Source organism: Pseudomonas sp. TE12508 (assembly GCF_056279485.1).
The window spans coordinates 112659-224524 of record NZ_JBWCCN010000003.1 but is presented as its reverse complement, the minus strand read 5'-3'; the positions used below and the strand labels follow the sequence as shown (position 1 = coordinate 224524).

Genomic DNA, 111866 nt, shown 5'->3' with positions numbered 1-111866 from the left:
CACTCGACGGTCGTGACCCAGACAGCCTGCCGCTGTACGGCGTGCCGTTCGCGATCAAGGACAACATCGACCTGGCGGGCATTCCCACCACGGCAGCGTGCCCGGCGTTTGCCTATGTGCCGGAGCGCTCGGCAACCGTCGTCGAGCAACTGCTGGCGCTGGGTGCGATTCCGTTGGGCAAGACCAATCTCGACCAGTTCGCCACTGGCCTCAATGGCAGCCGCTCGCCGTATGGCGCTTGCCCGAACAGCGTGTTGCCTGAGTATCCGTCGGGCGGTTCCAGCGCCGGATCTTCATTGGCGGTGGCACTCGGCGTGGCGAGTTTTTCCCTGGGCACGGACACGGCAGGCTCCGGTCGGGTGCCGGCGGCATTGAATAATCTGGTCGGTTTGAAAGCCAGCAAAGGGCTGATCTCCACGGCTGGTGTGGTTCCAGCCTGTCGAACGCTCGATTGCGTCACGACCTTCACAGCCACCGCCCGGGAAGCCAGTCAGTTGCTGGCGCTCACCGCTCATCTCGATCCACGGGACGAATACAGCCGCAGTAATCCACTGTGGAATGACGGCTCGGCCTTCGGCACACCGCGTCCATTGCGTTTCGGCGTACCCCGTGCGCAGGATCTGGCGTTCTTCGGCTGCCCTGAAGGCCCATTGCTCTTCGGTGACGCCATCGACCAGCTCAAAGCCTTGGGCGGCGAAGCGGTCGAACTGGATTTGTCGCCGTTTCTCGAAGCGGCGCGGTTGCTCTACGAAGGGCCGTGGGTGGCGGAGCGTTACAGCGTGGCCGGCGAGTTGATGGAGCAACATCCTCAAGCCGTGCTGCCGGTGATTCGCGCCGTATTGGCCAAGGCTCCAGCGGTGACTGGCGTGCAAACCTTCCGCGCCCAATACCGTCTGCAGGCCTTGAAAGCGCTGTGCGACAAAGCCCTGGAAGGCCTCGACTGCGTGGTCACGCCAACCATCGGCCGCCCGGTGACACTGGCGGAGCTTACGGCCGAACCGGTGCTGCGTAACTCGGAACTGGGCTACTACACCAACTTCATGAACCTGCTCGATTACGCCGCCGTCGCCGTGCCCAGCGGATTCATGGGCAATGGTTTGCCATGGGGCGTGACGTTGTTCGGCCGGGCGTTTACCGATCAGTATCTGTTGAGCGTGGCGGATGCCTTGCAACGTCAGCAAGGCTTGGCCGCGCCTGCGCCGACGAACATTGCACGCAATGATCGCGCACGGCTGGTGGTCTGCGGAGCACATCTGGATGGGCTGGCGCTGAACTGGCAACTCCAGCTGCGTGGAGCCCGTTTGCTCGAAGCCACTCACAGTTCCCCCGACTATCGGCTGTATGCCCTGGCCGGCGGCCCACCCTATCGCCCGGGCATGGTCCGAGTGAAGGAAGGTGGCGCAGCGATTGCGGTGGAAGTGTGGGAGTTGCCGAGCAGTGAGTTGGGCTCGTTCCTGACCGCTATTCCGGCACCGCTGGGGTTGGGCAAGGTACAACTGGCGGATGGGCGGTGGGAGAGCGGGTTTATCTGTGAGCCCTATGGCTTGGAGGGGGCGGTGGATATCAGTCATTTGGGCGGGTGGCGTGCGTATCTGAACGATCGGCGTTGATTTCCAGGATCGCCGGCTTGCGCAGGAGTGCTTGCCGGCCGATCATGCGCGGTCTCGGGCCAGGCAAACCGGCCGTAATCGAATGCCCCTTCATGAATAAACCTGACCTCTGCCCAGCCTGCGGCGCCTCCAACGACTGCAGCCTGGCTGACCCGCGAACCGTCGATCGTGCCTGCTGGTGCTACGGCGTCAGCATCGATCCGGCGGTACTTCAGGCGCTGCCCACCGAATTGCGCGACAAGTCCTGCCTGTGCCCGTCCTGCGCCCAGGTCGAGATGCAGTTGCAAGCAGCCGCCGAGCCGATCACGTAAGATGCGCGGCGCTCTCCCACCGAATCCCCCCACCGAACCCTAGCCATGCGCGTTGACCGCTTCCTCAGCAACCTGCCCCGCTTCAACCGTAAGCAGGTACGCCTGTTGCTGGTGGAAAAGCGCGTCAGGGTCGACGGAGAAGTCGTCAGCGACCCCCACGCCGAGGTGCTCGAGTTCAGCCGCGTAGAGGTCGACGACGAGGTGCTGCAAGTTGGCAAGCCGGCCCGCTACTTCATGCTGCACAAACCACCCGGTTGCGTCAGTGCGACCCGCGACCCGCAACACCCGACCGTGCTCGACCTGATCGGCGAACCGGACAAGGAAGACCTGCACATCGCCGGTCGCCTGGACTTCAACACCACCGGCCTGATGCTGATCACCAACGATGGCAGCTGGTCGCGACGCCTGACCCAACCGCAGACCAAACTGCCCAAGGCCTACTACGTCGAGACCGAGCAGGACATCACTGCCGAATACGCGATCACCTTCGCCAAAGGCCTGTATTTCGCCTTCGAAGACCTCACCACACAACCGGCCGAACTGGTCGTACTCGGGCCAAAATCTGCGCGCCTGAGCATCGTCGAGGGCCGCTATCATCAGGTCAAACGGATGTTCGGCCACTTCGACAACAAGGTGTTGCGCCTGCACCGCGAATGCATGGGTCCGCTGGTGCTCGACGACACGTTGAAGCCCGGCGAATACCGGTCGTTGAGCAGCGATGAGATCCGAATGATCTAAGCAGGCGACCGCTCAGCAGAAGCCGCTGAAAATTTTACGAAAGATACTTGCGCGATGACGTGACCCCTGCTTGAATCAGGACGTCGGCGCGAAATGTGACCGGCGAGTCACCAAAACTACTCTAAGAAACTTTTTGCCGGCAGAGAACCCTCAGGTTCCGCCTTCCCCCGGCAAACTGCCCGCTTATAACAATACCCGTCGACCGGCTTTCAATGGATCGACATGGGCCTTCAAAATTCCAGGCGTATGCCTACCTGTCACAAAGCTCGTGCAATCTGATTTGCGCGCATACCCGCTTGCCAGGAGTCTTATGTCATGAGGCCAGAAATCGCTGTGCTGGATATACAGGGTCAGTATCGGGTTTACACGGAGTTCTATCGCGCAGACGCCGCAGAGAAGACCATTATTCTGGTCAACGGCTCGATGTCCACGACTGCGTCGTTTGCACAGACCGTGAAAAACCTTTACCCAGAGTTCAATGTGGTGTGCTACGACCAGCCCTACGCGGGCAAGTCAAAAGCCCACAACCTGCATGAGAAAATGCTGACCAAGGAAATCGAAGGGCAGATCCTCCTTGAGCTGATCGACCACTTCGCCGCCGAACACGTGCTGTCGTTTTCCTTTGGTGGCGCCGCCACGCTCGTCGCCTTGGCCCAACAGCCACGGCGCATCGAAAAGGCCGTGATCAGCTCGTTCTCGCCGGTGGTCAACGCGCACATGCTCGACTACCTTGAGCGCGGTGTCGATTATCTCGGCAGCCGGGACGGGAACCGGGTCGGTGACCTGGTGAACAGCACCATCGGCAAACACCTGCCCTCGCTGTTCAAGCGCTTCAACTACCGTCACGTCAGTTCGTTGGCCGAACATGAATACGGGCAGATGCATTTTCACATCAGCGACGTGCTCAACAGCGACCGCCAGTGCTACCTGAACGCGGCGAAGAAAATCAACGTGCCGGTGCTGTTCATGAACGGCGAATGGGACGAGTACACCGCCGCCGCCGATGCAAAGCTGTTCGCCGGTCACGTGCAGCACAGCACCTTCAGCACCCTGCAGGCCACCGGCCACTTTCTCGACATGGAGCACAAAGCCGCCTGCCGAGACAGTCGCAACGCACTGCTGGGCTTTCTGAAACCGACGCAACACGAAAGCCGACCGCGTTACCACTACGTCCAGGACCACCATGCATTGGCAATCTGAAACAGAGTCATCGCGAGCAAGCTCAGCCCTGCAGCGTTAAGCGCATTCCTGCAGGAGCGAGGCTTGCCCGCGAATGACCGCTACGCGGTCGATGCTTTCGTTTCACCCGTGCTAAAGCCATCGCGCGCAAAGAAAAACTTCATTTTCACGCGCACATCTGGTACAAAGTCAGCCGCTCTGAGCGGGTGTCGTATAATGGCATTACTCCAGCTTCCCAAGCTGATAACGAGGGTTCGATTCCCTTCACCCGCTCCAATCGAATTTTTGTCTCACGTCAGTTTTTGACGGGGGATGCAGGTAAAGAAAAACCGGCCTTGATGGCCGGTTTTTTTGTGTCTGGGGTTTGGTGACCCTCCGGACCTTGACGCCTCCCGCCCCGCAAACTAGCGAATGCTATACTTCCTACGAATTGCATCAAGTGTGCAGCGTTCCCCACGTGCACAGACATCGACTGCAAATCTCAGTTAACGGCTGCAGGACAAAGGAGGTCTACAGCCAACACGAGATGGGAGGTGTGGCATGAATCGGCACTATTACATCAGTGACAATCTCGACGATCTCGAGGCCGTTGAAAATGAACTGGAAGCCAACGGCATCAATACCGAACAAATTCATGTGCTCAGTGAACAAGTGGCTGATGTTGAAGAACATCACCTCCACGAGGTTAACTCGTTGATGAAACAGGATGTTGTTCACTCTGGCGAGATTGGTGCATTGGTCGGCGTGCCCCTCGCGGCGCTGGTCCTTGGCGGCGCCTATTGGATGGGCTGGACCGAATCCGCCGCAGGCTGGGTGCCTTTTATCTTCCTGGCCATCGTTATATTTGGCTTCTGCATCTGGGAAGGCGGTTTTTTTGGCATCCAGGTGCCGAATGCTCACTTCCGCAATTTCAAACAGATGGTAGAAGAAGGAAAACATATCTTCTTTGTGGATGTTGAACCGAATCAGGAACCGATATTGGACCGGGTAATCGAACATCATCCAACGCTGACGATCGCCGGCACGGGAACGGCAGCCCCCCACTGGACAGTGGCCTGGCAGCACAAATGGCATCAGTTCAAGCGAGTGATATCGGGTTAGCCCTGAAGACTCATGGCCATCCGGAAGCTGCTTACTGGCCGAAGGAAATGACCCGGCTGAGGAAAACATAGTCCGCCTCGGTGGCCATCAGTCCGACGAGCACCAATAAACATAACGGTGGCACCAATATGGCGTAGACCATGGCCAACCGTTCCCAGGCCATATGCATGAAGATGGAGACAATCAAACCTGCCTTCAACAACATGAAAGTGATAATCAGGGACCACCGAAGGTAGCCATGGAAGTGGAAGTAGTCGACAAGGTACGACAGCGTGCTGAGGACGAATAACAGCCCCCAGATTTTAAGGTACAAGCTGATTGGATGTTGCTGACCCTGAGCATGTGCCATCACCCGTGCTCCTCTACCATAAATAGAAGAAAGCAAAAATAAACACCCACACCAAATCCACGAAGTGCCAGTAAAGCCCGGCTATCTCGACGTTCTGATAGTTTCCGGAACGCTCATAATCTCCCCGCAGTACTTTCAACGCCACAATGCTGAGGTAGATGGCGCCGATTGACACATGCAGTCCGTGGAAACCGGTAATCATGAAAAAGCTGGCACCAAATTGCGCCGCCCCCATGGGGTTCCCCCAGGGACGCACCCCTTCTGCGATAAGTTTGCTCCATTCAAATGCCTGCATGCCGACGAAGGTCACACCCAAGGCAGCGGTCGCCAGCATCAGCGCAGTGGTTTTGGCGCGATCACGGCGATAGGCGAAATTAACGGCCATGGCCATGGTGCCGCTGCTACTGATCAGCACAAAGGTCATGATGGCGATCAGAATAAGCGGGATTTCTTTACCGCCGATCGTCAATGCGAACACTTCGCTGGGGTTCGGCCAGGCGGTGGTGATGGTCATGCGTACCGACATATAGCCGGTTAAAAAACAGGTGAATATAAACGTATCGCTGAGCAGGAATATCCACATCATCGCCTTGCCCCAAGGGACCTGCTTGAAGGCCTCTCTATCCGAGGACCAGTCGCTGGCGATGCCCTGCCATCCCGGTGCAGGCGGTGAGTCTGGTGGATTGGATGAACTGGATTCGACTGGGGCAAGTGGGGGCGATGCCATGGCTTTTCACCTCAGGCCGCAGAATCTGGCGATCGCTTCATAGGTTTGCGGCGTGCTGGCCAGCAAAGCGAACAGCACGAACCAAAGACCCAGTAAGTAGTGCCAATAGGTGGTACAGAGTTCTACGCTGACGCGCAGTTGCGGCAACGGCACGCGACGCAGGAATTTAGCGACGATTATGCTCCAGGCTATCAGCCCGCCCAGCAGGTGGAGCCCATGCAGGCCGGTCAACAGGTAGAAGAAACTGTTGGCCGGATTGCTGGCGACAAAGTAGCCCCAGGCGACAAACTGCTGCCAGACCCAGAGTTGCCCCACTAGAAAGGCAATGGCAAATACGCCCCCCAATGCAAAACCAATGATTGTTGCGTCCAGTCGAGCCTGCCGGGCGGCCATACGCGACCACTGCAGTGCGATGCAACTGAATACCAGAAAAGCCGAATTCAGCCATAGCTGCCAGAGATTGGCTAACGGCGCCAAGGGGTCTGTCAGGGGGAGCCAGTCGGCCATTTGTGAACGGGCAATAAAGGCGAAAAGGAAGAGAAAGAATAACGAACTCACCACGACCAGGAACAAGCGCAGGCCCACTCTTGCGATTTGGCCTCTATCGGCACCCTCCGGGGCCTGGATACCTCCTGGGTCGCGACTCCAACTGCCGCCGGGGTCAGCGCCGTCGGCGTTTCTCAATAGCAGCCTTTTCATGTTTTAACGTCCGCTATCTTGGTTCCGGCACTCAGTTGCCGCATCTGCTCCAGCTCCTCGGCGGAGACCGTTTGCGGAACGAAATCCTGCTCTATCCCCGGCACACTGTAGTCATAGGCCCAGCGATGCACGACCGGTAGCTTCGCTCCCCAGTTACCGTGTATCGGCGGGGTGTTCGGCGTTTGCCATTCCAGACTGGCCGCGCCCCAGGGATTACTGCCTGCAGGCTTGCCCTTGAATGCACTCCAGGCCAGGTTGAACAGAAACAGCAACTGGGAAACGCCGACGGTCAATGCGATCACCGTAATGAAGGCATTCAACTCTTGCGCTGACTGCGGGATGAACGCGTAGTTTTCATAGGCGTAGTAGCGGCGAGGCATGCCCTGAAAACCGAGGTAGTGCATGGGGAAGAAGATGGCGTAGGTACCCAGAAAGGTAATCCAGAAATGCAGCTTGCCCAGGGTGTCGTTCAACATGCGCCCGGTGACTTTCGGGAACCAATGATAAATACCGCCGAACACCACCAGTACCGGCGCGACCCCCATGACCATATGAAAATGGGCGACGACGAAATAGGTGTCCGAGAGCGGAATATCCACGATCACATTGCCGAGAAACAACCCGGTCAGACCGCCGACCAGGAAGGTGATGATAAAGGCCAGGGCAAACAGCATCGGCACGGTCAGATGAATATCGCCGCGCCACAGGGTCAGCACCCAGTTGTAGACTTTCAATGCGGTCGGCACCGCGATGATCAAGGTAGTGACGGCGAAGAAAAAGCCAAAGTACGGGTTCATTCCGCTGACATACATATGGTGCGCCCAGACCACAAAGCTGAGTACGCCAATCGCAATAATGGCCCACACCATCATTCGGTAGCCGAAGATATTTTTACGCGCATGCGTGCTGATCAAGTCGGAGACCAGACCAAACGCAGGGAGAGCAACGATGTAGACCTCCGGGTGGCCGAAGAACCAGAACAGGTGCTGAAATAATATCGGGCTGCCACCCTGGTGATCGAGCTGCTGCCCCAGCGAGATCATCGCCGGCATAAAGAAGCTGGTGCCCAATAGCTTGTCAAACAGCATCATGACCGCGCTGACGAACAACGCAGGGAAAGCCAGCAAGGCCATAATCGAGGCCATGAAGATTCCCCATACGGAGAGCGGCATGCGAAACAATGTCATGCCGTGCGTGCGCGCCTGCAACACCGTGGTGACGTAGTTCAACCCGCCCATGGTGGCCGCGACAATAAAAATCGCCAGTGAGACGAGCATCAGGACGATGCCCCACTCGACCCCCGGTGTCCCCTGAGAAATGGACTGCGGCGGATAGAGCGTCCAGCCCGAACCGGTGGGACCGCCAGGAACAAAGAAACTGGAGAGCAACACCACTACCGCTACCAGGTAGAACCAGTAACTCAGCATGTTGACATAGGGGAAGACCATGTCGCGGGCGCCCACCATCAGCGGGATCAGATAATTACCAAAACCACCCAGAAACAAGGCCGTCAGCAAGTAAATGACCATGATCATGCCGTGCATGGTCATGGCCTGGTAGTAAGCACTGGCGTCCATGAACTCCAAAGCGCCGGGGAAGCCAATCTGTATGCGCATCAAGCCGGACAACACCACGGCGATAACGCCCACGAATATAGCCGTCACGGAATATTGAATGGCTATGACCTTGTGGTCCTGACTCCAGATATATTTGGTCAGGAAGCTTTTGGGCTCGTGTAGTGCTTCTGTTTCGGCTTGCTCCGCATAGGCCATCACGTCATCCTCCTGTTCGAAGTTTCGGTGCATTCCTGGCAGCTTTACGGCTACTTCCCTGGCTCCGCCTTGCTCGCATCAGCGTCGGCATTCGCTTTGGATTTGATAAAAGCGATCAGTGCGTTCAACTCCTGATCACTCGGGGTAAAGGCCGGCATGACGGCTGCATAGCCTTTGACGATTTTGGCGCCGGGATTAAGAATCGAATCCTTTATATAGCCCTCATCGGCCTTGATACTCGTGCCGTCGGCAAGGGTTACGGTCTCGCCATACAGACCCTGCCAGCTAGGGCCGACGCCCTTGCTGCCATCGACACTGTGGCAGGCCAGACAGCCGAGCGACTCGGCCAGCCGCTGCCCCTGCGTCGCCAAGTCGTCACCTCTGTCCAGTTTTTCGCTGGCAGAAGGTTCTTGCTGCGCGGCACCCAGTGATTTGATCAGGGCGACGACAGCACCCAGTTCATCTTCAGTGAGAGTATAGGCCACCATGACTGGCGGGTAGCCCTGTACCAGGCGGGCCTTCGGATCGAGGATCGACTCTTTCAGGTAAGCCTCATCGACCAGCGCACGGGTGCCATCGGCAAACTGTTCAGTGCGGCCGTACAGCCCCTTCCATCCCGGGCCGAGACTGCTACTGCCATCCTGGCTATGGCAGGCACCGCAGCCGTATTTTTCGACCAACAAGCGACCTTTTTCCAGCACGCTGTCCTGACTGGGTTTGGCAGCTGTCGTTAATGTCTGCGCAAAAGTCGGTTGGCTGTTCAGCCATTGATCGAAGGCGCCCTGCTCTTCCACGATCATCTGGCCGCGCATGTTGTAATGACCGACGCCACAATACTCAGCGCAAAGAATTTCATACTTCCCGGTTTTAGTCGGCGTAAACCAAAAGTACGACACCATCCCCGGCACCATGTCCATCTTGCTGCGAATTTGCGGGATATAAAAATTGTGCAGCACATCTTTAGAGCGCAGTAAAACTTTCACAGGCTGATCGAGCGGAAGGCGAACTTCATTGCTCTTTATAAGCACATCGTCCTGTCCGACAGGATCCTTGGGATCAAGGCCGAGAGGATTGGTGAAATCAACAAACTTGATATCCGATTTACCCAGCTTCCCGTCCTGGCCGGCAAAACGAAAGGCCCACTGCCACTGCTGGGCGACCACTTCAAGTTCATAAGCATTTTTCGGCACATTGATGAAATCACTGTAAACAACCAGACCTGGCGCCAACATCGCGGCAATCCCTATCGAGGTCACGATAATTAACCATGTTTCCAGTTTTTTACTTTCTGGCTGGTAGTGCGCCCTGGAACCCTCCTTGTGACGATAACGCATCACGGCTACCGCCATAAATACCGTGATGGCAATGAAAAATATTCCGCTAATGATCAGGGTGATGAACAGGGTGGTGTCTATGGACCCCCAGTTGGAGGCTGCCGGTGTCGCATGCCAAGGCGCTAGTACATGGAACAACACTGATGCAATAACGATTAGTATCAAGATAATTGCTATTGCCATTTTCTGTTCATCCTATTCCTGTTGTTCACTGGTTATGCAAACGCATCGCCACTGACGTCCAAGCAGGGCAGACAAATACCATCCATTCCGACGGTAAAGTCAGCAGGAAGTATAGTGCATGGACGGATCAAGCGCGTTTTGTGAAAAAGCCCTGGCGCCCGGATATTCCAATTCGAACATTAAGTTAATCGCTTAAAGCTATTCGCTACATATAACTATGGATATCAGCATTACGTACTAAATGGCGTAGAGAACTGATGCGGGTACAGCAAGCGAGGTCCGGTTGCCAGCTATACTCAATCCTGATGACGGGATGGCAGAACTGGCCAGAAGCGGATGGCTTGAGAAGACACAAGAGCTACAGAGTCCAGCAGTCCACGACGGAGGTTTCGTCATGAGTAACCTGACGATCGAAGGCTGGTGCAAACCCAGCGGCGCCCCAAAGTCCACCCCGGTGGGTGAGATCAGCTTTGATGTCGATGGCCCCCTCCATCTGCGTCTGGAGGAAGCTGAAGAACGCCTACAGAAAACCCATGAGCCTGAAGCCATGGTTGATGTCGACATGAGCTCAATGGATTTGGTCTTGCCAGAGGGATACGACCCCTTGTCCGACTGCCAAATGCGCGTCTACTTGCAGCACGGTCGCGGTCAGTTCCATTTGGTCGGGCATCGAGCGAGCGATGGAAGCTTGATCTATACCAACGCGGTTTTGATTGATCAGCTGATTTAGAAGCTACTGCGTGATTCTCGGGGAACACAAAAACCGGTCCGACGTGGCCGGTTTTTTTATACCTGAAATTTGAGCGCCTCTTGCTCTTCAGCACCGTGGCAAAACCCTGCAATACAGAAAGCCGATCCTCCCCAAGCCATCGCCAATTGCCCTCCTAGACTCATTTCATGTCGCTAACACATCGGTGCTCAGGAAGCATTGGTGGTTATAGTGTTGACTAGTGGATTTCAGTAGGTATAGTAACCACAAGCACACCACAGGGAGGTGATGTGAATAGCCGGTTTTTGATAAGCCAAATCGTTGCAGATGGCTGGTATCTGGTACGAATCAAGGGGAGCCATCACCATTTCAAGCACCCGACCAAGCCGGGACTGGTAACGGTTCCTCATCCGAAAAAGGATCTGCTCAAAAAAACGGCTATCAGTATTTTGTAACAGGCGCTGCTATGACAGCGCCTTAGGAGAATGACGAACATGCTTTACCCAATTGCAATCTCCATGGGCGATGATGAACACGCCTGGGGTGTTGAAGTACCGGATATTCCGGGTTGTTTCTCCGCTGGGGAGGATCTGGATGACGCCATGGCCATGGCGCGCGAAGCCATCGAAGGCCATTTCGAAATACTGGCCGAAGACGGATCACCGATTCCACCCGCCAACAAAGTAACCCTGCATGCGGCCAATCCGCAGTACGCAGGGTGTACGTGGGCCGTGGTGGACATCGATGTCACCAAATACCTGGGCAAGGCCCAGAAACTCAACATCACCTTGCCCGGCTACTTGCTCAACCGTATCGACGAATACGTACTGCATCATCCGGAAGAGAAAAGTCGCTCCGGGTTTCTGGCCTCGGCGGCGCTCAAGGTGTTGCAGCAGGGCTGATGGTTCGAAGGTTGGTCAACCAAAGGGACAAACGACCAGGCATGTCCCTTTGTACGTCAGCGCGTCGCCACCATGAACAACCGTGGAAACGGCAACAGCACAGAACCATCGCTCAGCGCCGGATAGGCCTTCTCGATTGCCGTCAGATACTGCTCGAGATACTGCACCCGCTCCGCTTCATTCAGCGGCTCAAGAAAAGGCCGCAAACCGCTGCCCTTGAACCACTCGACCACACCCGATGCGCCGTCCGCGAGGGGATGATAGTAAGTGGTGCGCCATACATCGACGCGGGTGCAGTGGGCACGCAGCATCGAGTAGTAACCACCCGCATCCTCCATTTCCGTTCGCAGGCCTGCGGCCCTTGCCAGTTTGTCAGCCCAAGGGCCGTTCGCTGCGACCTCGCGCATCAACCTGTGCGACGGTTCGTTGAGGTTGTCGGGCATCTGAATCGCCAGGCTACCGCCGGGCGCAAGCCTGGCCACCAATGACGGCAGCAACCGGGTGTGATCGGGCAGCCACTGCAATACCGCGTTGGCGAAAATCACGTCGAACGGGCCGGCATCGTTCCAGACATCGATGTCTGCGGTGTCGAATTGCACCTGAGGCAAGCGCTGGCGGGCGGCCTCGATCATATCGGGCGAACTGTCCACCCCTCGCACCGCGGCATTGGGAAAGCGCCGCACCAGCAACTCGGTGGAATTACCCGGGCCGCAACCGATGTCGATTGCCGATTGGACGTCCATTGTGGGGATGGCTGCCAGCAAGTCACGCGCCGGGCGCGTTCGCTCATCTTCAAACGCTACGTATTGTTTGGCGGACCAACTCATATCGTTCTCCTGTCGGTGCAGGTTGTAGCCAGAGGCAGACAACCGGTTCGCTACGATACATCGACCGATGTGCTCTGCCCTATCCCGACTTTTGGAGGGCGTAGGATCTGAGTGAGCCTTTTCTTATCGCAAAATCATCGAAAGTCATAACCAAAAGGACCGTTCGTCGACCGAAGGGCGAAGCGATTTTGACAGTATAAAAATGACATCTATAGTCCTACTCGCGGCCTGTTGGAAGGAACCCAACCCGTCATTTCAAGGCAAGGAGCAAGGCCAGCTCGTACCCCGTGATCGAGTGGGTTCCCCAGTAGTGTGTTCGCAACGGCCGCAAGGCAAACAAGCGTTGTCGTGCCTGGCAGGTAGCCAGGTAATCACTATGTTCAAAGGAGCTTTACTATGTCTCGAGTCACGGATGTACTTGTTTCGATCGACACCGAAACCATTCTGAAAAACTACCCGAACATCAGCAAAAACCCTGCTGCACCGACGATGATCGACGTCAATCATGTATACATGGTGACCAATCAGAACAACGTGGTGAGTGGCCAGGCCGGTGGCGAACTCAACTTGAAAGCTCAGGTAGGCGATCTGATTCGCTGGCGTGAAACCAGCCTGTCGCTGGGCTTCGAGCAAGCAGTGATTTTCTACAAGTTCGTCGGTAACGCAGGCAACGAGTTGATCTCTACGCCCACACCACGCAAGGCTACCGCCTCCTTTGCAGTCCCTAACACCAGCAATCCGTCGGTGCCCAGCTGCCAGAAAGTCGATAACCATTACTGGTCTTCGGAAACCCTTGCTTGCGGCAGTGTGACCTATCACTTCCAGTTTCTGATCGTGAATCGCGACTGCCAGATCATCGGCTGCTGCACGTGGGATCCGTTCATCACCATCCATAACTGATGCTGGACCGGGCCCCTTGGCAACGAGGGGCCTACCAGGCTCGTTGCCGCCTCGGCTGGAACAGGATGTCTCGCTTGAACCGAAGCGGTTACCGTTTTGCGTCAACATCATGAAAGGATCCATGATGACTTCCGAACCGATTAGCTCCCCTTCGGCGGGCGCCGTGATAGCCAGTAGTGTGCTTCTGATTGTCGATGCCGAATCGTTGCTTTCACGCTATCCGCAACCCAGTCTTGAATCGCAGAACCCGACGGTGATTGAAGATGGTTTCATCTTCCCCGTGACTAGTAGCACGACGACACAAAGTGCTGAAAATGACAGCAAAATAACGCTGACCGCCAGCAACGGAAAGGTCTTCCATATTCGCGGCAGAACCGTCAGCCTGCTGACCGAACATACGGTGGTGTTTCACGACCTGACGGTGGACGACGCCGGGGTTCTTTCGCCGCCCAAACTGATCGTTCACAGCGACCAGACAGTCCCCGCGCCCGACCCCGCCAACCCGACCCAGCCTGGCAGCCACAGCGCCGATGATCATTATTGGGAGTGTTCGCAACTGAGCACGGGCGTGACAGCCTGCGAACTGAACTTCATGCTGATCAACCAGCGCTGTGAAGCGGTGGGGTACTTCAGCTGGAAGACTGAGGTGACGCTGTCGGCGTGAATAGATATGCACAAAAAAACCGGCATCAAGGGCCTAATGCCGGCCAGTTAAGTGAAGTCTCGTCAGACATAAGACCTGTGGCGAGGGGGCTTGCCCCCGTTGGACTGCGAAGCAGTCCTAAAACCTGCACTCTCGTTCTGCCAGGCACATCGCATGCATCGGGTTTGCGACTGCTTCGCAGCCGAACGGGGGCAAGCCCCCTCGCCACAGGTTCTCCACTGGCATGTCCTTTTCTTAACTGACTGGCATTAGCCTCAAGGGGCCGGTTCTTTGTATGCTGTTTAGGTCAGTCGTAGTATCCAACTGTCTTCTTCAAGTGATCCGAATAATCGTAAATCTCATCAACCGAGCCAATCGGATGCCGCGTTTCATTTTTTTCTTCGTCAAAAATCCCAATGTACTTTTGTGAACGATTGAAATGAAGGCGACAAATCGGCTTGCGATTGTTGTCATCGAGCAAGATCCCAAAATAGCTTTGCGTATCGCGCTGCACTATCCGTTTAGCGTCCACAACCGAACGAACCACCGCACGGACAATGTGATAACCCTCCAATTCTTCCAGGGTCGTCAGCACTTTATCCTCTGATTCGTCACGCTGATCTGTCGGATCACCGCCGCCGGCAGGAACCGATCTCGATGCCAGCGCAGGCTGAATGGCACCACTCATAGCTGATTTGAGTCGGTCATTGATCTGATCATTGAGAAACTGCACGACTGCTTTTCTCGTCAGCTCGTGGAACTGCTCACGGACTTTCTGAGTTATGACCCCGTCGTACACTCGGGAGGCGAAGACTTTTACAAAGTCGTCATCAGGTTTGATGACCTGCGAGGCGATGACCTTTTTGATCTGACTGACGTATTTCAGCTCACCTGCCGCATTGATGATCGAATCCACGTCGAATGCGGACTTGGTGAGCTTGATCAATTCGGGAACGGAGTACTCATCGATATCCAGAAGATCGAGTTCAAGAAACGGTTTCTCATCCATCTTGTTGGGCGCATCCAGATCGGTGAAGAACTTATAGACCTGGCCGTTGGTGAGGATAGAGATTCGAGCGCTGGTGACATGGAAATAGCGAAATAGCTGGGAGGCGTGATTGATGTGCAGCGATTCGCCTATTTTTTTGCACTCGATGAGGATCTGTACCTCTCCTTCCTTCATGATTGCGTAGTCAATTTTTTCTCCTTTTTTCGTTCCGATATCGCAAACGAATTCTGGAGTCACCTCACTCGGATCAAATACATCGTAGCCCAGCACCGTACTGATGAAGGGCATGACGAAAGCATTCTTGGTCGCCTCCTCCGTCTGAATTGCAGCGCTTTGCAAACGAACCTTGGCGGCTAGGCTTGCTAACTTCTCAAAGAATTCCATGAGTGACCTCTTACTTGGTTTCGATCCGTGTGTTTGCATGCTGGCAAATTGACTGCCATTTGATACTAGACACAAACCGGCACAAAGAAAGATTCCAACCAAAGATTCCAGATGCAGCAAGGCATTGGCCACATTCCAATGAAGAGCGCGAGCGATCAACTCGCAGGCCAGTCATTTACTGCTTATCCGCCCCCTTCTCCTGCATCTGCACCGATGACTTGGTGCCATCGCCTCTGACAGAGGGTTCACACATCCATGCGCAGGCACTATTCAGCAGAATTTTCGTTATGCCCGTGCTGTCTGAAAATCAGGCGCATCCCTATAAGGAGCACGGCAATGAAATTCGCAAAAATTGCACAGAAACTCTCCCTGTGGGCCGGCCTGCCCCGGACATTTCTGGGGGCGATCGTTCTGATTATCCTGTGGGGTTTGAGCGGGCCGATTTTTCATTTCAACGATACCTGGCAATTGATCATCAACACCTCGACCACCATCATCACTTTCCTGATGGTGTTCCTGATCCAGAACACCCAGAACCGCGACACGGACATTTTGCACTTGAAGATCGATGAGTTATTGCGAGTAACGAAAGAAGCGCAGAACGCGATGCTGGGGCTCGAATCACTGGATCTCAAACAGCTGGAAGAATTGAGAAAGAAATATCGCAACCTCGGCGAGGGCGAAACGATTCCTCTGGACGGCACTGTCGTCCCGAAAACAAAGAAACAGGATTGAATGAATGTTGATCCATGCCCCGCGGGTGACCGGCGACGTCACCCGCGCCCGTGGTGCTAGCGACTGGCTTGCAGGGCCCTGGCCATCTGCAGGTGGTTTTGCAGTTTGGGCAAGGTTTCTTCGGCGAACGCTTTGATTTGCGGTACGTCCGTGGTCTGCGCTTGTTGTTGAAGCTGCTCGATGGATTCTTGTGTGGTTTTCACCTGGTTAGCGGCGTATGCCTGATCGAAGGAGGCGTCGTCCTTCACCTCCGGGATCAACGTTTTGGCCTTGTCCATCACCTCTTCGCGTGGCGCGACCGGTAAATCAAGTTGCTTGGCAATTTTCGCCAGATGCTGGTTGGCGGTGGTGAGGTCGTTGATCACCACGATGGTGTAATCCTTGACCTCTTTGGATTCGGTTTTCTGGTGCGCCAGGCGACTGGCTTCGATGTCGGCCATGCCTTTGGCCGACGCTTCGTTGATGAATTCGGCGGCGGACTGGGCAAAGGCACTGTTGGCAAACAGCCCCAGTAACGTGACAAAACTGGCATTGCGTAAACGGGTGGCCATCCGGCTCATGGTCGCGCCCTCCTTCTTTGAAAATTCCAACGGGGGCTTTCGCCCCCGTCTTTTAATAAAACCACCTTCACTATTACCGGGATTTCTGACCACCTTTGCGGCCCATGCCGCCTTTCGCGGAATCTTTATCAACGGTCGTCGTGGTGGTTTTCCCACCTTTGCGACCGGCTTCAGACGCCTTCGTTCGATCATGGGCACTACCCGGACTCGGATTTTTTGAAGTAGGCATGGTTTTCATCCTCTTGATGATGAGAGCAGCGAGCAGCCGCCCGCATAGAATAAGAATTTCCATAGTCAAAAAGGTTTAGAAAAACTGGCAACGCTGCGACGAACGGTGACGGGCTTTCAGGCCCCGAGACGCAGGTGATGCTGGCGCTTGGCGCTGTACATCGCCTCGTCGGCATGCCTGAACAACTGATTTTCTTCGGTCCCGTGTTCGGGGTAGCGCGCAACGCCAATGCTCGGCTGGATGCTCAGGTTATGCCCGTCCAGGCGCAGGGGCTGAACCAGTACCTGGCGGATTTTTCCCGCCACACGCTCGGCATCCTCCGCGGCACGGATGCTGTGCAACAACACCACAAATTCATCACCGCCGATGCGCGCCACGGTATCGGTTTCACGCACGCAGCCCTTGAGCCGATTGGCGACCGCTTGCAGCAGCATGTCGCCAACCGTATGACCGTGGGTGTCGTTGACATGCTTGAAGCGGTCGAGGTCGACGTAGAGCAAAGCCATTCGACCGGAGTCTGTTCGGGCCAGCTCCAGCGAGGCTTTGAGGCGTTCGCGCAGCAACTCGCGATTGGGCAACTGAGTCAGTTGGTCGTATTGAGCCATGCGCTGGAGCCGGGCATGCAATTGCTTGCGCTCGATAGCGGTCGCGACCTGCGCGCAAACATACTGCAGCAGTTCCTTGTCTTGCTCGGTATAACGCTCGCCGCCCGGTACGCTTTTAACGATCAACGCGCCAATGGTGCCGTTCTTCGAACTCAATGGCACGCCCAGCCAGCAGGGCGAATCCTGGCCCGCGACCAGTGCCGCAAACCCCGCGGGCGGATTGTCCTGATCCGGAGTCAGCAGGATCGGCAAGCCGCTGCGAATCACTTCACTGCAAAGACGCCCGGTCACAGTCCCGGGCTCTTCGGGTTGCGGTTCACGGTCGTCGACGTGATAGGGGAAATTCAGCTGCGCACAGTGCTCGTCATGCAGCGCCACGGAGAAATTCAATGCCGGAAGCCATTCACCGATGATCGAATGAATGCGTTTGAACAACGCCAGCAGATCTTCCGCCGCGTGGGCCGCTTCGGAGATTGCATACAGCGCCGCTTGCCGGGACTCGGCCTGCTTGCGCTCGGTGATGTCGCGCGCCACGGCAATGCGCAACTGATCGACCTCCGACCAGCGCGCCGACCAGAGAATGTGCACCACCCGGCCGTCCTTGCGCAGGTAACGATTTTCAAAATTGAGCTTGGGCTCGCCGCCCATGATCTCCCGTGCGGCGTCGAGGGTACGCTGTCGGTCGGCGGGATGTACCAGGTCGATCATCGGCTGGCCGATCAGCTCGTCGGGGGTGTAACCGAAAATGCGCTCGCAGGCCGCGCTGACAAATACGAAGCGACCTTGTTTATCCACCGCACAGACGGCGTCCAGCAAGAGGTCAATGTAGCTCGCCAGTGGGGCGGAATTACTGGTTTCCATAATGCCGAGAGCGTGTCCGGACAATGCAACATTGAACAACCCTCCCTGACCGGTCATACGCCCGAGCGTTGACTGTACGCTGACGCTTCCCTGCGATCAGCCTCAAGCCTTGTTCGTCACCAGCCCAGGCAGCGCATGCACCAAGGCATTGATGGCAAAACCGATGAACATTACCCCGCACAACCGGGTGATCGCCAGTTCATGACGCTGATACAACGTGCGCACCTGACGCGCCCCGACGATGCCTATGAGAATAGCGTAGGCCAAAAGGCCACCAACGAAGCTCAGGATGATCAACCAGGGCAACATCGACCAATGCAGCAATTCTGCACGGCTGGACAACAGCGCAGTAAAGGTCGCCACTGCCACCGGATAAGCCTTGGGGTTGGTCAGACCGAACAGGATGCCGTGCCAGAATGGCTGCCGCGCCGGCCCCTGAGGCGCCTCGGCACTGCCGCGACGAGCCCGCACCGCGCGCAGGCCCAGCCAGAACAGGTAGAGCCCACTGAGTACGCCCAACACATCGAACGCAGTGCTGCCGATTTCCCGCGCACCGACAATCGCGATCAGCGCCGTGCTGCACCAGACCACGTCGCCCAGCAAATGCCCGCACAGAAACCCCGCTCCAGCCCGCCGCCCGCGCGCCGCGCCGATGCCGAACACCGCCAGCACACCCGGGCCCGGCGTGATGCCATAAATGAAGCCCGAGGCGAGAACGGCCATTAGCAGCGATGGAGTCATGGGAATTCCTGTTGAAACGCCGGATGAATGGACGCAAGTCTATCCCAGGACCCTGAGCATCGACTCACTGATCGTCGAAGAACTTCATCCCCGCATACGGCCGTTGCCGACAAGCCGTCAGCCGCGACGCCAGATCCCCGACATGCGCCTCAAGCTTGTGCCCGTCCGGGTCAAGAAAATAGAACGACGCGCCTTCGCTACGGTTGTCCCGCCACTCCTGCACGTTGGCGGATCGCAGGTGTTCGACGAACAACGGGAAGTGCGCAGAATCGATACTGAAGGCGTAATGGGTGTAGTCAGCAGCGGGCGCGGATTCGCGTAGCGGATCGAGAGAAAGGCACAGCCACAGACCGGGTAATGAAAGATAGGCGCCGGTGTCCCACGTGGCTTCAAGCTGAAGTTGCAGCAGATCGCGATAGAACGCCACGCTGCGGTTCAGGTCGGTGACGGCGAGGGTCAGGTGGTTGAGGCCGGTTAGCATGGGTTTCGTAACCTTGAGTGCTCTGGGTGGTTGCGAATGGAGCGTACAACTTAAACGGCCTTGAGCGTATAGCCGCTGGGGGTTTGTTGGCTGTGAGTCAGTCATCGCGAGCAGGCTCGCTCCCACAGGGGTTATCGTCGTTCACAGATTCCGAGTACGACACACATCTACTGTGGGAGCGAGCCTGCTCGCGATGGCGTCCGGTCCAACACCGCAATCTCAGAACTTATCTAGCGTGCGCAGCTTCTGCGGCAATCCCCATAGCAGCAACTTCACAAGGGAGTCCCGATTGTTTTTGTTGTCTGGCTGAGGTGTTCAGTGAACGCGCTTTTTTGTAGGGGTTCGTGGTGGGTTCAGGAAGGCGTGGGGTGCAGGTCGCAATTGCGCCCGGCCTTGGCGAGTTGTCCGGGTACCTCGTGGCCCAACAACGCGGGCAATCCTCGGGACAACCTCAGCAACAACGGCAGATCGATGCCGGTGTGAATACCGATTTCATCGCACAGGTTGACCAGATCTTCAGTGCAGATATTGCCCGAGGCACCCGGCGCAAACGGGCAACCGCCAAGGCCGCCGAGGCGGCGAATCAGGCTTTCTGCAACATGGGAGGGCTCGATGATTTCGGTTCGACTGAGTCGGCAGGATAGCCCGGTTTCGTTTCGTCTCCGCCATCCAATTGCCCCATGAACCAGACATGTCCCTCTGGAACTCGTCGCGTTGCAGGAAGAACTTCAGGTTAATATCCGCCTCTTTGTCAGTCTCAAACGAACCGAACAATACAGCCAGGGCATCGGCTGCTGAAAAACTCAGGGAAGATCCAATGAAGAGCAGCACCACCCTCCTCATCACCTGCTGCACGGTTTTTCTCGCTCAATTGGGCATGAGCATTTATCTGTCGGCGCTGCCGGAAATTGCCCGGGATCTAACCGCCGATGCCTCGCAGGTTTCATGGGGGCTAGCGGTGTATCTGATCGGCATGGCGCTACCGATGCTGTTCTGGGGCAGCCTCGGTCAACGTATTGGTCGTAAACCGGTATTGCTCGCGGCGCTCGGTATCTATGGGGTGGGTAACCTGGCCCTGCCCTTGGGCCAGACGCTGGAGTCGTTCCTGTTTTTTCGACTGATTCAGGGGGTAGGCGCCAGCGGAATTTCGGTCATGGCCCGGGTGCTGATCCGCGACAGTTTTCGCGGCGACCTGCTGGCCAAGGCATTGTCCTGGATATCGATTTCCTTTGTGGTGGCGCTGGGTATCGGCCAATACCTGGGGTCGATTATCCAAGTGGCGCTGGGTTGGCCGATGATCTTCTACTTGTTGGGCGGCGTAAGCCTGTTGATGGCGGTGGTGGTGGCCCGACTCACGTTCCCGGTGCTGGCAGCAGAGAACACACTGTCATCCGCCTGGACGAGCTACTGGCACATTCTGGGTCATCGGGCCTTCCTGTTGCCGGCCCTTGTCGGCGGCCTGGGTTACGGGGTGATCGTCGCATTCAACACCGCCGCGCCGTTGATTCTGCAAGGCCCCTTCAACTGGTCGGCAGTGGAATACGGATTGTTGGGTTGGCCGATCAGCGCGGCCTATTTTCTCGGGGCTGTGGCGGTCAATCGCTTTGTGCTGCGTACCGGTCAGCGCCAGCTGATGACGGCGGGCGTTGGGCTGGTACTGACCGGCAGCGCGGTCATGTTGCTCAGTAGCATCGCCGGTACGTCAATAGCGCTGCTGTTCTGGCTACCCTATTGTTTTGCGGTGTTTGGCCAGTCGTTGAATTACCCGATCAGCCTGTCCCTGGCCAACGAAGGTTCGCCGGTCGGCGGTGCTTATGCGATGGCATTGAGCGGTTTCATTCACCAACTGATGGCCGCCATTATCGGCGGTATCGCCAGCCTGATAGCGAGCCAGCAGGCATGGCCATTGTCGCTGCTATGCACCTTGCTGGCCGTGGGCGCGCTGCTTTGCGTAGTGCTCGCGCCCGGCCGTCGAACCACTTAAAACGCGCTGCGGAAAATCTCCTCGATCTGCCGCTGATCCGCCGCCCGTGGATTGGTCAGTCCACAGGCGTCTTTCAAGGCGTTGCTGGCCAGCACCGGGATGTCGTTGAGCTTGGCACCGAGCTCGCGTAAACCGGCGGGGATTTCCACGTCCCTGGCCAGGTTGCGAATGGCCGCGATCGCTGCCTGAGCGCCCTCTTCAGGGCTGAATCCGTGAATGTCGGCGCCCATCGCGCGGGCGACATCGGTCAGGCGGTCGGCGCAGACCAGCGCGTTGAAACTCTGCACGTGCGGTAGCAGCACCGCATTGCACACACCGTGGGGCAAGTCATAGAAACCGCCCAACTGGTGAGCCATCGCGTGAACGTAGCCGAGGGACGCATTGTTGAATGCCATACCGGCCAGGAACTGTGCGTAAGCCATGTTTTCCCGCGCGATCATGTCACTGCCGTCGCGTACGGCCAGGCGCAGGTTATTGCTAATCAAGGTGATGGCTTTGAGCGCACAGGCATCGGTAATCGGGTTGGCCGCCGTGGAGACGTACGCTTCGATGGCGTGGGTCAGCGCGTCCATGCCGGTGGCGGCAGTCAGCCCCTTGGGCATGGCGATCATCAGCGCCGGGTCGTTGACCGACAGCAGCGGCGTGACGTTGCGATCGACGATGGCCATTTTCACGTGACGGGATTCGTCGGTGATGATGCAAAAACGGGTCATCTCGCTGGCAGTGCCGGCGGTGGTGTTGATGGCGATCAGCGGCAACTGCGGTTTGGTTGACTGATCGACGCCTTCGTAGTCACGAATCGTCCCACCGTTTGTGGCGCACAAGGCGATGCCCTTGGCGCAGTCGTGAGGCGAACCGCCGCCCAGCGACACCACGAAATCACAACGACTTTCCTTGAGCAGGCCCAGACCAAGCTCGACGTTGGCGATGCTCGGATTCGGCTTGGCGCCGTCGAAGATCACCGAGTCGATATCCTGGATCGCCAGTTTCTCGGCAATCATCGTCGCCACGCCAGCCTTGGCCAACCCGGTATCGGTGACGATCAGTGCCTTGCGAAAACCATACTTGCGAATGGCGTCCATGGCTTCGTCGAGGCAACCGGTGCCCATGATGTTCACAGCGGGGATGAAAAACGTACTGCTCATGCGCGAGTCTCCTGGCTGAAGCCGAATCAACAGCACCGATCCGGCGGGTGTGCACAGGATCGACCCATTAGTCGTGCGGTAACTTGATCTGGCTCAAGTCCGGGTCGTGATAAAGTCGCCGTCCATCAGACCTTTTGCTTTGAGACAACGAACGCAATGACCGATTTCCAGGATGTCGATGCCCAACTTGAAGACTGGAACGCCTTGCGCACCACCGCCTCTTTCGGCGGCCTGCTGGTGGGTAACGGTGCCAGTCGTGCGGTATGGGACGACTTCGGCTACGACTCGCTGTTCGAAAACGCCCGCACCGTCGAAGAGAAGCCTCTGAGCCAATCCGAATTGAGCGTGTTCGAGGCGATGCAGACGCGCAGTTTCGAACAGGTGCTTGGGGCGCTGAAAACCACCAGCCGGGTCAACAAGGCCTTGGCCGTCAGCTCAGCGGCACCGCGCAATCGTTATTACGCGATCAAGGAAGCGCTGATCAATACCGTGCATGCGGTGCACATCCCTTGGCGGTTGGTGGTGCCCTCGACGCTGGCGACGATCAATCAGGAGTTGGGCAGCTATCGAACGGTGTTCACCACCAATTACGACTTGCTCAACTACTGGGCGATCCAGCACCGGCCTGAGGCTATTACCGATCTGTTCCAGGGCACCGAGCCGCGTTTTGACCTGAGCCTCACCACGACCGACAAAACCCGGCTGCTGTACCTGCACGGCGGCCTGCATCTGGTGCGCAATCAGGACGGCACGGCGCGTAAATTGATGTCGACCGAAGGTACGTTGCTGGGCAGTTTCGCCATCAACAATACGATCAAGACCCTCGACGACGTACCACTGTTCGTCAACGAAGGCCCGACCCAGGACAAGCTCAAAACCATTCGCAGCTCCGATTACCTGTCGTTTTGCTACGACCAGTTACTGGGCCATGGCGATGGGCTGTGCATCTTCGGGCATGCCCTTGGCGAGCAGGACAGTCACATCATTCATGCATTGCGTCAGGCGAAGCCGAAGACAGCGGCGATCTCGATTTACCCGCGCAGCAAGGCGTTCATCCAGCACCAGAAGCGGCATTACACGAAGGTGTTTGAAGGGACGGGGGTGGAGCTGCGGTTTTTTGATTCGAAGACGCATGCGCTTGGTAGTCCGAAGCTGACTGTACCGGTCGAAGTTTAGCGGCGCCGCGGCCAGCCTCTTCGCGGGCAAGCCCGCTCCCACAGGGATTTGTTAACGCTGCCAAACCTATGTGGGAGCGGGCTTGCTCGCGAAGGGGGCTGAACATTCAACGAAGATGCTGAATGTCAGACCGCTTTCGCGAGCAAACCCGCTCCCACACTGGATGTGTATTGGACTTATCAAGCGGTGTGTTTAGAGCACCGGCAAGGTCTTGTCCTTGATCACCGTAGTCGGGCCGTTGGCCTTGACGCTGGCGATGCCTTTATCCCGCGCGGCATCCGATGAGTAGGATTCGCTGCTGCCGATGATCTGATGGTTGGCAGCCTTGAGGTTGAAGTAAGGATGACCATCCTTGGTGGTTTTTTTCTCGTAGCGTTCGTCCAGCGGACTGTTGGCCTGAACCGAGGCGATACCGCTGTCGGCCGCGCCGCGCGAGGTGTACAGCTCACTGGTCAGAATGGTTTCGGCGTTGGCCGCTTTCAATACAAACTTGAACTGACCGTTGCTGGTTTTGCTCACTTCGTACCATCCAGACATGCTTTTTCTCCTTGGCGATTGAGAGGTTTGCGCTTCAGAGTAAAGACCAAGTCAGGATTTCTGTCGCCTGTACCGACCCCTTCGCGAGCAAGCCCGCTCCCACAGGAGAACGCATTTCAATGTGGGAGCGGGCTTGCTCGCGAAGGCCTCGGCACAGTCCCCTCAAAATCTTGCTACTTCACCACCGCACGCACTACCGATAACTCGGGTGCCTGCACCCGGCGCTGGCTCAGATACCGCATACAACTCACTCGCAAGAACGAGGCGAAATTCACCACTTCGCCGCGGTAGTCCATCACCTCTTCATAGAGCTTGGCGATCAACTGATTGGTGGTCATGCCGTCGACCTCGGCGATTTCGCTGAGGATGTCCCAGAACTGATTCTCCAGCCGCAGGGTGGTGACCACCCCGCAGATGCGCAGCGAGCGGGAGCGCGACTCGTAGAGAATCGGATCGGCCTTGACGTAGAGCTCGCACATGGACAGGTCCCTCGTTACAGCGTGATTTTGGTGCCCAGCAACCCAAGGAAACCGGCCAGCCAGCTCGGGTGCGCCGGCCAGGCTGGTGCAGTGGCCAGATTGCCTTGAACGTGACCTTCCGTCACCGGGATATCGATGAACGTGCCGCCAGCCAGGCGTACTTCCGGAGCGCACGCCGGGTAGGCGCTGCACTCGCGACCTTCGAGAATCCCTGCGGCGGCCAACAGTTGCGCACCGTGACACACGGCGGCGATCGGTTTGCCAGCTTTGTCGAACGCTCGCACCAGGTCCAGGACTTTTTCGTTCAGGCGCAGGTACTCCGGCGCACGACCGCCCGGCACCAGCAGCGCGTCGTAGTCCGCTGCATCTACCTTGGCGAAATCGAAGTTCAGGGCAAACAGGTGACCGGGTTTTTCGCTGTAGGTCTGGTCGCCTTCGAAGTCATGGATTGCCGTGCGCACGGTCTGGCCGGCGGTTTTGTCCGGGCAAACGGCATGCACCGTGTGGCCGACCATCAGCAGCGCCTGGAACGGCACCATCACTTCGTAGTCTTCGACGTAATCGCCGACCAGCATCAGAATTTTTTTAGCCGCCATGGGGAGGACTCCTCTGGAAAATGCGTGGGCATGCAGGAGTATTCAAGGTAGTCCTTATCCGGCGGGGTGGGTAATAACCAGCTACTACCTGATGGACCGCGTAATCGTTCATCGCGGGCAAGCCCGACTCCCACAGACACTGTGTTGTTCTTGAGGGCGATGCAAAACCTGTGGGAGCGTGGCTTGCCCGCGATGGCGGCCTCAAACTGTACGGATAACTCTGCACCTATCTGTAACAGAGCAACGCCTGCGGTTTATGGCTAGATAAAGAAACTTCCCGCCATCCTGAATTCTGGTCTCCCATCATGTCCTCGCGCGAAAACACCGGTATGGCCCTCGGCCTGCTCGGCGTTGTTATCTTCAGCCTGACCCTGCCCTTCACCCGGATCGTCGTGCAGGAACTCCATCCGCTGCTCAACGGCCTCGGCCGTGCGCTGTTTGCGGCAATTCCGGCAGCGCTGCTGTTGCTGTGGCAACGTGAAAAGTGGCCCACGTGGAAACAGGTCAAAGGCCTGACGCTGGTGATCGCGGGGGTCATCCTTGGTTTCCCGGTGCTGTCGGCCTGGGCCATGCAGACGTTGCCCGCCTCCCACGGCGCACTGGTCAACGGCTTGCAACCTCTGTGCGTGGCGCTGTATGCCGCGTGGCTGTCCCATGAACGTCCGTCGAAAGCCTTCTGGGCCTGCGCCGCGTTGGGCAGTGCGCTGGTGCTCGGTTATGCGCTGATCAGCGGTGCCGGCAGTATTCAGGCCGGTGATTTACTGATGCTCGGCGCGATTGCCGTAGGTGGGTTGGGTTATGCCGAAGGCGGCCGGTTGGCCAGGGAGATGGGTGGCTGGCAGGTGATCTGCTGGGCGCTGGTGCTGTCGACACCGCTGCTGATCGGTCCGGTGGTGTATCTGGCGCTGCAACACCAAGGCGATATTTCGGCCAAAACCTGGTGGGCCTTCGGTTACGTCTCGCTGTTTTCACAGTTCATCGGGTTCTTTGCCTGGTACGCGGGGCTGGCCATGGGCGGCATTGCCCGGGTCAGCCAGATCCAGTTGCTGCAGATCTTCTTCACGATCGCGTTTTCGGCACTGTTCTTCGGTGAGCACGTCGAGCCGATTACCTGGCTGTTTGCCGCCGGGGTGATCGTGACGGTGATGTTGGGGCGCAAGACGGCAGTCAAATCAGATGTGGGAGCGGGCTTGCTCGCGAAGGGGGTTTAATATTCAACGAAGATGTTGAATGTCAAACCGCTTTCGCGAGCAAGCCCGCTCCCACAGGATCAGAGGTAGCCATCAGCCCGCAGCAATGTTTCCAGGCAATGTTCGCTGATGTGGTAGAAATCCTTCAGTTCCTGGATCTTCACCAACAGTTGAGCCGGGTCCACCGGCTCGGCGCGTTTGACCGCCAGGATCATCTTGTTCTTGTTGGTGTGGTCCAGTGAGATGAACTCAAAAACCTTGGTCTCGTAACCACAAGCTTCCAGAAACAACGCACGCAAACTGTCGGTGACCATTTCCGCCTGCTGGCCCAGGTGCAGGCCGTATTGCAACATCGGCTTGAGCAGCGCCGGGCTCTGGATCTGCAGGCGGATCTGTTTGTGGCAGCACGGCGAGCACATGATGATCGAAGCGCCGGAACGAATGCCGGTGTGAATCGCATAGTCGGTGGCGATGTCGCAGGCATGCAACGCGATCATCACGTCCAGCTCGCTCGGCGCGACGCTGCGCACGTCACCGCATTTGAATACCAGCCCCGGATGCTCCAGCTTCGCGGCGGCGGTGTTGCACAGGCTGACCATGTCTTCGCGCAGCTCGACGCCGGTCACCTCGCCCTCGGCCTTCAGGGTGTTGCGCAAGTAGTCGTGGATCGCGAACGTCAGGTAGCCCTTGCCCGAGCCGAAATCCGCCACCCGCACGGGTTTGTCCAGCGCCAGTGGCGACGAAGTCAGCGCATGGCTGAAGACTTCGATGAACTTGTTGATCTGCTTCCACTTGCGCGACATCGCCGGGATCAGCTCATGTTGCGCGTTGGTCACGCCGAGGTCTTTGAGGAACGGCCGGCTCAGGTCGAGGAAACGGTTCTTCTCGCGGTTGTGCTCGGCGGACGGCACTTCGCGCAATTGCTGAGGTTTGCTCTTGAACAGCGAAGATTTACCCTTTTTGCTGTATTCGAGCTGGGCTTCGTCGGTCAATGACAGTAAATGCGCATTTTTGAACGATGCGGGCAACAGCGCGGCAATGGTCGCCAAGCCTTCCGTAATCGGCAGGTTCTTGGTGATGTCGCGGGTTTTGTAGCGGTAGACGAAGGACAGGCACGGCTGATCCTTGACCGTCAGTTGCTTGATGATCAGCCGCTGCAAGTCCGCTTCGCCACCGACGTACTTGGCCAGCACCAGTTTGATGAAGGCGTTCTGATCGAGGCTGGTTTGCAGCAAGTCGATGAACTGGGCGTGATGATCCGGCGCGAGGCTGGCGGGAGTGGCGGTGACAGACATGGGAAAAAACGGCCTCGGGCGGTGCGGATCGGGGAATGGTGGGTATTTTAGGGGGGATGGCCGTTCGGGACACGCAGTTATTTGCTGAACGGTGCGAATCCTGAGGCCAGTGAGCTCTTTGTGGCGAGGGGGCTTGCCCCCGTTGGGCTGCGAAGCGGCCCCCATGTGTCTTCAGTCGCACCGAGTTCTCTGGTTTGACGACTGCTTCGCAGCCGAACGGGGGCAAGCCCCCTCGCCACAAAAGCAGGTAGGAGCTGCCGAAGGTTCGGGCCGCGTTCGGACGATCTTTTGGTTTAGCTCAACACCACCAACCGATTCGGCAACTCATTGCGCACATGGGTCACCGGCACATGCACCTTGAGCAACTCGCCGCATGCCTCGATGCACGTCACAAACCCCTGCAAGGTTTGCCCCTGTTTCACCTGCTGCGTAAACGCCGCCACAATCGCGTCCCAGTTCTTGTTGTCCAGTCGCTTGGAAATGCCTTCATCCACCAGAATCTCCACATAGCGCTCGGCCTCGGAGACAAAAATCAGCATGCCGGTGCTACCCACGGTGTGGTGCAGGTTTTGCTCCAGGAACTGCCGGCGCGCCAGGTTCGACGCCCGCCAGTGACGGACCGAGCGCGGGATCAGGCGCGTGGTGACTTTCGGAATACGGAACACCAGGCACAACACGATGAAGCTGAGCCATTGCACCAGCAACAGGCTGTGCATGGTCAGCCAGCCCGTCAGGTAATGCACGATACCCGGCACCACCAGCGCCAGCAGGCTGGCCCAGAGCAGCGGGATATACGCGTAATCGTCGGCGCGGGCCGCAAGCACCGTCACCAGTTCGGCGTCGGTATCGCGCTCGACCCGGGCAATCGCCTCGGCGACTTTGCGTTGTTCGTGTTCAGTCAGTAATGCCATGTTTATGAATGCCTGCTCGCTATTGTTGTTTTTACCTGCAGTATCACCAGCCGCCCGACGAACCACCACCCCCGAAACTGCCCCCGCCGCCGCTGAAGCCCCCGCCGCCGCCACCGCCAAAACCTCCGCCGCCCAAGCCCCCTCCCGAGCCGCCACGGCCTCCTCCGCTTGGCAGAATACCGAACATCTGGCCGATGAAGATCGTCAGGATAAACAGCAACACCAGGAACACGAATAACCCCGGATGCCGCCCAACGAAATCACTCTCCTGATCACCGCGCGATTCATACACTGTCGACGGCTCGTCCAGCGGATTGCCGCCCAGCACCACCAGCATCGCCGCGACGCCATCGCTGATGCCTTTGCTGAAGTTGCCAGCCTTGAACGCGGGCGTGATCACCTGATGGATGATCACCGAACTCTGCGCATCGGTCAGGCGCCCTTCCAGGCCATAACCGACTTCGATCCGCAGCTTGCGCTCGTCTCGCGCAACGATCAGCAGCGCGCCGTTGTTCTTGTCCTTCTGGCCGATCCCCCAGTAGCGCCCCAATTGATAACCGAAATCCGCGATGTCGGTGCCCTGCAAGTCCGGCAACGTCACCACCACCAACTGCTCGCCGGTGGTTTTTTCGTGGGCGTTGAGCTGTTGCGTCAGTTGCTCGCGCACCGCAGGCTCGATCATCTGGGCGTTGTCCACCACCCGCCCGGTCAATTCCGGGAACTTCAACTCGGCCTGGGCCGTCAGGGCAAACACCCAGAACAGCAGCACCAGGCCCACTTTCAACACGCGCATTGGCAACCTCATCCTTGGTGACGCTTCTAGCCCGTTCCGGCGCTTACTGGAACTTCACTTCAGGCGCTTTCTCGGCACCGGGGCTGGTGGCCTCGAAGGTTTCGCGGATTGGCAGATCGCTATACATCACGGTGTGCCACAGGCGACCGGGAAAGGTGCGGATCTCGGTATTGTATTTCTGCACCGCCAGGATGAAGTCGCGACGCGCCACGGCGATGCGGTTCTCGGTGCCTTCAAGTTGCGATTGCAGCGCCAGGAAGTTCTGGTTGGCCTTGAGGTCCGGGTAGCGTTCGGACACCACCATCAACCGACTCAGGGCGCCAGTCAGCTGATTCTGCGCCTGCTCGTACTGTTTGAGTTTTTCCGGATTATCCAGCGTGCTGGCATCCACCTGAATCGAAGTCGCCTTGGCGCGGGCTTCGATCACCGCGGTCAGGGTTTCTTGCTCATGCTGGGCATAACCCTTGACGGTTTCCACCAGGTTGGGAATCAGGTCGGCGCGACGCTGGTACTGGTTCTGCACCTGGCCCCAAGCGCCCTTGGCCTGTTCGTCGAGGGTCGGGATATTGTTGATGCCGCAGCCGGTCAGCAGTGTTGTCAGCCACATCAAGGCTGCAACCTGCAGGCTCGACCGATAGTGAAGTCGTACATTCATCTGGTTGATGCTCCCTTGCACATTCCGTTGATGAAACAACCTGCGAACTTTGAACCCGGCTCTTGGGGCATAATCTGCGCCGCTACTGGATTGCAACGAGCCAATGGGCTAAAAGATGCCCCGGCGCTAACACATAAGTGTGCTGCATTCACCTGAACAACAATAGTCGCTCCCAAAATTTTGGCTGACCGGCGTGTATTCACTGCCGTTTAGGCTTTTGAGAAAACCATTCATGAAGAAGCTGTGTTTGCTGGGCCTGTTCGTCAGCCTGGCCAGTCATACCGTATTGGCCGCCACGACGCCCGCACCTATAGAGAACAAGGACGCTTTCATCAGCCACCTGATGAAGCAAATGACCCTCGATGAAAAGATCGGCCAGTTGCGCCTGATCAGCATCGGCCCGGAAATGCCGCGGGAGATGATCCGCAAAGAGATCGCTGCCGGCAATATCGGCGGCACGTTCAACTCGATCACCCGCGCAGAAAACCGCCCGATGCAGGACGCGGCCATGCGCAGCCGGTTGAAGATCCCGATGTTCTTCGCCTATGACGTGATCCACGGCCATCGCACCATTTTCCCGATTCCGCTGGCCCTGGCCTCGAGCTGGGACATGGACGCCATTGGTCGCTCCGGGCGCATCGCCGCCCAGGAAGCGGCGGCTGACAGCCTCGACATCACCTTCGCGCCGATGGTCGACATCTCCCGCGACCCACGCTGGGGCCGCACGTCCGAAGGCTTCGGCGAAGACACCTACCTGGTTTCGCGGATCGCCGGCGTAATGGTCAAAGCCTTCCAGGGCACCGGTGCGAACGCGGCCGACAGCATCATGGCCAGCGTCAAGCATTTTGCCTTGTACGGCGCGGTCGAGGGCGGTCGCGACTACAACGTCGTCGACATGAGCCCGGTCAAGATGTACCAGGACTACCTGCCACCGTACCGCGCGGCGATTGACGCCGGTGCCGGCGGGGTGATGGTTGCGCTGAACTCGATCAACGGCGTGCCGGCCACCGCCAACACCTGGTTGATGAACGACCTGCTGCGCAAGGAATGGGGCTTCAAGGGCCTGGCGGTCAGCGACCACGGGGCGATTTTCGAGCTGATCAAGCACGGCGTCGCCGCTGACGGTCGCGAAGCCGCGAAGCTGGCGATCAAGGCCGGCATCGACATGAGCATGAACGACACCCTCTATGGCAAGGAATTGCCAGGGCTGTTGAAGGCCGGTGAGATCGAACAGAAAGACATCGACAACGCCGTACGTGAAGTGCTCGCCGCCAAGTACGACATGGGCCTGTTCAAAGACCCGTACCTGCGCATCGGCAAGGCCGAGGATGACCCGGCCGACACCTACGCCGAAAGCCGCCTGCACCGTGCCGAGGCCCGTGATGTGGCGCGCCGCAGCCTGGTGCTGCTGAAGAACCAGGGCGACACCCTGCCGCTGAAGAAAACCGCAAAAATCGCGCTGGTCGGTCCACTGGCCAAGGCACCGATCGACATGATGGGCAGTTGGGCCGCTGCTGGCCGTCCCGAGCAATCGGTGACTTTGTTCGACGGCATGACCAATGCGCTTGGCGCGCAGTCGACGCTGATCTACGCCCGTGGCGCGAATATCACCAGCGACAAGAAGATCCTCGATTACCTGAACTTCCTCAACTTCGATGCGCCGGAAGTGGTGGACGATCCGCGCCCGGCCAACGTGTTGATCGATGAAGCGGTGAAAGCTGCCAAGGATGCCGATGTCGTGGTTGCCGCGGTTGGCGAGTCCCGAGGCATGTCCCACGAATCGTCGAGCCGTACCGACCTGAACATTCCGGCCAACCAGCGCGAGTTGATCAGGGCTTTGAAAGCCACCGGCAAACCGCTGGTATTGGTGTTGATGAACGGCCGGCCGCTGTCGATTCTCGAAGAGAACGAGCAAGCTGACGCGATTCTGGAAACCTGGTTCAGCGGCACCGAAGGCGGCAACGCCATTGCTGACGTGCTGTTCGGCGACTACAACCCGTCGGGCAAACTGCCGATCAGTGTTCCGCGCTCGGTGGGTCAGATTCCGACCTACTACAACCACCTGAGCATTGGCCGGCCGTTCACTCCGGGCAAACCGGGCAACTACACCTCGCAGTATTTCGAAGACACCACCGGGCCGCTGTTCCCGTTCGGCTTCGGCCTGAGCTACACCCAATTCAGCCTGACCGACATGGCCCTGTCTTCAACCACACTGAACAAGACCGGCAAGCTCGACGCCAGCGTCGTAGTGAAGAACACCGGCAAGCGTGACGGCGAAACCGTGGTGCAGCTGTACATCCAGGACGTGACCGGTTCGATGATCCGCCCGGTCAAGGAGCTGAAGAACTTCCAGAAAGTATTGGTCAAGTCCGGCGAACAGAAAGTCGTGCACTTCACCATCACCGAGGATGACCTGAAGTTCTACAACGCCCAGCTCAAGTACGCCGCGGAACCGGGCAAGTTCAACGTGCAGATCGGCCTGGACTCCCAGGACGTGACGCAGCAGAGCTTTGAGTTGCTGTAATTAGTCATACGCCACAAAACCTGTGGGAGCGGGCTTGCCCGCGATGAGGCCATAACATTCAGCATCTCTATTGATCGTTCCCACGCTCTGCGTGGGAATGCCTCTAGGGACGCTCCGCGTCCAGTGACGCGGAGCGTCACGGGCTGCATTCCCACGCAGAGCGTGGGAACGATCTGATGTAAGGCCGCCATCGCGGGCAAGCCCGCTCCCACATTAGGTTTAGGGTGTTGCGAAAATTGGGCTCAACCCCGCCGATCCAGCAGATTCACCACCAGCCGATCCACCCATCCCCATACCCTTTGCTTGACCCGCCGCCACAACGGTCGGCGCTTCCATGCTTCGAGGCTGACTTCCTGGCTCAGGGCAAAATCATTCTCGAAACTCGCCGCCACCGCCCGGGTCAGCCCGGGGTCCAGGGCTTCGAGGTTGGCTTCCAGATTGAAACGCAGATTCCAGTGATCGAAGTTGCAGGAGCCGATACTCACCCAGTCATCGATCAACACCATCTTCAGGTGCAGGAAACACGGCTGGTATTCGAAGATCTTCACCCCGGCCCTGAGCAATCGCGGGTAGTAGCGATGCCCGGCGTAGCGCACCGACGGGTGATCGGTGCGTGGTCCGGTCAGCAACAAACGCACATCGACGCCACGAGCCGCCGCCCGACGCAGTGAGCGGCGGACTTTCCAGGTCGGCAGGAAATACGGCGTGGCCAGCCAGATTCGGCGCTGGCCGCTGTTCAGCGCACGAACCAGCGATTGCAGAATGTCGCGGTGTTGACGGGCATCGGCATAGGCGACCCGGCCCATGCCCTCGCCCATGGCCGGCACTCGCGGCAGACGCGGCAAACCGAAGTGCGCAGTGGGTTTCCAGGCACGCCGATGACGGTTGGCGATCCATTGGCGGTCGAACAGCAACTGCCAGTCGATGACCAAGGGACCGGTGATTTCCACCATCACTTCGTGCCATTCGCTGGTGTCTTCGCCCGGGGTCCAGAACTCATCGGTGACCCCGGTGCCGCCGACCACCGCCAGGCATTGATCCACCAGCAGCAACTTGCGGTGGTCGCGATAGAAATTGCCTACCCAACGGCGCCAACTCAGGCGGTTGTAGAAACGCAACTCGACACCGGCGGCCATCAGGCGCTGACGCAAGGTCAGGGTGAATGCCAGGCTGCCATAGTCATCGAACAGGCAGCGCACCCGCACACCGCGTTCGGCAGCCTGAACCAGTGCCTGAACCATGGCCTCGGCGCAGGCTCCCGCCTCCACCAGGTACAGTTCCAGTTCGACTTGTTCTTCGGCGCGGGCAATCGCCACCAGCATTCGCGGAAAAAACTGCGGGCCGTCGATCAGCAGTTCAAAGCGATTGCCTTCGCGCCACGGGAAAATTGCGCCGCGCATCTCAGCGCGCCGTGAAAATCAGCACCGCACCCACCGGCACCGACAGACTGATGGCCGACAAACCGGCAACCTTGCGCAGGCTTTCCAGGCCCGGGGCCAGGTCGAAGTCTTCAGCGTTGATCACCAACGGTTCAAGGGTCACCACTTGAAAGCGCCGGTCATCGAGACGGGTCGCCAGCAGTTCGGCGTTGTATTGGTGTTGTTTGCCATGCAGGTTGACGGTCAGCGGCAAGCGCAACTCCAGTTGCGCACCGGGCGCCAGGTCGTTGATCGGCCGTAGATCGATTTGCGTGCTGATCAGCGCTTCAGGGAACGTCTGGATATCGAACAGTTCCTTGCGCATGCGTTCGTCACGCAACGGAATGCCGCTGTTGACCGACTCCAGCTCAACCTCTACCTCGGCCAACCCTTTGGGATCGACCTTGCCGTGCAGCACCAGAAAGCGTTGCACTTCGGAAATATTGGCGTTTTTAGTGCTGATGAACGACAGCCGCGAGGACTCGCCATCCAGGTACCAATTGGCCTGGGCCGACACGGTGACACCGGCCAGCAGCAGGGAGGCGAGGGTTTTAGAGAAGGACCGCTTGAACATAGAAACTCGGGGGCAGATAAACTTGCACGAACCTTAACTGGCCTGAGGCAGGTTGCAAACTCTAATGCCCCGGATCTTGAATCAAAGACATTCCCCTGTGGCGAGGGGGCTTGCCCCCGTTCGGTTGCGCAGCAGCCGCAAAACCTGTGTATGTGGACTGATTTTGGGAGTGCTTCGCCCTCCAACGGGGGCAAGCCCCCTCGCCACAAAAGCTCCCTCGCCACAAAAAAACTGACCGCTGTCAGGGCTGCAACCGACAGCCCTGCCGTTCACCAACCCAAACAGCGCTGTTGCTGCGCCCCATACCACCAACCGTCACGCGCTTGTTCGCGGCGTCATCGACGAACCCGCTGGTGGGCAAATACTGCTTCACATAGCCCTGGCAATACTCGGCCGGATTGTTCATCACATAACGGCACGAGCAGTATTCCTTGGCGGTGTAGGCGCTGATGATGTCCGGGAAGGCCCACAGCGCCACCCGCTCCTGCCAGCCCCAGCCAAGCAAGGCGATCAGCAGCACCAGCAACAGCGTGCAGAACGGCCGACGGCGAATAAAACTGCGGCGGCTCATGGCTGCACCTTCATGGCAAAGGCCTTGAGCGCGAGTTTGAGCAAATCGTTGTGCCGATAACTTCCATCGCGATCATCGCCGTAGCGCACGATCACCAGGTTTTCGCTGGGAATCACGTACATCGCCTGACCCCAATGGCCCAACGCGGCGAAGGTATCGGCGGGGGCGGCGGGCCAGGGTTGTGTCGCGCCATCCACTGCGCGATTGAGCCACCAATGCCCGCCGGGCACGGCTTCATCCTGGTTGGCCTGATAGCGGGCGAAAGGCTCACGACTGAAGTCGACCCAATCCTTGGGCAGCAATTGCCGCTCACGCCAACGACCGTCGCACGCCATCAACAGGCCGACCCGCGCCAGGTCCCTGGCAGTGAGATAGGCGTAGGACGATGCGACAAACGTGCCCGTGGCATCCGCTTCCCACACCGCACTGCGAATCCCCAAGGGTTCGAACAGCGCAGTCCATGGATAATCCGGATAACGGGCCGGGCCGACGATGGTTTTCAGCGCGGCGGACAGCAGGTTGCTGTCGCCACTGGAGTAGCGGAATGCCTGACCGGGTTTGGCGTATTCGTCGTGGTCGGCAGTGAACGCGGCCATGTCGCGGTGTCCACGGGTGTAGAGCATGGCCACCACCGAGGACTTCAACGGTGCGTATTCATAATCTTCCTGCCAGTCCAGTCCCGAGGCCCAGTGCAGCAGGTCGGCCATGGTCATGGCCGAGTGTTTTTCCAGCGGTGGATAGAACTTCTGCACCGGATCCTGGAGTTTGAAAAGCCCTTCGCCATAGGCCACCCCGAGCACCGCGGCCATGAGGCTTTTGCTGATCGACCAGGTCAGGTGCGGCGTTTGCGCAGTGGTCGGGCCGGCGTAGCGTTCGTAGATCAGTTGGCCGTCGCGGATTACCAGCAAGGCATCGGTGCGAATGCCTTGGTGAGTGGCATCGTCGCGGGGTGGGAATGCGTAGTTCTCTAAAGCTTGAAGTGTCGGGCCAGTGACCTTCGGGCCGGGCGACCATTGCTCGGCCGGCCAGTTTTCGGCCTGGGCCGTGAGGCTGAGCAGCAACATGAAAATCAGGGACAAGCCTTTGAACATGAGGGGCGCTCGGAGGGATTAACCTGCAGAGCCTAGTCGAGCTAGATGACAGTTTTGGAATTTGCGTCGTCCAAGAGATCGCCTTCGCGAGCAAGCCCGCTCCCACATGATCTGCGTCGTACACAATATTTTGCACATCAGAGATCCTTGTGGGAGCGGGCTTGCTCGCGAAGGGTCCCTTCAGCCTTACAACAATCCCGCCAACGCCTTGGCCAACCGCTTGCCCCGCGCCCCTGCCGCCAAATCCATCACGGTCTGATCGCGCTGCCACATCGCCGCCCATTGTGGCGGGCCATCGGCCAGGGCCTGATTCACTTCAGCCTTGAGCCCGTCGAACTGCGCAAACAACCCGCCCAGCAACACATGCCCGGCCGGATTGTTCGGCGCCTGGCGGCTGACTTCCGCGCACCCGGCCAGCAGCGCCAGCAAGCGCAGTTGCAAGGTTTGCGGCCAGTCGCTGTCTTGGCCAACGCCAAACAGCCACGCAATCATGGCGCTCAGCACATAGATGTCTTCCAGGGTGCGGAACGGTTTGACGTAAGCATCCCAGCCATCCCCCGCCAGCAATTCACATAGCGCGTTGTCGAGAAACAACCGGCCGTGGCCTATGTCCGGCATCAGTGGCATGGGCGCGAGCTTTTCCAGACGCACACCCGGTTCGCCGGGGTAAACCACCGCAAGGTTCAAGCGCGGCACTTCGCCGGGCTTTTCACTGCGAGCAGCGACCAATAGCCAGTCGGCGGCATCGCCGGCGGTGACGAAATCCTTGCGCCCGTTCAGGCGCAGATCGCGCAGCCGGGTCTGCATGTCCGCCACCCGCAAACTGCGCTGTTCGGTCGCGCACAACGCGCCGAGGCTCAGCGGCGCGCTCGGCCAGAGCATGCGCAACGCCGCCTGATAACCCACCAGAAACGCCAGCCCCGGCGTCGCCATCAGCCGTCCGCCGGCCACCGCCAATTCGAACGGCGACACCGCGCCCAAGTGTTGCAACAAGGTGGCAAAGCCTTCACCCAGGTCAGGGTCGGCGGGCAGGCGATCGCGGCGTTTCAACAGGGTTTGCCAGGGCATAAGAGGCTCCTTGTGGGCTGTCATATAAGCATCACCAAAGCTTCATGGCGATGACACCGGGGCTACATAGCCTGACTTTGCACAACACGGCTGCATAAAGAAAGTCGATCGGCTGCAACCCAAGACGGGTGGCCAGCCCGCACGGAGACTCACAATGACTCAGATCGCCCGCATCAGCGACACCGGCAATGAACGCCGCCTGCAAGCCGAACGCCTGGTGGGCGCCGAGGCGTTGCAGGAAGCCCAGGCCTTGCGTTTCAACGTGTTCAGCGGCGAATTCAACGCCAAGCTGAAAGGCGCGGAGCTGGGTCTGGACATGGATGACTATGATGTTCACTGCGCCCACATCGGGGTGCGTGACTTGAACACCGGGCGCCTGGTGGCGACCACCCGTTTGCTAGACCACACGGCCGCCAGCAGCCTGGGCAAGTTCTACAGCGAAGAAGAATTCAGCCTGCATGGCCTGGTCCATCTCAAAGGCCCGATCCTGGAAATCGGTCGTACCTGCGTCGACCCGGCCTACCGCAACGGCGGCACTATCGCTGTGCTCTGGGGTGAACTGGCCGAAGTGCTGAACCAGGGCGGCTACAGCTATTTGATGGGTTGCGCGAGCATTCCGATGCAGGACGGCGGCATTCAAGCCCACGCGATCATGCAGCGCCTGCGCGAACGCTACCTGTGCACCGAACACCTGCGGGCCGAGCCGAAGAAGCCATTGCCGACGCTCGATATTCCGTCCAACGTCATCGCCGAAATGCCGCCGCTGCTCAAGGCCTACATGCGCCTGGGCGCGAAAATCTGCGGCGAGCCGTGCTGGGACGAAGACTTCCAGGTGGCCGACGTGTTCATCCTGCTCAAGCGCGACGAGCTTTGCCCGCGCTACGCCAAGCACTTCAAGGCGGCTGTGTAATGAGCCGCTTGCGGGTGTACGCGCGAATTGCGCGAGTGCTTTTGGTGGTGACGCTGGGCTTGAGCATGGCCAGTGTGTTCGGGTTGTTCGAGCGACTGGGGATTGCCCATTCGATGGTCCGTCGCCAGCGCTGGTCGCGGTTTTTCATGGCGCGGCTGAGCAATGCCCTGCCCTTTCGCGTCACCGTCCATGGTGAATTACCAAAGGCGCCAATGCTCTGGGTCAGCAATCATGTGTCCTGGACTGACATTCCGCTGCTGGGCATGCTCACGCCGCTGTCGTTCCTGTCCAAGGCCGAAGTGCGCACCTGGCCAGTAGCGGGCTGGTTGGCGGCCAAGGCCGGCAGCCTGTTCATTCGCCGTGGTTCAGGCGACAGTCAGTTGATCCGCAAACAGATGACCCGTCATCTGGAGCAGGAACATCCACTGCTGATGTTCCCGGAAGGCACCACCACCGATGGCCGCTCGCTGCGTACGTTTCATGGCCGTTTGCTGTCCGCGGCGATCGATTCCGAAGTGGCGCTGCAACCGGTGGCGATTCGTTATCTGCGCGACGGCGAGCTCGATACCCTGGCACCGTTCATTGGCGATGATGATTTGCTCTCGCACCTGATGCGCTTGTTCGCCAATGATCGGGGTGAGGTGGAGATTCATCTGCTCAAACCGATCGAATGCCAGGACCGGGAACGTGCGGCGCTGGCGTTCGAAGCGCAGCAGGCGGTGCAGAGGGCGTTGTTCGGGGCGATTGCGCAGACACAACAGGAGCCGCTACGCCCTGCGATCGCGGCCTGACACAAATCCCCTGTGGGAGCGGGCTTGCTCGCGAAAGCGGTTTGACAGTCAGCACATGTGTTGAATGTGAAGCAGCCTTCGCGAGCAAGCCCGCTCCCACATTAGATTCGCGGTGTCGCAGCGAATGCCTGCAACTCGGGATAGAACAACCGGAAATCCTCGCTCAACGGTTCATACAACCGCCGCAATTCCTGCATCGCCCCCGCCAACTCCTCCGGCCGGGTCAACCTGCGCGAAATCCCCCGTAATACCTGCTCAAGCACTTCGAATTCCTGATATGAACCCAGCCAATCATTGGCCACCATATGCGGTGCAATCCGCGCCAGGCGCTCCGGCAGCTGCGGTTCGGCGGACAGCACCCGATAAACGTGCGCGGTGAACTGCTCAAGCGGTTGATCTGCGTAAAGCGTCCAGTCCCGCGCCAGGCAGTGGTCGAAAAACACATCAAGCACGATCCCGGCGTAACGCCGGCGCGTGAGGGAAAACCGCGACAAGGCGATGTCCACCAGCGGATGGCGGTCGGTAAACACGTCGATGCTGCGATGCAACTGGATGGCCGCTTCGATCTCCGGATCGAACTGCCCTTGCAGCCTTCCTTTGACGAAATCGCCATACAGACTGCCGAGCATTTGACCGGGACGCTGGCCACCGAGGTGCAGATGTGCGAGATAGTTCATGCGCGCAGCTTAACACTGCGCCATCCATATCGTTATAACCCGATATACCGATTCACGCGGTCATCAGACCAAAATCATATTGGTATATCGCGAAATACCGATTTAAAGTTCGCCTCATCGCGATATAGCGTTTTACTCATCACGAGCCCAAACCATGACCATCGACCTCGACGAAATAATAAAAGCGCTGGCACACCCAGTACGCCGAGACATCCTCATCTGGCTGAAAGACCCCAAGGTCCAGTTCCCGGAACAGCTCCACAACCACGAGTACGGCATTTGCGCCGGACAGATCGATCAACGCTGCGGCCTGTCGCAGTCGACCGTGTCCGCCCATTTGGCGACCTTGCAACGGGCAGGACTGATCAGCAGCCAGAAAGCCGGTCAATGGCACTTCTTCAAACGCAACGAGGACGTGATTCAGGCGTTCCTCGACGCCATCGACAAGGAGCTCCGCGCTCCGACAAGGAACTGACAATGCCCCTCTCGCTACTCATTCTGGCCCTTAGCGCCTTCGCCATCGGCACCACCGAGTTCGTCATCATGGGCCTGTTGCCCGAGGTGGCGGCCGATCTCGGTGTGTCGATTCCCGGCGCCGGCTGGCTGGTGACCGGTTACGCCCTGGGCGTGGCCATCGGCGCACCGTTCATGGCACTGGCCACCGCCAGGCTGCCGCGCAAGGCCGCTTTGGTAGCGTTGATGGGCATCTTCATCATTGGCAACCTGCTCTGCGCCCTCGCCAGTGACTACAACGTCTTGATGTTTGCCCGTGTGGTCACCGCGCTGTGTCACGGCGCCTTCTTCGGCATCGGTTCGGTGGTGGCGGCAGGTCTGGTGCCGGCCAACAAACGTGCATCGGCCGTGGCCCTGATGTTCACCGGCCTGACTCTGGCCAACGTTCTCGGCGTGCCGCTGGGCACCGCGCTCGGTCAGGAAGCCGGCTGGCGTTCGACCTTCTGGGCGGTGACCGTGATCGGTGTGATTGCACTGATCGGCCTGATCCGCTTCCTGCCGGCCAAGCGCGACGAAGAGAAACTCGACATGCGCGCCGAACTGCGCGCCCTCAAAGGCGCCGGCATCTGGTTGTCGTTGAGCATGACTGCATTGTTCGCCGCCTCGGTCTTCACCTTGTTCACCTATGTCGCCCCGCTGTTGGGCGAGGTCACCGGAGTCTCGCCACGCGGCGTGACCTGGACCTTGATGCTCATCGGCTTGGGCTTGACGGTCGGCAACATCATCGGCGGCAAGCTGGCGGACAAAAGCCTGGCTGCGACGCTGATCGGTGTGTTCATCACCATGGCGGTCGTCTCCACCGTGCTGACCTGGACCAGCATTGCCGTAATCCCGACCGAAATCACCCTGTTCCTGTGGGCCACCGCGTGCTTCGCCGCCGTACCCGCGCTGCAAGTGAATGTTGTGACCTACGGCAAGGCAGCACCGAATCTGGTGTCGACCCTGAACATCGGCGCTTTCAACGTCGGCAACGCACTCGGTGCCTGGGTCGGCGGCAGCGTCATCGCCCACGGCTTCGGTCTCACCCGCGTGCCGCTCGCGGCAGCCGCGCTGGCGGTACTCGCGCTGCTGGTGACCCTGATTACTTTCCGTCAGAGCGGCAATGCCGAACTGGCCCCTGTTACTAACTGATCTTTAACGAGGGTTGTATTAAATGACGACTATTTTCGATCCGATCAAACTGGGCGACCTCGAGTTGTCCAACCGCATCATCATGGCGCCGCTGACCCGCTGCCGCGCCGACGAAGGCCGTGTGCCGAATGCGCTGATGGCCGAGTACTACGTACAGCGCGCCTCTGCCGGTCTGATCCTCAGCGAAGCCACGTCGGTCACGCCGATAGGCGTGGGCTACCCAGACACCCCCGGTATCTGGTCCAACGACCAGGTGCGCGGCTGGAGCAACGTGACCAAAGCAATCCACGGCGCGGGCGGCAAAATCTTCCTGCAACTGTGGCACGTGGGCCGGATTTCCCACCCCTTGTACCTGAACGGCGAAGCACCGGTCGCGCCGAGTGCCATCCAGCCTAAGGGTCATGTCAGCCTGGTGCGTCCATTGGCCGACTTCCCGACCCCGCGCGCCCTGGAAACCGCGGAAATCGCCGACATCATCGACGCTTACCGCGTGGGTGCCGAGAACGCCAAGGCTGCCGGTTTCGACGGTGTGGAAATCCACGGCGCCAACGGTTACCTGCTCGACCAGTTCCTGCAAAGCAGCACCAACCAGCGCACCGACAACTATGGCGGCTCCCTGGAAAACCGTGCGCGTCTGTTGCTGGAAGTGACCGATGCCGCCATCGAAATCTGGGGCGCGGGCCGCGTGGGTGTGCACCTGTCACCGCGTGCCGACCTCCATGACATGGGCGACGACAACCTGTCCGAGACCTTCACCTATGTCGCTCGCGAACTGGGCAAGCGTGGCATCGCCTTCATTTGCTCGCGCGAGAAAGAAGCTGGCGACAGCCTCGGCCCACAACTGAAGGAAGCCTTCGGCGGCCCGTACATCGCCAACGAACGCTTCACCAAGGACAGCGCCAACGAATGGCTGGCCAATGGCAAGGCTGACGCAGTGGCATTCGGGGTACCGTTCATTGCCAACCCGGACCTGCCGGCACGCTTGAAGGCCGATGCGCCGTTGAACGAGGTGCGTCCTGAATTGTTCTACGCCAAAGGCCCGGTGGGTTATATCGATTACCCGACGCTGTAAACGTCCGCCGTTGAAATGCAAAAGCCCCGACTCGAAAGAGCCGGGGCTTTTGCATTTCATAGGATCAAAAGATCGCAGCCTTCGGCAGCTCCAGGGTGAACGCCATTCGAATGTAGGAGTTTGTCAGCGCTTGCGCTGTCCCCAGGCGACCGCAAGACCGCTGAGGCAAATCACCGTGATCCCGATCACGCCGAAGCTGTCCGGGGTATGGTCGAAGATCAAATACCCGTATATCCCGGCAAACAGAATCTGCCCGTAACTGAAGGGTGCCAGCATCGCCGGCGCTGCATGGCGGAAGGCCTGGGTCAACAACATGTGACCGAGCATGCCACAAGTGCCCAGCCCGATCATGAACAGGCCGTGCAGCAACGTTGGCGTACTCCAGAAAAACGGCAACAACACAGTCATGATCAGGCTGTTGAGAATACCGGTCAGAAAGTTACTGGTGGTCGGGCTGTCGATACCGCTGAGCAGGCGGGTGAGCAATTGATAGAAGCCAAAACACAGCGCCGAACACAGCGGCAGCAGAATCGCCGGGGTGAACAGCGCACCACCGGGCCGCACGACGATCAACACGCCGACAAATCCACCCAGCACCGCCAGCCACTGATTGCGGGTTACCCGCTCATGCAGCAACGGTACGGACAACGCAGTCACCAATAAAGGCGCAAGAAAAGTGACGGCTGTGGCTTCAGCCAAGGGGATGTAACGCAGACCGGTAGTGAAAAACAGGCTGGTGCCGATCAGGCACAGGGCGCGTAATAACTGCAAACCCGGACGCTTGGTGCGCACTACCACCGAGAAACCACTGCGTGGCACGAAAATCACCAGCATCAACAAGGTGTGCACCACGTAGCGTGCCCAAACCACCATCACGATCGGATAGAACCCGGACAGGTACTTGGACAAAGTGTCGTGACTGGCGAACAACAAAACCGCCAGGCAGATCAGCGCGATACCTTTTATCGGCTGCTCGGCGCCCTTGTAGCCCGGGTGGTTAACATTCATTCACACACTCGACACAAAATCCCTACAAAATACGTAGCTCGCTACCTATCAACCTGGCAAACGTACGTATATAAAAGCACCCCATTACAGAAAGGCGAGCGAAGCAGGGACATTCCCCCGCTTCAAGTCTTGACACAAACGGATCCAATTACGCATTTTGTTTCAATTGCGCAGGCTTGGACTCAAGCGCAGCATATCCAACCCTGTATCGACACAGCGCTCGGCTTCGGTGTGCAGTTGAAAGCTGTCGGGAGCCAACAGCCACTGATACAGAATGCCATCGACGTACGCATGCAGACTGATGGCCGCGCGAGCAGTGTCGAGGTTTTCCGGCAACTGCCCGCGATTCACCGCATTACTCAGAGCCAGAGCGATTCGCACATTGCAATCGAGACTGGCCGTTCGGCGCTGCTGGCGCAGATCGCACATTTCATCGGTGAATTCGCACTTATGAAACAGAATCTCATTGATGCGTCGGGTTTTCGGGTCCAGGGCAACTTGATGAAACAAATGAATCAGCAGCTTGCGCATGCAGCCCAGCGGATCGAGTTCATCTTCGCTTTCACTGGCCTTGGCCATTTCATCCAGCGGCTCATGCAAGGTATCGAGCATCGCCTGCACCAGATCCGCCTTATTACTGAAATGCCAGTAGATGGCCCCGCGAGTCACGCCGGCCAGGGTCGCGATATCGGCCAGCGTCGTGCGGGCCACGCCCCGCTCGTAAAAGGCTTTTTCTGCCGCTTCGAGTATCTGGCTTCGGGTTTCTTGAGCTTCCTCTTTGGTACGACGGACCATGGCAGTAAAACCTCAATCAGGGGTGCTTCAGCGATGTCTGAATATCAGCTGAAGAAAAGTGGGGCGAGCGCTCTCGGGCTTCGTCTGCGGCCTACAATTCAAACCTTTGGATGGCTTTTGTAACCGTGTGGATACATCGCCAAGGCCTTTACAAACAACCATGAACGTAAGTATATTCATTAGCAAGCTACTTATCCACCCGGCAAAAATTTTTTAACCTTCCACATTTCTTGTGCGCAATTGCGCGCCTGACCCGAGGATCTTCATGCAATTCAAGCCAGCTGTTACCGCTCTGGTTACTGCCGTCGCCCTGGCATCGCTGCTCAGCGGATGTAAAAAGGAAGAGGCGGCACCTGCCGCACCAGCCCCTCAGGTCGGCGTCGTAACCCTGCAACCTCAAGCCTTCACCCTGACGTCCGAACTTCCGGGGCGCACCAGTGCGTTCCGCATCGCCGAAGTTCGCCCACAGGTCAACGGCATCATTCTCAAGCGACTGTTCAAGGAAGGCGGCGACGTCAAGGCCGGTCAGCAGCTTTATCAGATCGACCCATCGGTCTATGACGCGACCCTGAAAAGCGCCGAAGCCAACCTGCGTTCGACCAAGTCGATCTCCGACCGCTACAAGCAACTGGTCGACGAACAGGCTGTCAGCCGTCAGGAATACGACACCGCGCAGGCCAACCGCCTGCAATCGGAAGCGTCCCTGCAAAGCGCCCAGATCAACGTGCGCTACACCAAGGTTTACGCACCGATCTCCGGTCGCATCGGCCGTTCGTCGGTGACTGAAGGCGCGCTGGTCAGCAATGGCCAAACCGACGCCATGGCCGTCATTCAGCAACTGGACCCGATCTACGTCGACGTCACCCAGTCTTCGGTGGAGCTGCTTGAGCTGCGTCGTGAACTGGAAAGCGGTCGTCTGCAAAAGGCTGGCGATAATGCCGCCGCGGTCAAACTGACGCTCGAAGACGGCAGCCAGTACAAGCTGGACGGCAAGCTCGAGTTCTCCGAAGTTTCGGTTGACCAGACCACCGGCTCCGTAACTCTGCGTGCCGTGTTCCCGAACCCTGATCACACCCTGCTGCCGGGCATGTTCGTTCACGCTCAGTTGCAGGCTGGTGTGGACAGCGCGGCGATTCTGGCCCCGCAACAAGGCGTGACCCGCGACCTCAAAGGCTCTCCGACCGCGCTGGTCGTCGGTCCGGACAACAAGGTCGAACTGCGTCAACTCAAGGCCAGCCGCACTGTCGGTAACCAATGGCTGATTGAAGACGGGCTGAAGGCAGGCGATCGCGTGATCACCGAAGGGCTGCAATTCGTCAGACCTGGCGTTGAAGTGAAAGCCACTGAAGCCACTAACGTTGCCGCAAAGAGCCCGGCCACCGCACAGGCAGCTAATACTGCTGCCGGCGGCAAAGGGGAGTAAACCATGTCGAAATTTTTTATCGACCGTCCGATTTTCGCCTGGGTAATTGCCCTGGTGATTATGCTGGTCGGGGCTCTATCGATTCTCAAACTGCCGATCAACCAATACCCGAGCATTGCGCCTCCAGCTATTGCGATCTCGGTGACCTACCCGGGCGCGTCTGCACAAACCGTGCAGGACACCGTGGTGCAAGTGATCGAGCAACAGCTCAACGGTATCGATAACCTGCGTTATGTCTCCTCGGAAAGTAACTCCGACGGCAACATGACCATTACCGCGACCTTCGAGCAGGGCACCAACTCCGATACCGCGCAGGTTCAAGTCCAGAACAAGCTGAACCTGGCCACCCCGCTGCTGCCACAAGAAGTGCAGCAACAGGGCATCCGCGTGACCAAGTCGGTGAAAAACTTCCTGATGGTCATCGGCGTGGTATCGCGCGACGGCAGCATGACCAAGGACGACCTGTCCAACTACATCGTGTCGAACATGCAGGACCCGATTTCGCGCACCGCCGGTGTCGGTGACTTCCAGGTCTTCGGTGCCCAGTACGCGATGCGGATCTGGCTGGACCCGGCCAAGTTGAACAACTACAACCTGACCCCGGTAGACGTGAAAACCGCCATCGCGGCGCAGAACGTCCAGGTCTCGTCCGGTCAACTCGGCGGCTTGCCTGCCCTGCCCGGCCAACAGCTGAACGCGACGATCATCGGCAAGACCCGTCTGCAGACCGCCGAGCAGTTCAAGGCGATCCTGCTGAAGGTCAACAAGGACGGCTCGCAAGTGCGTGTCGGCGACGTTGCGGAAGTCGGTCTGGGTGGCGAAAACTACTCGATCAGCGCCCAGTTCAACGGCGCCCCGGCCTCCGGCCTGGCGGTGAAACTGGCCAACGGCGCCAACGCCCTCGACACCGCAAAAGCCCTGCGCAATACCATCGACACCCTCAAGCCTTTCTTCCCGGAAGGGATGGAAGTGGTGTTCCCGTACGACACCACCCCGGTGGTGACCGAGTCGATCAAGGGCGTGGTTGAAACCCTGGTCGAAGCGATCGTGCTGGTGTTCCTGGTGATGTTCCTGTTCCTGCAAAACTTCCGCGCTACCGTCATCACCACGATGACCGTGCCAGTGGTATTGCTGGGTACGTTCGGGATCCTCGCGGCGTTCGGCTTCAGCATCAACACCCTGACCATGTTCGGTATGGTGTTGGCCATCGGCTTGCTGGTGGACGATGCCATCGTCGTGGTGGAAAACGTCGAACGGGTCATGAGCGAAGAAGGCCTGTCACCCAAGGAGGCCACGAAGAAATCCATGGGGCAGATCCAGGGTGCCCTGGTCGGTATCGCCCTGGTGCTGTCGGCGGTACTGCTGCCGATGGCGTTCTTCAGTGGCTCCACCGGTGTGATTTACAAGCAGTTCTCGATCACCATCGTTTCGGCCATGGCCTTGTCGGTATTGGTGGCATTGATCTTCACCCCGGCGCTCTGCGCGACCATGCTCAAGGCGATTCCGAAAGGTGAGCACGGTACGCCGAAACGCGGCTTCTTCGGCTGGTTCAACCGCAGCTTCGACCGTGGCGTCAAAAGCTACGAGCGCGGCGTGGGCAATATGCTCGCGCACAAGGCTCCGTACCTGCTGGCGTACCTGATCATCGTGGTCGGCATGATCTGGCTGTTCACCCGTATTCCAACGGCGTTCCTGCCGGAAGAAGACCAGGGCGTACTGTTTGCTCAAGTGCAGACACCGGCCGGTTCCAGCTCCCAGCGCACGCAGGTGGTCGTGGACGAAATGCGCGAATTCCTGCTGCGTCCGAGCAAGGAAGGCGGCGAAGGCGATGCAGTTGCCTCGGTGTTTACCGTGACCGGCTTCAACTTCGCCGGCCGTGGCCAGAGTTCGGGTATGGCGTTCATCATGCTCAAACCGTGGGAAGAACGTAACGCCGACAACAGCGTGTTCAAACTCGCGGCCCGTGCCCAACAGCACTTCTTTACCTTCCGCGACGCCATGGTGTTTGCCTTCGCACCACCGGCTGTACTGGAACTGGGTAACGCCACCGGTTTCGACGTGTTCCTCCAGGACCGCGCCGGTATCGGTCACGAGAAACTGATGGAAGCCCGTAACCAGTTCCTCGGCATGGCGGCGCAAAGCAAGGTCCTGTCGCAAGTCCGTCCTAACGGCCTGAACGACGAACCGCAATATCAGCTGGAAATCGACGATGAGAAGGCCAGCGCTCTGGGCGTGACCCTCACCGACATCAACAACACCCTGTCGATTGCACTGGGCAGTAGCTATGTGAACGACTTCATCGACCGCGGTCGAGTGAAGAAGGTTTACATACAAGGCCTGCCTGGCGCTCGCATGAGTCCCGAAGACCTGAAGAAGTGGTACGTGCGCAACAGCGCCGGCACCATGGTTCCGTTCTCGTCGTTCGCCAAGGGTGAGTGGATCTACGGTTCGCCGAAACTGGCCCGTTACAACGGCGTAGAAGCGATGGAAATCCTCGGTGCCCCGGCGCCAGGCCATTCCACTGGTGAAGCGATGGCCGAAGTCGAAGCCCTGGCCAAGAAACTGCCGGCCGGTGTCGGTATTTCCTGGACTGGCCTGTCGTACGAGGAACGTCTGTCCGGCTCGCAAGCGCCCGCGTTGTATGCCTTGTCGCTGCTGATGGTGTTCCTGTGTCTGGCGGCGCTGTATGAAAGCTGGTCGATCCCGATCGCGGTGATGCTGGTGGTACCGCTGGGGATTATCGGTGCGCTGATGGCAACCAGCATGCGTGGCCTGTCCAACGACGTGTACTTCCAGGTGGGGCTGTTAACCACGATCGGCCTGGCAGCGAAAAACGCCATTCTGATCGTCGAGTTCGCCAAGGAACTGCATGAGCAAGGACGTAGCTTGCGCGATGCCGCGATCGAAGCCTGCCGGATGCGTCTGCGACCGATTATCATGACCTCGCTCGCATTCGTGCTCGGTGTGGTTCCGCTGGCCATTTCCACGGGCGCAGGTTCGGGTAGCCAGCATGCGATCGGTACCGGGGTGATTGGCGGTATGATCACAGCCACTGTGCTGGCGATCTTCTGGGTCCCATTGTTCTTTGTCACCGTGTCGTCCATGGGCCAGCGCAAAGTCGCCGACCAGGATGACGCCATTGAACCATCTAAAGAGGCTGGCTAATGAGCAAGTCGCTACTCTCCATCGCAGTCGCCGCCTTCGTGCTGAGCGGCTGCTCGCTGATACCCGATTATCAGCAGCCTGAAGCTCCGGTGGCGGGCCAATACCCGCAAGGCCCGGCCTATTCGCCGGCCCAGGCGCCTAACCAGGCCGCTGCCGAACAAGGCTGGAAGCAGTTTTTCCACGACCCGGCGCTGCAACAGCTGATTCAGACCGCGTTGGAGAACAACCGTGACCTGCGCGTCGCGGCGCTGAACATCGACGCTTATGCGGCTCAATACCGCATTCAGCGTGCCGATCTGTTCCCGGCGGTTTCGGCCACCGGCAGCGGCAGCCGTCAACGAGTCCCGGCACGGGCCTCGCAAACCGGTGAAGCAGCCATCTCCAGTTCCTACTCGGCCACCGTCGGCATCAGCGCTTATGAACTCGACCTGTTCGGTCGGGTTCGCAGCCTGAGCGAAGAAGCCCTGCAGAAATACTTCGCCACTGAAGAAGCACGCCGCAGCACGCAGATCAGCCTGGTGGCCAGTGTGGCCAATGCCTATCTGACCTGGCAGGCTGACAAAGAGCTGCTGAAACTGACCCAGGAAACCCTCGGTGCCTTCGAGGAGAGCTACAAGCTCACCTCGCGCAGCAACGAAGTGGGTGTAGCCTCGGCGCTGGATCTGGCCCAGTCGCGTACCTCGGTGGAAAACGCCCGTGCACAACAGGCCAGATACACCCGTCAGGTTGCCCAGGATGAAAACAGCCTGGTGCTGCTGCTCGGCACCGGTATCCCGGCCAATCTGCAAGCGGCCAAGCCACTGTCGGACGACCTGCTGAGCGAAGTGCCGGCCGGCCTGCCGTCGGACTTGCTGCAACGTCGTCCGGACATCCTTCAGGCCGAGTACAACCTCAAGGCTGCCAACGCCAACATCGGCGCGGCACGGGCTGCGTTCTTCCCGAGCATCAGCCTGACCGCCAATGCCGGCTCCCTGAGCCCGGATCTGTCCGGTCTGTTCAAGGGCGGTTCGGGCACCTGGTTGTTCCAGCCGCAGATCAACTTGCCGATCTTCAACGCCGGCTCCCTGCGCGCCAGCCTGGATTACTCCAAGATCCAGAAAGACATCGGCGTGGCGAACTACGAGAAGTCCATTCAAACGGCCTTCCAGGAAGTCGCCGATGGCCTGGCCGCACGCCAGACCTACACCGAGCAGTTGCAGGCTCAGCGTGATTTCGTCAGCGCCAACCAGGACTACTACCGTCTGGCCGAGCGTCGCTACCGCATCGGTGTCGACAGCAACCTGACCTTCCTCGACGCCCAGCGCCAGTTGTTCAGCGCCCAACAAGCGCTGATCACCGACCGTCTGGCGCAGCTGACCAGCGCGGTCAATCTGTACAAGGCATTGGGTGGTGGCTGGAATGAACAGACGGCGAAGAACGAGCCGTTGAAAGAAGAAGCGCCGAAGATGAAGTTGTTCTGATAGCGCGGTAAAAACACGAAGCCCACCGATTGGTGGGCTTTTTGTTGGCGGCGGGAAAGCCAGATCAAAAGATCGCAGCCTTCGGCAGCTCCTATGCAGGTGCGCGATTTCATGTAGGAGCTGCCGAAGGCTGCGATCTTTTGATCTTTTGCCGTTCGATAATCGCCCAAAACCCGCCCTCGCCGATTGAACCGTTTAGTCCCTTTCCCTCACCATCTGTCGCACAAAACCAATAACAACAGGTTCGACACCATGTCCCCGCGCCCTGCCCTGTCCGGCTGACTTCGTCCTCGCTTTTCTGAATTCGACATCTTATGTCTGCAACCCAAACGTTGCGGCACCACCCTGTTTCACCTCCAAGAATTAGAGAGACCCAAGCCCATGACGCCTTCCACCACGCAGTATTTCTTTCCCAGCCTGATCGCCATCGCACTGGCCGGTGCGGCCCTGCCCGCCATGGCCGAGGAAGCCGGTTTTGTCGAAGGCGCCAAGGTCAACCTGAACCTGCGCAATTTCTACATCAACCGTAACTTCACCAACCCGACCAAAAGCCAGGGCAAGGCTGAAGAGTGGACGCAAAGCTTCATCCTCGACGCCAAGTCCGGGTTCACCCAGGGCACCGTCGGGTTTGGCATGGACGTGCTGGGTTTGTACTCGGTCAAGCTCGACGGTGGCAAAGGCACCGGCGGTACGCAGTTGTTGCCGCTGGATCACGATGGTCGTCCGGCAGACAATTTCGGTCGAACCAACGTGGCGTTCAAGGCCAAGCTGTCCCAGACCGAAGTGAAGGTCGGCGAGTGGATGCCGGTGCTGCCGATCCTGCGTTCGGACGACGGTCGCTCGCTGCCGCAAACCTTCCGTGGCGGCCAGATCACCTCGAAGGAAATCGACGGCCTGACGCTCTACGGCGGCCAGTTCCGCGCCAACAGCCCGCGCGATGACAGCAGCATGAATGACATGTCGATGACCGGCAAAACGGCGTTCACCTCAGACCGCTTCAACTTTCAGGGCGGTGAATATGCCTTCAACGGCAAGCGCACCCAGATCGGCCTGTGGAACGCTGAACTCAAGGACATCTACAGCCAGCAATACGTCAACCTGATCCACACCCAACCGCTGGGCGACTGGACGCTGGGCGCCAATCTGGGGTTCTTCTACGGCAAGGATGACGGCAGCGCCCGGGCCGGCGAGCTGGACAACAAAACCTGGTCGGGCCTGTTCTCGGCCAAATATGGCGGCAACACCTTCTATGTCGGCCTGCAAAAACTCACCGGTGACAGCGCCTGGATGCGGGTCAACGGCACCAGCGGCGGCACCTTGGCCAACGACAGCTACAACGCCAGCTATGACAATGCGAAGGAAAGATCCTGGCAATTGCGCCACGACTACAACTTCGCCGCCCTTGGCGTGCCAGGCCTGACCCTGATGAACCGCTACATCAGCGGCGACAACGTACACACTGCAACCACCAGCGACGGCAAGGAATGGGGCCGCGAAAGCGAACTGGGCTACACCGTGCAGAGCGGTACGCTCAAAGACCTCAACGTCAAATGGCGCAACTCGACCATCCGCCGCGACTTCAGCAACAACGAGTTCGACGAGAACCGGTTGATCGTCAGCTATCCGATCAGCCTGCTGTAAACACAAAAAATGTGGGAGCGGACTTCTGTGGCGAGGGGGCTTGCCCCCGTTCGGCTGCGAAGCAGTCGCAAAGCTTTTGGGGCCGCTTCGCGCCCCAACGGGGGCAAGCCCCCTCGCCACAGAAGCCTGCTCCCACAGGAGTTGTGGTGGACAGTTACTCCCGCGATTCAACCCCCAACTCATCCCACACCGATTCAGCCAGGTGGAAGGTCGCATTGGCCGCAGGGATGCCGCAGTAGATCGCGCTCTGCATGATCACTTCCTTGATCTCGCCGCGGGTCACGCCGTTGTTGGCGGCGGCGCGCAGGTGCAGTTTGAGTTCTTCGTTGCGGTTCATGCCGATCAGCATCGCGATGGTGATCAGGCTACGGGTGTGGCGCGGCAGGCCCGGGCGGGTCCAGATGTCGCCCCAGGCGTGGCGGGTGATCATCTCCTGGAACTCCGAGTTGAACTCGGTCAGCGCATTCAGGCTGCGGTCGACATGGGCGTCGCCAAGTACTGCGCGGCGAACGTTCAGGCCCTCGTCGTAGCGTTGTTTCTCGTCCACAACAATCCCCTCAATGAGCTGACAAAAACGCCAGTACTCGGTCGCTGAATGCAGCGCCGGCCTGGACGTTGGACAGGTGTGCGGCGTAGAACTCGGCGTACTCGGCACCTTGCACATGTTCCTGAATGAAATGCCCGCCGGACGGTGGTGTCACCGCATCTTCGCTGCCGGAAATCACCAGCAACGGCACCTTGATCGAGGACAACTGATCGCGGAAATCGGCATCACGCACCGCCGCGCAATTGGCCGCGTAACCTTCAGGCGAAGTCGCCGCGAGCATGTCGGTAATCCGCTTAACCGCTGCCGGATTGGCCTCGACAAAATCAGCAGTGAACCAGCGCGCAATTGACGCATCACGCAAGGCAACCATCGCCGCCGAGCGGTCACGCAGCACGGTTTCGATCCGTGGATTCCACACCGACGGATCACCGATTTTCGCCGCGGTGTTGCACACGATCAGTTTGTTCAATCGCTGACTGGCATTGATCCCCAGCCATTGGCCGATCAACCCGCCCATGGACAAACCACAGAAATGCGCGCGTTCGATGTGCAGCGCATCCAGCAGTGCCAGCACGTCGCGGCCCAGTTGCTCGATGCTGTACGGCCCCTGCGTCACCAACGATTGGCCGTGACCACGGGTATCGAAACGCAGCACGCGAAAATGCTCGGTGAACGCAGGGATTTGCGCGTCCCACATGTGCAGGTCGGTGCCCAGTGAGTTGGACAGCACCAGCACCGGCGCATCCGCCGGTCCATCGAGTTGCGGCCCTTGAATTTGGTAGTGCAGTTCGCCCTCGGCGAGTTGTACGAATGCCACGGCAGTCTCCTTCAAGCTATCAACGCAAAATGTTCAGCCACCGCTCGCTCGACCCAGGTATGGGCCTGACCGAGGTAATGGGCGGGGTCCAGCAGACGATCGAGTTCAGCGTCCGACAGCTCGGCAGTCACCTGCGGCTCGTCACCGAGCACCGCGCGCAAATGACGTTGCTCGGCCACTGCGCGCTTGCAGCACTGCTCCAACAGATGGTGCGCAGTGTCGCGACCGACCCGTTGTGCCAGCACGATGCTCACGGCTTCGGCCAGTACCAGGCCCTGGGTCAGGTCGAGGTTGCGTGTCATGCGGTCGGCCTCCACTTCCAGTCCGTCGGCCACCAACAGCGCTTGCTGCAGGCTGCCTGACACCAAACAGCAAATCTCTGGCAGGGTTTCCCATTCGGCATGCCACAAGCCCAGGCTGCGTTCGTGCTCCTGCGGCATCGCGCTGAACAAGGTCGAGAGCAAACCCGGCACCCGCGTCGCCGCACCGATCAGCACCGCCGCGCCCACCGGGTTGCGTTTGTGCGGCATGGTCGAAGAGCCGCCCTTGCCCGGCGCCGACGGTTCAAACACTTCGCCGGCCTCGGTCTGCATCAACAGGCTGATGTCACGACCGAGTTTGCCGAGGCTGCCGGCGATCAGTCCGAGCACCGCGCCAAACTCCACCAGACGATCGCGCTGGGTGTGCCAGGGTTGTTCCGGCAAGGTCAGTTGCAGTTCTGCGGCCAAGGCTTCGGCAATCGGCATCGCCTGCTCGCCAAGGGCCGCGAGGGTGCCGGAGGCACCACCGAATTGCAGCACCAACAGGCGCGGTTTGAGTTCCAGCAGACGCTGACGGCTACGCGTCACCGCCCCCAGCCAACCGGCGATTTTCATGCCGAGGGTGACCGGCGTCGCATGCTGCAGCCAAGTGCGTCCGGCCATTGGCGTGGCGACGTAACGCCTGGCCTGGGTCGCGAGGGTTTCCCCCAATTGCGCCAGATCAGCTTCGATCAATTCCAGTGCGCGGCGCAGTTGCAACACCAGGCCGGTGTCCATTACATCCTGGCTGGTCGCGCCCAAATGCACGTAACGCTCGGCTTCGGCATTGTTCTTTGCGATCTGTTTTCCCAACGCCTTGACCAGCGGAATCGCCGAATTGCCCGCCGTGGCAATCGCCTCACCCAGCGCGGCGAAGTCGTAATGCCCGGCCCGACATGCCGCGTCGATAGATGCGACAGCCGTCTGCGGAATCAGCCCAACCCGCGCCTCGGCCCGGGCCAGTGCCGCTTCGAAATCAAGCATGGCCTGAACCCGGCCCTGATCGCAGAACACCTCACGCATGTCGCGTGCCGTGAAGTAGGCATCGAACAATTGATTGCCCGGTCGCTGGTTCATAAACAGTCCTTGCAGGCGTGGGGCCGGTCAGGCCGACGCGTAAAGATCAAAGGTCTTGGTGCAAATGCTTCGCCTGTTCCCCACGGCGTTAAGGCCCAGCGCTATATATTCCGCCGAACCGCCGAAGATTGCATTGGCCACCTCATATGCCAGGCCGATGCCGAGGATGCGCAACGCAATCTCTTGTGGCGAGGGAGCTTGCTCCCGCTGGCTTGCGAAGCAAGCCCAAACCCAACCGTTTTTACGACTGCTTCGCAGCCGAGCGGGAGCAAGCTCCCTCGCCACAAGAGCAACAATCACTCAATAATCGAAGAACACCGTCTCGGCATCCGTCCCCTGCAGAACCACATTCCACTGATAAACACCCGCAGCATCCCGCTTCGCCAGCAAGGTGTTGCGGCGCTCTGCTGGCACGCACTCCAGCAACGGGTCCGCCACGTTGGCCGGTTCGCCATCAAAGTAAATCCGCGTCAGCAAGTGCTTTACCAACCCGCGAGCAAACACCAGTACCACCAAATGAGGCGCCTGGGTCGTGCCCTTCAGGCCTTCCACTGTGCCCGGTTTGATCGTGGTAAATCGAAAGCGCCCTTCTGCATCCACCGGCACCCGTCCAAACCCTTCGAAATTCGGGTCCAGGGGTTTGTCCTGATCGTCTTCGGGATGGTCGTACTTGCCGGCGGCGTTGGCCTGCCAGACTTCGAGCATCGCGTCGTTGACGAAGTCGCCATTACCATCGACGACTTGCCCGGTGATCGCCACGCGCTCGCCGAGGGTCTGTGCAACGGTCAGGTCTTCACGGTTCAGCCAGGTCAGGCCGATGTGGTAATACGGCCCGACGGTGTGGGACGTGGTCGCGTTCAGCGTCATCTTATTTCTCCATCGGCGTGGCTTCGCGGCCGCGCAAGACGATGTCCCAACGATAACCGAGGGCGTAGGAAGGGATGGTTTTTTCCAGGTCGAAACGGGCGATCAGGCGCTCTTTGGCGCTGGTATCGGGCACGCAGTTGTAGATCGGATCGTAGGCCAGCAACGGGTCGCCCGGGAAATACATCTGCGTCACCAGACGCGTGAGAATACTCGGCCCGAACAGTGAGAAATGGATGTGCGCCGGGCGCCAGGCGTTGTGATGGTTACCCCACGGATAGGCGCCAGGCTTGATGGTCTGGAACTGATACCAGCCATCGGCGTCGGTCACGGTGCGGCCGGTGCCGGTGAAGTTCGGGTCCAGCGGCGCGTCGTGCAGGTCACGCGCATGGTTGTAGCGACCGGCGGCGTTGGCCTGCCAGATCTCCACCAGAATACCTGGCACCGGCAGACCGTTTTCATCCAGCACGCGGCCGTAAATTATGATGCGCTCGCCGAGCGGTTCGCCCTCGTGCTGCGCGGTCAGGTCGTTGTCCTGCTCCTGGATGCGCTCGGCGCCGATGGCCGGCCCGGTGATTTCCGACAGCGAATGAGGCAAAAACACCAACGGCTTGGACGGCGAGCGAAGGTTGGTGGATTGATAAGGAGGGTGCAGGTATTCCGGCTGAGTGCCCGCCTGCGGGCAACGGTAACCAGGCTTGTCAGTCATTACGCTTTCCTCAGTTCTTATTAGTCGACGCTTTATTCACAGCCAAGCGTGTCAGACCCGTTCGATCGCCAAGGCCAGACCCTGGCCGACACCGACGCACATGGTCGCCAGACCTTTCTTGCCTCCGGTTTTTTCCAGCTGATGCAACGCGGTCAGTACCAGACGCGCGCCGCTCATGCCCAGCGGATGGCCCAAGGCAATGGCGCCACCGTTCGGGTTGACTTGGGCCGAGTCGTCAGCCAGCCCCAACTCACGCAGCACGGCCAAGCCTTGGCTGGCGAAGGCTTCGTTGAGTTCGATCACGTCGAAATCGCTGACGGCCAGGCCCAGGCGCTCGGTCAACTTACGCACCGCCGGCACCGGGCCGATGCCCATCACCCGCGGTGCAACACCGGCGCTGGACATGCCGAGCACTTTGGCGCGGGCGGTCAGACCGTGCTTTTTAACTGCTTCGGCCGAGGCCAGAATCAACGCCGCTGCACCGTCGTTCACACCGGAGGCATTGCCAGCGGTGACGGTTTTGTCCGGGCCATTGACCGGTTTGAGTTTGGCCAGGGTTTCCAGTGTCGTGTCAGCACGGGGATGCTCATCCTGCGTGACCACGCTTTCACCCTTCTTGTGGGCAATGCGCACTTCGACGATTTCTTCGGCGAAAAATCCGGCGGCTTGCGCGGCGGCCGTGCGCTGCTGACTGCGCAGGGCGAACGCATCCTGATCGGCGCGGGAAATACGGTAATCGTCGGCTACGTTATCGGCAGTCTGCGGCATCGCATCCACACCGTATTGAGCTTTCATCAACGGGTTGATGAAACGCCAGCCGATGGTGGTGTCTTCCAGTTTCATGTTGCGCGAGAACGCCGCATCGGCCTTGCCCATCACGAACGGTGCGCGGGACATCGACTCGACGCCGCCGGCAATCGCCAGCTCCATCTCGCCGCTGGCGATGGCCCGAAACGCCGTACCGATCGCATCCATGCCCGAAGCGCACAGGCGATTGAGGGTGACCCCGGGAATGGTTTCCGGCAGGCCCGCCAACAACAACGCCATGCGTGCCACGTTACGGTTGTCTTCGCCGGCCTGGTTGGCGCAACCGAGGAACACCTCGTCCACCGCGCTCCAGTCCACCGAGGGGTTGCGCGCCATCAATGCCTTGATCGGCACGGCGGCCAGATCATCGGCGCGAACCGTCGACAGGCCGCCGCCGAAGCGGCCGATGGGGGTGCGAATGGCGTCGCAGATATAAACGTCACGCATCAGGCTTCTCCGGGTGCTTGGCCGTGGGCGGCAGCTGTGCGGGCTTCCAGATCGCGCAGCGCCGTCAACTCGACATCGGTTGGCTCGGCGGTGTTTTCCACCTGATCGGCAAAACGAATCGCCCAGCCGGTGGCGGCAATCACTTGCTCGCGAGTCACGCCTGGGTGCAGCGCGGTCACCACGAATTCATGAGTATCCGCTTCGGGTTCCATGATGCACAGGTCGGTAATGATGCCGACAGGACCGGCACCCGGCAGGCCGAGACGCTTGCGTGAATCACCGCCCTCGCCATGGCCGACCGAGGTGATGAAGTCGAGCTTGTCGACAAAGGAGCGCGCCGACTGCTTGAGAATAATCAGTACGCTTTTGGCGGAACCGGCGATCTCCGGCGCGCCACCGGCACCTGGCAGGCGAACTTTCGGCTGATGGTAGTCACCCACCACCGTGGTGTTGATGTTGCCGAAACGGTCGACTTGCGCGGCGCCGAGGAAACCGACGTCGATGCGCCCGCCCTGCAACCAGTAGCGAAAAATCTCACCGGTCGGGACGACAGTGTCGGCGGTTTCCGCCAGTTCACCGTCACCGATCGACAATGGCAGTACGCTCGGCTTGGCACCGATCGGACCCGATTCATAGATCAGGACTACATCTGGCGAGGAAGTCAGACGTGCCAGGTTGGCGGCTTTCGACGGCAGGCCGATGCCGACGAAGCACACGGAACCGTTTTTCAGACGGCGGGCGGCGGCGACGGTCATCATTTCATTGGTGGTGTAAGTCATTACTTGGCCTCCGAAGCAGCGGCCAGCTTGGCCTGGAACTCACTGAAGTCAGCGCAACCGTGGATGTACTCGTTGATCCACGCGGTGAAGGTTTCACGGTCGCGGGCAATCGGGTCCCAGGCTTGATAGAAGCGGTTGTCGCGTTCGGTGTAACCGTGGGCGTAGGACGGATGCGCGCCCCCCGGTACATGGCAGACCGCGCTCAAGGCCCAGGTCGGCAGCACGCAAGCGTTCATCGGTGCGTTGAGGTCGTCGACGATTTCTTCAACAGTGACGATGCAGCGCTTGGCGGCCAGCGCCGCTTCTTTCTGCACGCCGAGAATGCCCCAGAGCAGCACGTTGCCTTTGCGATCGGCTTTCTGCGCGTGAATCACGGTGATGTCCGGACGCACCGACGGCACCGCCGCCAGCACTTCGCCGGTGAACGGGCACGTGACGGTTTTGATCAGCGGGTTGACCTTCGGCAGGTCGGAGCCGGCGTAGGCACGCAGCACCGCGAACGGTAAGCCCGAAGCGCCCGCGACGTAGGCATTGGCCAGGTCGGCATGGCTGTGCTCTTCGATTTCCAGCGCATGCGGCCACTGCCTTTCGACCGCGTCACGCAGACGGTGCAGCGAGCCCACACCTGGGTTACCGCCCCAGGAGAAAATCAGCTTGCGAGCACAACCGGCACCGATCAATTGGTCGTAGATCAAGTCGGGCGTCATCCGCACCAGGGTCAGATCTTTCTTGCCCTGGCGGATGATTTCGTGACCCGCCGCCGTAGGAATCAGGTGAGTAAAGCCTTCGAGCGCGACGGTATCGCCGTCGTTGACGAACTGCTTTACCGCGTCATGCAGCGAAAGGATTTCAGCCATGGGGCAGGCTCCCGTTTTGTTATGAACCGACAGTGGTAGAAAAAGGCGCGAGGTTCGGCGCCGGAATGACTGAAGGTTAAGCCCCTGAAAAACGCTAAACAATCCGATAATCGACTGAGTGTTCGTTTATCGAACATATTGTTGTCTCGCTACCGATCTCCTGCGCCGATCGTTCCCACGCTCCGCGTGGGAATGCAGCCCGGGACGCTCCGCGTCCCAGAAGCGGACGCAGAGCGTCCGTTGAAGCGTTCCCACGCTGAGCGTGGGAACGATCACATACCGTCAGGTCGCATCCGCATGGCTGACCATGCCCTTGATCACCACCGCCGTGGTCGCCAACGCGGCCGGAATCACCAGCGCCGTCAGCACCTGTTCGAAGTTCCAGCCCAGGCCCAGCAACGTTGCGCCCATCCACGCACCGAGGATCGCGCCGAAGCGGCCAATCCCGAGCATCCACGACACACCGGTCGCCCGCCCTTGAGTCGGATAAAACCGCGCCGCCAAAGACGGCATCGCCGATTGCGCGCCGTTGACACACATCCCGGCCACCAGCACCAGGGTCGCCAGCAATGTGATGCTGCCCAGGCTCTGCCCTACCGCGTAGGCAAATACCCCGGCGAATAAGTAGAAAATGCCGATGACCTTGTGCGGATTGAACCGGTCCATCGCCCAGCCCACACCCACTGCGCTCAACACCCCACCGAACTGGAACAGCGCACCAATGAACGCCGCCTGCTCCATGCTCGCGCCGCTGTCACGCATCAGAGTCGGCAACCAACTGGTCAGCAGGTAAACGATCACCAAGCCCATGAAGTACGTCAGCCACAGCAACAACGTGCCGGTGCTGTAGGTGCCGGAGAAGATCACCGCAAACACATTGCGCGCCTTCACGGTTTTCTGTTCCGGCACGCTGAAGCTCGAAGCCTGTGCCACCACCGTCGGGTCGATCGGCGCCAAGGCCTTGCGCACTTTGTCCGTGCCACGATTGCGCACCACCAGGTAACGCGCCGATTCCGGCAACCAGAACAGCAAGACGACAGCGAGGATCAGCGGCAGAACCCCGCCGATCATCAACAGACTGTGCCAGCCGAAGGCCGGAATCAGTTTGGCCGAGATGAACCCGCCACCGGCCATGCCGAGGTTGAAGCCGCAGAACATGCTGGTCACCAGCAGGGATTTTTTGCGCTCCGGGGTGTATTCGGACAGCAGCGTGGTGGCGTTCGGCATGCCGGCGCCCAGGCCCAGGCCGGTGAGGAATCGCAGTACCAGCAGTTGATCAACATTGGTGCTATAGGCCGACGCCAGGCTGAAAGCGCCGAACACCAACACCGCGCCCACCAGTACGACTTTTCGCCCGAAGCGGTCAGCCAATGGGCCGGAACCCAAAGCGCCGAAGACCATCCCGATCAACGCCGCACTCATCACCGGGCCGAGACTGGCGCGATCGATGCCCCAGTCCTGGGACAGTGCCGGCGCGATAAAACCCATGGCCGCTGTGTCGAGGCCATCGAGGAAAACAATCAGGAAACATAGAATCACCACCCGCCATTGGTAGCGCGAAATGGGTTGAGTGTTGATGAAGGACTGCACGTCGAGGCAGTTTCCTACAGCAGACTGAGGCTGGTTCATTATTTTTATTCCACGCAAAGAACGCAGTCGAACAGGTGCCAGCCGGGGCTGACGCTATTACAAGAAAGGAGGTCGGGATCAGGCAATCCGGTTTCGGCAGCTAAACCGATGGGAACAGCGACAGTCGGGAAACGTGCGCATGACGATGCCTCTTCTCATTATTATTGGGGCGTGATCCGGCGACTGACTGAAGACCCGTAGTGCCGGATGACGCTGCCGCGACATTAATGATCCGAGGGAAAGAGCGTCAATTCGATAAACGCGACTCTGTGCGTTTATCGAACAGCTTAGGCAAAGAGCTGCGCGCTCAGGTCACGACTGGCACTTAGCAGGCCGGGCAAGAAACGTTGTTCCAGCTCGTTGCGACTGACCCGGCCGGCGTGGGTGCTGACGTTTAAGGCCGCCACCACTTGGCCAGAAGCGTCGTACACCGGCACGGCAATTGAGCGCAGTCCCTGCTCCAATTCCTGATCAACGATGCACCAGCCTTGCTGCCGTACCTCTTGCAGGCATTCGAGCAACGCCTCGGGGGTATGCAACGTGCGACTGGTCTTGGCTTGCAGCTCTGCATGGTCGAGGTATTCGCGCAGTGACGTGTCGTCCAGCGCGGCGAGAAGAATCCTGCCCATGGACGTGCAATAGGCCGGCAATCGCCCGCCCACCGAAAGGTCGACGGAAATCAGCCGCTGGGTGGTCGCCGAGCGCGCGATGTACAAAATGTCATCGCCCTCCAGCGTGGCCATGTTGCAGGCCTCATGCAATTGCTCGCTCATGCGGTCCAGATACGGCTGGGCAGAAACCGCCAATGGCGTCGACGACAAATAGGCATGGCCCAGGGTCAGTACTTTGGGCAACAGCGAATAGGTGCGTCCGTCGGTGGTGGCGTAGCCGAGCTTGATCAGGGTATGTAGGCAACGTCGCACAGCGGCGCGGGGAATTTCCGTGCGATGGCTGATCTGCGCAATGGTCAAGTGCCGCTTGCGCTCCTGGAACGCTTGCACCACCGCCAATCCACGGGCCAGGGAGGTCATGAAATCCGGGTCACCGGTCAGCGCCTGGATTCGCTTGGCGGGCGAGGCAACGATCGGCGGTGCCACTGAAGCGAAGGAATTGCGCATTTGATCGTTCATATCGGTTGTTTCCCACACGGATCAGCGACTATTACAAGCGGCTCCCGGTCTGATATACAAGCCACCGGCCACCAAGATTGGGCGATTATCGAACCATGGGCCGATAATCGCAATCAGTGGTTGCTTATAGTGAGCCCTACTGCTTTCATCCTCCTGCAATATGTTTGTTATTTTCGGTCACGTTTTAAAGAAGCTCCGGTGTACTAATTCGTTCGGCTTAATGGCGCCAGAAAGTCACCGCTGTAACTGGCATCACGGCACCGTAGTTACCGGTAAAAGTTTGCGAGTAACAAAACAATCACACACCAGGAACTACTTTTAACTCTCAAGAGATAGTGTTCTTCGGATCGACCGCTATAATGCACATCAGTGGCGACCGGTTTTTTACGTGCCGATTTCGCCAACCGGCAGCGCAATATCCATTGCCGCTGTCCGCAGCAAGCGCCTGACGCTCATTTCATATGCTCCGCCAACGCGCTCGCTGAAACAGGAGACTGATGCTACGTCAGCTGTTTTTCTCTGGTGCCGTGGCCGCCTGCAACAAGGACGAATTGATTGCTCCGAGGGAACGATGCCGTGCCAGGCATTGTCCCTTCAATGAGCGTGGTCAATAAATCCATGCAGCGCGTTTCACCAGAATTAATCTCAACTCAATCAGGTAGCACTGTGACGAAAGACGAACTGCGCGCGGAACTTGAGCGCCAGGAACAACGTTACAAGGAAGTTTACGGCGGGGAAGTCACCACCTACGCCGCTCAGCCCGAACCCGAACGCAAACCCTGGCGCAAACGCGCCACCGTTCAGGACCAGGCCTTCTCCCAGGAATTGCAGAAGATGGAAAAGGAACTCAAAGCCGAAGAGCCATGACTGCCTCGGTTTGAATTCTTTCAAGAGCCTGCATCTACACCTGCTAAAAGCGGGTTGTATCGATGATGCTTTTCGCGCCCGCTACAAGCGGGCGGCGGTCCCCTCATCCATTGGATGAGGTAAATGGCTCCTGTCCGACCTTCTTCTCAGATATTTCATACACGCGTTCAAGCCTCTCGCGCTGCCGGGAGAAACCCTTGTGGCTACAGCCTTTGCAAGTAAATTCAATGACTTGTAAAACCCCGAAAAAACCTGAGGCCTGGGGGATTGCCACAAATTAATTCGTTGAAGAATGTAACCGATGAGCAGCTAGTGCATCGATTACCCATCTTTTCTGGCATAATCGCGCCCCCTTACGACCGGGTCAGAAAACCTTCATGATCGATTTATTCAGCGGACTGGATGCTTGGGTGCTTGTGAGCCTCTTGCTCGCCCTGGCCTTTGTCCTCGCCTTCGAGTTCATCAACGGCTTTCATGACACCGCAAACGCGGTGGCCACTGTTATCTACACCAAAGCCATGCCGCCTCATCTGGCGGTGTTCTTTTCCGGTGTGTTCAACTTCCTCGGCGTGCTGCTGGGCGGTGTGGGCGTGGCGTATGCCATCGTCCATTTGCTGCCGGTAGAACTGCTGATCAATGTGAACACCGGTCACGGACTGGCCATGGTGTTCTCGTTGCTCGCCGCCGCCATCACCTGGAACCTGGGCACCTGGTACTTCGGTATCCCCGCCTCCAGCTCTCATACGCTGATCGGTTCGATCCTCGGTGTCGGCCTGGCCAACGCCCTGATCAACGATATTCCGTTGGCTGATGGCGTGAACTGGCAGAAGGCGATCGATATCGGTGCGTCCCTGGTGTTCTCGCCGATGGCTGGTTTCCTGATCGCAGCCCTGGTGCTGATCGGCCTTAAATGGTGGCGTCCGCTGTCCAAGATGCACAAGACACCGGAACAGCGCCGCAAGATCGACGACAAGAAACACCCGCCGTTCTGGAACCGTCTGGTGCTGGTGATTTCGGCGATGGCAGTCAGCTTCGTGCACGGCTCGAACGATGGCCAGAAAGGTATCGGCCTGATCATGCTGGTGCTGATCGGTATCGTGCCGGCGCAGTTCGTTCTCGACCTGAACAGCACCACCTACCAGATCGAACGTACTCGCGATGCGACCCTGCACCTGAGCCAGTTCTACGAGCGCAACCGCGAATCCCTGGGTGAGTTCCTGGCACTGGGCAAAAGCGTGAAAGGCGATCTTCCGGAGAAATTCCGTTGCAACCCGCAACAGACCGAACCGACTATTTCAGCGCTGCTGGGCACCCTTAAAGGTGTAGCCGACTACCATTCGTTGCCGTCGGAAAGCCGCATCGAAGTACGTCGCTACCTGCTCTGCCTGGACGACACCGCGAAGAAAGTCGCCAAGCTGCCAAGCCTCGCTGCCCGTGAAAAGGCTGACCTGGACAAACTACGCAAGGACCTGACCACCACCACCGAGTATGCCCCGTTCTGGGTGATTCTGGCGGTCGCACTGGCCCTCGGCCTGGGTACCATGGTCGGTTGGAAACGCGTGGTCCTGACCATCGGCGAGAAAATCGGCAAGCAAGGCATGACCTATGCCCAAGGCATGTCGGCGCAGATCACCACAGCGTGCATGATCGGCGCGGCGAACATCTTCAGCCTGCCGGTTTCCACCACCCACGTCCTGTCTTCAGGCGTGGCCGGTACGATGGTCGCGAACAAAAGCGGCCTGCAAGGCGGCACCGTCAGAACCATCCTGCTGGCCTGGGTCCTGACCCTTCCCGCCACCGTGGCCCTGTCGGCCGGCCTGTTCTGGCTGGCATCGAAGGCACTGGGTAGCTGATACATAGCGGCACAAAAAAGGCGCGTTCCGTGAGGTTCGCGCCTTTTTTATTGCATTTCGGTATTAGATCGTTCCCACGCTCTGCGTGGGAATGCAGCCCGGGACGCTCCGCGTCCCTTTCGAGAGCTGGAGCGCGGAGCGTCCCTTGAGGCATTCCCACGCAGAGCGTGGGAACGATCGGACAAAAAAAAAGGGCGACCGAAGTCGCCCAAAATGCCTTGCGTGCTCATTGCTCCAGAAAGACCCTACGGTTTTTTCCGCTTATGCGAATCCTTCCAGATAAAAAATCCAAACCCTGCAAAAAACAGAACCATGAGGCCGACAGTCAGCACTCCGGCGATCACCACGTTGTCGAAAAACATGACTGGCCTCCTGCACTTGCCCTGTTGCGATGGGGCTAAGTTAACCAATCGGGCAGGAGAGAAAATTGACCGGGATCAATGCCGCCCGAGACAGGCGTAAAAGGAAGGGAAATAACTGACCTGCATCAACCGATGCAGGGTGTTTCAACGCTTTTTCGGTTTGTTCTTCGGCTTTTTCTTCGCTTTGCCCAACGGCATCGCCTGCTCGAACGCCTGGCGTACTTCGTTCAGGCGCTTTTCATTAAGGTCATGAACCCGCTTGGCGCGTTCGGCGTTGAGGTCGATCAGCTTGTCATCTTGGCTCATGGTGTTCAGTGCATCGCTTGGAAATGAATTCAACTGCCGGTAAAGGCGACAGGATTACGCCAATAATGCGGTCTGGCGCGGGCGCTGACCAGTGATCTGACACTTCAGATCTCGATATCGACCCACAACCCCTGACGTGGCTGATCCTCCATCAACGGCACCACCGGTACGGTGTTGTCGGCATTGAGCTCATTACCGGGAATCGCCAGGTGCTCTTCAGGATCCTCATCGGCCTCACGACGACGGCGCTCGCGCTCCTGTTGCCGACGCTGTTCCTCGCGCAGTTGCAGGCCCGCCTCTTCCGGATCGCGTTTTTGCAGGTCGATGGTGCTTTCGTTGGAGCTTTCCTGCACCGGCACCACGGGCGGAATATCCGGGCGCTGGCGAATCGGATCCTGCTGTGAAGTGATTGGTACGGCGCTCAAGGGGAGCATCGGTGGCAACATATTAATTAGTCTCCTGTCAGCAGGCTGTCGGCTGCGGGGGTGACGACTTGAGCCATCGGTCGCAAACTTGTGCCCCCCTGGCACCGTAGGATCTGGCGCAGCCTGCGATCTTTTGATCTTCATCTCCCGAAAAGTTCGCATCCTCCATCAGCGCGCGCATGTAATCCTTTGGTCCTGAAGGCTCATTCCGTTAAGATAGCCCGCTTTTTCAAGGTGGGAGTCAGGCAGCATGGCGCAGCAGTATCAACCGGGGCAACGCTGGATCAGTGACAGCGAAGCCGAGCTGGGTTTGGGCACCGTTCTGGCACAGGACGGCCGCTTGTTGACCGTGCTCTACCCGGCCACTGGCGACACTCGCCAGTACGCGCTACGGAATGCGCCCCTCACCCGCGTGCGGTTTTCGCCGGGCGACAGCATCACTCACTTCGAAGGCTGGAAACTGACCGTCCAGGAAGTCGACGACGTCGACGGCTTGCTGGTCTACCACGGCCTCAACGCGCAGAACGAAGTGGTCACCCTGCCGGAAACCCAGCTATCGAACTTCATTCAATTCCGTCTGGCCAGCGACCGTCTGTTCGCCGGCCAGATCGATCCGCTGGCCTGGTTCTCCCTGCGTTATCACACTCTGGAACACACCAGCCGCCAGTTGCAGTCCTCCCTTTGGGGCCTGGGCGGCGTGCGTGCGCAACCGATCGCGCACCAGCTGCACATTGCCCGTGAAGTCGCCGACCGCATCGCGCCGCGGGTTCTGCTGGCAGACGAAGTGGGCCTGGGCAAAACCATCGAAGCCGGTCTGGTAATCCATCGCCAACTGCTTTCGGGCCGCGCCAGTCGCGTATTGATCCTGGTGCCGGAAAACCTCCAGCACCAATGGCTGGTAGAGATGCGCCGCCGCTTCAACCTGCAAGTCGCGCTGTTCGACGAAGAACGCTTCATCGAAAGCGATGCCGCCAACCCGTTCGAAGACACCCAGCTCGCACTGGTTGCACTCGAATGGCTGGTAGATGACGAGAAGGCCCAGGACGCGTTGTTCGCGGCCGGCTGGGATTTGCTGGTGGTCGACGAAGCGCACCACCTGGTGTGGCACGAAGATCAGGTCAGCCCTCAGTATTCGCTGGTGGAGCAACTCGCCGAAGTCATTCCCGGCGTCTTGCTGCTGACCGCGACTCCGGAACAACTGGGTCAGGACAGTCACTTCGCGCGTCTGCGCCTGCTCGACCCGAACCGTTTCCATGACCTGCACGCCTTCCGCGCCGAGAGCGAAAACTATCGCCCGGTGGCCGAAGCCGTTCAGGAGCTGCTGGACAAAGGGCGTCTGTCGCCTGAAGCGCACAAGACTATCCACGGTTTCCTCGGCAACGAAGGCGAAGCCCTGCTGACTGCCGTCAATGATGGCGACACCGAAGCCAGCGCCCGTCTGGTCCGCGAACTGCTGGACCGACATGGCACCGGCCGCGTGCTGTTCCGTAATACCCGCGCCGCCGTGCAGGGTTTCCCGGAGCGCAAACTGCACCCGTACCCGCTGCCGTGCCCGGCCGAATACCTCGAACTGCCATTGGGCGATCACGCCGAGCTGTACCCGGAAGTCAGCTTCCAGGCCCAACCGGACGCCAACGAAGAAGAGCGCTGGTGGAAATTTGACCCGCGTGTCGAATGGCTGATCGACACCCTGAAGATGCTCAAGCGCACCAAAGTGTTGGTGATCTGCGCCCACGCCGAAACCGCCATGGACCTGGAAGACGCCTTGCGCGTACGTTCTGGCATTCCGGCCACGGTCTTCCACGAAGGCATGAACATCCTCGAGCGCGACCGCGCCGCCGCCTACTTCGCCGACGAAGAATTTGGTGCTCAGGTACTGATCTGCTCGGAAATCGGCAGTGAAGGTCGCAACTTCCAGTTCTCGCACCATTTGGTGCTGTTCGATCTGCCGTCGCACCCGGACCTGCTGGAGCAGCGTATCGGTCGTCTCGACCGGATCGGTCAGAAGCACATCATCGAGCTGCACGTGCCGTACCTGGAAACCAGCCCGCAAGAGCGGCTGTACCAGTGGTATCACGAAGCGCTGAACGCGTTCCTCAACACCTGCCCGACCGGCAACGCCTTGCAGCATCAGTTCGGCCCGCGCCTGCTGCCGCTGCTGGAAAACGCCGACGATGGCGAGTGGCAGGCGCTGATCGACGAAGCCCGCGCCGAACGTGAGCGTCTGGAAGCCGAACTGCACACCGGTCGCGACCGCTTGCTGGAACTCAACTCCGGCGGTGCTGGCGAAGGTGATGCGCTGGTCGAGGACATCCTCGAACAAGACGATCAGTTCGCCCTGCCGATCTACATGGAAACCCTGTTTGACGCCTTCGGCATCGATAGCGAAGACCATTCGGAAAACGCGCTGATCCTCAAGCCAAGCGAAAAAATGCTCGACGCGAGCTTCCCGTTGGGCGACGACGAAGGCGTGACCATCACCTACGACCGCAACCAGGCGCTGTCTCGCGAAGACATGCAATTCATCACCTGGGAACACCCGATGGTTCAAGGCGGCATGGATCTGGTCCTGTCCGGCTCGATGGGCAACACCGCCGTGGCGCTGATCAAGAACAAGGCGCTGAAACCGGGCACCGTGTTGCTGGAACTGCTCTACGTCAGCGAAGTAGTTGCTCCGCGCTCGCTGCAACTGGGCCGTTACCTGCCGCCGGCCGCCCTGCGCTGCCTGCTCGACGCTAACGGCAACGACCTGTCGACCCGGGTGTCGTTCGAAACCCTGAACGACCAACTGGAAAGCGTACCCCGGGCCAGCGCCAACAAGTTCATCCAGGCCCAGCGCGACCAGCTGACGCCACGGATCAACGCCGGTGAAGAGAAAATCACCCCGCGTCACGCCGAGCGCGTCGCCGAGGCACAACGTCGTCTGGCGGCGGATACCGACGAAGAACTGGCACGCCTGACCGCGTTGCAAGCGGTCAATCCGACCGTACGCGACAGCGAACTGGTTGCCCTGCGCAAGCAACGTGAGCAAGGCTTGGCCATGCTCGACAAAGCGGCGCTGCGACTGGAAGCGATTCGGGTGTTGGTGGCGGGTTAAGCCCCTGCTCCACCGCTGAAACAAGAAGGCCCGCAGCGATGCGGGCCTTTTTTGTCTGCTGATCGTTCCCACGCTCTGCGTGGGAATGCAGCCCGGGACGCTCTGCGTCCCTTTCGAGAGCTGGAACGCGGAGCGTCCCTTGAGGCATTCCCACGCGGGGCGTGGGAACGATCATTACGCCGTGACCGCAGCCCCCGCAGGCTCAACCACAGCCACCAACCCTTCCTTCATCCGCTTGGCATCGCGTACAAAACACCGCGAGGCCAAAAACAGAAACACCATGGTGAAAAACAACGCCACCGGAATCAGGTACATCGCGTCATGCAGGCCGACCGCCTTGAACGCTTCAGTCATCTGCTCGGCGCCGGCCGACAACATGGCCGTTTGCGCAAAGTGATCCGACAATCCGCCCACCACCACCGGCCCCAATCCCCCACCCAGCAAATACAGACCGGCAAAGAACAACGCCATCGCCGTGGCCCGCAAACGCGGTTCGACCACGTCCTGGATCGCCGTGTACACGCAGGTATAGAAGTTATAGGCAAACAACCAACCCAGGCTGAACACCGCGACAAATACCCCGATCTCGATCCGTCCGGCGTGCAACGCCCAAGCCGTGCACAAAGTCGAGATGATCAGGCTGAATGCCGCGAACAGCAGCCGCCCATTGGCCACGCGTTGGTGAATCTTGTCGGCGATCCAGCCGCCGAGCGTCAGGCCGAACAGCCCGGTCACCCCGACGATCACCCCGGTCGCCACTGCGGCCTCCTGCAATGGCATCAGGAAATATCGCTGCAGCATCGGCACCAGAAACGAGTTGCAGGCATAAGTCGCGAAGTTGAAACACAGGCCCGCCATCACCAGCCACAGGAAAGTCGGCACCGCCAGCACTCGACGGATCGGCCGGTCCACGCGTTCCTGAGACACTTGCACGCTTTCCGCCGCGCCGCGTTTTGGCTCTTTGATGAAGAACATGAACACCGCCAGGATCAGCCCCGGCACTGCCGCTATAAAGAACGGCGCGCGCCAGCTGTCGAACGTCTTGACCATCCAGCCGATGGTGAAGAACGCCAGCAGTAACCCCAGCGGAAGACCCAGCATGAAAATGCCCATGGCCCGAGCCCGACGATGAGCCGGGAACAAATCGCCGATCAGCGAGTTGGCGGCCGGCGCGTAACTGGCTTCACCGATGCCGATGCCCATGCGCACGATCAGGAAACTCCAGAAACTGCCCACCAGCCCGTTGACCGCAGTCAGCCCGCTCCATGCTGCCAGGCCCCAGCCCATCAGTTTGCTGCGCGAACCGGTATCGGCCAATCGCCCAAGGGGCAGGCCAGCAATGGCGTAAACGATGGTGAATGCGGTGCCGATGATCCCCAATTGAAAGTCGCTGAGGTGCCATTCCATGCGGATCGGCTCGATGATGATGGCCGGGATGGTGCGGTCGAAGAAGTTAAACAGGTTGGCCAGGAACAGCAGGAACAGAATGCGCCAGGCATTCGCCGCTTGGGTCGAGTTCTGCATGGGTCCGTCTCTTTTATTGTTATGAAGGCGTCGCTGCCCCCGGAAACTGCAATCTAGTCAGGCGCGCGCGGCGTGTCTGTCATCATTCGCCAGCCTGATATCAGCCCATGGCAACCGAACCCTCCCAAACGCCACAATACCTTGTGGGAGCGGGCTTGCTCGCGAAGGCGGTGTGCCTGCCTACGATGATGCCGACTGACACGCCGCCTTCGCGAGCAAGCCCGCTCCCACAGGGGAATTGCGGTGTTTTCCATGGCCCGACCGACCATTGAAAAATACCTCTGTGCCCCCCTTCCCAAGCCCAAGGCAAAGCCTAGAATAGCGGCCTTGTCTGCCCACCGTGTCCCCCATCCCTCTTTGACTATCGCCCATGTCCGAAGCCAGTCCGTGTCTGAATTGCGGTGCCTGCTGTTCTCATTTTCGCGTGTCTTTTTTCTGGGGTGAATGCATCTCGGCAGGGGGGACGGTGCCCGATGAACTGGTCGCGCCCATCAGTCCCAGCCGGGTGGCCATGCTCGGCACAGACTGCAAACCGACCCGCTGCGTCGGGCTGGTGGGTGAGGTGGGCAGCACCGTGCAGTGCTCGATATACGATCAGCGCTCCAGCACCTGCCGGGAGTTCGACGCCTCGTGGGCCAATGGTGAGGTGAACGTGGATTGCGACGCGGCCCGGGCCGCGTTCGGGTTGCCAGCCCTGCAACCGGAGTTCGAAATGCCTTATGAACGGAGCGCTTGAGACTTAGCGCCAATCGCTATCACGCTAATACCAAAATTATTGGCGTCACCGTGCCATCACCTCTTGCGCTCCGTGCAAGGCCTCTATACTGCAAGCATTCGCCAGCGCGCATGGCGCAGGCCAGGATGATTCAGAGATGGGGCATGCTATGGAGTGGCTTGGTTTGCATTTCATGACCGGGCTGCCAGAGAGCGGACAGGTCATACTCGATTGCACCCATAACCCTTTTCTGGTGTTGCTGGCCTATCTGGTGGCCTGTGCGGCCGGCTTCGCCACGCTGGACATGACCGAGCGGGTCGGCCATGTGGAAAAATCCGCCTCCCAACGACTCTGGCGCTGGGTCGGTGCCGGGTGTCTGGCGGGCGGTATCTGGGCCATGCATTTCATCAGCATGCTGGCGTTCCAGGCGCCGATCGAAATCCATTACCACTTGCCCACTACCCTGCTCTCGCTGTTGTTCGCCCTGACCGCCTCGTGGCTGGCCATGCACACCCTCAGTCATCCGCAGCTGAATTTCTGGCAATACCTGCGGGCCGCGGTGTGGATCGGCCTGGGCATCGCAACCATGCATTACGTGGGCATGGCCGCCCTGCGATCGAATGCGATGGCCTACTACCAACCCGTCCTGTTCGGGCTTTCCATCGTGATCGCCATCAGTGCCAGCCTGGCCGCCCTGTTGATTTCCAGTCACCTGCGCGATGGCACCGGCGTGTTTCATCAATTGCTCAAATACACCGCCAGCCTGGTGCTCGGAGCCGGCATCGTGAGCATGCATTTCACCGGCATGGCGGCGTTCAGCCTGGTGCTGCCCGTTGGCAGCCTTGAGCCCCTGCCCAGCGACAACAATCACCTGCAACTGGGGCTGACGGTAGCGGTAATGACGCTGCTGATCATCGGCAGCGTCATCAGCGCTGCATGGGCGGACAAGAAACTGCAACACAAAGAGCATGACCTGCAACGGGTCAACGCCCTGCTCAGCCAACTGGATCAGGCACGCATGTCGCTGCAACAGGTGGCGCATTACGACCCCTTGACCAACCTGATCAACCGACGAGGCTTCAACCAGATCTTTGCCGAGAAACTCATCGAGAAAACCAATGAAGGCGGCATGCTGGCGGTGATGTTCCTCGACATCGACCATTTCAAGCGGATCAATGACAGCCTCGGCCATGACGCCGGTGACGAATTGCTCAAAGTCCTGGCCAGCCACATCAAGGCCTCGGTGCGCAGTCATGAAGACGTGGTGGCGCGCTTCGGAGGCGACGAATTCTGCATCCTCATCACCCTGTATGACCGTGAAGAAGCGCGGCAAATGGCCCAGCGCATCATGCTGAAAATGAAGGAACCCATCGAGTTGTCCGGACGGCGCATGGTCATGACCACCAGCATCGGCATCAGCCTGTTTCCCGAAGACGGCAAGACCTGCGAAGAACTGCTGAAAAACGCCGACCTGGCGCTCTACCAGTCCAAGGATTGCGGTCGTAACTCCCTGCATTTTTTCAGTTCAAACTTGAAAACCCGCGCCACCCTGGAGTTGCAACTCGAAGAAGAACTGCGTCATGCCCTGCGCGAAGACACCGGGTTGATGCTGTATTACCAACCGATTTATGACCTGAGAATCGGCCAGGTCACCAAACTTGAAGCGCTGATTCGCTGGCAACATCCGGTTCACGGATTGCTCACGCCGGATCGGTTCATCGCCATTGCCGAAGCCAACGGCCTGATTGCCGATCTGGACCATTGGGTGCTGCGCAAGGCCTGCGAGGACTTGGGCGAGCTGTCCCGACACGATTGCGAAGAACTCAAAATCGCGGTGAATTGCTCACCCCTGAACCTGGCGCGAGAAGAACTGGCCAATGAAATCGAACACGCCCTGCACGCCTTCGGGGTGGCACCACACCGGCTGGAACTGGAAGTGACCGAGAATGCGTTGATGGGCAATATCAGCAACACCCTGGTGTTGCTGCGCCAGATTCGTGCCCTCGGGGTCTCGTTGTCGATTGATGACTTCGGCACCGGCTATTCATCCCTGGCCTACCTCAGGCGCCTGCCATTAAACACGTTGAAGATCGACCGCTCGTTCATTCAGGACATCCCCAAGGCCACCCAGGACATGGAAATCGTCCAGGCCATTATCGTCATGGCTCATACCCTGCATCTGCAGGTCGTCACCGAAGGCGTCGAAACCTTCGAGCAATACGATTTTCTCGAACGCCATGGCTGCGATTTCGTTCAGGGCTACCTGCTCAGCCGCCCGGTGCCGCTGGCCGAGTTGCGTCCAGTACTGGCGGATATCAATCAGCGCAAGCACATGCACACCGTCAATCCTTTGAGTCTGGCTCGCGGTATAACTGCACTAGCGTCGACGGATCCTTTTCCAGGAAGCCCTGCCCCCCATGGAGGCGCATCAGTTGTGCGGCCAATCCGCTGATCGGTGTGGCCGAACCCTGTTCGCGGGAAAATTTCACGGCGGTGTCCAAATCCTTGAGCAGCGTGCGTACGTGCCACTTCACCGGTTCGAAACGGCTGTCGGCCATTTGCGGCGCAAGAATCTGCAGCGGTTTTGAATCGGCGAAGCCACCGGCGAGCGCCTCGGCGATCAAGCGGGCGTCGACCCCGGAACGCTCGGCCAAGGCCACAACTTCGGCAATCACCAAGGCATTGCACGCCACGATCATCTGATTGCAGGCCTTGGTCACCTGCCCCGCACCGACGGCGCCCATGTGGGTCACGCGCTGGCCAAGGGTCAACAACACCGGTCGCACGCGCTCAAGGTCTGCCGCCTCGCCGCCGACCATGATCGCCAGGCTGCCGGCCTCGGCGCCGACCACCCCGCCGGAGACCGGCGCATCGAGCCAACTCATACCGGTTTTACTGGCCAATGAGTTCGCCATTTCCCGCGTCGCGGTGGGCTCCAGGCTGGAAAAATCCACCAGTAGCTGGCCGCTTTTCGCCCCCTCGGCAACGCCTGCCGCGCCAAACACCACCTCACGTACAACAACTGTGTCGGCCAAGCACAACATCACCAGGTCCGCGTGTCGGCACAGTTCGGCCGGTGTCGCCACTTGCCGCGCGCCGGCCTCGACCAGCGCTGCGCACTTGTCAGGGTTACGGTTCCACACCGTCAGCGGATAACCCGCCGCCAACAGGCGTCGGCACATTGGCAAGCCCATCAAACCGATTCCGGCAAACCCCAGCGCTGGCAACGTTGCCATCATTTAGCCTCCCTTTGATTAAAGATCATCGAATATTGGCCGATTCATCATGACTAAGGAAAGGATTCCCCCGAGCGATGCACAGGCCAAGACCCTGACGCTTGGGCCACATTCGCGCTGCAAAAAGACGCGAGATCTCATTCCGTGATGACTCGATGACACTTGTCGCCGAGCCGACCAGTCCAGGTATATGGCGCACAATGACTTCTAAAAATAATCCGGCCACCGCGGTATCCGACCTGACCCTGAGCCCCGCGGCGAACAGCCCCTCATCGTCGAAGCCATTGACCCCGTCGCGTCCGCTGGCGACTCAGCAATACCTGTACTTCACCGAAACCAATACCGACCGCATCCTCGACAACCTCGACGGCCTGCGCGACATGGTGTTCCCGCGCCCGCCCCATCTGGAAGGCGACAACGAACAACACAGCGATCAGGAATTCCCTTCGGTGTGCCTGATCGGCCTGGGCCGCTGTGGTTCGAACATCGCGCTAGACGTCGCGGAACTGGTGTACAACGCCCGCAAGTTCTACCTCAACGAATTCAACAACGAAGACCGTCTGTCGCCGGACAAACGCTACGCCGAAAAGGGCTACAGCCCGGCTCAGTGGATCCGCAACAACCTGCGCCTGGGGACGAACAAGGCCAGCAAACCGGTGTTTCTGGTCGAGCCGCTGGTAATGCTCGGCGACCTGGACAAGGACATCGCCGGTCGCATCCGCTTCTCGCGCAAGGGCGAAAAAAGCGGCTTTTTGCGCGACTACAGCAAAATGAAAATCATGGACTTGTCGGAAGTCCACGCCGGTGGCGCCGGTAACGCGCCGATCCTCGGCCAGTACTTGGCCAAGATTATCCTGAACAAGGACACCCAGCGCTTCTCCAGCCCTGACTGGAAGATGATTCACTCGTACCTGATCGACAGCTGCGGGATCAAGGCCAACCAGTCGCGCCTGTATTTCTCGATCTTCAGTGCCGGCGGCGGTACCGGTTCGGGCATGGCCTCGGAGTTCGGCCTGGCCCAGCAGCACTCGTACATGAACAAAACGTTCGACACCAAGCCGATGGACGAGCACGACGGCAAGAGCGGTCATTCCTTCGTCTTCGAGCCGATCTTCACCAGCGGTATTTGCGTACTGCCAAACATTTCCGATCACCGCAGCGAAATGTCCGAGGCGCTGCACATCAACGCCGGTCGCCTGCTGTGCAAATACCTGTCGGAAGAATGGGACTTCTCCTACAACTTCGCCAACGAAGACAGCAGCGAAGCCAGCGTCATGGGCCGTATCCGCCCATGGAACGCGATGATGCTGATCTCCAACGACATCATGCGTTACGCCGAAGAAAGCGATGACGGCAACATCCAGAACATTGATGTCAATGCCATGGAAAAGCACGCCAACCAATACATCTCACAGCAGATCTTCAACATTCTGACAGCGCAGGCGGTGACCACCGACTACGACCAGAACTATTTCCGTCGCGCCGGCATCGACATTGGCGAAACCATTCGCCTGGACGCCAACGACCTGTTCATGAGCCTGGCCGGCCCCGTGGCGATTGCCTACGCCGAGTCCGTCGTACCGGAAACCCCGCCGCCGAGCAGCGACAAGTTCAAGGTGTTCGAAAAAGAGCCGCAACGCCTGAACATCGACGACCTGTTCTTCCGCTCGATCGACCTGCCGCACTTCAACAAGGTCACGCAGGCAATCGAAGGCATCAGCCTGTTGCCGATCGAGTCCAAGCGCTATCGCGCCTCGCTTGAGCAGTACAAGAACTCGGGCTATGACGCGGCCGCGTTGCACGACCTGCACTTCTTCAAGAACTGCTCGTCGGTGGTATCGATTGTGTCCTTGCCCAAGGACTACAAGCTGTCCTACATGGACCTGAACCGGTTGAAGACCCACCTCAACAGCCTGTTCCCGAACACCACGCTCAAGCGTTATGCGCTGGTAATCGGCGCCTCGGCCAACTTGTCGCTGACCACCCTCATCGCCAAGAGCCCGTGCCTGTCGGACGACTTTTTGACCCTGATCGTGGCCTTCATCAAGCGCTGCTTCGCGAAAAACCCCTACCGCTTCGACGAGACGCTGGACAACTCGATCCTGGACTTCATCATCAATGAAGACTTCGACGAAAACCGGATCGATGAACTGCTCAACGAATTCGAAAACCCGGCGAAAATCCTCGATACCAACTGGTACGCGATCAAACCGATGTACGAGAAAAAGTACCGCGAGCTGATCAACGACAAGGACAAGTTTGTCTCGATCAATGACATTCGTTTGTCCCGGGATTGCGTGAAGAAGGCGATCAAGTATCTGCGCGAGATTTACCGTCACCGGATTGGCAAGACCAAGGTTATTTCGCTGAATAACCATACGGGCAAGACGGCTTAATTCACCTACTGTCGATCGTTCCCACGCTCTGCGTGGGAATGCCTCAATGGACGCTCTGCGTCCGCTTTGGGACGCAGAGCGTCCCGGGCTGCATTCCCACGCGGAGCGTGGGAACGATCACAATTAAGCAGCCAATCGGCTGCTCAATAAACTGTTCCCGTTACGTTTACGTCACCCTCGCCAAGACCCTTCTGTGGCCTTTCTCTACGGCAACATGCCATCACGCTACTCGGCTACACACTTTTAACCGGCAGCGCAGCGCACCAATTAAGTGCAAACGCTCAGCTCGTCGCCCTTTCCTGGATCAGAATCCACGGTGAAACCACCACGGCCCACAGCTCGGGATCGCGCTCGAAAAGATCCAGCGCCCGCGTTTCAGACAGCTTGGCGACCTTGTCGGCGGCCAGCCAGGCAGCGACTTTCTCGCCTTCATCGGTTGCCACCGCTTCTGCCGCAGCGATCAAATCCAGGCCTGGATCGACCCACAATAGGGCACCCCTGGCAAAGAACGGCTCCAACTCTTTCCAGGTAATAGATGCGGTCTCACCAAGCAGCTTGGCATAGAGGGTGCTAGGTTCTTGAGTCATGGGTTTCTGTCCGCAATGAAAAACGACGTGAATGATAACGTCGGTATTGCGCCAGAAAAACCCGGATGCAATTGCGTTACCGATCGAGAAATGCAGGAAAGCCAGGGAATGCTGCTGAATCCAAGTATTAGCCAGCTAACATCCCGCCGTGATTCTGTCTTTTTCTTTCAATAAAGCGACACCCTCAGGTTTTGCCCCCCGGCGCTGCCTTCCCAGGCTAACAATCGGCGCTCTACACTGTACCGGTACAGTTGCCGGGGGCATTTTCCGGAGGATATCAACGATATCTGACCCGGTTCTGCTGCTACGGCGCCAGGACTATAAAAACTACAACAGTAAGAGTGGAGCACTATGACTAAGGCTACTAAGCAGATTTCAAAACTGTTTGCCGCTATGGTTCTGGCCGGGGTTGCCAGCCATTCGTTCGCCGCTGACACCATCAAGATCGGCATCGCCGGCCCTAAAACCGGCCCTGTAGCCCAATACGGCGACATGCAGTTCAGTGGCTCGAAAATGGCCATCGAACAAATCAACGCCAAGGGCGGCGTCGACGGCAAGAAGCTCGTCGCCGTTGAATACGACGATGCCTGCGATCCAAAACAAGCGGTTGCTGTTGCGAACAAAGTCGTCAACGACGGCGTCAAGTTCGTGGTGGGTCACCTGTGCTCCAGCTCCACTCAACCGGCGTCCGACATCTACGAAGACGAAGGCGTGATCATGATCACCCCGGCTGCCACCAGCCCGGACATCACCACTCGCGGCTACAAAATGATCTTCCGTACCATCGGTCTGGACAGCGCCCAGGGCCCTGCCGCCGGTAACTACATTGCCGATCACGTCAAACCGAAAATCGTTGCTGTGCTGCACGACAAACAGCAATACGGTGAAGGCATCGCCAGCGCCGTTAAAACCACCCTCGAGAAGAAAGGCGTCAAGGTTGCCGTGTTCGAAGGCATCAACGCCGGCGACAAGGACTTCTCTTCGATGGTCTCCAAGCTCAAGCAAGCCAACGTCGACTTCGTCTACTACGGCGGTTACCACCCGGAGCTGGGTCTGCTCCTGCGTCAATCCCAGGAAAAAGGCCTGAAAGCCAAGTTCATGGGTCCGGAAGGCGTGGGTAACGACTCCATTTCGCAGATCGCCAAGGAAGCTTCCGAAGGCCTGCTGGTGACCCTGCCGAAATCCTTCGACCAGGATCCGGCCAACATCGCCCTGGCTGACGCGTTCAAAGCCAAGAAAGAAGACCCGAGCGGTCCGTTCGTGTTCCCGTCCTACTCGGCTGTGACAGTGATTGCCGAAGGCATCAAGGCTGCCAAGAGCGAAGACCCTGCCAAAGTGGCTGAAGCCATCCACGCAGGCACTTTCAAAACCCCGACCGGCGACCTGAGCTTCGACGCCAAGGGCGACCTGAAGGACTTCAAATTCGTGGTTTACCAGTGGCATTTCGGCAAACCTAAAACTGAAGTTTCGCCTCAGTAAGGCCTGGCCTGACTGACTGCCAATAAAGCCCACGGCGTGCCGTGGGCTTTGTTTTACGAACGTATTGGGCCGCGCTGGCGTGATCCGCCAGTCTCCCCACCTGAAAATCTCAAAACCGTCATCAGCGGTTCGCTGGCAAACCTCGAATTCGAAGTGGATGCAGATCCACGGGGCTCGAGCGGGAAAATGACTCCACCAGTGAAATGCGTATCAGGTTTTTAGGAGCGCTGTAATGCCTGACATCTATCACTTCTTCCAACAGCTGGTTAATGGTCTGACCATTGGCAGCACGTATGCCCTGATCGCCATCGGCTATACGATGGTTTACGGCATCATTGGAATGATCAACTTCGCCCACGGCGAGGTGTACATGATCGGCTCTTACGTGGCGTTCATCGCCATCGCCGGGCTGGCCATGCTGGGACTCGACAGTGTCCCTCTCTTGATGACCGCGGCTTTCCTCGCGACCATCGTCGTGACCAGTGCCTACGGTTACAGCATCGAACGGATCGCCTACCGCCCCCTGCGCGGCAGCAACCGTCTGATCCCGCTGATTTCCGCCATCGGCATGTCGATCTTCCTGCAGAACACGGTTCTGCTGGCGCAAGACTCCAAGGACAAATCCATCTCCAACCTGATCCCTGGCAACTTCGCCATCGGGCCAGGTGGCGCACATGAAGTGCTGATTTCCTACATGCAAATCGTGGTGTTCGTGGTGACCCTGGTCGCCATGCTCGGCCTGACGCTGTTCATCTCCCGTTCTCGCCTGGGCCGCGCCTGCCGCGCCTGTGCCGAAGACATCAAGATGGCCAACCTCCTGGGTATCAACACCAACAACATCATCGCCCTGACCTTCGTCATCGGTGCGGCACTGGCGGCCATCGCAGCCGTGCTGCTGAGCATGCAATACGGCGTGATCAACCCGAACGCCGGTTTCCTGGTCGGCCTCAAGGCCTTCACCGCAGCAGTATTGGGCGGTATCGGCAGCATCCCCGGCGCGATGCTCGGCGGGCTGGTGCTTGGGGTGGCGGAAGCCTTTGGTGCCGATATCTTCGGCGACCAGTACAAGGACGTCGTGGCGTTCGGTCTACTGGTTCTGGTGTTGTTGTTCCGGCCAACCGGCCTGTTGGGCCGTCCGGAGGTTGAGAAAGTATGACTAGGAATCTTAAACAGGCGTTGTTCAGCGCCTTGCTGGTGTGGGCGGTTGCCTACCCGGTACTGGGTCTGAAACTGACCATTGTCGGCATCAACCTCGAAGTCCATGGCACCAGCACTGCAACGCTGATCACCATCGCCGTGTGCTCGGTGCTGATGTTCCTGCGGGTGCTGTTCGACCAGCAGATCAGCTCGGCCTGGAAAGCCTCGCCCAACCTGCCGGTGATCCCGGCCAAGGCCAGTACCTTCCTGACCCTGCCGACGACTCAACGCTGGATCATCATCGCGTTGATCATCGGTTCTCTGGTCTGGCCGTTCTTCGGCTCCCGCGGGGCGGTGGACATCGCCACCCTGGTGCTGATCTACGTGATGCTCGGCCTGGGCTTGAACATCGTGGTCGGCCTGGCTGGCCTGCTCGATCTCGGTTATGTCGGCTTCTACGCCGTGGGCGCCTACAGCTACGCGCTGCTGTCGCACTACTACGGCCTGAGCTTCTGGATCTGCCTGCCGATCGCCGGGATGATGGCGGCCACGTTTGGCTTCCTGCTCGGTTTCCCGGTACTGCGTTTGCGCGGTGACTACCTGGCAATCGTGACCTTGGGTTTCGGTGAAATCATCCGTCTGTTCCTGCGTAACCTGACCGACCTCACCGGCGGCCCGAACGGCATCAGCAACATTCCCAAGCCCACGCTTTTCGGGCTGAGCTTTGATAGAACTGCCGCAGAAGGTCTGCAGACCTTCCACGAGTACTTCGGCCTGGAATACAACTCGATCAACAAGGTGATCTTCCTTTACCTGATCGCAGTGTTGTTGTCGTTGTTCGCGCTGTTCGTCATCAACCGCTTGCTGCGCATGCCCCTGGGCCGTGCCTGGGAAGCGCTGCGTGAAGACGAAATTGCCTGCCGTGCACTGGGTCTCAATCCAACGGTCATCAAGCTGTCGGCCTTCACCCTCGGTGCCTGCTTCGCCGGTTTCGCCGGTAGCTTCTTCGCCGCGCGCCAAGGCCTGGTGACACCGGAGTCCTTCACCTTCATCGAATCGGCCACCATCCTCGCCATCGTGGTGCTGGGCGGCATGGGCTCGCAACTGGGCGTCGTACTCGCCGCCACGGTGATGATCCTGTTGCCGGAAATGATGCGTGAGTTCAGTGAATACCGCATGTTGATGTTCGGCGCCTTGATGGTGCTGATGATGATCTGGCGTCCACAAGGTCTGCTGCCGATGCAACGCCCCCACATGGAGCTGCGCAAATGAGCCGTGAGATCCTGAAAGTCACCGACCTGAGCATGCGCTTCGGCGGCCTGTTGGCGGTCAACAGCGTGGCCCTGACCGTCAAAGAGAAACAAGTGGTATCGATGATCGGCCCCAACGGCGCCGGCAAGACCACCGTGTTCAACTGCCTGACCGGTTTCTACCAGCCAACCGCTGGCAGCATCGTGCTGGACGGCGAACAGATCCAAGGGTTGCCGGGCCACAAGATTGCCCTCAAAGGCGTGGTGCGCACCTTCCAGAACGTGCGGCTGTTCAAGGAAATGACAGCGGTCGAGAACCTCTTGATCGCGCAACACCGTCACCTGAACACCAACTTCCTGGCCGGTCTGTTCAAGACCCCCGCGTTCCGCAGAAGCGAACGCGAGGCCATGGAATACGCCGAGTACTGGCTGGAAAAGGTCAACCTCAAGGAGTTCGCCAACCGTCCGGCCGGCACCCTGGCCTACGGTCAGCAACGTCGCCTGGAAATCGCTCGCTGCATGATGACCCGCCCGCGGATCCTCATGCTCGACGAACCGGCTGCCGGTCTCAACCCGCGGGAAACCGAAGACCTCAAGGCACTGATCGGCATCCTGCGTGAAGAGCATGATGTGACCGTGCTGCTGATCGAACACGACATGAAACTGGTCATGAGCATTTCCGACCACATCTTCGTGATCAACCAGGGCACGCCTCTGGCCAACGGTACGCCGGAACAGATCCGCGACAATCCTGAAGTGATCAAAGCCTACCTGGGGGAAGCGTAAATGCTGCAGTTCGAAAACGTTTCCACCTTCTACGGCAAGATCCAGGCGCTGCACAGCGTCAACGTCGAGGTCCGCCAGGGCGAGATCGTGACCCTGATCGGCGCCAACGGTGCCGGCAAGTCGACCCTGCTGATGACCCTCTGCGGTTCGCCGCAAGCCCACAGCGGTAGCATCCGCTACATGGGCGAAGAACTCGTCGGCCAGGACTCGTCGCACATCATGCGTAAAAGCATCGCCGTGGTTCCGGAAGGTCGTCGGGTATTTGCCCGCCTGACCGTGGAAGAGAACCTCGCCATGGGCGGATTCTTCACCGACAAGGGCGATTATCAGGAACAGATGGACAAGGTCCTCGGACTTTTCCCACGCCTGAAAGAACGCTTCGCCCAACGCGGCGGCACCATGTCTGGCGGCGAACAGCAAATGCTCGCCATCGGCCGTGCGCTGATGAGCAAGCCCAAGCTGTTGCTGCTCGACGAGCCGTCGCTGGGCCTGGCACCGATCATCATCCAGCAGATCTTCGACATCATCGAACAACTGCGCAAGGACGGTGTGACGGTGTTTCTGGTGGAGCAAAACGCCAACCAGGCGCTGAAAATTGCTGACCGTGCGTACGTTCTGGAGAACGGCCGGGTGGTGATGCAAGGCACTGGTGAAGCGCTGCTGACCGACCCGAAAGTGCGCGAAGCGTACCTTGGCGGTTAAGCGATTGCGGTAAACAAAAAAACGGCCTTCGCAGGCCGTTTTTTTTGCCTGCCACAACCATAATGAAAATCCCCTGTGGGAGCGAGCCTGCTCGCGATGGCAATTTCACATTCAACCGAGATATTGACTGACTTACCGCAATCGCGAGCAGGCTCGCTCCCACAGGTTTTTTGGGGTGTTTGGGAGAACGTGTTTAATCAGTGTCAGCGTTACTTCCTGCAAGCTACACATCCTAACGCCTGACGTAACCGGTTCGCCCTCGTAGGAGCTGCGTATTCACAATACAAGCTTGCCCTACAGAGACATTTTTCATATATTTGTACCTACAGACCAAATCAAAGTGATCGCCATGACAGCAACCTCCCTGGCACAAGCATTCAGCAAAGACCAGTGCGTGACTGGTTTGCGAGCGGCTGTCGGCATACTCGAAAAGTGGCAAGCGTCGAGCGATCAGGCCTGTCGTATCTTGCGCATTTCCCGCAGTACGTATTCTCGGGCAAAGCAGCGCGATCCCGATTGGTCCGTAAGCCTGGATTCAGACCAGATGCAGCGCATCAGTTTTATTCTCAACATCCATGCCACCCTGCGCCTGGTCTTTGATAACCCTGAAAACGTCTATGGTTTTGCAGCGATGGCGAACGAGAACGAGTTCTTCAACGGGCGTAGCCCACTCGAAATCATGTCCCAAGGGGATATGATTTCCCTGTACGAGACGTTTCGGCGAATCGACATGCTGCGAGGCGCACAATGGTAACGGTGAGCCAGCTGGCTGTATTGGCCGGTGAGCAGTTGCAGGCCTACCGATTGATCAATTCAAAATTTCCGCCCATTGCGCTGTTCGACGACGTGGCAAACGCGGACGAATTTGATGTGCTGTATCAGATCCAGGTCCTCACCAATCCGAGGCTGCAAAACGAAGTCGGCCGGCTTGAGCTGATACCGCGTTCGCAGATTCCCTTTGGCATCCCTGGGTGCTCTTACGCAATCGCTCCTTTCACCCACATCAACCCAGCGGGTTCGCGTTTCAGCGATGGCAGTTTCGGCGTGTTGTACCTGGCTGCCTCGATGGAAACCGCGCTGGCTGAGGTGCAGCATCATCAGAATCAGTATTGGTCGAAAGTCCAGGGGCTCAATTACGAGAGGTTTGTTTTCCGGGGGTTATCCTGCACTTTCGTTGACGAAGCCATGAGGGATGGCGTATCCATTCCGATGGACGATCCTGTCTACGATCCCGTCGATTACACGCACTCCCATCGCTTGGGAAAGGCCATCAAGAATGCTGGGGTCCCTGGTCTGCGGTACAACTCCGTGCGCATGCATGGGAGCTACTGCTGGGCACTGATGACCCCCAGCCCCCTCTCATCAATCACTCAAACAGCCCACTACGAGATGATCTGGAACGGTCAGATCACCAGCGTCAGTAAAATCAGCATTGCCTGACGACCTTATCGGCAAAAAATTTTCGGGTGGCCTGTAACGCATCGCCCTGTCGTTTCTCTAGAGCAGTAAGCAAGCACAAACGCTTGCCAACCCAAGCTCAATTCCGGAGAAACATCATGACTGCTACCACCCGCACCCTGTCCGCCACCGCCCTGGTTCTGGCCCTCGGTTCTGCCCTGAGCATCGCCGCTGTCTCCACTACTCATGCCGCTGACGCCAACATGGAAAAATGCTTCGGCGTGGCCATGAAAGGCCACAACGATTGCGCCGCCGGCGCTGGCACGACTTGCGCCGGCACAGCAAAAACAGACTACCAGCCAAATGCTTTCAAACTGGTTCCTAAAGGCACCTGCGCCACCACGATGAGCAAAACCTCGCCAACCGGTTTCGGCCAGATGGAAGCCTACAAAGCCAAGTCGTAATCAGCACCCAGCCTGAGTGTCGACCATGAACAATTCATTCTCCGGGCTCCCGCCCCGCTCCGGGCTGGGGCTCAAGACCGAGCACTTTCGTGAAGTGCTCGGTGCACAACCGGACATCGGTTTCTTCGAAGTCCACGCCGAAAACTACATGGTGGCCGGCGGCCCGTTTCATCATTTTCTGGGGTTGATTCGCGAGCAGTATCCGCTATCGCTACACGGCGTTGGCTTGTCTATTGGTGCCGAAGGTCCACTGGATCTTCAGCACCTGCAAAGGCTTGCCGTGCTGATCGAGCGCTATCAACCCCAATCCTTTTCCGAACACCTGGCCTGGTCCAGTCATGGCCCGGTGTTTCTCAATGACCTGCTGCCCCTGGCCTACGATGCACCGACGCTGAACCGCGTCTGCGAGCACATCGATCAGGTGCAGAGCGCCCTCAAACGCCCGATGCTGCTGGAGAACCCGGCGACGTATCTGGCGTTCCAGCGCTCGACAATCGATGAAGCCGACTTCATCAGTGAGGTCATTCGCCGCACCGGCTGCGGGCTGCTACTGGACGTCAACAACGTCTACGTCTCCTGCATCAATCACCAAAGGGATCCGCTGGCCTACATCGACGCGCTGCCGCTGCAGGCGGTGGGAGAGATTCATCTGGCCGGGTTTGCCGAAGACACCGACAGCCTCGGCGACCGTCTGCTGATCGACGATCACGGTGCGCCCATCGATAACGCAGTGTGGGCGCTGTACTCGCGGGTGCTGGAGCGGGTCGGCCCGGTCGCCACGTTGATCGAGCGCGACAACCAATTACCGGCCTTCAGCGTGCTGCACGCCGAAGCCCGTCAGGCTGATGAGTTGCTGCATTGCGCGGGGAGCCGATCATGAGCACTCAAGCCGCGTTTGCCGCCGCCCTGCTCGATCCGCAACGGCCCTGCCCCGACGGTTTGTTCTGTGCCAATGGCGCCGATCCCGCCAGCCGTTTCGCGGTGTATCGCAACAATGTGCAGAGCTCGCTGATCAACGCCTTGGCCGACAGTTACCCAGTGGTTTCGCAATTGGTGGGCGATGAGTTCTTTCGGGCGATGGCGGGGCTGTATGTGCAGAGTTACCCGCCCCAAGGCTCACTCATCAACGATTACGGCAAGGACTTCGCCGAGTTCATCGACAGCTTTGAACCGGCAGCCAGCGTGCCTTATCTGGCCGACATAGCGCGGCTGGAGCGGTTGCGCGTTCAGGCCTATCACGCCGCCGACGCTCAGCCCTTGCGCCATGAACAGATTGCCGCCGCGCTGTCGGACCCGCAGGCGCTGAGCGAGCTGACGGTCGGGTTTCATCCCTCCCTGAATCTGCTGACTTCAGCTTTTGCCGTGGTTGCGATCTGGGCGGCGCATCAACAGAACGCGACGCTGGCCGGGATCGACCTCGGCCATGGGCAAAACGCGCTGGTGTTGCGCAATGGTCTGGAAGTTGAGGTTTTCGCCATCGACCACGGCGCCTGCACCTTCATTCAGAACCTGCGACTCGGCCAGCCTCTGGCCCAAGCGCTGGAAACAGCGCCCGACTTCGACCTCGGCCAAACCCTGGCGCTGCTGATCAGCCACAACGTCATCACCCATTTACACCAGAAGGTATCGCCATGAACCTCCATCACAACCCCATCGCCCGCGCCATCAAGTGGCTGGAAAAAATCCCCCACAGCCTGATCGCCTTTATCGCGCGTTTTTCGATTGCCGCGGTGTTCTGGAAGTCCGGGCAGACCAAGGTGGAAGGCCTGGCCATCGACTTGATCGACGGCACGTTTCAACTCGGCGTACCAAGGCTGGCGGACTCGACCATCCCGTTGTTCCAGAGCGAATATCACCTGCCATTGCTCTCCCCGGAACTGGCGGCGCACCTGGCGGCCTTTGCCGAGCATTTCTTTCCGATGCTGATTCTGATCGGCTTCGCCACCCGCTTTTCGGCTCTGGCGCTGTTGGGTATGACCCTGACCATTCAGCTGTTCGTGTACCCCGATGCTTATCCGACCCACGGCACCTGGGCTGCGGTGTTGCTGTACTTGATGGCGACCGGGCCGGGCAAATTGTCGATTGATCATTTGATTGCCAAGCGTTACACCCGCTGATCCCTACCTCAGACCTCCAGACGATAAAGAACTAATGTGGGAGCGGGCTTGCTCGCGAAAGCGGTATCACATTCAACAGATATGTTGGCTGACACACCGCTTTCGCGAGCAAGCCCGCTCCCACAGGGGGGGTGCGTGGTGAGACGTTACCGCTGAAGCCGATCCAACGCCTCGCCACTGCGCTTGAACCAACCGATCAGATAATCCGCCAGCACTTGGGTGCGCTTCGGTAAACCGCCTTGATACGGGTGCACCAGGTACATCGGCATGCTGCGAGTCTGATAATCGCGCAGGAGCCAGCGCAAACGCCCGTCAGCCAATTCCTCTTGCAGCAAATACGATGGCAAACGCGCAATGCCCGCATCCGCCAGCGCGGCCTTCTTCAAGAGGTTGTAGTGGTTGCTGGCGAACGGCCCCGACACTCGCACCCGCAGTAACTCGTGCTGTTGGTGATAGAGCCATTCTTCGCGACCGCTGTAATGGCTGTTGAGCAGGCAGCGGTGTTCGGCCAGTGCCTGAGGCGTCAGTGGTTCACCGAATCGCTCAAGGTACGCGGGGCTGGCGCAGGTCATCTCGTGCCAGGCCAGCAGCGGGCGGGCGACCAGGCGTTCGTCGTTGGCCACTTCCGAGCGGATTGCCAGATCGAAACCGTCCCGGGACAGGTCGCGGTAGTGATTGTTGAGCTCCAGTTCGATCTGCACCTCGGGGTATTGCCGGGAAAACTCCAGCAGCGCGCCGTCAAAGAAGGTCTCCCCCAATGAAACCGGAACCGTCATCCGCACCGGGCCAGCCATGTCGTCTTTCAACCGCGCCAAGGCCTGACGTGCTCGCTCGACTTGAATCACCAGTGCCTGGGCTTGCGGCAACAACGCCGCGCCCGCCGCCGTCAGGCTCAAGCGGCGTGTGGTGCGTTGCAGCAACACCACGGAGAACCGCGTTTCCAGCAGGCTAATGCGCTTGGAGAGTTGCCCCTTGCTGCAACCCAATTGCTGGGCGGCCAGGGTGAAACTGCCCGCCTCGATCAACACCGCGAACGCCGCCAGATCGTCCATTTCGCTCATGGATTGTTTCCATTTGAAAACCAAAGGTTGCCTATTAGCCCGCTTATCTATGGAAAAAACCACTCTAAACTTAAATTTAAATCCAACCCATTCAGGTACATCACGATGAAAATTCTTTTGATCGGCGCCTCTGGCACCGTCGGTTCGGCCATTGACCATGAACTGTCCCAGCGCCACGAAATCATCCGTATCGGCCGCAAGAGCGGTGAGTTTCAGGTCGACATCAGTGACAGCGCCTCGATCCGCAAATTGTTCCAACAGACCGGCAACTTCGATGCGCTGATCTGCGCCGCCGGCAGCGTCAACTTCGTGCCGCTGGCGACCATGACCGAACAAGACTTCGAGCTCGGTTTGCGGGACAAGCTGATGGGTCAGGTGAACCTGCTGCTGATCGGCCGGGAATTCGCCAATGACGGTGCGTCATTCACCTTCACCACCGGCATCCTCAGCCACGATCCGATTCGTACCGGCAGCTCGGCCTCCCTGGTCAACGGCGCCCTGGACAGCTTCGTCCGTGCCGCGGCGATCGAACTGCCGCGCGGCCTGCGCATCAACTCGGTCAGCCCGAACGTGCTGGTCGAAGCCATGGGCAGTTATGCTCCGTACTTCCGTGGCTTCAAACCGGTTCCCGCCGCCGAAGTGGCGCTGGCCTACGCCAAAAGCGTGGAAGGCTTGCAGACCGGCCAGACCTACCGCGTTGGCTGAACAAGCCCCAAGTGCGGCGCTGCCTCAGCGTCGCCTTAAGGTACAGAAGGCTCCAGCAGCGTAGGTACCAGATTGCGGGCTATCTCGCGCGGTACAGATATCGCCAGTTTTGGGCCTTCGATTACCGATTGAATCGTCGTGGTCGATACCAGCAACCCATTGATGAACAGCGTCAACGACTGATGCATTTCCTCACGCGTCATCTGCGCCAAGCGACGCTGCGCATCAGGACTCAGCGTAACCTGAAGCCCGATAGATTGCGGATTGATATCACCCGCCCTCCTGAGTTCAAGACTCATCTCGGTGAAATCCGACCCGGACGAAAAAGCGATTTCTGCCGCCAGGCACTGCAGCGCTCCAGCCATTCCCAACGCCAAAAAAAGCAGCTTCCCTATTCCCCTCATAAAACCTCCTTTCAACGAAAACGCCGACAAGGTTACGCCCTAATTCCTTTCGCCTCAGTGCCTGAAGTAAAGCCGAATGTTGCTTGCGCCGGCTTCGGATCTTCGACAAGTCCAACTCTTAGGTTGTGATGAACGGTCAGGCTAAGTAACGTGGCGACACTTGTCAGGAGACTCAAAGATGCGTGTTGCCCGTTCCTTGGTACTTGTTGCCGTGCTTCCGTTGTTCGCCGCCTGCCAGTTGCTTGATGGCCCACGGAAAAGCGCTTCCCATGTGGGCCAGACCCGCTTGCAGGGCCAATTGACGGCCGCTGACGGCAAGTTACTGTTCCAGCCATGCAATGAGCAACGCAGTTTGGTGGTCAACGACAGCGGTGGCACCAGCGTCCTGCAAGAGGCCGCAACCCTGGCCGATGATCAGGGCAAGCTGTTCGCCGACGTACGTGGCCGGATCTCCGACAACCAGCTCGATCTGCAGCAGTTGTACCGCGTCGAACGCTCGGGCACGGCGTGCGACGATCCCGATTTCAAGCAGCTGACGCTGCGCGCCGCCGGCCATGGCCCGGAATGGAACGTCAGAGTCAGCGGCAAAGGCATGGTCATCGACCGCGCCGGTCAGCCGCCCCTGGCCCTGCCGTACGTTGAAGAGCAACTGGGCGATGGCCGCTTCAATCTCAGCACCGAAGCCAATAACCAGCGCATCGAGCTCTGGGTCGCGCCGCAACGTTGCGTCGACAGCAGCACCGGCAGCGTGCAGCACATGAGCGCCGAGCTGCGCATCGATGGCCAGGTGCAACGTGGCTGTGGGTATTTTGGCGGATCGCGCGACGACTGATCGTTTTTGCCTCACGGGAATCATCCTTTGAGGCTTATAATCGCGGGCTTCAAACGCCTTGGCGCAGTTGTGCGCCCCGCGAACCGGATCCCGTCATGTTACGAATCACCGAACTCAAGCTGCCGATCGACCATCCCGAAGAAGACCTGCGCCCTGCCATCGTGCAGCGCCTGGGCATCGCCAGTGATGACCTGCTCGATTTCACCTTGTTCAAGCGCAGCTACGATGCGCGCAAAAAGTCCTCCGAACTGTGCTTCATCTACACCATTGACCTCAACGTTCGCGATGAGGCGGCGGTGCTGCACACATTCGCCGATGACCGTAACGTCAACGTGGCGCCGGATGTCAGCTACAAAGTGGTCGGCCAGGCGCCTGCCGACCTGAGCCAGCGCCCGATCGTGGTCGGGTTCGGCCCCTGCGGGATCTTCGCCGGGCTGCTGCTGGCGCAGATGGGCTTCAAGCCGATCATTCTCGAACGTGGCACCGAAGTGCGTCAGCGCACCAAGGACACTTGGGGCCTGTGGCGTAAAAGCGTGCTCAACCCCGAATCCAACGTGCAGTTCGGTGAAGGCGGCGCGGGTACGTTCTCCGACGGCAAGCTCTACAGTCAGATCAAGGACCCGAAATTCATCGGTCGCAAAGTCTTGCACGAGTTCGTCAAGGCCGGCGCGCCGGAAGAAATCCTCTACGTCAGCAAACCGCACATCGGTACGTTCCGTCTGACCGGTGTAGTGGAAAACATGCGGGAGCAGATTCGCGCCATGGGCGGCGAAGTGCGCTTCCAGCAGCGCGTCACCGATGTGTTGATCGAAGATGGCCAACTGATCGGCGTCGAGCTCAATGGCGGCGAGCAGATCCATTCCAAACACGTGATCCTGGCCCTCGGCCACAGCGCCCGGGACACCTTCCGCATGCTCCACGGTCGTGGCGTGTACATGGAAGCCAAGCCGTTTTCGGTAGGTTTCCGCATCGAGCACCCGCAATCGCTGATCGACCGCGCGCGCCTGGGCAAATACGCCGGGCACCCGAAACTCGGCGCTGCCGACTACAAACTGGTGCACCACGCCAGCAACGGTCGTTCGGTCTACAGCTTCTGCATGTGCCCGGGCGGCACCGTGGTGGCGGCGACCTCCGAGCCGAACCGCGTGGTCACCAATGGCATGAGCCAGTACTCGCGTAACGAGCGCAACGCCAACTCCGGGATCGTTGTCGGGATCACCCCGGAAGTCGATTACCCAGGTGGCCCACTGGCTGGCATCGAGTTGCAGGAACGTCTGGAATCCCACGCCTTTGTGTTGGGCGGCAGCAATTACGAAGCGCCGGCGCAATTGGTCGGTGACTTCATTGCAGGCAAGCCATCGACCGAGTTGGGCAGCGTCGAGCCGTCCTACAAGCCGGGCGTTGCCTTGGGTGATTTGGCACTGGCTTTGCCGGCATTCGCCATCGAAGCCATTCGCGAAGCCTTGCCGGCGTTCGAGAAGCAGATTCGTGGCTACTCGCTGCACGACGCCGTGTTGACCGGAATCGAGACGCGCACGTCATCGCCACTGCGGATTACCCGTAACGAGTCGATGCAAAGCCTGAACGTGAAGGGCTTGTTCCCGGCCGGTGAAGGCGCGGGTTATGCGGGCGGGATTCTGTCGGCGGGTGTCGACGGGATTCGCATCGCCGAAGCGGTGGCCCGAGACATCCTTGGCCTCGAGGCCTGACCGGCAACTCCTGAAACAACGCAAAACCCTGTGGGAGCGGGCTTGCTCGCGAAAGCGGCGGATCAGTCAGCATCGTTGTCGACTGACCCGCCGCTTTCGCGAGCAAGCCCGCTCCCACATTTGATCTTCGATGAGTCAGATGTTTGCGCGCAACACGCTGGCCGGCAACGGCTCGCCGCGCTCGACACTCGCCGCCACGGCATCCATCAAACCACTCAACTCATACCCTTGGGCCTTGAGCCAGGCCTGATCGTAATAGGTGGTGGCATAGCGCTCGCCGCCATCGCACAGAATCGCCACGATCGACCCCGACTCCCCCGCCGCCTTCATCTGTTGCGCCGCCATCAGCGCGCCAATCAGGTTGGTGCCGCTTGATCCGCCTACATGCCGACCCAAACGCTGCGCCAGATAGTGCATGGCCGCCAGCGACAAGGCGTCCGGCACCTTGACCATCGCATCGATCACCTTGGGCAGGAACGACGCTTCCACTCGTGGCCGACCAATGCCTTCAATCCGTGATCCGCAATCCAGGCGCAAGCTGGCATCGCCAGTCTGGTAGTAATCGAAGAACACCGAACGCTCGGCATCGGCGCACAGCACGCGGGTGGAGTGCTGGCGATAGCGCACGTAACGGCCGAGCGTCGCGGTAGTGCCTCCGGTGCCGGGGCTGGAAATCAGCCAGCTCGGTTCCGGATGTTGCTCGAAGCGCATCTGCTGGAAGATCGATTCGGCGATGTTGTTGTTCGCCCGCCAGTCGGTGGCGCGTTCGGCGTAGGTGAACTGGTCGATGAAGTGCCCGTCATGCTCGCGAGCCAGGCGTTCGGATTCGGCGTAGATCTGCGTCGGATCGTCCACCAGATGGCTCTTGCCACCGTAGAAAGCGATCTGCGCGATCTTTTCCTTGGACGTGGTCGCGGGCATCACCGCAATGAACGGCAACCCCAGCATCCGGGCGAAGTACGCCTCGGAAATCGCCGTCGAACCGCTGGAGGCTTCGATCACCGGCGCACCGGGTTTGAGCCAGCCGTTACACAGGGCGTAGAGAAACAACGAGCGCGCCAGCCGATGTTTCAGGCTACCGGTGGGATGGCTCGACTCATCCTTGAAATACAACTCGATACCTGGCAACCCCGGTAGCGGCAAGGGAATCAGGTGGGTATCGGCGCTACGCTGGAAGTCGGCTTCGATGATCCGGATGGCTTCGCGGGCCCACTGTCGGTTGTCGCTCATGATGGTTTTCTCGTTGAATCAGGCAAAGAGTTGGCCTTGTCGCAAGGCTCAGCCCACAAGCTTAGGAAAGAACCTACATCATGCACAGATACAGCTGAGGTCCAATACGTCCGGCAACTGCTAGGCTCGCCTTTGCTGACCGTCCGCGTTGTAACGGCATATAACAAAAAAGAATATAACTTTTGTTTTAACAACTAACGGTACGGGTTAGGGTGTGCCACCTTTTGAATTCATCGATGGAGAGCGACCTTGCCTCTGCGTAGCACGTTCACGCGTTTCTTTCAGTTGGAAGCTGCCAGCGGTCTGTTATTGATCGCCGCGGCCGCTCTCGCCCTGATCATCAACAATTCATCGCTGTCATGGCTCTATAGCGGGCTGCTGGACACCCCGGTGGTGGCTCAGATCGGCGCGCTGAAAATCGCCAAGCCGCTGCTGTTGTGGATCAACGACGGCTTGATGGCCCTGTTCTTCCTGCTGATTGGCCTGGAAGTGAAACGCGAAGTCCTCGACGGTCAACTGTCGAAACCCTCGCAGATCGTCCTGCCCGGCGCGGCGGCGATTGGCGGCATGGTGGTGCCGGCGCTGATCTACTGGTTCCTCAACCGCGACACCCCGTCCGCCCTGAGTGGCTGGGCCATTCCGACCGCCACCGACATCGCCTTCGCCCTCGGCGTACTGGCCCTGTTGGGCAAACGCGTGCCGGTGTCGCTGAAACTGTTCCTCATGACCCTGGCGATCATCGACGACCTGGGCGCGATCATCATCATTGCGATCTTCTATTCCGGCGCACTGTCGACCTTGTCCCTGGCATTGGCCGCAGCCTGCATCGCGGCGTTGATCGGGATGAACCGACTCGGCGTGGTCAAGCTCGGGCCGTACATGATCATCGGGCTGATCCTCTGGGTCTGCGTGCTCAAGAGCGGCGTGCATGCCACGCTGGCCGGTGTGACCCTGGCCTTCTGCATTCCACTGCGTACGAAAAACGCCGAGCCTTCGCCGCTGCTGACCCTGGAACATGCCCTGCATCCGTGGGTGGCCTACGGCATCCTGCCACTGTTTGCCTTCGCCAACGCCGGCCTGTCACTGAGCGGCGTGACCGCCGAAAGCTTCACTCACGACGTGCCGATGGGCATCGCCGTCGGCCTGCTACTGGGCAAGACCATCGGTGTCTACGGCCTGACCTGGCTGGCGGTAAAAATCGGCATCGCCGCCCTGCCCCAAGGCGCCAACTGGGGCCAGGTGCTGGGTGTGGCGATCCTCTGCGGCATCGGTTTCACCATGAGCCTGTTTGTCGGTTCCCTGGCCTTCGTGCCCGGCACCAGTGAATACGCCGGGATGGATCGAATGGGGATTCTGACCGGCTCGATACTGGCGGCATTGCTCGGTTATGCGGTGACGGCGGCGGCGAGTCGCAAGAGCACTGCGTTGCAGTCCTGAACGATAGAGAACACTCTTAGCGACATTCAGGATTCGTCCTACAGTCACGATTAGCCACGTTCGTTAACGTCGCGCAGCCCCTCTTTCAGGGGTTGCCGATGGACGAGCGAAAGGACAATCAGTGGCTGGCAACAAGGACATCCCCCGGGTTAAAAACCCACCGTCAGGCGATGGGCATCACGTCACCCACCGCTACATGACGGCCACCGAACTGGCCGAGCGGGACGCCAGGCAAAATGCCTACGACACCATGCTGGCGAGGCAGCAGGCCTTCGAAGACAGCCTTCAAGTCGCTACGAAAAAGGACGACGTTGTCCGCGCGGGCTGCGTGTTCGCCAAGTCCTGCAAGCTGCCCGACGCAATCATCGACTACACGAATCCCACTGGCGTTGTTCCGACTGACAGTCTGAAAGACTACGGCGAACTGATCCTGCTCGGTGCTCGCGAGGCCGATGAAAGCGGTGTTGTACCGCTCAAGAAAATCAGTGGCACTGCGATTCCGGCGGGTTTCGGCAGCTTCGCACTAGCCGGCTCAGCGTTCACCGCGCTGCCCGCCGTCGCCGCCAGCACCGCTGCGGCTACCTTGGCAGGCCTGGTGGCCCTGGTCATACCTTCGAGCCTTGGCGACAGCTCGCTCTATACCGAAGACCAACTGCGCGCCCTTAAACAGGCCCGCACTCGCGTACGCCTCAGAGTCGAGCAACAGGCTGACGGCAGTCTCAAGGGATACGGTTTCTACACCGGTAAAAACCGTGACTGGGAGATGGTCGATGTCGCGCAATTCGCCTTGCGCGGCAGTGAGCAGGTGGCGGACCTTGGAGACGGCGTTGAGCTGATCTGGACACCGGCCGAGGACGGTTCAAACATCCTCGGCATCCCCGCCCTGGAAGCCGCACCGCAAGCGCCGCACATCTGGGTTTACCCGCCGACGAAGGCGGCTGACAGCATCATCGTGAACCCGGTGTATCCGCCTGAGTACAAGGATTTCATTCTGGTGTTTCCGGCGGATTCGGGGGTGTTGCCGGCTTATATTGTGGTGAGTATTGCGGACCACAAATATCATCCGGCGCCAAAGGGGCTTACTGCTTTTCCTGATGCCACACCGGCAAAACAGAAAACACGGGTTAAAGGTAGAGGCACCCGAATGCGCTGGAGAACTGCTGAAGGGCGAATTCTAGAATGGGATTATCAGCATGGAGCAGTAGAAATGTACGACAAACGAGGTCGCCATCTTGGTGAGTTTGATGCTGAAACAGGTAATCAAAACAAGCCGGCAGATCCGAAAAGAAGGATAGAACCGTGAACCACGTAATTTATGCTTTTGATAAAGAAACAGAAGCGCTGGTATTCGAAGTGCCCGTCCCCGCAGACAACATTGAACAGCTGAGGGAGATAATGAGTTGGACTGAAGCTGAAGAAGAAATCTATGGCTATGACCTTGATTCCCAGCAGATAACAAAACTGGAAACGTTAGTTGGTCGATCATTCTACGATCCACAATACGATTTTCAGCTCGGTTGCTATGTAAGCAAGTAAACGCTCTGGTTCAACCCCACAGCCAAAAACAAAACCCCGACCAGCTCACCTGATCGGGGTTTTCTTTCACCCTACATTCCCGCTTAGTGCGTAACGCGGCTCGTACCATCAACCGTGGCAATCCGCACCCGCTCACCCACGCGGAACACTTCGTTTGGCTGAACTTCCTGCACGTAGGCGCGCATGCTGCCATCGTCTTCGCGCACGGTGATTTCAACACCTTGCGTACGGGTCAGGCCTTCTTCGGCAGCCGAGCCTATCAGGCCGCCGGCGACAGCGCCGATGACCGCTGCGACGATGCTGCCGCGACCGCCGCCGATGGCGCTACCACCGACACCACCCACGGCTGCGCCCGCGACGCTGCCGATCGGGGTTTTGGTGCCTTCGATTTTCACCGGACGCAGTGCTTCGATGGTACCCATGCGAATCGTCTGCACACGACGCGCTTCGTCACGGGAGTAGGAGTCACCGGTCAGGCTCGATTGGCAACCGGAGAGCAACATCGCCATCGTGGAAAAGGAAGCAACCAGCAGAACAGACTTACGCATAGCATCAAACTCCATAGGACAGGTATCCATTAAACTCCGCAGCTTGACGCCTGTCACGGCATTGCCCGGATAAAATTGGTTTCATTCAGGCCCGATACAGGCGCTTTTTCGAACTCACACACAGTAGCGGCAAATTACAAAATCTGCGCCGCAGACCCAAGGATTTTCATGGATTACTTCATCATTGTCGTCACGACCGTCGCCGGCTTGTACTTCCATTGGTGGCTGTACGTGCGGATCAAACGCTGGATGGACCGCGATCTGGCGTTGTCACTGGCGGGTAAAGACGAACAGAAAAGAGCCTTTATGCTCCAGCAACTGGCGAACGCTCAAACGCAGAAAATCAAGCGACGGGACCTGCCTCAATGGCTGGCAGCCGCTGCGGCAGGGTATCCCGATTGGTAGGCTATTTACGGTGCCAGGCGTTCGCGAACCCAGTCGGTGCCTTGCAAGCGGTAGTTGAGGCGATCGTGCAGACGACTCGGACGCCCCTGCCAGAATTCGATGCGCTCGGGTAGCAAACGATAACCGCCCCAGTGTTCGGGGCAGTGAGGCTGAGTATCGCTGAAACGTTGCTCGGTATTCTTGAGCAGCGCTTCCAGTTCGCCGCGATCGGCGATCACCCGGCTCTGGGGCGAGGCCCAGGCACCGAGACGGCTGCCCAGAGGACGAACCTGATAATAAGCGTCGGACTCTTCAGGCGTGACCTTCACCACCCGCCCTTCGATGCGCACCTGGCGCTCCAGGGCTGGCCAGAAGAACGTCATGGCCGCAAATGGATTGGCTGCCAGTTGCTGACCCTTGTCGCTTTCATAGTTGGTGAAGAAGGTGAAGCCCTGCTCGTCCAGGCCCTTGAGCAGCAGAATGCGGCAATGCGGCCGCCCCTGCTGATCGACGGTGGCCAGCGTCATGGCATTCGCCTCCACCGGCACCTGCTCGGTTTTCACCGCGTCGGCAAACCACTGATGAAACAGCGCGAACGGCTCGGCCGGGGCTTGCGCCTCGGTCAGGCCATCTCGGGTGTAGTCGCGACGCATATCTGCCAAGGGCCGGGTCATGGCGCATTCCTTTTGGTTAACGAATCACTTCTTTGTGTCATCGGCGACAGCGACTTTCTTGGTGTCGACAGCGGCTTTAGCCGGCGCAGTCTTTTTCACTACGGCTTTTTTGGCTGGAGCCTTGGCAGCCGCTTTCTTGGCCGGGGCCTTTTTCGTCGCCGGCACAGCCGCTTTCTTCGCAGCAGGCGCCGGGGTCACAGGCTTGGCCACTGGCTTGATGTCTTGCGCAGCGACCATGGTTTTCACCGGTGCAGGAGCCGGCATGTTGTACTTGCTCAGCAACGCGACCATGGTGTTTGCCGGCGTCACCAACAGCTCGACGCGACGGTTCAAGGCACGACCTTCAGAACTGTCGTTGGCGGCGCGCGGAGCCTCACCACCCATGCCACGCAGCATCAGGCGATCACGTTGCAGACCGCTGAGACGGAAGATCGCCGCCACCGCTTGGGCGCGCTCCTGGCTCAGTTTCACGTTGGCCGGAGCGGCGCCCGACGTATCACTGTGACCGAGTACCAGCACGGCAGTTTTTGGATCGACTTCGAGGATTTTCGCGACACGGGTGAACGGGCCGAGGGTCACCGGCAGCAGCATGGCTGGACGGTCAGGGTTGAACGAGCCGTCTACCGGTGCAGTGACGACCAGCACGTTTTCACGGCGCTCGAGTTTCAGATTGCTGTCCTTGATCGCCTCACGCAGGCGCGGTTCGTAGTCGTCGAGCCAGGCTTGGGTGACTTTCGGGTCGGGCATCGGCACGGCCTTGGCGGTGCTCTGCTCCTTACCGCCGAACGGCCACCACCAATTGCCACCCGCATCGGCTTCAGCCTTGGCTGCAACGGCCGGCTTGGCTTCAGGTTTAACGTCCGGTTTCACGTCCGGTTTGGCCACTTTGTCGGCAGCGTCATCGGAACCGAACGGCCAGTACCAAGGGGATGCACTTTCAGCCTTGGCGACGGGTGCTGTTGCAGCAGGTTTCAGCGGGGCCGGGGCCGGTTCTTTGGTCGCAACCTTGTCGGATGAGCCGAACGGCCACCAGCTGCCGCCGTCTGCGTCATTTTGTGGGGTTTGTGCGCAACCGGTGATAGCGAAGCACAGGGCCAGGGCGAGAGTTTTATTGGATGACATTGGATATCCACAAAATGAAGTAATGAAGAATCAGACCGGGTTGGCCCGGATAAACAGCGCTTTGAAACCACAAAGGCTTTCGGGTTCCGGCCCTGGCCCCCTTAAGCGTGATTTACAGACAAGTGGCCAGTACTCGCACAAGCTTTTGCGCTCGTGGATCCATCAAGACGTACGGCCCCAGGGTATTTGTCACAAAGCCGAAGGCCACATCGTGTTCTGGGTCAGCAAAACCGATGGAACCGCCGGCGCCGGGGTGACCGAACGCCCGTGGGCCGAGGCCGTAGGTGGCGTTGGGTACGTCCGGTTGATCGAGCATGCAACCCAGGCCGAAGCGGGTCCGGGTCAATAAAGTCTTGTCTTCGCCGACGCTGTGTTCGCGGGTCAGCTCGTCGAGCATTTCGCTTTCCAGCAGACTGCCGTCGAGCAAACCGGCGTAGAACCCGGCCAGGCTGCGGGCATTGCCATGGCCATTGGCGGCCGGCTGCTGCATGCGCCGCCATTCCGGTTTGTTGGTGCTAGTCATTATAGACGGCGGGTTGGTAAAGGCCCGCGTGCTCATGGCCGTCGGCTCGCGCATGGTCACTTGCAGCAAGCGCTGGGCCGCGGCATCGCCAAGGTTGCCCTTGCTGCGGGCAATGTGTGCCACGCGATGAAATTCTTTGTCGGCGAGGCCGACGTGGAAGTCCAGCCCCAAGGGCTTCGCGACCCGCGCCACGATGGACTCGCCCGGCTCACGACCGTCGGCGCGACGCAGCAACTCACCGACCAGCCAGCCATAGGTGATCGCCGCATAACCGTGACCTTCACCCGGCTTCCACCATGGCGCTTCGGCAGCCAGGGCATCGACCATGGTCTGCCAGTTGTAAAGTGCTTCTGGCGCCAACAATTCGCGCAGGGCCGGCAGGCCGGCCTGATGGCAGAGCAAGTGGCGCAGGGTCACGGATTCTTTGCCGGCGGCAGCGAACTCGGGCCAGTAGCGGGCGACCGGGACATCCAGTTGCAGCTTGCCTTCGGCCACCAATTGCAGCGCGGTCACGGCGGTGAAGGTCTTGGTGCAGGAAAACAGGTTGGCAATGGTGTCGCTGTGCCAGGCTTCGGTGCCGTCCTTGTCAGCGGTACCACCCCAGAGGTCGAGGACAGTTTCACCGCCAATCCGGATGCACAACGCCGCGCCACGCTCCTGAGGATCGTCGAACAGCGCTGCAAAAGCTTCGCGCACCGCTTCGAACTTAAGCTCGTAATGACCCTGAATCTGCACCCACAACTCTCCCGGATAAACGCTCTATAAAGTGGCCCGCATTGTTCCAGCCCTTGAGGGATCTGGGAACAGGGTCGGGCCGGGCGGTCGCCCATGGAATTAATCAGGAGCCTCTGTGGCGAGGGAGCTTGCTCCCGTCGGGGCGCGGAGCGGCCCCCTATTCCCAGAATGGGACTGCTGCGCAGTCCAACGGGATCAAGCTCCCTCGCCACAGGGGATCTCAGTGCTTAATGACCATTGCCCGAATGCCCACCCGCATGACCGGCGCCCTGCTCCGCACCTTTGCCGGCAGCGCCTTGCTTGCCGCCCTTGCCTTCATGGTTTTCCGCCTCGGTTCTGGCCTTCTCGGCCTCTTTGCCGAGTTGATCGACAGTCTGCACATTGCTTTTGCGCACCGTGTCGACAAAGCCCTGGAACGGCAGGTCAGTAATGCCCACCAGCCCGAAGTGACCGTTCTCGCCATCCAGCAGGCGACCGGTCACCGGTTGATCGAGGTACTGGAACCAATGCACCCCGACAATCGAGGGTTCGCTCATCGCCTGCTTGAGGAAATTGGCGTAGGCCGGGCCGCGGTCTTCTTCTTTGGCCAGTTGCGTCACGCCACCCCAGAACGGGCCGCGATCCTTTGATCCGAAGTTGAACTCGGTGATCAACACCGGCTTGTCCAGGCTGCGCAGTCTGGCGAAGTCGTAACCGTCCTGGGGTTGCAGGGTGTACATATTGAAGCTCAGCACGTCGCAGTATTGCGCGCAGGACTCGACGGCTTCCGGGGTGCTGATGGCAAAACGGCCACCCAGCAACAACTGGTTCGGCGCATGCCACTTGAGCGAGTCGGAGACGGTTTTGAAGTACGTGTCTGCGAACACTTTCTGGAAGTATTTGAAGTCGGCTTCGATTTCCGGGTACTCGGCGCTCGGCTGCGGCGGCACGAAGCCCGGGTCTTCCATCAATTCCCAGGCCGGCAGATCAATGCCCCATGCCTTGGAAAGGCCCGCCTGGTTGCGGTACTTGTCACGCAGCTGTTTGAGGAAGGCACGCTTGGCCGGCACATCGGTGGTCATTTTCAAAGTGCCGTAGGCCAGCGCGTAACGAGCCTTCGGGTCATCGCCGGGACCGGCCCAGGCCAGTTCGTTATCGGCGAAGTAACCGATCAGCCAAGGATCGTCGCGATGGTCGCGGGCGGCGATGGCCACGGCGCGCTCGGTGGCCATGGCGAAACGCGGATCGAACGGATCGGGCATACCGCCCCACCAATCGGTGCCGGTGCTGATGCTGGCGTAATCGCCGACGATCGACAGTGGCAAGGTGTACGGTACTCGGTCAGCGTTGCCAAACACCGGTGCGCTCCAGTTGCCAATGGTATTGAAACCCCAGGCTTGCAGGCGATCGAGGGTATGACTGGCCCAGCGTTTTTCGTCAAAAACCACTTTGCAAGGTTCGGCGGCCGTTTGCTCGGCCGCTTTTTCGACTGACGCTTCAACGGCGCCGGTCTTGGCCGCTTCGGCGACACCGGCGCCGGATTCGGTCGCCGCAGGAGCGGCTGATTGTTCGGCGGCCTTATCGGCTGTCGCCTCGACCGCATCGGCCTTCGCCGCTTGGGCAACACCGGCCTTGGTGTCGCTGCCCGGTGCGCAAGGCTCGCCATACAGACGCTGCAGGTTGGCGCCATAGAAATCGTACCAGCGCCCGGCATTGTAGGCTCGGCCCTGATCGGCGCCATTGCCGCCACGGTTGTCGCCTTCGCCATAGTAGCTGGCAAGGGGCTCGTCGGGTTTGGGCAGGGATTCGAACATCCACTCGCGACCGGCGACGTAGGTCTGGTTTGCGCTCGGGGTCACGCTGTTGACGCCGAGGGAATAGAACGGATGCCCTTCCGGGGTTACCAGGTACCAGCGGCCGTCACGTTTTTCTGTGCGGAAAAAGCCGCTGGCCTTGAACGCAGGGCCTTTGGTCCAGCCGCCGAACTTGTCCAGGGACTGCTTCTCGCGCTCGGCCAGCCAGCTTTTCAGTTGTTGCTGTTCTTTGGCCGCGGCGGATTTCAGTTGCTCGTCGCTGCTGACCTTCTCCGGCCATTTGGCCCGGGTCGATTGGCCGTAGGCGTCCACCAGACCGCCATAAGCGGCCTTGGTGACAGCCTCGCCATCCTGCACGCCGAAGCGCTCGAGCAGGATGCTTTGGGCGACTTTGGGCTGATCCATCGACAAGGTCACTGACACCACTTGGCTGCGGTCCAGCTCACCGGCGCTGCTGGCCAGCAATACACGCTGGCCTTCGAAGCTGATCGGCATCGGCGGGCCGGCTTTCATGCCCTGGCTCAACGGTGTACTCGGCTGCAGTGGCACCAGCAGGGTTTGCGCAGGGCCGGCCGGCAGATCGACACGGCTGACCAGGGTCTTGCCGTCGTTGCTCTGGATTTTCACGTACAGGGTCACGGCCCAGTTCATCGCGCTCTGGATCCGCAGGCTCATGACACCCGACTGCGACCAGTCCCAGGCACCGGTCTGCGGCGTCAGACGCAACGTCGGCTGGGCCACAGGGTTGAAGGTCACGCGGCGCAGCACTTCACCTTCGGCCGTTTGCTCCGCGTTCGATTGCGGCAGGCTGGCGTCCTGGGTCGCCACCTGGACCACATCGGCGGGACGCACAAAGTTGAACAGCGTCTGTTGGCCGGCAGGGGCCGCCAGCAAAGGGGCTGCGAACATCAGAGCGAAAACAGCAGGCAACGAACGGCGAATCATAGGAACGAGGTTCTCCCTAACGACCTTCAATGGGCCAGTGGAAAAGCGATGGCAGAGAGATAGACAACGCGGCGGGCAAATTTGCCCACCGGTGTATCAGGAAATTTCACGACGGAAGGGTGGCAACGCATTGAGGATTGCCTTGCCGTAACGCTGGGTGACCAGGCGTCGATCGAGCAAGGTGATGGTGCCGCGGTCTTCTTCGGTGCGCAGCAAGCGCCCGCAAGCCTGGACCAGCTTCAGCGAGGCATCCGGCACGGAGATTTCCATGAACGGATTGCCACCGCGGGCCTCGATCCATTCCGCCAGCGCCGCTTCGACCGGATCGTCGGGCACCGAGAACGGAATCTTGGCGATCACCACGTGTTCGCAGTAGGCACCGGGCAAATCCACGCCTTCGGCGAAACTCGCCAGGCCGAACAACACGCTCGAATCCCCGCCATCGACCCGCGCCTTGTGCTTGTTCAGGGTTTCCTGCTTCGACAGGTTGCCTTGAATGAACACTTGCTTGCGCCAGTCGCGGTCCAGACCGTCGAACACGTCCTGCATCTGTTTGCGTGAGGAGAACAGCACCAGGGTGCCACGTGAACCTTCTACCAGTTGCGGCAGGTCGCGGATGATCGCTGCGGTATGAGCCGGCGCATCACGCGGGTCGGCTTTGAGGTCCGGCACCCGCAACACACCGGCATCGGCGTGATGAAACGGGCTCGGGACCACGGCGGTCACGGCTGTTTTAGGCAGACCGGCACGCATACGGAAGCGGTCGAAAGTGCCGAGAGCGGTCAGGGTCGCCGATGTCACCAGCGCCCCGTAAGCCACGTTCCACAGGTTGCGCCGGAGCATATCCGCCGCGAGGATCGGGCTGGCATTGACCTCGATGTCGAACAGCGAACCGCTTTCGGCCAGGGTCAGCCAACGGGCCATGGGCGGGTTGTCTTCCGGGTCTTCGACGGTGAAAGCGGTCCACAGCTCCCAGTTGCCCGAAGAGCGCGACAACAGGCTGCCGAACAGTGGATACCACTCTTCGGCCTGGTTACTGGCGATGCCGATGTTGACCTCGCCATCCATGCCTTCCTTGAGCAGTTCAGTGAGCCGGGTGAACAGGTCGGTCAGGCGGGCAAAGCCCTTCTTCAGCTCGATGCCCATTTCGCGCATGTGCTCGGGAATCACCCCGCCGACGAATCGGTGACGCGGCCGCTCGCGACCTTCGACGTCTTCGCCGGGCTTGAAGTCGGCGGCTTGCTCACAGGCGCTGAACATGAACTGCTGCTGGGTCTTGATCTCCCGGGCCAGCTCCGGCACCTGCTCGATCAACTTGCCCAGATCGCCCGGCAGCGGGTGCTGGGCGAGTAATTTGGTGAGGTTCTTGGCGGTGGTTTCCAGCCAGTCGGCGGTGGAACGCAAACGGGTGTAATGCGCGAAGTGGCCGATGGCTTTGTCCGGCAGGTGGTGGCCTTCGTCGAACACATAGATGGTGTCACGCGGGTCCGGCAGAACCGCACCGCCGCCCAGGGCCAGGTCGGCCAGGACCATGTCGTGGTTGGTGACAATCACATCAACTTTGCCCATGCCTTCGCGGGCCTTGTAGAAGGCGCACTGGCCGAAGTTCGGGCAATGACGGTTGGTGCACTGACTGTGATCGGTCGTCAGGCGCGCCCAGTCGGCGTCTTCCAGCGCCGTCGACCAACTGTCGCGATCGCCGTCCCACTTATTGCCGGCGAGCTTCTCGATCATGCTGGTGAACAGCTTCTGGCTGGCCTCATCAACCTCGATCTTGAAGCCTTCTTCTTCGAACAGCTGCGCGGTGGCAGTCTGCGCATGACCTTCCTGGAGCAACATATCCAGCTTGGACAGGCACATGTAGCGGCCCCGGCCCTTGGCCAGGGCGAAGCTGAAATTCAGCCCGCTGTTGCGCATCAGGTCGGGCAAATCCTTGTAGACGATCTGCTCTTGCAGGGCCACGGTAGCCGTGGCGATCACCAGACGCTTGCCGGCGGCCTTCGCGGCAGGGATGGCCGCCAGGCTGTAGGCCACGGTTTTGCCGGTACCGGTGCCGGCTTCCACCGCGACAATCGCGGGGTCGCCACTGCGCCGGCCTTCGTCGTCGGTGTCGATGTCACCGAGGACTTTGGCAATTTCGGCGATCATCAGGCGTTGGCCGTAGCGCGGCTTGAGGCTCTTGGCTTCGAGAAAACGCGAGTAGGCGCCCTGGATCGTGGTTTTGAGTTCGGTGCTGATCATGGATTGTCGGGCGCAAAAACGCTGGATAAATTTTCAGTAGTTGGGATCGGCCGCTATCATACCGCGCTAATTAATCCCGCGCAGAACGGAGTACCTCAATGACACCTTTTGGCATCGTTTATACCCTGCATGTCATCGCCGCCCTGGTGTGGGTGGGCGGCATGTTTTTCGCCTGGATGGTCTTGCGCCCCGCGGCGATGAAGGCGCTGGAAGGCCCTGCCCGGTTGAAGCTGTGGGTGGAAGTGTTTCAAGGTTTTTTCCGCTGGGTCTGGATCGCCGTAGTGCTTTTGCCGATCAGCGGTGTGGGTATGATTCATCTGCAGTTCGCGGGGTTTGAAGCCGCGCCGCGGTATGTGCAGGTGATGATGGGATTGTATGTGGTGATGACGGCGCTGTTTATCCGGATTCAGGCGCTGATGCTTCCGGAACTGCGCACGGCGGTGGCGGCTCAGGATTGGCCGACGGGCGCGGCGGTGCTGGGCAGGATTCGCCGGTTGGTGGGGATAAATCTGGTGGTCGGGTTGGTGCTGGTGGCGATTGCTGCTGCTCGGCCGTGATCGTTCCCACGCTCTGCGTGGGAATGCCTCAAGGGACGCTCCGCGTCCAGTGACGCGGAGCGTCACGGGCTGCGTTCCCACGCAGAGCGTGGGAACGATCGCTTGAGGGCTTACAACCGCTGAATCGTCACCGAACCCGCCACTCCCGCAGGCCCCGGCTGACCGTCGACACCGGGACGACCGCTCTTGCCGCCATCGGCTTTATAGACGACGCAGCCCTTGGCCTTGCCGCCCGCGCCAGGTTTACCCCCCGGACCTGCCGCGCCACCAACCCCGCCCGCAACCTCGACCTTGATCTGCTGCGCAGGGTAATCACGCGGCACTTCCAGCCGAACCAGCGCCCCTGGTGCGCCCGGCTGGCCGTCGCTGCCATTACTGCCATCGGCGCCGCGACCGGCCTGGCCCCAGGTACAACCCGGTGCTTGACCATTAGCCCCATCAAGGCCGACAAAACCTGGAGCTCCCGCGCCACCGCGAGCGTCTACCGACAATTGCGGCGCGTTCAACGCTTTGATCTGCAAATCCAGATTGCGTCCGGAGCGAGCGGCCTTGAGGTAAGTCCCCGGCGCGCCACGTGCAGTGATCTGACTGCCTTCGGCCAATTCGGCACGGCTGACCTTCAACGCCAGAGCTTGTTCGCTCGGCACAATGGCAATCCGCGCGTCGCGCCCCAGGTGCAGCTCGCCGACCGTCACTTCGGTCACGTTCGAGGGAATCAGCAAAGTCCCGTAATCGGCGACTTCCAGCCGTTCCAGTTGCAAGGTACTGGTGGTGTTGGGCAAGCGCATCAGCGAGTTGGTTTCGACGCTCACCACCTGCGCGCAGGCCAATGGGCTGATAAATGCAGCGAGCAGACAGAGTTTACGCATGGGAGGCCTTCGAAGCGGCCGGGGCCGGAATGGTTTGCAGGTGGAAAACGCCGAAAAAGACAATCTTCAGGCGATCACGCCAAGGATGGGCTCGACCTTTGAGGCTGCGGTTGCAGAACACCAGCTCCAGAAGATGGAGCCCTGCCAACACAGTGCCTGCAAAATTGATCAGCAGGTGAAACGGATGAACAAACGGTATGAGCAGATTGGCCAGCACCACCAACCAGAACAGCAGGGTCAACAACTTCCCCAGCCCCCAAAACACCTTCATACGCTCCTCCGTTGAGAATTATTCTTTGCGCGCACAGTAACGGCTTCCACGCGGGATATGCCAGAGGGCAACAGAAAATTCTTCCAGAAGGTCGCGGATTAGCCGCCGGATCAACCCGAATCGTTGTCCGACGGCTCTATCACGCGGTTATTAGTCACAGAGCTTAGCGATTGATGTGCAATTCCACGCGACGGTTTTGCGCCCGTCCTTCTTCCGTGTCGTTATCGGCCACCGGTTGGCTTTCGCCCCGGCCTTCGCTGGTGAGTTTGTTCGGCGCCACTCCCTGGCTCAACAGGTAGGCCGCGACGCTGCTGGCACGACGCTCCGACAGTTTCTGGTTATAGGCGTCCGAACCCTGGCTGTCGGTATGACCGATGACTTTAATGCTCACCACATCGGTGTTCTGCAATTTGGCCATCAACGAATCCAGCTCACTGCGCGCTTGGGGCATCAGCTCGGATTGGTTGTAAGCGAACAGCACGTTGCCGTTCAGGGTGATGACTTCGGAGACCGGTGCTTCAACAGGTTTCACGCTGGCCGGGTATTGCGGCAGCGGGCAACCGTGATGTTCGACAGGTGTATCGGCGGGCGTATCGGGGCAACGATCACGTCGGTCGAAGACACCATCATCGTCTTCATCGCCATCCTGGGCGTAGCAGATCAGGCCACCGGTCAAGATCCCGAGCGCCGCTCCACCGGCTGCCCAGCCACCACTTTCGATCGCGCCCAAACCGCCGCCGACCAGTCCGCCAATGACGCTGCAGATCGGCCACGTACGTTGATTGAGGGGGGCGGTGCCATCGCTGTGAGTCGCACAACCGGTCAGAAGACTGCCAAGCAGCAGAACCGGCAAGACGGTCCTTGTGAGAACGCTCATTGTGAATGCTCCTGTGTCACCGGCCCATACCGGTCACACAGGAGTAAAGACCCGCATCCGCGACTGTACAAGCCGCGGAACGGGAGAGGCCTAGCGGTTGATTTTGATTTCCGTGCGCCGATTCATCGAACGGCCGTCAGCGGTTTTATTATCGGCCACCGGTTGGCTTTCACCAGCACCGGTCACAGACACGAAACTGCTGCGTGGCACGCCTTGGGAAATCAGGTATTCCACCACTGAATGGGCGCGTCTATCCGACAGTTTCTGGTTGTAGGCATCACTGCCGACACTGTCGGTATGACCGGTGACGGTCAGTTGGGCGGTGGAGGATTCCTGTTTCAGGCGCGTGGCAATGGTGCTGAGTACGTCCTTATCGGCAGGGGTGAGCTTGGCCGAGTCGAACTGGAAGTGCACATCACGGATAACGATGACTTCTTCCTTGACCACCGCCGCCTCCTCGACCACCGGCGCAGGCGCGGGTGGAGGGCAGCCGTTGGCATCGACCTGCACGCCTTTAGGTGTGCCCGGGCACTTGTCGCGGCTGTCCGGTACGCCATCGCCGTCTTCGTCGCCGTCACCATGCACCCAGCAATAAGCGGCTGCCGTGCCGCCGACCAGCAGCGCGCCATACCCCGCCCATGCCGAGCTTTCGGTCGCGCCGAGCCCCGCACCGATGACACCACCGACCGCCGCACAGGACGGCCAGTCGGTTTTCTGCAAACCTGCGCAACCAGTCAACACACTGGTTAGCAGAACCAAGGGTAATGCTGTCCGAATTATGCTCATCTAGTTCTTCTCCTGAGGGATCGGCTTAAAACCGATTCTAGGGAGTAAAGACCCGACTTTTAATCTCCGCCAGCAATAGGCCATTGCTGTTTTGCCCCGTGTTCACGGAAGATCGGCGCTTTTTGGTTAAACCCGCCAGAAGGGACGCTAGGCCCGGACGTTGGGGCAGGCTAATCTTGGCGCTCTGATTGAGGATCTTCGATGATTGCAGGTATTTCTTCGCGCACGCCCCAGCAAGCGTTGGCCGCTTTGCTTGATCGTTATGCCCCGGCGCGTCTGTTACTGATTGGCGCCAGCGAATTCCCCGCGCTTGAGGCATTCAAACTCGCACACCCGGACAGCATCGTCGCCTTTGCTGCACCCGGGCCACTGCCCGCCGAACTGGCAGCACAGCGGTTTAACCTGGCGCTGGTGGTCGATTGCCTTGAACACTTGCCCAAGCGCGACGGCCTGAATCTGCTCGGCGGGATACGCAACCTCAATGCCAGTCGCATTGCGGTACTGGCCGACTTGCCGGCATGCGGTTGGCAGGAGACGGACTTTTTCTCCCTGGCGCTGCAAGCCAGTGAACGCTTCCAGCGCGATGATCAAGTACTGACCCTGTTCACCTATGATCTGCTTGACTATAAACAGGTGCCCGACTGGCTTAACTCACGCTTCTGGGCCAATCCGGAAAACTTCGGGAAATATTGGTGGTAACGCAATGAGTACATCCATTTGCCCTTGCGGCAGCGGCACGCTGCTCGATGCCTGCTGTGGCCATTACCACGCCGGCCACCCCGCTCCCAGCGCCGAAGTCTTGATGCGTTCGCGCTACAGCGCCTATGTATTGGGGTTGATCGATTATCTAGTGGCGACCACCCTGCCCGCACAACAGGCCGGCCTGGATCGCCAGTCGATCAGCGACTGGAGCGCCCAAAGCACCTGGCTGGGCCTGGAGGTGGAAAGCGCCGAAGTCTTCGGCGGACAGCCGGAGCACGCCTTCGTCACCTTCACCGCTCGCTGGCACGACAGCAGCGGCGAACACAGTCACCGCGAACGTTCGTCATTCGTACAGAACGCCGGCCACTGGTATTTCATCGACCCCACCGTGTCACTCAAGGCCGGACGTAACGATGCATGCCCGTGCGCCAGCGGGCAGAAGTTCAAGAAGTGCTGCGCGAGTTACTTTGGCGCTTGAGGTCGCCGACCGCAAAAAAGATCGCAGCCTTCGGCAGCTCCTACGCGCCTGTGGGCGCCGCCGAAGGCTGCGATCTTTTTAAGGCTAGACTGGGTCTCAAGGGAGATACCTCACCATGACCCGTCAACGGCGCGCATTACAGCTGCTCACCCTGCTCCTGTTTCTGGCGCTCGGCGGCTGTGCGTCGTGGTTCGACGACGACTTGCCGGAGCCGCAGGTGCATCTGGTCAAGGTCGAGGTGGTCCGGGCCAAACTACTGGAGCAGAAATTCCTGCTGCATTTTCGCGTCGACAATCCCAATGACCAAGACCTGACGGTGCGTGCCCTGGAATATCGCATTCACCTGGGGGACATACTGCTGACCGAAGGCGAGCACGAACACTGGTTCACGGTCGGCCCCAAACGCAGTGCTTATTTTAAAGTACCGATCCGCACCAACCTGTGGCCGAAAGTCCGGGACCTGGTCAAGCTGCTGAAAAAACCCGACCAACCCATTCCCTATCGTCTGGAAGGTGAACTGGAAACCGGTTTATTCATCGCGCACTACGTGCACCTGGCGCGTAATGGCGTGATAATCGCCGCCGATTTAATTCCGGAGTGACCCCGATGACCCAGCAACCTCATGTCCATGGCCCTGACTGCAACCACGATCATGACCATCACGACCACCATGATCACGACCATGGCCATGTCCACGGCCCGAACTGCGGCCACGCCCACCAGGAACCGGTGCGCAACGCCCTGAAAGACGTCGGCCGCAACGACCCTTGCCCATGCGGCAACGGCAAGAAATTCAAGAAGTGCCACGGCGCTTGATGCTTCGGGCGGATATCTTTTTCGCCTGTTGAATCGCTATCGCGGGCAAGCCCGCTCCCACAGGGATCTTTTGTGAACACACAAAATTGTGAGCACCGCCGATCAACTGTGGGAGCGAGCCTGCTCGCGATGACGGAGGCACATTCACTATCAATTTGGCCGTTAGACCGCTATCGCGAGCAGGCTCGCTCCCACAGGTTTTCAGCCAGCCGTTAATATTTCTGCTGTGCCGACGACCGTCGCATACTCGCCATGCAAATTGCCCAGCGACATCGCGTGCACTTCCTCGGCTGAATGAGCATTGCCAAAGTAATCCGCTTTATCGAAGGTAAAGCACGCATCCTCAGCAACCCACGCTTCAAACCCCAGATTCCCGGCCGTTCGCGCCGTGGACTCCACCGAGTTGTTGGTCGCCACACCAACGATGATCAACTGATCGATCCCCGCCTCGCGCAAGCGTGCTTCCAGCCCCGTCGAACAAAAGGCATCCGGCACCTGTTTCTGAATCAGCCACTCACCCATCGATGGTTGAAAACGCTCCTGAAATTCCACCCCCGATTGCTGCGGCCAGAACACTGAATCCTCTGAGCGGGACAGGTGCTGCACATGAATCACCGGCCGCCCGGTTCGACGCCAATGCCCCAGCAATTCCAGGATGCGCTCTTCGGCCTGAGGGTTGTTTCGACGGCCCAACCTGGGATGCAGGATGCCTTTTTGTTGATCGATGATGATCAGCGCCGCTTTGGTCTTGAGCTCCATGCCGACTTTTCTCCTGCTGGGGCATTGAATTTCCCGCACTTCAGCATCACCTCTTGCTACTGGCAAGCCATCCAACGCAAACAGGACGACCTGATGCCGGCGGTCGCTGTCCGTACCTGACGATGTCTCTTGATTTGGAGTACTTCATGATCGACTTGTATTACTGGACCACCCCCAACGGCCACAAGATTTCTATATTCCTGGAAGAAGCCGGCCTGCCGTACAACGTTTACCCGATCAACATCAGCCAGAACGACCAGTTCAAACCCGGATTCCTGAAGATCTCGCCGAACAACAAAATCCCGGCCATCGTCGATCATGAGCCGGCCGATGGCGGTGAACCGTTGGCACTGTTCGAGTCGGGGGCGATTCTGCTGTACCTCGCGGAGAAAACCGGCAAGTTCCTGCCCAAGGATCTGCGCGGACGCCAGCAAGCGTTGCAATGGTTGTTCTGGCAGATGGGTGGCCTGGGGCCGATGGCCGGGCAAAATCATCACTTCAGCCAATTCGCACCAGAGAAAATCCCCTACGCGATCAAGCGCTACATCGACGAAACCGCCCGCCTGTATGGGGTGCTCGACAAGCAATTGGCCAACAATGACTTTGTCGCCGGCAGCGAATACAGCATTGCCGACATGGCAATCTACCCGTGGATCGTTTCTCACAAGTGGCAAAGCCAGAACCTGGAAGACTTCCCCAACGTATTGCGCTGGTTTACCCACATCCAGAACCGCCCGGCGACGGTGAAGGCGTATGCGCTGGTGGCCAAGGTCAATCCGCCTAAATCCTGAGGCCCTGCACTCTGATCGTTCCCATGCTCCGCGTGGGAATACCTCAACGGACGCTCCGCGTTCGGCTCTGAATGTGACGCAGAGCGTCACGGGCTGCATTCCCACGCAGAGCGTGGGAACGATCACCGTAAAGAAATAACACCGCCGCCGCTTGCGCGGCTTCCTCCTGCTCACTAACGTAGCGCCTTTATTGCGCCTCTACCCCCGCAGGAGCTTTGCCATGGCCTCGCCAGCCC

General features: G+C 59.2%; 114 protein-coding genes, 1 tRNA gene and 2 pseudogenes (2 of these 117 cut by a window edge). 57 read left to right on the top strand and 60 right to left on the bottom strand.

All coding sequences use genetic code 11. The features are described from left to right. The 6 genes from atzF to ACZ9IM_RS05405 form a co-directional block, all read left to right on the top strand. Nucleotides 1-1610, top strand: the 3' portion of a protein-coding gene (atzF, locus tag ACZ9IM_RS05430) for an allophanate hydrolase (protein ID WP_476223506.1). Its footprint begins 169 nt before the window's first position; only the last 1610 of its 1779 coding nucleotides appear in the window; the start codon falls outside the window, past its left edge; the stop codon is at nt 1608-1610. A 92-nt stretch (nt 1611-1702) separates the two neighbouring features. Next, the gene (locus ACZ9IM_RS05425; protein ID WP_123499122.1) at nt 1703-1921 is read left to right on the top strand and encodes a cysteine-rich CWC family protein; all 219 of its coding nucleotides are present in this window, start codon (nt 1703-1705) and stop codon (nt 1919-1921) included. A 45-nt stretch (nt 1922-1966) separates the two neighbouring features. After that, entirely contained in the window at nt 1967-2659 is a 693-nt protein-coding gene (locus tag ACZ9IM_RS05420) for a pseudouridine synthase (protein WP_476223505.1), read from the top strand. A 315-nt stretch (nt 2660-2974) separates the two neighbouring features. Continuing rightward, entirely contained in the window at nt 2975-3859 is an 885-nt protein-coding gene (locus tag ACZ9IM_RS05415; RefSeq protein ID WP_476223504.1) for an alpha/beta fold hydrolase, read from the top strand. A 181-nt stretch (nt 3860-4040) separates the two neighbouring features. Continuing rightward, a tRNA-Gly gene (locus ACZ9IM_RS05410) sits at nt 4041-4114 on the top strand. A 264-nt stretch (nt 4115-4378) separates the two neighbouring features. Continuing rightward, nucleotides 4379-4939: a magnesium transporter gene (locus ACZ9IM_RS05405; RefSeq protein ID WP_476223503.1), complete on the top strand. Its 561-nt coding sequence runs from the start codon at nt 4379-4381 to the stop codon at nt 4937-4939. Nucleotides 4940-4970: 31 nt separating this feature from the next. Here ACZ9IM_RS05405 and ACZ9IM_RS05400 read toward each other — a convergent pair whose 3' ends face one another. The 5 genes from ACZ9IM_RS05400 to ACZ9IM_RS05380 are packed head-to-tail and all read right to left on the bottom strand — an operon-like array spanning nt 4971 to nt 10003. After that, nucleotides 4971-5288 carry a cytochrome C oxidase subunit IV family protein gene (locus ACZ9IM_RS05400; RefSeq protein ID WP_008074510.1) on the bottom strand — a complete coding sequence of 106 codons (318 nt, stop codon included), beginning with the start codon at nt 5286-5288 and terminating at the stop codon, nt 4971-4973. 13 nt (nt 5289-5301) lie between these two features. Further along, nucleotides 5302-6015, bottom strand: a complete 714-nt coding sequence (locus ACZ9IM_RS05395) for a heme-copper oxidase subunit III family protein (protein WP_427627316.1) — start codon at nt 6013-6015, stop codon at nt 5302-5304. Between the two features lie 6 nt (nt 6016-6021). Then, on the bottom strand, nt 6022-6714 hold the full coding sequence (locus tag ACZ9IM_RS05390; protein ID WP_427627318.1) for a cytochrome c oxidase subunit 3: 693 nt from the start codon (nt 6712-6714) through the stop codon (nt 6022-6024). After that, on the bottom strand, nt 6711-8486 hold the full coding sequence (gene ctaD, locus ACZ9IM_RS05385) for a cytochrome c oxidase subunit I (protein WP_476223559.1): 1776 nt from the start codon (nt 8484-8486) through the stop codon (nt 6711-6713). Before ctaD ends, ACZ9IM_RS05390 begins: the two co-directional genes overlap by 4 nt. 50 nt (nt 8487-8536) lie before the next feature. Then, a complete protein-coding gene (locus ACZ9IM_RS05380; RefSeq protein ID WP_476223502.1) occupies nt 8537-10003 on the bottom strand; it encodes a cytochrome c oxidase subunit II in 1467 nt (488 codons plus the stop codon). A gap of 394 nt (nt 10004-10397) precedes the next feature. On the opposite strand from ACZ9IM_RS05380, the gene ACZ9IM_RS05375 reads away from it, so the two are divergent. The 3 genes from ACZ9IM_RS05375 (at nt 10398) to ACZ9IM_RS05365 (ending at nt 11614) form a co-directional block, all read left to right on the top strand. Continuing rightward, nucleotides 10398-10733 carry a hypothetical protein gene (locus tag ACZ9IM_RS05375; protein ID WP_008074515.1) on the top strand — a complete coding sequence of 112 codons (336 nt, stop codon included), beginning with the start codon at nt 10398-10400 and terminating at the stop codon, nt 10731-10733. 269 nt (nt 10734-11002) lie between these two features. Beyond that, the gene (locus tag ACZ9IM_RS05370) at nt 11003-11167 is read left to right on the top strand and encodes a type II toxin-antitoxin system HicA family toxin (protein WP_476223501.1); all 165 of its coding nucleotides are present in this window, start codon (nt 11003-11005) and stop codon (nt 11165-11167) included. Nucleotides 11168-11206: 39 nt separating this feature from the next. Continuing rightward, nucleotides 11207-11614 (top strand): type II toxin-antitoxin system HicB family antitoxin, encoded by a 408-nt coding sequence (locus tag ACZ9IM_RS05365; protein WP_008074516.1) that lies wholly within the window; start codon nt 11207-11209, stop codon nt 11612-11614. Between the two features lie 56 nt (nt 11615-11670). On the opposite strand, the gene tam is transcribed toward ACZ9IM_RS05365, so the two are convergent. After that, on the bottom strand, nt 11671-12441 hold the full coding sequence (tam, locus tag ACZ9IM_RS05360; RefSeq protein ID WP_476223500.1) for a trans-aconitate 2-methyltransferase: 771 nt from the start codon (nt 12439-12441) through the stop codon (nt 11671-11673). Nucleotides 12442-12837: 396 nt separating this feature from the next. Here tam and ACZ9IM_RS05355 point away from each other — a divergent pair, with 396 nt between their 5' ends. Further along, nucleotides 12838-13341 (top strand): inclusion body family protein, encoded by a 504-nt coding sequence (locus ACZ9IM_RS05355; RefSeq protein ID WP_095630996.1) that lies wholly within the window; start codon nt 12838-12840, stop codon nt 13339-13341. Nucleotides 13342-13465: 124 nt separating this feature from the next. After that, on the top strand, nt 13466-14005 hold the full coding sequence (locus tag ACZ9IM_RS05350) for an AidA/PixA family protein (RefSeq protein WP_476223558.1): 540 nt from the start codon (nt 13466-13468) through the stop codon (nt 14003-14005). Between the two features lie 286 nt (nt 14006-14291). On the opposite strand, the gene ACZ9IM_RS05345 is transcribed toward ACZ9IM_RS05350, so the two are convergent. After that, nucleotides 14292-15377: a type I restriction endonuclease gene (locus tag ACZ9IM_RS05345; RefSeq protein ID WP_063342744.1), complete on the bottom strand. Its 1086-nt coding sequence runs from the start codon at nt 15375-15377 to the stop codon at nt 14292-14294. Between the two features lie 336 nt (nt 15378-15713). Here ACZ9IM_RS05345 and ACZ9IM_RS05340 point away from each other — a divergent pair, with 336 nt between their 5' ends. Beyond that, nucleotides 15714-16112, top strand: coding sequence for a low affinity iron permease family protein (locus ACZ9IM_RS05340; RefSeq protein WP_476223499.1), 399 nt, complete (start codon nt 15714-15716; stop codon nt 16110-16112). 56 nt (nt 16113-16168) lie between these two features. Here the strand turns inward: ACZ9IM_RS05340 and ACZ9IM_RS05335 are convergent, their stop codons facing one another. The 6 genes and pseudogenes from ACZ9IM_RS05335 to ACZ9IM_RS05310 all read right to left on the bottom strand — a co-directional run. Further along, nucleotides 16169-16672, bottom strand: a complete 504-nt coding sequence (locus tag ACZ9IM_RS05335; protein ID WP_476223498.1) for a DUF4142 domain-containing protein — start codon at nt 16670-16672, stop codon at nt 16169-16171. A 73-nt stretch (nt 16673-16745) separates the two neighbouring features. Then, complete coding sequence (locus ACZ9IM_RS05330) at nt 16746-16901, bottom strand: KGG domain-containing protein (protein WP_008014777.1); 156 nt, start codon at nt 16899-16901, stop codon at nt 16746-16748. A 116-nt stretch (nt 16902-17017) separates the two neighbouring features. Beyond that, the gene (locus ACZ9IM_RS05325) at nt 17018-18367 is read right to left on the bottom strand and encodes a sensor domain-containing protein (RefSeq protein ID WP_476223497.1); all 1350 of its coding nucleotides are present in this window, start codon (nt 18365-18367) and stop codon (nt 17018-17020) included. Nucleotides 18368-18469: 102 nt separating this feature from the next. After that, nucleotides 18470-19108 (bottom strand): LysE family translocator, encoded by a 639-nt coding sequence (locus tag ACZ9IM_RS05320; RefSeq protein WP_007903290.1) that lies wholly within the window; start codon nt 19106-19108, stop codon nt 18470-18472. Nucleotides 19109-19172: 64 nt separating this feature from the next. Continuing rightward, the gene (gene fos, locus ACZ9IM_RS05315) at nt 19173-19589 is read right to left on the bottom strand and encodes a fosfomycin resistance glutathione transferase (protein ID WP_476223496.1); all 417 of its coding nucleotides are present in this window, start codon (nt 19587-19589) and stop codon (nt 19173-19175) included. A gap of 353 nt (nt 19590-19942) precedes the next feature. After that, a pseudogene (locus tag ACZ9IM_RS05310) lies at nt 19943-20164 on the bottom strand (hydroxymethylglutaryl-CoA lyase); the annotation flags it as partial. Nucleotides 20165-20406: 242 nt separating this feature from the next. On the opposite strand from ACZ9IM_RS05310, the gene ACZ9IM_RS05305 reads away from it, so the two are divergent. Further along, nucleotides 20407-21573 (top strand): multidrug effflux MFS transporter, encoded by a 1167-nt coding sequence (locus ACZ9IM_RS05305; RefSeq protein WP_427627337.1) that lies wholly within the window; start codon nt 20407-20409, stop codon nt 21571-21573. Here the strand turns inward: ACZ9IM_RS05305 and yiaY are convergent. Continuing rightward, nucleotides 21570-22718: an L-threonine dehydrogenase gene (gene yiaY, locus ACZ9IM_RS05300; protein WP_476223495.1), complete on the bottom strand. Its 1149-nt coding sequence runs from the start codon at nt 22716-22718 to the stop codon at nt 21570-21572. The genes ACZ9IM_RS05305 and yiaY overlap by 4 nt on opposite strands. A 156-nt stretch (nt 22719-22874) precedes the next feature. Between yiaY and ACZ9IM_RS05295 the strand changes: the two genes are divergently transcribed. Further along, nucleotides 22875-23894 carry a DUF4917 family protein gene (locus tag ACZ9IM_RS05295; protein WP_123499164.1) on the top strand — a complete coding sequence of 340 codons (1020 nt, stop codon included), beginning with the start codon at nt 22875-22877 and terminating at the stop codon, nt 23892-23894. Nucleotides 23895-24086: 192 nt separating this feature from the next. Here the strand turns inward: ACZ9IM_RS05295 and ACZ9IM_RS05290 are convergent, their stop codons facing one another. The 3 genes from ACZ9IM_RS05290 to ACZ9IM_RS05280 form a co-directional block, all read right to left on the bottom strand. Then, a complete protein-coding gene (locus ACZ9IM_RS05290) occupies nt 24087-24431 on the bottom strand; it encodes a YegP family protein (protein ID WP_476223494.1) in 345 nt (114 codons plus the stop codon). Between the two features lie 173 nt (nt 24432-24604). Then, on the bottom strand, nt 24605-24910 hold the full coding sequence (locus ACZ9IM_RS05285; protein WP_007935755.1) for a ribbon-helix-helix domain-containing protein: 306 nt from the start codon (nt 24908-24910) through the stop codon (nt 24605-24607). A 14-nt stretch (nt 24911-24924) separates the two neighbouring features. Continuing rightward, nucleotides 24925-25506 carry a DJ-1/PfpI family protein gene (locus tag ACZ9IM_RS05280; RefSeq protein ID WP_095051422.1) on the bottom strand — a complete coding sequence of 194 codons (582 nt, stop codon included), beginning with the start codon at nt 25504-25506 and terminating at the stop codon, nt 24925-24927. Nucleotides 25507-25811: 305 nt separating this feature from the next. Between ACZ9IM_RS05280 and ACZ9IM_RS05275 the strand changes: the two genes are divergently transcribed. Then, complete coding sequence (locus tag ACZ9IM_RS05275; protein WP_476223493.1) at nt 25812-26717, top strand: DMT family transporter; 906 nt, start codon at nt 25812-25814, stop codon at nt 26715-26717. Nucleotides 26718-26776: 59 nt separating this feature from the next. On the opposite strand, the gene ACZ9IM_RS05270 is transcribed toward ACZ9IM_RS05275, so the two are convergent. The 4 genes from ACZ9IM_RS05270 to ACZ9IM_RS05255 form a co-directional block, all read right to left on the bottom strand. Further along, a complete protein-coding gene (locus tag ACZ9IM_RS05270) occupies nt 26777-27991 on the bottom strand; it encodes a class I SAM-dependent methyltransferase (protein WP_476223492.1) in 1215 nt (404 codons plus the stop codon). A 293-nt stretch (nt 27992-28284) separates the two neighbouring features. Further along, a complete protein-coding gene (locus ACZ9IM_RS05265) occupies nt 28285-28902 on the bottom strand; it encodes a TPM domain-containing protein (RefSeq protein WP_007903764.1) in 618 nt (205 codons plus the stop codon). Nucleotides 28903-28945: 43 nt separating this feature from the next. Next, nucleotides 28946-29695: a TPM domain-containing protein gene (locus ACZ9IM_RS05260; RefSeq protein WP_427625717.1), complete on the bottom strand. Its 750-nt coding sequence runs from the start codon at nt 29693-29695 to the stop codon at nt 28946-28948. Nucleotides 29696-29738: 43 nt separating this feature from the next. After that, nucleotides 29739-30350 carry a LemA family protein gene (locus ACZ9IM_RS05255; RefSeq protein WP_476223491.1) on the bottom strand — a complete coding sequence of 204 codons (612 nt, stop codon included), beginning with the start codon at nt 30348-30350 and terminating at the stop codon, nt 29739-29741. Nucleotides 30351-30582: 232 nt separating this feature from the next. Here ACZ9IM_RS05255 and bglX point away from each other — a divergent pair, with 232 nt between their 5' ends. Further along, nucleotides 30583-32874 carry a beta-glucosidase BglX gene (gene bglX, locus ACZ9IM_RS05250; protein WP_476223490.1) on the top strand — a complete coding sequence of 764 codons (2292 nt, stop codon included), beginning with the start codon at nt 30583-30585 and terminating at the stop codon, nt 32872-32874. Nucleotides 32875-33116: 242 nt separating this feature from the next. On the opposite strand, the gene ACZ9IM_RS05245 is transcribed toward bglX, so the two are convergent. The 5 genes from ACZ9IM_RS05245 to ACZ9IM_RS05225 all read right to left on the bottom strand — a co-directional run bounded on the left by ACZ9IM_RS05245 (nt 33117) and on the right by ACZ9IM_RS05225 (nt 37596). Then, a complete protein-coding gene (locus ACZ9IM_RS05245; RefSeq protein WP_008010850.1) occupies nt 33117-34274 on the bottom strand; it encodes a phospholipase D-like domain-containing protein in 1158 nt (385 codons plus the stop codon). A 1-nt stretch (nt 34275) separates the two neighbouring features. After that, a complete protein-coding gene (locus ACZ9IM_RS05240; protein WP_476223489.1) occupies nt 34276-34866 on the bottom strand; it encodes a YceI family protein in 591 nt (196 codons plus the stop codon). Nucleotides 34867-35107: 241 nt separating this feature from the next. After that, entirely contained in the window at nt 35108-35437 is a 330-nt protein-coding gene (locus tag ACZ9IM_RS05235; RefSeq protein WP_476223488.1) for an amidase, read from the bottom strand. Next, nucleotides 35434-36528 carry a serine hydrolase domain-containing protein gene (locus ACZ9IM_RS05230; protein ID WP_476223487.1) on the bottom strand — a complete coding sequence of 365 codons (1095 nt, stop codon included), beginning with the start codon at nt 36526-36528 and terminating at the stop codon, nt 35434-35436. The genes ACZ9IM_RS05235 and ACZ9IM_RS05230 overlap by 4 nt, the downstream gene beginning before the upstream one ends. 186 nt (nt 36529-36714) lie before the next feature. Further along, a complete protein-coding gene (locus ACZ9IM_RS05225; protein WP_476223486.1) occupies nt 36715-37596 on the bottom strand; it encodes an acyl-CoA dehydrogenase middle domain-containing protein in 882 nt (293 codons plus the stop codon). A gap of 154 nt (nt 37597-37750) precedes the next feature. Here ACZ9IM_RS05225 and olsB point away from each other — a divergent pair, with 154 nt between their 5' ends. Together olsB and ACZ9IM_RS05215 are read left to right on the top strand one after the other, a co-directional pair. Next, a complete protein-coding gene (olsB, locus tag ACZ9IM_RS05220) occupies nt 37751-38506 on the top strand; it encodes an L-ornithine N(alpha)-acyltransferase (protein ID WP_007903792.1) in 756 nt (251 codons plus the stop codon). Then, on the top strand, nt 38506-39297 hold the full coding sequence (locus ACZ9IM_RS05215; protein WP_008074541.1) for a lysophospholipid acyltransferase family protein: 792 nt from the start codon (nt 38506-38508) through the stop codon (nt 39295-39297). The genes olsB and ACZ9IM_RS05215 overlap by 1 nt, the downstream gene beginning before the upstream one ends. 101 nt (nt 39298-39398) lie before the next feature. Here ACZ9IM_RS05215 and ACZ9IM_RS05210 read toward each other — a convergent pair whose 3' ends face one another. Beyond that, nucleotides 39399-39974, bottom strand: coding sequence for an acyl carrier protein phosphodiesterase (locus ACZ9IM_RS05210; protein WP_476223485.1), 576 nt, complete (start codon nt 39972-39974; stop codon nt 39399-39401). A gap of 154 nt (nt 39975-40128) precedes the next feature. Between ACZ9IM_RS05210 and ACZ9IM_RS05205 the strand changes: the two genes are divergently transcribed. Genes ACZ9IM_RS05205 through ACZ9IM_RS05195 form a run of 3 tightly spaced genes read left to right on the top strand, consistent with a single transcriptional unit; the run spans nt 40129 to nt 42690 of the window. Continuing rightward, nucleotides 40129-40449 carry an ArsR/SmtB family transcription factor gene (locus ACZ9IM_RS05205; RefSeq protein WP_007903797.1) on the top strand — a complete coding sequence of 107 codons (321 nt, stop codon included), beginning with the start codon at nt 40129-40131 and terminating at the stop codon, nt 40447-40449. Nucleotides 40450-40451: 2 nt separating this feature from the next. Beyond that, nucleotides 40452-41618 carry an MFS transporter gene (locus tag ACZ9IM_RS05200; RefSeq protein ID WP_008010859.1) on the top strand — a complete coding sequence of 389 codons (1167 nt, stop codon included), beginning with the start codon at nt 40452-40454 and terminating at the stop codon, nt 41616-41618. 22 nt (nt 41619-41640) lie between these two features. After that, entirely contained in the window at nt 41641-42690 is a 1050-nt protein-coding gene (locus ACZ9IM_RS05195; RefSeq protein WP_476223484.1) for an alkene reductase, read from the top strand. A gap of 123 nt (nt 42691-42813) precedes the next feature. On the opposite strand, the gene ACZ9IM_RS05190 is transcribed toward ACZ9IM_RS05195, so the two are convergent. Continuing rightward, on the bottom strand, nt 42814-43698 hold the full coding sequence (locus ACZ9IM_RS05190) for a DMT family transporter (protein ID WP_476223483.1): 885 nt from the start codon (nt 43696-43698) through the stop codon (nt 42814-42816). A gap of 162 nt (nt 43699-43860) precedes the next feature. Then, the gene (emhR, locus tag ACZ9IM_RS05185; protein ID WP_476223482.1) at nt 43861-44493 is read right to left on the bottom strand and encodes an efflux system transcriptional repressor EmhR; all 633 of its coding nucleotides are present in this window, start codon (nt 44491-44493) and stop codon (nt 43861-43863) included. Nucleotides 44494-44758: 265 nt separating this feature from the next. Here emhR and emhA point away from each other — a divergent pair, with 265 nt between their 5' ends. The 4 genes from emhA to ACZ9IM_RS05165 all read left to right on the top strand — a co-directional run bounded on the left by emhA (nt 44759) and on the right by ACZ9IM_RS05165 (nt 52182). Continuing rightward, a complete protein-coding gene (gene emhA / locus ACZ9IM_RS05180; protein WP_427625729.1) occupies nt 44759-45916 on the top strand; it encodes an efflux RND transporter periplasmic adaptor subunit EmhA in 1158 nt (385 codons plus the stop codon). A 3-nt stretch (nt 45917-45919) separates the two neighbouring features. Next, complete coding sequence (emhB, locus tag ACZ9IM_RS05175; protein ID WP_427625730.1) at nt 45920-49081, top strand: efflux RND transporter permease subunit EmhB; 3162 nt, start codon at nt 45920-45922, stop codon at nt 49079-49081. Then, on the top strand, nt 49081-50541 hold the full coding sequence (gene emhC / locus ACZ9IM_RS05170) for an efflux RND transporter outer membrane subunit EmhC (protein WP_427625731.1): 1461 nt from the start codon (nt 49081-49083) through the stop codon (nt 50539-50541). The genes emhB and emhC overlap by 1 nt, the downstream gene beginning before the upstream one ends. A gap of 381 nt (nt 50542-50922) precedes the next feature. Next, nucleotides 50923-52182: an OprD family porin gene (locus ACZ9IM_RS05165; RefSeq protein ID WP_427625732.1), complete on the top strand. Its 1260-nt coding sequence runs from the start codon at nt 50923-50925 to the stop codon at nt 52180-52182. A gap of 154 nt (nt 52183-52336) precedes the next feature. On the opposite strand, the gene pcaC is transcribed toward ACZ9IM_RS05165, so the two are convergent. The 11 genes and pseudogenes from pcaC to pcaR all read right to left on the bottom strand — a co-directional run bounded on the left by pcaC (nt 52337) and on the right by pcaR (nt 62144). Further along, nucleotides 52337-52729: a 4-carboxymuconolactone decarboxylase gene (gene pcaC / locus ACZ9IM_RS05160; RefSeq protein ID WP_008005892.1), complete on the bottom strand. Its 393-nt coding sequence runs from the start codon at nt 52727-52729 to the stop codon at nt 52337-52339. A 10-nt stretch (nt 52730-52739) separates the two neighbouring features. Continuing rightward, nucleotides 52740-53546 carry a 3-oxoadipate enol-lactonase gene (gene pcaD, locus ACZ9IM_RS05155; RefSeq protein WP_476223481.1) on the bottom strand — a complete coding sequence of 269 codons (807 nt, stop codon included), beginning with the start codon at nt 53544-53546 and terminating at the stop codon, nt 52740-52742. An 11-nt stretch (nt 53547-53557) separates the two neighbouring features. Then, on the bottom strand, nt 53558-54922 hold the full coding sequence (locus tag ACZ9IM_RS05150; protein WP_427625735.1) for a 3-carboxy-cis,cis-muconate cycloisomerase: 1365 nt from the start codon (nt 54920-54922) through the stop codon (nt 53558-53560). A gap of 66 nt (nt 54923-54988) precedes the next feature. Next, nucleotides 54989-55096, bottom strand: a pseudogene (locus ACZ9IM_RS05145) (hypothetical protein); the annotation flags it as partial. A 126-nt stretch (nt 55097-55222) separates the two neighbouring features. After that, nucleotides 55223-55789: a protocatechuate 3,4-dioxygenase subunit alpha gene (pcaG, locus tag ACZ9IM_RS05140; protein WP_063342712.1), complete on the bottom strand. Its 567-nt coding sequence runs from the start codon at nt 55787-55789 to the stop codon at nt 55223-55225. A 1-nt stretch (nt 55790) separates the two neighbouring features. After that, on the bottom strand, nt 55791-56495 hold the full coding sequence (gene pcaH, locus ACZ9IM_RS05135) for a protocatechuate 3,4-dioxygenase subunit beta (protein WP_476223480.1): 705 nt from the start codon (nt 56493-56495) through the stop codon (nt 55791-55793). 51 nt (nt 56496-56546) lie between these two features. Next, on the bottom strand, nt 56547-57752 hold the full coding sequence (gene pcaF / locus ACZ9IM_RS05130) for a 3-oxoadipyl-CoA thiolase (protein ID WP_427625779.1): 1206 nt from the start codon (nt 57750-57752) through the stop codon (nt 56547-56549). After that, entirely contained in the window at nt 57749-58528 is a 780-nt protein-coding gene (locus ACZ9IM_RS05125) for a CoA-transferase subunit beta (protein ID WP_008005876.1), read from the bottom strand. Before ACZ9IM_RS05125 ends, pcaF begins: the two co-directional genes overlap by 4 nt. Then, nucleotides 58528-59385, bottom strand: a complete 858-nt coding sequence (locus tag ACZ9IM_RS05120; protein ID WP_007903838.1) for a CoA transferase subunit A — start codon at nt 59383-59385, stop codon at nt 58528-58530. Before ACZ9IM_RS05120 ends, ACZ9IM_RS05125 begins: the two co-directional genes overlap by 1 nt. 282 nt (nt 59386-59667) lie before the next feature. Continuing rightward, nucleotides 59668-61014, bottom strand: coding sequence for a 4-hydroxybenzoate transporter PcaK (gene pcaK / locus ACZ9IM_RS05115; protein ID WP_427625736.1), 1347 nt, complete (start codon nt 61012-61014; stop codon nt 59668-59670). Nucleotides 61015-61301: 287 nt separating this feature from the next. After that, nucleotides 61302-62144 carry a pca regulon transcriptional regulator PcaR gene (gene pcaR, locus ACZ9IM_RS05110; protein WP_008074568.1) on the bottom strand — a complete coding sequence of 281 codons (843 nt, stop codon included), beginning with the start codon at nt 62142-62144 and terminating at the stop codon, nt 61302-61304. Nucleotides 62145-62810: 666 nt separating this feature from the next. Here pcaR and ACZ9IM_RS05105 point away from each other — a divergent pair. Together ACZ9IM_RS05105 and ACZ9IM_RS05100 are read left to right on the top strand one after the other, a co-directional pair. Continuing rightward, on the top strand, nt 62811-63011 hold the full coding sequence (locus ACZ9IM_RS05105; protein WP_007903846.1) for a hypothetical protein: 201 nt from the start codon (nt 62811-62813) through the stop codon (nt 63009-63011). 377 nt (nt 63012-63388) lie between these two features. Further along, nucleotides 63389-64864: an inorganic phosphate transporter gene (locus ACZ9IM_RS05100; protein ID WP_427625737.1), complete on the top strand. Its 1476-nt coding sequence runs from the start codon at nt 63389-63391 to the stop codon at nt 64862-64864. A 245-nt stretch (nt 64865-65109) separates the two neighbouring features. On the opposite strand, the gene ccoM is transcribed toward ACZ9IM_RS05100, so the two are convergent. From ccoM to ACZ9IM_RS05085, 3 genes are all read right to left on the bottom strand, one after another. After that, on the bottom strand, nt 65110-65226 hold the full coding sequence (ccoM, locus tag ACZ9IM_RS05095; RefSeq protein WP_007906619.1) for a cytochrome c oxidase subunit CcoM: 117 nt from the start codon (nt 65224-65226) through the stop codon (nt 65110-65112). A gap of 144 nt (nt 65227-65370) precedes the next feature. Continuing rightward, nucleotides 65371-65532: a hypothetical protein gene (locus tag ACZ9IM_RS05090; protein WP_008074569.1), complete on the bottom strand. Its 162-nt coding sequence runs from the start codon at nt 65530-65532 to the stop codon at nt 65371-65373. Nucleotides 65533-65636: 104 nt separating this feature from the next. After that, nucleotides 65637-65978, bottom strand: coding sequence for a hypothetical protein (locus ACZ9IM_RS05085; protein ID WP_052966937.1), 342 nt, complete (start codon nt 65976-65978; stop codon nt 65637-65639). A 229-nt stretch (nt 65979-66207) separates the two neighbouring features. Between ACZ9IM_RS05085 and rapA the strand changes: the two genes are divergently transcribed. Next, nucleotides 66208-69054 (top strand): RNA polymerase-associated protein RapA, encoded by a 2847-nt coding sequence (rapA, locus tag ACZ9IM_RS05080; RefSeq protein WP_427625738.1) that lies wholly within the window; start codon nt 66208-66210, stop codon nt 69052-69054. A gap of 174 nt (nt 69055-69228) precedes the next feature. Here the strand turns inward: rapA and ACZ9IM_RS05075 are convergent, their stop codons facing one another. Next, on the bottom strand, nt 69229-70578 hold the full coding sequence (locus ACZ9IM_RS05075; protein WP_427625739.1) for a spinster family MFS transporter: 1350 nt from the start codon (nt 70576-70578) through the stop codon (nt 69229-69231). 370 nt (nt 70579-70948) lie between these two features. On the opposite strand from ACZ9IM_RS05075, the gene ACZ9IM_RS05070 reads away from it, so the two are divergent. Together ACZ9IM_RS05070 and ACZ9IM_RS05065 are read left to right on the top strand one after the other, a co-directional pair. Then, entirely contained in the window at nt 70949-71314 is a 366-nt protein-coding gene (locus ACZ9IM_RS05070) for a YkgJ family cysteine cluster protein (protein ID WP_033036882.1), read from the top strand. Between the two features lie 148 nt (nt 71315-71462). Then, the gene (locus tag ACZ9IM_RS05065; RefSeq protein WP_427625780.1) at nt 71463-73745 is read left to right on the top strand and encodes a putative bifunctional diguanylate cyclase/phosphodiesterase; all 2283 of its coding nucleotides are present in this window, start codon (nt 71463-71465) and stop codon (nt 73743-73745) included. Here the strand turns inward: ACZ9IM_RS05065 and ACZ9IM_RS05060 are convergent. Further along, nucleotides 73636-74532 carry an NAD(P)-dependent oxidoreductase gene (locus tag ACZ9IM_RS05060; RefSeq protein ID WP_427625740.1) on the bottom strand — a complete coding sequence of 299 codons (897 nt, stop codon included), beginning with the start codon at nt 74530-74532 and terminating at the stop codon, nt 73636-73638. The two genes, ACZ9IM_RS05065 and ACZ9IM_RS05060, sit on opposite strands and share 110 nt — an antisense overlap. A 197-nt stretch (nt 74533-74729) precedes the next feature. Between ACZ9IM_RS05060 and ACZ9IM_RS05055 the strand changes: the two genes are divergently transcribed. After that, a complete protein-coding gene (locus ACZ9IM_RS05055; RefSeq protein WP_427625741.1) occupies nt 74730-76925 on the top strand; it encodes a hypothetical protein in 2196 nt (731 codons plus the stop codon). Between the two features lie 281 nt (nt 76926-77206). On the opposite strand, the gene ACZ9IM_RS05050 is transcribed toward ACZ9IM_RS05055, so the two are convergent. Next, a complete protein-coding gene (locus ACZ9IM_RS05050; RefSeq protein ID WP_007906642.1) occupies nt 77207-77512 on the bottom strand; it encodes a DUF2288 domain-containing protein in 306 nt (101 codons plus the stop codon). Nucleotides 77513-77539: 27 nt separating this feature from the next. Here ACZ9IM_RS05050 and ACZ9IM_RS05045 point away from each other — a divergent pair, with 27 nt between their 5' ends. The 12 genes from ACZ9IM_RS05045 (at nt 77540) to ACZ9IM_RS04990 (ending at nt 86845) form a co-directional block, all read left to right on the top strand. Next, nucleotides 77540-77686, top strand: a complete 147-nt coding sequence (locus tag ACZ9IM_RS05045) for a hypothetical protein (RefSeq protein WP_157173008.1) — start codon at nt 77540-77542, stop codon at nt 77684-77686. 177 nt (nt 77687-77863) lie between these two features. Continuing rightward, nucleotides 77864-78991, top strand: coding sequence for a branched-chain amino acid ABC transporter substrate-binding protein (locus ACZ9IM_RS05040; protein ID WP_427625742.1), 1128 nt, complete (start codon nt 77864-77866; stop codon nt 78989-78991). Nucleotides 78992-79223: 232 nt separating this feature from the next. After that, nucleotides 79224-80147, top strand: a complete 924-nt coding sequence (gene livH, locus ACZ9IM_RS05035) for a high-affinity branched-chain amino acid ABC transporter permease LivH (protein WP_008074580.1) — start codon at nt 79224-79226, stop codon at nt 80145-80147. After that, nucleotides 80144-81400: a high-affinity branched-chain amino acid ABC transporter permease LivM gene (locus ACZ9IM_RS05030; protein ID WP_427625743.1), complete on the top strand. Its 1257-nt coding sequence runs from the start codon at nt 80144-80146 to the stop codon at nt 81398-81400. Before livH ends, ACZ9IM_RS05030 begins: the two co-directional genes overlap by 4 nt. Further along, entirely contained in the window at nt 81397-82164 is a 768-nt protein-coding gene (livG, locus tag ACZ9IM_RS05025; protein WP_008074582.1) for a high-affinity branched-chain amino acid ABC transporter ATP-binding protein LivG, read from the top strand. Before ACZ9IM_RS05030 ends, livG begins: the two co-directional genes overlap by 4 nt. After that, nucleotides 82165-82866, top strand: a complete 702-nt coding sequence (locus ACZ9IM_RS05020; protein WP_095054074.1) for an ABC transporter ATP-binding protein — start codon at nt 82165-82167, stop codon at nt 82864-82866. Between the two features lie 349 nt (nt 82867-83215). After that, on the top strand, nt 83216-83620 hold the full coding sequence (locus ACZ9IM_RS05015) for an antitoxin Xre-like helix-turn-helix domain-containing protein (RefSeq protein ID WP_123499233.1): 405 nt from the start codon (nt 83216-83218) through the stop codon (nt 83618-83620). Continuing rightward, on the top strand, nt 83614-84306 hold the full coding sequence (locus tag ACZ9IM_RS05010) for an RES family NAD+ phosphorylase (protein WP_476223479.1): 693 nt from the start codon (nt 83614-83616) through the stop codon (nt 84304-84306). The genes ACZ9IM_RS05015 and ACZ9IM_RS05010 overlap by 7 nt, the downstream gene beginning before the upstream one ends. Nucleotides 84307-84422: 116 nt before the next feature. Further along, complete coding sequence (locus ACZ9IM_RS05005) at nt 84423-84728, top strand: BufA1 family periplasmic bufferin-type metallophore (RefSeq protein WP_427625747.1); 306 nt, start codon at nt 84423-84425, stop codon at nt 84726-84728. A 25-nt stretch (nt 84729-84753) separates the two neighbouring features. Then, nucleotides 84754-85608, top strand: a complete 855-nt coding sequence (gene bufB / locus ACZ9IM_RS05000) for an MNIO family bufferin maturase (protein ID WP_476223478.1) — start codon at nt 84754-84756, stop codon at nt 85606-85608. Beyond that, nucleotides 85605-86363, top strand: a complete 759-nt coding sequence (locus tag ACZ9IM_RS04995; RefSeq protein WP_476223477.1) for an HvfC/BufC N-terminal domain-containing protein — start codon at nt 85605-85607, stop codon at nt 86361-86363. Before bufB ends, ACZ9IM_RS04995 begins: the two co-directional genes overlap by 4 nt. Beyond that, complete coding sequence (locus ACZ9IM_RS04990; RefSeq protein WP_427625750.1) at nt 86360-86845, top strand: DoxX family protein; 486 nt, start codon at nt 86360-86362, stop codon at nt 86843-86845. Before ACZ9IM_RS04995 ends, ACZ9IM_RS04990 begins: the two co-directional genes overlap by 4 nt. Nucleotides 86846-86991: 146 nt before the next feature. Here the strand turns inward: ACZ9IM_RS04990 and ACZ9IM_RS04985 are convergent, their stop codons facing one another. Then, nucleotides 86992-87906: a LysR family transcriptional regulator gene (locus tag ACZ9IM_RS04985; RefSeq protein ID WP_427625751.1), complete on the bottom strand. Its 915-nt coding sequence runs from the start codon at nt 87904-87906 to the stop codon at nt 86992-86994. A gap of 105 nt (nt 87907-88011) precedes the next feature. Here ACZ9IM_RS04985 and ACZ9IM_RS04980 point away from each other — a divergent pair, with 105 nt between their 5' ends. Then, nucleotides 88012-88611, top strand: coding sequence for a short chain dehydrogenase (locus ACZ9IM_RS04980; RefSeq protein WP_007906681.1), 600 nt, complete (start codon nt 88012-88014; stop codon nt 88609-88611). 35 nt (nt 88612-88646) lie between these two features. Here the strand turns inward: ACZ9IM_RS04980 and ACZ9IM_RS04975 are convergent, their stop codons facing one another. Beyond that, nucleotides 88647-89045: a hypothetical protein gene (locus ACZ9IM_RS04975; protein WP_427625752.1), complete on the bottom strand. Its 399-nt coding sequence runs from the start codon at nt 89043-89045 to the stop codon at nt 88647-88649. Nucleotides 89046-89193: 148 nt separating this feature from the next. Between ACZ9IM_RS04975 and ACZ9IM_RS04970 the strand changes: the two genes are divergently transcribed. Next, a complete protein-coding gene (locus ACZ9IM_RS04970; protein ID WP_476223476.1) occupies nt 89194-89847 on the top strand; it encodes a COG3650 family protein in 654 nt (217 codons plus the stop codon). A gap of 95 nt (nt 89848-89942) precedes the next feature. Continuing rightward, nucleotides 89943-91556 (top strand): NAD(P)/FAD-dependent oxidoreductase, encoded by a 1614-nt coding sequence (locus tag ACZ9IM_RS04965; protein WP_427625754.1) that lies wholly within the window; start codon nt 89943-89945, stop codon nt 91554-91556. A 135-nt stretch (nt 91557-91691) separates the two neighbouring features. Here ACZ9IM_RS04965 and ACZ9IM_RS04960 read toward each other — a convergent pair whose 3' ends face one another. Then, nucleotides 91692-92789: a PLP-dependent cysteine synthase family protein gene (locus tag ACZ9IM_RS04960; protein ID WP_476223557.1), complete on the bottom strand. Its 1098-nt coding sequence runs from the start codon at nt 92787-92789 to the stop codon at nt 91692-91694. Nucleotides 92790-93035: 246 nt separating this feature from the next. Between ACZ9IM_RS04960 and nhaA the strand changes: the two genes are divergently transcribed. The 3 genes from nhaA to ACZ9IM_RS04945 all read left to right on the top strand — a co-directional run bounded on the left by nhaA (nt 93036) and on the right by ACZ9IM_RS04945 (nt 95759). Continuing rightward, nucleotides 93036-94223: a Na+/H+ antiporter NhaA gene (gene nhaA, locus ACZ9IM_RS04955; protein ID WP_476223475.1), complete on the top strand. Its 1188-nt coding sequence runs from the start codon at nt 93036-93038 to the stop codon at nt 94221-94223. Between the two features lie 121 nt (nt 94224-94344). Further along, nucleotides 94345-95526 (top strand): S-type pyocin domain-containing protein, encoded by a 1182-nt coding sequence (locus tag ACZ9IM_RS04950; protein ID WP_476223474.1) that lies wholly within the window; start codon nt 94345-94347, stop codon nt 95524-95526. Continuing rightward, nucleotides 95523-95759 (top strand): DUF7683 domain-containing protein, encoded by a 237-nt coding sequence (locus ACZ9IM_RS04945; protein WP_427625757.1) that lies wholly within the window; start codon nt 95523-95525, stop codon nt 95757-95759. Before ACZ9IM_RS04950 ends, ACZ9IM_RS04945 begins: the two co-directional genes overlap by 4 nt. An 83-nt stretch (nt 95760-95842) precedes the next feature. On the opposite strand, the gene ACZ9IM_RS04940 is transcribed toward ACZ9IM_RS04945, so the two are convergent. Then, nucleotides 95843-96307, bottom strand: a complete 465-nt coding sequence (locus ACZ9IM_RS04940) for an outer membrane lipoprotein (protein WP_476223473.1) — start codon at nt 96305-96307, stop codon at nt 95843-95845. A 168-nt stretch (nt 96308-96475) separates the two neighbouring features. Between ACZ9IM_RS04940 and ACZ9IM_RS04935 the strand changes: the two genes are divergently transcribed. Further along, nucleotides 96476-96712, top strand: coding sequence for a hypothetical protein (locus ACZ9IM_RS04935; RefSeq protein ID WP_476223472.1), 237 nt, complete (start codon nt 96476-96478; stop codon nt 96710-96712). Between the two features lie 5 nt (nt 96713-96717). On the opposite strand, the gene pdxH is transcribed toward ACZ9IM_RS04935, so the two are convergent. From pdxH to dinG, 5 genes are all read right to left on the bottom strand, one after another. Beyond that, on the bottom strand, nt 96718-97365 hold the full coding sequence (gene pdxH, locus ACZ9IM_RS04930; RefSeq protein ID WP_008072789.1) for a pyridoxamine 5'-phosphate oxidase: 648 nt from the start codon (nt 97363-97365) through the stop codon (nt 96718-96720). 24 nt (nt 97366-97389) lie between these two features. Continuing rightward, nucleotides 97390-98487: an OmpA family protein gene (locus ACZ9IM_RS04925; protein ID WP_476223471.1), complete on the bottom strand. Its 1098-nt coding sequence runs from the start codon at nt 98485-98487 to the stop codon at nt 97390-97392. Nucleotides 98488-98599: 112 nt separating this feature from the next. Continuing rightward, entirely contained in the window at nt 98600-99745 is a 1146-nt protein-coding gene (locus ACZ9IM_RS04920) for a serine hydrolase domain-containing protein (protein WP_476223470.1), read from the bottom strand. A 227-nt stretch (nt 99746-99972) separates the two neighbouring features. After that, on the bottom strand, nt 99973-102483 hold the full coding sequence (locus ACZ9IM_RS04915; protein ID WP_476223469.1) for a beta-agarase: 2511 nt from the start codon (nt 102481-102483) through the stop codon (nt 99973-99975). Nucleotides 102484-102579: 96 nt separating this feature from the next. Beyond that, complete coding sequence (gene dinG, locus ACZ9IM_RS04910; RefSeq protein WP_218398340.1) at nt 102580-104724, bottom strand: ATP-dependent DNA helicase DinG; 2145 nt, start codon at nt 104722-104724, stop codon at nt 102580-102582. Between the two features lie 98 nt (nt 104725-104822). Between dinG and ACZ9IM_RS04905 the strand changes: the two genes are divergently transcribed. Continuing rightward, nucleotides 104823-105281, top strand: coding sequence for a CopD family protein (locus ACZ9IM_RS04905; protein WP_476223468.1), 459 nt, complete (start codon nt 104823-104825; stop codon nt 105279-105281). A 110-nt stretch (nt 105282-105391) separates the two neighbouring features. Here ACZ9IM_RS04905 and ACZ9IM_RS04900 read toward each other — a convergent pair whose 3' ends face one another. The 4 genes from ACZ9IM_RS04900 to ACZ9IM_RS04885 all read right to left on the bottom strand — a co-directional run bounded on the left by ACZ9IM_RS04900 (nt 105392) and on the right by ACZ9IM_RS04885 (nt 108084). Then, nucleotides 105392-106150, bottom strand: a complete 759-nt coding sequence (locus ACZ9IM_RS04900) for a collagen-like triple helix repeat-containing protein (RefSeq protein ID WP_427625763.1) — start codon at nt 106148-106150, stop codon at nt 105392-105394. Continuing rightward, nucleotides 106143-106421 carry a DUF1145 domain-containing protein gene (locus tag ACZ9IM_RS04895; protein ID WP_032830505.1) on the bottom strand — a complete coding sequence of 93 codons (279 nt, stop codon included), beginning with the start codon at nt 106419-106421 and terminating at the stop codon, nt 106143-106145. Before ACZ9IM_RS04895 ends, ACZ9IM_RS04900 begins: the two co-directional genes overlap by 8 nt. Nucleotides 106422-106584: 163 nt before the next feature. Continuing rightward, the gene (locus tag ACZ9IM_RS04890) at nt 106585-107298 is read right to left on the bottom strand and encodes a PA1041 family peptidoglycan-binding anchor lipoprotein (protein ID WP_427625764.1); all 714 of its coding nucleotides are present in this window, start codon (nt 107296-107298) and stop codon (nt 106585-106587) included. A gap of 90 nt (nt 107299-107388) precedes the next feature. Next, entirely contained in the window at nt 107389-108084 is a 696-nt protein-coding gene (locus ACZ9IM_RS04885) for a PA1041 family peptidoglycan-binding anchor lipoprotein (protein WP_123499290.1), read from the bottom strand. Nucleotides 108085-108285: 201 nt separating this feature from the next. Here ACZ9IM_RS04885 and ACZ9IM_RS04880 point away from each other — a divergent pair, with 201 nt between their 5' ends. The 4 genes from ACZ9IM_RS04880 to ACZ9IM_RS04865 all read left to right on the top strand — a co-directional run bounded on the left by ACZ9IM_RS04880 (nt 108286) and on the right by ACZ9IM_RS04865 (nt 110080). Then, on the top strand, nt 108286-108783 hold the full coding sequence (locus ACZ9IM_RS04880) for a DUF6231 family protein (RefSeq protein WP_427625765.1): 498 nt from the start codon (nt 108286-108288) through the stop codon (nt 108781-108783). 4 nt (nt 108784-108787) lie between these two features. After that, a complete protein-coding gene (locus ACZ9IM_RS04875; RefSeq protein ID WP_123499295.1) occupies nt 108788-109264 on the top strand; it encodes a YchJ family protein in 477 nt (158 codons plus the stop codon). Between the two features lie 115 nt (nt 109265-109379). After that, entirely contained in the window at nt 109380-109865 is a 486-nt protein-coding gene (locus tag ACZ9IM_RS04870) for an LEA/WHy family protein (protein WP_427625766.1), read from the top strand. A 5-nt stretch (nt 109866-109870) separates the two neighbouring features. Continuing rightward, complete coding sequence (locus ACZ9IM_RS04865; RefSeq protein WP_007906737.1) at nt 109871-110080, top strand: SEC-C metal-binding domain-containing protein; 210 nt, start codon at nt 109871-109873, stop codon at nt 110078-110080. 201 nt (nt 110081-110281) lie between these two features. Here the strand turns inward: ACZ9IM_RS04865 and ACZ9IM_RS04860 are convergent, their stop codons facing one another. Further along, complete coding sequence (locus ACZ9IM_RS04860) at nt 110282-110839, bottom strand: cysteine hydrolase family protein (RefSeq protein WP_476223467.1); 558 nt, start codon at nt 110837-110839, stop codon at nt 110282-110284. Nucleotides 110840-110985: 146 nt separating this feature from the next. Between ACZ9IM_RS04860 and ACZ9IM_RS04855 the strand changes: the two genes are divergently transcribed. Further along, entirely contained in the window at nt 110986-111630 is a 645-nt protein-coding gene (locus ACZ9IM_RS04855; RefSeq protein WP_427625767.1) for a glutathione binding-like protein, read from the top strand. 220 nt (nt 111631-111850) lie between these two features. Further along, nucleotides 111851-111866: the 5' end (the start) of a penicillin acylase family protein gene (locus tag ACZ9IM_RS04850; protein WP_476223466.1), read on the top strand. Its footprint extends 2435 nt past the window's final position; 16 of the gene's 2451 nt are visible here — the first part of the coding sequence; its start codon is at nt 111851-111853; its stop codon lies off the right edge, out of view.

Bases quoted from the DNA above. Each gene is read 5' to 3' on its own strand.
- ACZ9IM_RS05005 (WP_427625747.1), top strand. From the start codon at position 84,423: ATGACTGCTACCACCCGCACCCTGTCCGCCACCGCCCTGGTTCTGGCC.
- ACZ9IM_RS05375 (WP_008074515.1), top strand. From the start codon at position 10,398: ATGAGTAACCTGACGATCGAAGGCTGGTGCAAACCCAGCGGCGCCCCA.
- ACZ9IM_RS05280 (WP_095051422.1), bottom strand. From the start codon at position 25,506: ATGGCGGCTAAAAAAATTCTGATGCTGGTCGGCGATTACGTCGAAGAC.
- ACZ9IM_RS05010 (WP_476223479.1), top strand. From the start codon at position 83,614: ATGGTAACGGTGAGCCAGCTGGCTGTATTGGCCGGTGAGCAGTTGCAG.
- ACZ9IM_RS05240 (WP_476223489.1), bottom strand. From the start codon at position 34,866: ATGTTCAAGCGGTCCTTCTCTAAAACCCTCGCCTCCCTGCTGCTGGCC.
- ACZ9IM_RS05230 (WP_476223487.1), bottom strand. From the start codon at position 36,528: ATGTTCAAAGGCTTGTCCCTGATTTTCATGTTGCTGCTCAGCCTCACG.
- ACZ9IM_RS05150 (WP_427625735.1), bottom strand. From the start codon at position 54,922: ATGAACCAGCGACCGGGCAATCAATTGTTCGATGCCTACTTCACGGCA.
- ACZ9IM_RS05255 (WP_476223491.1), bottom strand. From the start codon at position 30,350: ATGAATGTACGACTTCACTATCGGTCGAGCCTGCAGGTTGCAGCCTTG.
- ACZ9IM_RS04895 (WP_032830505.1), bottom strand. From the start codon at position 106,421: ATGAAGGTGTTTTGGGGGCTGGGGAAGTTGTTGACCCTGCTGTTCTGG.
- ACZ9IM_RS05225 (WP_476223486.1), bottom strand. From the start codon at position 37,596: ATGCCCTGGCAAACCCTGTTGAAACGCCGCGATCGCCTGCCCGCCGAC.
- ACZ9IM_RS04865 (WP_007906737.1), top strand. From the start codon at position 109,871: ATGACCCAGCAACCTCATGTCCATGGCCCTGACTGCAACCACGATCAT.
- ACZ9IM_RS04915 (WP_476223469.1), bottom strand. From the start codon at position 102,483: ATGATTCGCCGTTCGTTGCCTGCTGTTTTCGCTCTGATGTTCGCAGCC.
- yiaY (WP_476223495.1), bottom strand. From the start codon at position 22,718: ATGAGCAGTACGTTTTTCATCCCCGCTGTGAACATCATGGGCACCGGT.
- ACZ9IM_RS05085 (WP_052966937.1), bottom strand. From the start codon at position 65,978: ATGTTGCCACCGATGCTCCCCTTGAGCGCCGTACCAATCACTTCACAG.
- ACZ9IM_RS05380 (WP_476223502.1), bottom strand. From the start codon at position 10,003: ATGGCAATAGCAATTATCTTGATACTAATCGTTATTGCATCAGTGTTG.
- ACZ9IM_RS05345 (WP_063342744.1), bottom strand. From the start codon at position 15,377: ATGGAATTCTTTGAGAAGTTAGCAAGCCTAGCCGCCAAGGTTCGTTTG.
- ACZ9IM_RS05125 (WP_008005876.1), bottom strand. From the start codon at position 58,528: ATGACTTACACCACCAATGAAATGATGACCGTCGCCGCCGCCCGCCGT.
- ACZ9IM_RS05335 (WP_476223498.1), bottom strand. From the start codon at position 16,672: ATGAGCCGGATGGCCACCCGTTTACGCAATGCCAGTTTTGTCACGTTA.
- emhC (WP_427625731.1), top strand. From the start codon at position 49,081: ATGAGCAAGTCGCTACTCTCCATCGCAGTCGCCGCCTTCGTGCTGAGC.
- ACZ9IM_RS05330 (WP_008014777.1), bottom strand. From the start codon at position 16,901: ATGCCTACTTCAAAAAATCCGAGTCCGGGTAGTGCCCATGATCGAACG.
- olsB (WP_007903792.1), top strand. From the start codon at position 37,751: ATGACTCAGATCGCCCGCATCAGCGACACCGGCAATGAACGCCGCCTG.
- ACZ9IM_RS05325 (WP_476223497.1), bottom strand. From the start codon at position 18,367: ATGGAAACCAGTAATTCCGCCCCACTGGCGAGCTACATTGACCTCTTG.
- rapA (WP_427625738.1), top strand. From the start codon at position 66,208: ATGGCGCAGCAGTATCAACCGGGGCAACGCTGGATCAGTGACAGCGAA.
- ACZ9IM_RS05205 (WP_007903797.1), top strand. From the start codon at position 40,129: ATGACCATCGACCTCGACGAAATAATAAAAGCGCTGGCACACCCAGTA.
- ACZ9IM_RS05070 (WP_033036882.1), top strand. From the start codon at position 70,949: ATGTCCGAAGCCAGTCCGTGTCTGAATTGCGGTGCCTGCTGTTCTCAT.
- ACZ9IM_RS04875 (WP_123499295.1), top strand. From the start codon at position 108,788: ATGAGTACATCCATTTGCCCTTGCGGCAGCGGCACGCTGCTCGATGCC.
- ACZ9IM_RS05395 (WP_427627316.1), bottom strand. From the start codon at position 6,015: ATGGCATCGCCCCCACTTGCCCCAGTCGAATCCAGTTCATCCAATCCA.
- dinG (WP_218398340.1), bottom strand. From the start codon at position 104,724: ATGATCAGCACCGAACTCAAAACCACGATCCAGGGCGCCTACTCGCGT.
- ccoM (WP_007906619.1), bottom strand. From the start codon at position 65,226: ATGTTTTTCGACAACGTGGTGATCGCCGGAGTGCTGACTGTCGGCCTC.
- ctaD (WP_476223559.1), bottom strand. From the start codon at position 8,486: ATGGCCTATGCGGAGCAAGCCGAAACAGAAGCACTACACGAGCCCAAA.
- ACZ9IM_RS05210 (WP_476223485.1), bottom strand. From the start codon at position 39,974: ATGAACTATCTCGCACATCTGCACCTCGGTGGCCAGCGTCCCGGTCAA.
- ACZ9IM_RS05245 (WP_008010850.1), bottom strand. From the start codon at position 34,274: ATGCGCGGCGCAATTTTCCCGTGGCGCGAAGGCAATCGCTTTGAACTG.
- ACZ9IM_RS05100 (WP_427625737.1), top strand. From the start codon at position 63,389: ATGATCGATTTATTCAGCGGACTGGATGCTTGGGTGCTTGTGAGCCTC.
- ACZ9IM_RS05075 (WP_427625739.1), bottom strand. From the start codon at position 70,578: ATGCAGAACTCGACCCAAGCGGCGAATGCCTGGCGCATTCTGTTCCTG.
- ACZ9IM_RS05265 (WP_007903764.1), bottom strand. From the start codon at position 28,902: ATGGCATTACTGACTGAACACGAACAACGCAAAGTCGCCGAGGCGATT.
- ACZ9IM_RS05415 (WP_476223504.1), top strand. From the start codon at position 2,975: ATGAGGCCAGAAATCGCTGTGCTGGATATACAGGGTCAGTATCGGGTT.
- ACZ9IM_RS05290 (WP_476223494.1), bottom strand. From the start codon at position 24,431: ATGTCTGGATGGTACGAAGTGAGCAAAACCAGCAACGGTCAGTTCAAG.
- emhR (WP_476223482.1), bottom strand. From the start codon at position 44,493: ATGGTCCGTCGTACCAAAGAGGAAGCTCAAGAAACCCGAAGCCAGATA.
- livH (WP_008074580.1), top strand. From the start codon at position 79,224: ATGCCTGACATCTATCACTTCTTCCAACAGCTGGTTAATGGTCTGACC.
- ACZ9IM_RS05340 (WP_476223499.1), top strand. From the start codon at position 15,714: ATGAAATTCGCAAAAATTGCACAGAAACTCTCCCTGTGGGCCGGCCTG.
- ACZ9IM_RS04980 (WP_007906681.1), top strand. From the start codon at position 88,012: ATGAAAATTCTTTTGATCGGCGCCTCTGGCACCGTCGGTTCGGCCATT.
- ACZ9IM_RS05425 (WP_123499122.1), top strand. From the start codon at position 1,703: ATGAATAAACCTGACCTCTGCCCAGCCTGCGGCGCCTCCAACGACTGC.
- ACZ9IM_RS05275 (WP_476223493.1), top strand. From the start codon at position 25,812: ATGTCCTCGCGCGAAAACACCGGTATGGCCCTCGGCCTGCTCGGCGTT.
- pcaG (WP_063342712.1), bottom strand. From the start codon at position 55,789: ATGACGCTGAACGCGACCACGTCCCACACCGTCGGGCCGTATTACCAC.
- bglX (WP_476223490.1), top strand. From the start codon at position 30,583: ATGAAGAAGCTGTGTTTGCTGGGCCTGTTCGTCAGCCTGGCCAGTCAT.
- ACZ9IM_RS05200 (WP_008010859.1), top strand. From the start codon at position 40,452: ATGCCCCTCTCGCTACTCATTCTGGCCCTTAGCGCCTTCGCCATCGGC.
- ACZ9IM_RS05295 (WP_123499164.1), top strand. From the start codon at position 22,875: ATGACCGATTTCCAGGATGTCGATGCCCAACTTGAAGACTGGAACGCC.
- ACZ9IM_RS05215 (WP_008074541.1), top strand. From the start codon at position 38,506: ATGAGCCGCTTGCGGGTGTACGCGCGAATTGCGCGAGTGCTTTTGGTG.
- ACZ9IM_RS04940 (WP_476223473.1), bottom strand. From the start codon at position 96,307: ATGCGTAAGTCTGTTCTGCTGGTTGCTTCCTTTTCCACGATGGCGATG.
- ACZ9IM_RS04925 (WP_476223471.1), bottom strand. From the start codon at position 98,487: ATGTCATCCAATAAAACTCTCGCCCTGGCCCTGTGCTTCGCTATCACC.
- emhA (WP_427625729.1), top strand. From the start codon at position 44,759: ATGCAATTCAAGCCAGCTGTTACCGCTCTGGTTACTGCCGTCGCCCTG.
- ACZ9IM_RS05390 (WP_427627318.1), bottom strand. From the start codon at position 6,714: ATGAAAAGGCTGCTATTGAGAAACGCCGACGGCGCTGACCCCGGCGGC.
- ACZ9IM_RS04890 (WP_427625764.1), bottom strand. From the start codon at position 107,298: ATGAGCGTTCTCACAAGGACCGTCTTGCCGGTTCTGCTGCTTGGCAGT.
- ACZ9IM_RS05355 (WP_095630996.1), top strand. From the start codon at position 12,838: ATGTCTCGAGTCACGGATGTACTTGTTTCGATCGACACCGAAACCATT.
- pcaH (WP_476223480.1), bottom strand. From the start codon at position 56,495: ATGACTGACAAGCCTGGTTACCGTTGCCCGCAGGCGGGCACTCAGCCG.
- ACZ9IM_RS05190 (WP_476223483.1), bottom strand. From the start codon at position 43,698: ATGAATGTTAACCACCCGGGCTACAAGGGCGCCGAGCAGCCGATAAAA.
- ACZ9IM_RS05285 (WP_007935755.1), bottom strand. From the start codon at position 24,910: ATGTGCGAGCTCTACGTCAAGGCCGATCCGATTCTCTACGAGTCGCGC.
- ACZ9IM_RS04970 (WP_476223476.1), top strand. From the start codon at position 89,194: ATGCGTGTTGCCCGTTCCTTGGTACTTGTTGCCGTGCTTCCGTTGTTC.
- ACZ9IM_RS05015 (WP_123499233.1), top strand. From the start codon at position 83,216: ATGACAGCAACCTCCCTGGCACAAGCATTCAGCAAAGACCAGTGCGTG.
- pcaK (WP_427625736.1), bottom strand. From the start codon at position 61,014: ATGAACCAGCCTCAGTCTGCTGTAGGAAACTGCCTCGACGTGCAGTCC.
- ACZ9IM_RS04995 (WP_476223477.1), top strand. From the start codon at position 85,605: ATGAGCACTCAAGCCGCGTTTGCCGCCGCCCTGCTCGATCCGCAACGG.
- ACZ9IM_RS04905 (WP_476223468.1), top strand. From the start codon at position 104,823: ATGACACCTTTTGGCATCGTTTATACCCTGCATGTCATCGCCGCCCTG.
- ACZ9IM_RS05060 (WP_427625740.1), bottom strand. From the start codon at position 74,532: ATGATGGCAACGTTGCCAGCGCTGGGGTTTGCCGGAATCGGTTTGATG.
- ACZ9IM_RS05260 (WP_427625717.1), bottom strand. From the start codon at position 29,695: ATGCGCGTGTTGAAAGTGGGCCTGGTGCTGCTGTTCTGGGTGTTTGCC.
- ACZ9IM_RS05320 (WP_007903290.1), bottom strand. From the start codon at position 19,108: ATGACTCCATCGCTGCTAATGGCCGTTCTCGCCTCGGGCTTCATTTAT.
- ACZ9IM_RS05020 (WP_095054074.1), top strand. From the start codon at position 82,165: ATGCTGCAGTTCGAAAACGTTTCCACCTTCTACGGCAAGATCCAGGCG.
- ACZ9IM_RS05305 (WP_427627337.1), top strand. From the start codon at position 20,407: ATGAAGAGCAGCACCACCCTCCTCATCACCTGCTGCACGGTTTTTCTC.
- ACZ9IM_RS04860 (WP_476223467.1), bottom strand. From the start codon at position 110,839: ATGGAGCTCAAGACCAAAGCGGCGCTGATCATCATCGATCAACAAAAA.
- ACZ9IM_RS05065 (WP_427625780.1), top strand. From the start codon at position 71,463: ATGGAGTGGCTTGGTTTGCATTTCATGACCGGGCTGCCAGAGAGCGGA.
- ACZ9IM_RS04935 (WP_476223472.1), top strand. From the start codon at position 96,476: ATGGATTACTTCATCATTGTCGTCACGACCGTCGCCGGCTTGTACTTC.
- ACZ9IM_RS05090 (WP_008074569.1), bottom strand. From the start codon at position 65,532: ATGAGCCAAGATGACAAGCTGATCGACCTCAACGCCGAACGCGCCAAG.
- pcaR (WP_008074568.1), bottom strand. From the start codon at position 62,144: ATGAACGATCAAATGCGCAATTCCTTCGCTTCAGTGGCACCGCCGATC.
- ACZ9IM_RS05120 (WP_007903838.1), bottom strand. From the start codon at position 59,385: ATGGCTGAAATCCTTTCGCTGCATGACGCGGTAAAGCAGTTCGTCAAC.
- ACZ9IM_RS04855 (WP_427625767.1), top strand. From the start codon at position 110,986: ATGATCGACTTGTATTACTGGACCACCCCCAACGGCCACAAGATTTCT.
- ACZ9IM_RS05405 (WP_476223503.1), top strand. From the start codon at position 4,379: ATGAATCGGCACTATTACATCAGTGACAATCTCGACGATCTCGAGGCC.
- tam (WP_476223500.1), bottom strand. From the start codon at position 12,441: ATGAGTTGGTCCGCCAAACAATACGTAGCGTTTGAAGATGAGCGAACG.
- ACZ9IM_RS04990 (WP_427625750.1), top strand. From the start codon at position 86,360: ATGAACCTCCATCACAACCCCATCGCCCGCGCCATCAAGTGGCTGGAA.
- ACZ9IM_RS05165 (WP_427625732.1), top strand. From the start codon at position 50,923: ATGACGCCTTCCACCACGCAGTATTTCTTTCCCAGCCTGATCGCCATC.
- ACZ9IM_RS04870 (WP_427625766.1), top strand. From the start codon at position 109,380: ATGACCCGTCAACGGCGCGCATTACAGCTGCTCACCCTGCTCCTGTTT.
- ACZ9IM_RS05365 (WP_008074516.1), top strand. From the start codon at position 11,207: ATGCTTTACCCAATTGCAATCTCCATGGGCGATGATGAACACGCCTGG.
- fos (WP_476223496.1), bottom strand. From the start codon at position 19,589: ATGCTAACCGGCCTCAACCACCTGACCCTCGCCGTCACCGACCTGAAC.
- ACZ9IM_RS05420 (WP_476223505.1), top strand. From the start codon at position 1,967: ATGCGCGTTGACCGCTTCCTCAGCAACCTGCCCCGCTTCAACCGTAAG.
- ACZ9IM_RS05400 (WP_008074510.1), bottom strand. From the start codon at position 5,288: ATGGCACATGCTCAGGGTCAGCAACATCCAATCAGCTTGTACCTTAAA.
- ACZ9IM_RS04885 (WP_123499290.1), bottom strand. From the start codon at position 108,084: ATGAGCATAATTCGGACAGCATTACCCTTGGTTCTGCTAACCAGTGTG.
- pdxH (WP_008072789.1), bottom strand. From the start codon at position 97,365: ATGACCCGGCCCTTGGCAGATATGCGTCGCGACTACACCCGAGATGGC.
- ACZ9IM_RS05195 (WP_476223484.1), top strand. From the start codon at position 41,641: ATGACGACTATTTTCGATCCGATCAAACTGGGCGACCTCGAGTTGTCC.
- ACZ9IM_RS05040 (WP_427625742.1), top strand. From the start codon at position 77,864: ATGACTAAGGCTACTAAGCAGATTTCAAAACTGTTTGCCGCTATGGTT.
- ACZ9IM_RS04880 (WP_427625765.1), top strand. From the start codon at position 108,286: ATGATTGCAGGTATTTCTTCGCGCACGCCCCAGCAAGCGTTGGCCGCT.
- ACZ9IM_RS04900 (WP_427625763.1), bottom strand. From the start codon at position 106,150: ATGCGTAAACTCTGTCTGCTCGCTGCATTTATCAGCCCATTGGCCTGC.
- ACZ9IM_RS04965 (WP_427625754.1), top strand. From the start codon at position 89,943: ATGTTACGAATCACCGAACTCAAGCTGCCGATCGACCATCCCGAAGAA.
- bufB (WP_476223478.1), top strand. From the start codon at position 84,754: ATGAACAATTCATTCTCCGGGCTCCCGCCCCGCTCCGGGCTGGGGCTC.
- ACZ9IM_RS04985 (WP_427625751.1), bottom strand. From the start codon at position 87,906: ATGAGCGAAATGGACGATCTGGCGGCGTTCGCGGTGTTGATCGAGGCG.
- ACZ9IM_RS05055 (WP_427625741.1), top strand. From the start codon at position 74,730: ATGACTTCTAAAAATAATCCGGCCACCGCGGTATCCGACCTGACCCTG.
- ACZ9IM_RS05270 (WP_476223492.1), bottom strand. From the start codon at position 27,991: ATGTCTGTCACCGCCACTCCCGCCAGCCTCGCGCCGGATCATCACGCC.
- ACZ9IM_RS05050 (WP_007906642.1), bottom strand. From the start codon at position 77,512: ATGACTCAAGAACCTAGCACCCTCTATGCCAAGCTGCTTGGTGAGACC.
- ACZ9IM_RS05030 (WP_427625743.1), top strand. From the start codon at position 80,144: ATGACTAGGAATCTTAAACAGGCGTTGTTCAGCGCCTTGCTGGTGTGG.
- ACZ9IM_RS05350 (WP_476223558.1), top strand. From the start codon at position 13,466: ATGACTTCCGAACCGATTAGCTCCCCTTCGGCGGGCGCCGTGATAGCC.
- ACZ9IM_RS05235 (WP_476223488.1), bottom strand. From the start codon at position 35,437: ATGAGCCGCCGCAGTTTTATTCGCCGTCGGCCGTTCTGCACGCTGTTG.
- emhB (WP_427625730.1), top strand. From the start codon at position 45,920: ATGTCGAAATTTTTTATCGACCGTCCGATTTTCGCCTGGGTAATTGCC.
- livG (WP_008074582.1), top strand. From the start codon at position 81,397: ATGAGCCGTGAGATCCTGAAAGTCACCGACCTGAGCATGCGCTTCGGC.